Origin of the sequence: Pseudomonas sp. PDM10, assembly GCF_014852295.1 — a bacterium.
GTDB lineage: Bacteria > Pseudomonadota > Gammaproteobacteria > Pseudomonadales > Pseudomonadaceae > Aquipseudomonas.
In genome coordinates, this window is the sequence record NZ_JACVBJ010000002.1 from 112,608 (window position 1) to 227,950 (window position 115,343).

At 58.1% G+C, this 115,343-nt stretch carries 107 protein-coding genes and 3 pseudogenes (2 of these 110 cut by a window edge); 65 read left to right on the top strand and 45 right to left on the bottom strand.

Annotated elements, in window-relative coordinates; all coding sequences use genetic code 11:
- Positions 1–2,097: the 5' portion of a monovalent cation/H+ antiporter subunit A gene (locus IB252_RS07070; protein ID WP_192407773.1), read on the bottom strand. The gene continues 822 nt to the left of window position 1, outside the view; 2,097 of the gene's 2,919 nt are visible here — the first part of the coding sequence; it begins with the start codon at positions 2,095–2,097; its stop codon lies beyond the left edge, outside the window.
- A gap of 245 nt (positions 2,098–2,342) precedes the next feature.
- A pseudogene (locus IB252_RS07075) lies at positions 2,343–3,369 on the bottom strand (DMT family transporter).
- Here IB252_RS07075 and IB252_RS07080 point away from each other — a divergent pair.
- The 13 genes from IB252_RS07080 (at position 3,364) to IB252_RS07140 (ending at position 15,842) form a co-directional block, all read left to right on the top strand.
- A complete protein-coding gene (locus IB252_RS07080) occupies positions 3,364–3,927 on the top strand; it encodes a helix-turn-helix domain-containing protein (protein WP_192407777.1) in 564 nt (187 codons plus the stop codon). The pseudogene IB252_RS07075 and the gene IB252_RS07080 overlap by 6 nt on opposite strands.
- Positions 3,928–4,057: 130 nt before the next feature.
- Positions 4,058–4,393 (top strand): hypothetical protein, encoded by a 336-nt coding sequence (locus tag IB252_RS07085; RefSeq protein WP_192407779.1) that lies wholly within the window; start codon positions 4,058–4,060, stop codon positions 4,391–4,393.
- Positions 4,394–4,749: 356 nt separating this feature from the next.
- Positions 4,750–5,073, top strand: coding sequence for a hypothetical protein (locus IB252_RS07090; protein ID WP_192407781.1), 324 nt, complete (start codon positions 4,750–4,752; stop codon positions 5,071–5,073).
- A 220-nt stretch (positions 5,074–5,293) separates the two neighbouring features.
- Positions 5,294–6,496 (top strand): SfnB family sulfur acquisition oxidoreductase, encoded by a 1,203-nt coding sequence (locus IB252_RS07095; RefSeq protein ID WP_192407783.1) that lies wholly within the window; start codon positions 5,294–5,296, stop codon positions 6,494–6,496.
- 10 nt (positions 6,497–6,506) lie between these two features.
- Positions 6,507–6,944 carry an acyl-CoA dehydrogenase gene (locus IB252_RS07100; protein WP_192407785.1) on the top strand — a complete coding sequence of 146 codons (438 nt, stop codon included), beginning with the start codon at positions 6,507–6,509 and terminating at the stop codon, positions 6,942–6,944.
- Positions 6,944–8,347, top strand: a complete 1,404-nt coding sequence (locus IB252_RS07105; RefSeq protein WP_192407788.1) for an LLM class flavin-dependent oxidoreductase — start codon at positions 6,944–6,946, stop codon at positions 8,345–8,347. The genes IB252_RS07100 and IB252_RS07105 overlap by 1 nt, the downstream gene beginning before the upstream one ends.
- Before the next feature lie 200 nt (positions 8,348–8,547).
- Positions 8,548–9,453: an AMP-binding protein gene (locus IB252_RS07110; RefSeq protein WP_192407790.1), complete on the top strand. Its 906-nt coding sequence runs from the start codon at positions 8,548–8,550 to the stop codon at positions 9,451–9,453.
- Positions 9,450–10,226 carry an ABC transporter ATP-binding protein gene (locus tag IB252_RS07115; protein WP_192407792.1) on the top strand — a complete coding sequence of 259 codons (777 nt, stop codon included), beginning with the start codon at positions 9,450–9,452 and terminating at the stop codon, positions 10,224–10,226. The genes IB252_RS07110 and IB252_RS07115 overlap by 4 nt, the downstream gene beginning before the upstream one ends.
- A complete protein-coding gene (locus IB252_RS07120; RefSeq protein WP_192407794.1) occupies positions 10,226–11,107 on the top strand; it encodes a branched-chain amino acid ABC transporter permease in 882 nt (293 codons plus the stop codon). Before IB252_RS07115 ends, IB252_RS07120 begins: the two co-directional genes overlap by 1 nt.
- A 4-nt stretch (positions 11,108–11,111) precedes the next feature.
- Positions 11,112–12,161, top strand: coding sequence for a branched-chain amino acid ABC transporter permease (locus IB252_RS07125; protein ID WP_076030611.1), 1,050 nt, complete (start codon positions 11,112–11,114; stop codon positions 12,159–12,161).
- Positions 12,162–12,186: 25 nt separating this feature from the next.
- Positions 12,187–13,527, top strand: coding sequence for an ABC transporter substrate-binding protein (locus IB252_RS07130; protein WP_192407796.1), 1,341 nt, complete (start codon positions 12,187–12,189; stop codon positions 13,525–13,527).
- Positions 13,528–13,530: 3 nt separating this feature from the next.
- Positions 13,531–14,298 carry an ABC transporter ATP-binding protein gene (locus tag IB252_RS07135; RefSeq protein ID WP_192407798.1) on the top strand — a complete coding sequence of 256 codons (768 nt, stop codon included), beginning with the start codon at positions 13,531–13,533 and terminating at the stop codon, positions 14,296–14,298.
- 14 nt (positions 14,299–14,312) lie between these two features.
- A complete protein-coding gene (locus IB252_RS07140; protein ID WP_225607342.1) occupies positions 14,313–15,842 on the top strand; it encodes an FAD/NAD(P)-binding protein in 1,530 nt (509 codons plus the stop codon).
- Here IB252_RS07140 and IB252_RS07145 read toward each other — a convergent pair.
- Complete coding sequence (locus IB252_RS07145) at positions 15,809–16,549, bottom strand: response regulator (protein WP_008151724.1); 741 nt, start codon at positions 16,547–16,549, stop codon at positions 15,809–15,811. The genes IB252_RS07140 and IB252_RS07145 overlap by 34 nt on opposite strands.
- A gap of 184 nt (positions 16,550–16,733) precedes the next feature.
- Between IB252_RS07145 and IB252_RS07150 the strand changes: the two genes are divergently transcribed.
- Together IB252_RS07150 and IB252_RS07155 are read left to right on the top strand one after the other, a co-directional pair.
- Positions 16,734–16,997 (top strand): DUF2790 domain-containing protein, encoded by a 264-nt coding sequence (locus IB252_RS07150; RefSeq protein WP_111452144.1) that lies wholly within the window; start codon positions 16,734–16,736, stop codon positions 16,995–16,997.
- A 117-nt stretch (positions 16,998–17,114) separates the two neighbouring features.
- A complete protein-coding gene (locus IB252_RS07155) occupies positions 17,115–18,176 on the top strand; it encodes an alpha/beta fold hydrolase (protein ID WP_111452146.1) in 1,062 nt (353 codons plus the stop codon).
- A gap of 140 nt (positions 18,177–18,316) precedes the next feature.
- Here the strand turns inward: IB252_RS07155 and ppnN are convergent, their stop codons facing one another.
- The gene (ppnN, locus tag IB252_RS07160) at positions 18,317–19,690 is read right to left on the bottom strand and encodes a nucleotide 5'-monophosphate nucleosidase PpnN (RefSeq protein ID WP_111452147.1); all 1,374 of its coding nucleotides are present in this window, start codon (positions 19,688–19,690) and stop codon (positions 18,317–18,319) included.
- Positions 19,691–19,901: 211 nt separating this feature from the next.
- Between ppnN and IB252_RS07165 the strand changes: the two genes are divergently transcribed.
- Positions 19,902–20,429 (top strand): DUF3087 domain-containing protein, encoded by a 528-nt coding sequence (locus IB252_RS07165; RefSeq protein ID WP_192407800.1) that lies wholly within the window; start codon positions 19,902–19,904, stop codon positions 20,427–20,429.
- A 240-nt stretch (positions 20,430–20,669) separates the two neighbouring features.
- Here IB252_RS07165 and IB252_RS30090 read toward each other — a convergent pair.
- A pseudogene (locus IB252_RS30090) lies at positions 20,670–20,798 on the bottom strand (LysR family transcriptional regulator); the annotation flags it as partial.
- 60 nt (positions 20,799–20,858) lie between these two features.
- Here IB252_RS30090 and IB252_RS07170 point away from each other — a divergent pair.
- Together IB252_RS07170 and IB252_RS07175 are read left to right on the top strand one after the other, a co-directional pair.
- Positions 20,859–21,050 carry a hypothetical protein gene (locus IB252_RS07170; protein WP_412548163.1) on the top strand — a complete coding sequence of 64 codons (192 nt, stop codon included), beginning with the start codon at positions 20,859–20,861 and terminating at the stop codon, positions 21,048–21,050.
- A 176-nt stretch (positions 21,051–21,226) separates the two neighbouring features.
- A complete protein-coding gene (locus IB252_RS07175; RefSeq protein WP_192407802.1) occupies positions 21,227–22,804 on the top strand; it encodes a sensor domain-containing diguanylate cyclase in 1,578 nt (525 codons plus the stop codon).
- An 87-nt stretch (positions 22,805–22,891) separates the two neighbouring features.
- Here IB252_RS07175 and IB252_RS07180 read toward each other — a convergent pair whose 3' ends face one another.
- Positions 22,892–23,266 carry a DUF2784 domain-containing protein gene (locus IB252_RS07180; RefSeq protein WP_192407804.1) on the bottom strand — a complete coding sequence of 125 codons (375 nt, stop codon included), beginning with the start codon at positions 23,264–23,266 and terminating at the stop codon, positions 22,892–22,894.
- Positions 23,267–23,366: 100 nt separating this feature from the next.
- Positions 23,367–24,302, bottom strand: coding sequence for a sensor domain-containing diguanylate cyclase (locus IB252_RS07185; RefSeq protein WP_192407811.1), 936 nt, complete (start codon positions 24,300–24,302; stop codon positions 23,367–23,369).
- 190 nt (positions 24,303–24,492) lie between these two features.
- On the opposite strand from IB252_RS07185, the gene IB252_RS07190 reads away from it, so the two are divergent.
- From IB252_RS07190 to IB252_RS07215, 6 genes are all read left to right on the top strand, one after another.
- Positions 24,493–25,191, top strand: a complete 699-nt coding sequence (locus IB252_RS07190) for an AzlC family ABC transporter permease (RefSeq protein ID WP_192407813.1) — start codon at positions 24,493–24,495, stop codon at positions 25,189–25,191.
- Positions 25,191–25,502, top strand: coding sequence for an AzlD domain-containing protein (locus IB252_RS07195; protein WP_165934021.1), 312 nt, complete (start codon positions 25,191–25,193; stop codon positions 25,500–25,502). Before IB252_RS07190 ends, IB252_RS07195 begins: the two co-directional genes overlap by 1 nt.
- A 60-nt stretch (positions 25,503–25,562) precedes the next feature.
- Positions 25,563–25,724, top strand: coding sequence for a hypothetical protein (locus IB252_RS07200; protein WP_008157331.1), 162 nt, complete (start codon positions 25,563–25,565; stop codon positions 25,722–25,724).
- A gap of 481 nt (positions 25,725–26,205) precedes the next feature.
- Positions 26,206–27,153 (top strand): ABC transporter substrate-binding protein, encoded by a 948-nt coding sequence (locus IB252_RS07205; RefSeq protein WP_192407814.1) that lies wholly within the window; start codon positions 26,206–26,208, stop codon positions 27,151–27,153.
- 100 nt (positions 27,154–27,253) lie between these two features.
- The gene (locus IB252_RS07210; RefSeq protein WP_192407816.1) at positions 27,254–28,153 is read left to right on the top strand and encodes a polysaccharide deacetylase family protein; all 900 of its coding nucleotides are present in this window, start codon (positions 27,254–27,256) and stop codon (positions 28,151–28,153) included.
- Positions 28,154–28,272: 119 nt separating this feature from the next.
- Positions 28,273–28,515, top strand: a complete 243-nt coding sequence (locus IB252_RS07215; protein ID WP_111452160.1) for a DUF1652 domain-containing protein — start codon at positions 28,273–28,275, stop codon at positions 28,513–28,515.
- Between the two features lie 18 nt (positions 28,516–28,533).
- Here the strand turns inward: IB252_RS07215 and IB252_RS07220 are convergent, their stop codons facing one another.
- Positions 28,534–29,418: a LysR family transcriptional regulator gene (locus tag IB252_RS07220; RefSeq protein WP_008154539.1), complete on the bottom strand. Its 885-nt coding sequence runs from the start codon at positions 29,416–29,418 to the stop codon at positions 28,534–28,536.
- A gap of 127 nt (positions 29,419–29,545) precedes the next feature.
- Between IB252_RS07220 and IB252_RS07225 the strand changes: the two genes are divergently transcribed.
- From IB252_RS07225 to IB252_RS07240, 4 genes are all read left to right on the top strand, one after another.
- Positions 29,546–30,694, top strand: coding sequence for a muconate cycloisomerase family protein (locus tag IB252_RS07225; protein ID WP_192407818.1), 1,149 nt, complete (start codon positions 29,546–29,548; stop codon positions 30,692–30,694).
- Positions 30,695–30,704: 10 nt separating this feature from the next.
- Positions 30,705–30,995, top strand: coding sequence for a muconolactone Delta-isomerase (catC, locus tag IB252_RS07230; protein WP_046047438.1), 291 nt, complete (start codon positions 30,705–30,707; stop codon positions 30,993–30,995).
- A gap of 55 nt (positions 30,996–31,050) precedes the next feature.
- Positions 31,051–31,980 (top strand): catechol 1,2-dioxygenase, encoded by a 930-nt coding sequence (catA, locus tag IB252_RS07235; RefSeq protein ID WP_111452163.1) that lies wholly within the window; start codon positions 31,051–31,053, stop codon positions 31,978–31,980.
- 267 nt (positions 31,981–32,247) lie between these two features.
- The gene (locus IB252_RS07240) at positions 32,248–33,207 is read left to right on the top strand and encodes an AraC family transcriptional regulator (RefSeq protein ID WP_305729600.1); all 960 of its coding nucleotides are present in this window, start codon (positions 32,248–32,250) and stop codon (positions 33,205–33,207) included.
- An 88-nt stretch (positions 33,208–33,295) separates the two neighbouring features.
- Here IB252_RS07240 and IB252_RS07245 read toward each other — a convergent pair whose 3' ends face one another.
- The 5 genes from IB252_RS07245 to IB252_RS07265 form a co-directional block, all read right to left on the bottom strand.
- Positions 33,296–33,682, bottom strand: coding sequence for a hypothetical protein (locus tag IB252_RS07245; RefSeq protein WP_192407819.1), 387 nt, complete (start codon positions 33,680–33,682; stop codon positions 33,296–33,298).
- A 20-nt stretch (positions 33,683–33,702) separates the two neighbouring features.
- Positions 33,703–34,110: a hypothetical protein gene (locus IB252_RS07250; RefSeq protein WP_192407821.1), complete on the bottom strand. Its 408-nt coding sequence runs from the start codon at positions 34,108–34,110 to the stop codon at positions 33,703–33,705.
- A 156-nt stretch (positions 34,111–34,266) separates the two neighbouring features.
- Complete coding sequence (locus IB252_RS07255) at positions 34,267–34,653, bottom strand: hypothetical protein (RefSeq protein ID WP_192407823.1); 387 nt, start codon at positions 34,651–34,653, stop codon at positions 34,267–34,269.
- A complete protein-coding gene (locus IB252_RS07260) occupies positions 34,650–36,122 on the bottom strand; it encodes a hypothetical protein (RefSeq protein ID WP_192407825.1) in 1,473 nt (490 codons plus the stop codon). The genes IB252_RS07255 and IB252_RS07260 overlap by 4 nt, the downstream gene beginning before the upstream one ends.
- Complete coding sequence (locus tag IB252_RS07265; RefSeq protein WP_192407826.1) at positions 36,119–36,604, bottom strand: Hcp family type VI secretion system effector; 486 nt, start codon at positions 36,602–36,604, stop codon at positions 36,119–36,121. Before IB252_RS07265 ends, IB252_RS07260 begins: the two co-directional genes overlap by 4 nt.
- Positions 36,605–36,786: 182 nt before the next feature.
- On the opposite strand from IB252_RS07265, the gene benA reads away from it, so the two are divergent.
- Genes benA through IB252_RS07290 form a run of 5 tightly spaced genes read left to right on the top strand, consistent with a single transcriptional unit; the run spans position 36,787 to position 41,199 of the window.
- Complete coding sequence (benA, locus tag IB252_RS07270) at positions 36,787–38,151, top strand: benzoate 1,2-dioxygenase large subunit (RefSeq protein WP_192407828.1); 1,365 nt, start codon at positions 36,787–36,789, stop codon at positions 38,149–38,151.
- Positions 38,148–38,636, top strand: a complete 489-nt coding sequence (gene benB / locus IB252_RS07275) for a benzoate 1,2-dioxygenase small subunit (protein ID WP_111452172.1) — start codon at positions 38,148–38,150, stop codon at positions 38,634–38,636. The genes benA and benB overlap by 4 nt, the downstream gene beginning before the upstream one ends.
- Positions 38,637–38,646: 10 nt before the next feature.
- Complete coding sequence (gene benC / locus IB252_RS07280) at positions 38,647–39,660, top strand: benzoate 1,2-dioxygenase electron transfer component BenC (RefSeq protein ID WP_033057713.1); 1,014 nt, start codon at positions 38,647–38,649, stop codon at positions 39,658–39,660.
- A 24-nt stretch (positions 39,661–39,684) separates the two neighbouring features.
- Entirely contained in the window at positions 39,685–40,458 is a 774-nt protein-coding gene (locus tag IB252_RS07285) for a 1,6-dihydroxycyclohexa-2,4-diene-1-carboxylate dehydrogenase (protein ID WP_192407830.1), read from the top strand.
- 42 nt (positions 40,459–40,500) lie between these two features.
- Positions 40,501–41,199 carry an alpha/beta hydrolase gene (locus IB252_RS07290; protein WP_192407831.1) on the top strand — a complete coding sequence of 233 codons (699 nt, stop codon included), beginning with the start codon at positions 40,501–40,503 and terminating at the stop codon, positions 41,197–41,199.
- A gap of 6 nt (positions 41,200–41,205) precedes the next feature.
- On the opposite strand, the gene IB252_RS07295 is transcribed toward IB252_RS07290, so the two are convergent.
- A complete protein-coding gene (locus IB252_RS07295) occupies positions 41,206–41,568 on the bottom strand; it encodes an NUDIX hydrolase (protein WP_111452174.1) in 363 nt (120 codons plus the stop codon).
- A gap of 211 nt (positions 41,569–41,779) precedes the next feature.
- Here IB252_RS07295 and IB252_RS07300 point away from each other — a divergent pair, with 211 nt between their 5' ends.
- Positions 41,780–41,983 carry a DUF2188 domain-containing protein gene (locus IB252_RS07300; protein ID WP_111452175.1) on the top strand — a complete coding sequence of 68 codons (204 nt, stop codon included), beginning with the start codon at positions 41,780–41,782 and terminating at the stop codon, positions 41,981–41,983.
- 57 nt (positions 41,984–42,040) lie between these two features.
- Here IB252_RS07300 and osmE read toward each other — a convergent pair whose 3' ends face one another.
- Positions 42,041–42,394, bottom strand: coding sequence for an osmotically-inducible lipoprotein OsmE (gene osmE / locus IB252_RS07305; RefSeq protein WP_192407832.1), 354 nt, complete (start codon positions 42,392–42,394; stop codon positions 42,041–42,043).
- A gap of 13 nt (positions 42,395–42,407) precedes the next feature.
- Positions 42,408–42,647, bottom strand: coding sequence for a hypothetical protein (locus IB252_RS07310; protein WP_033057722.1), 240 nt, complete (start codon positions 42,645–42,647; stop codon positions 42,408–42,410).
- Positions 42,648–42,816: 169 nt separating this feature from the next.
- On the opposite strand from IB252_RS07310, the gene IB252_RS07315 reads away from it, so the two are divergent.
- From IB252_RS07315 to IB252_RS07335, 5 genes are all read left to right on the top strand, one after another.
- Entirely contained in the window at positions 42,817–43,035 is a 219-nt protein-coding gene (locus IB252_RS07315; RefSeq protein WP_008154569.1) for a hypothetical protein, read from the top strand.
- A gap of 71 nt (positions 43,036–43,106) precedes the next feature.
- A complete protein-coding gene (locus IB252_RS07320) occupies positions 43,107–43,442 on the top strand; it encodes a hypothetical protein (protein WP_192407833.1) in 336 nt (111 codons plus the stop codon).
- Between the two features lie 189 nt (positions 43,443–43,631).
- On the top strand, positions 43,632–44,921 hold the full coding sequence (locus IB252_RS07325) for an NAD(P)/FAD-dependent oxidoreductase (protein ID WP_192407834.1): 1,290 nt from the start codon (positions 43,632–43,634) through the stop codon (positions 44,919–44,921).
- A gap of 25 nt (positions 44,922–44,946) precedes the next feature.
- Positions 44,947–45,501, top strand: a complete 555-nt coding sequence (locus IB252_RS07330; protein WP_008154577.1) for a helix-turn-helix domain-containing protein — start codon at positions 44,947–44,949, stop codon at positions 45,499–45,501.
- A 24-nt stretch (positions 45,502–45,525) separates the two neighbouring features.
- Positions 45,526–46,872 (top strand): glutamine synthetase family protein, encoded by a 1,347-nt coding sequence (locus IB252_RS07335; protein WP_192407835.1) that lies wholly within the window; start codon positions 45,526–45,528, stop codon positions 46,870–46,872.
- 220 nt (positions 46,873–47,092) lie between these two features.
- Here IB252_RS07335 and IB252_RS07340 read toward each other — a convergent pair whose 3' ends face one another.
- Both IB252_RS07340 and IB252_RS07345 read right to left on the bottom strand, forming a co-directional pair.
- Positions 47,093–47,725 carry a response regulator gene (locus IB252_RS07340; protein ID WP_046049788.1) on the bottom strand — a complete coding sequence of 211 codons (633 nt, stop codon included), beginning with the start codon at positions 47,723–47,725 and terminating at the stop codon, positions 47,093–47,095.
- A gap of 33 nt (positions 47,726–47,758) precedes the next feature.
- Positions 47,759–49,126 carry a cache domain-containing protein gene (locus IB252_RS07345; protein ID WP_111452180.1) on the bottom strand — a complete coding sequence of 456 codons (1,368 nt, stop codon included), beginning with the start codon at positions 49,124–49,126 and terminating at the stop codon, positions 47,759–47,761.
- 855 nt (positions 49,127–49,981) lie between these two features.
- Between IB252_RS07345 and IB252_RS07350 the strand changes: the two genes are divergently transcribed.
- Positions 49,982–52,039, top strand: coding sequence for a carbon starvation CstA family protein (locus IB252_RS07350; protein ID WP_024164521.1), 2,058 nt, complete (start codon positions 49,982–49,984; stop codon positions 52,037–52,039).
- A 14-nt stretch (positions 52,040–52,053) separates the two neighbouring features.
- Complete coding sequence (locus IB252_RS07355) at positions 52,054–52,251, top strand: YbdD/YjiX family protein (protein ID WP_007900300.1); 198 nt, start codon at positions 52,054–52,056, stop codon at positions 52,249–52,251.
- Between the two features lie 89 nt (positions 52,252–52,340).
- On the opposite strand, the gene IB252_RS07360 is transcribed toward IB252_RS07355, so the two are convergent.
- On the bottom strand, positions 52,341–53,054 hold the full coding sequence (locus tag IB252_RS07360) for a metallophosphoesterase (protein ID WP_192407837.1): 714 nt from the start codon (positions 53,052–53,054) through the stop codon (positions 52,341–52,343).
- Between the two features lie 115 nt (positions 53,055–53,169).
- Positions 53,170–53,367, bottom strand: coding sequence for a hypothetical protein (locus IB252_RS07365; RefSeq protein WP_192407839.1), 198 nt, complete (start codon positions 53,365–53,367; stop codon positions 53,170–53,172).
- A 564-nt stretch (positions 53,368–53,931) separates the two neighbouring features.
- Here IB252_RS07365 and IB252_RS07370 point away from each other — a divergent pair.
- The 8 genes from IB252_RS07370 to IB252_RS07405 all read left to right on the top strand — a co-directional run bounded on the left by IB252_RS07370 (position 53,932) and on the right by IB252_RS07405 (position 61,697).
- Positions 53,932–54,333, top strand: coding sequence for a DUF5329 domain-containing protein (locus IB252_RS07370; RefSeq protein WP_192407841.1), 402 nt, complete (start codon positions 53,932–53,934; stop codon positions 54,331–54,333).
- 970 nt (positions 54,334–55,303) lie between these two features.
- Complete coding sequence (locus IB252_RS07375; protein ID WP_192407843.1) at positions 55,304–56,284, top strand: quinone oxidoreductase family protein; 981 nt, start codon at positions 55,304–55,306, stop codon at positions 56,282–56,284.
- Positions 56,285–56,298: 14 nt separating this feature from the next.
- Positions 56,299–57,147, top strand: a complete 849-nt coding sequence (locus IB252_RS07380; protein ID WP_192407845.1) for a TauD/TfdA dioxygenase family protein — start codon at positions 56,299–56,301, stop codon at positions 57,145–57,147.
- Between the two features lie 87 nt (positions 57,148–57,234).
- Positions 57,235–58,287, top strand: a complete 1,053-nt coding sequence (locus IB252_RS07385) for a 3-keto-5-aminohexanoate cleavage protein (RefSeq protein WP_008155072.1) — start codon at positions 57,235–57,237, stop codon at positions 58,285–58,287.
- A 92-nt stretch (positions 58,288–58,379) separates the two neighbouring features.
- A complete protein-coding gene (locus IB252_RS07390) occupies positions 58,380–59,708 on the top strand; it encodes an MFS transporter (RefSeq protein ID WP_192407847.1) in 1,329 nt (442 codons plus the stop codon).
- Positions 59,705–60,367, top strand: coding sequence for a DsbA family protein (locus tag IB252_RS07395; protein ID WP_192407848.1), 663 nt, complete (start codon positions 59,705–59,707; stop codon positions 60,365–60,367). Before IB252_RS07390 ends, IB252_RS07395 begins: the two co-directional genes overlap by 4 nt.
- Positions 60,364–60,690: a Rieske (2Fe-2S) protein gene (locus IB252_RS07400; RefSeq protein ID WP_111449893.1), complete on the top strand. Its 327-nt coding sequence runs from the start codon at positions 60,364–60,366 to the stop codon at positions 60,688–60,690. Before IB252_RS07395 ends, IB252_RS07400 begins: the two co-directional genes overlap by 4 nt.
- Positions 60,687–61,697, top strand: coding sequence for a YeiH family protein (locus tag IB252_RS07405; RefSeq protein WP_192407849.1), 1,011 nt, complete (start codon positions 60,687–60,689; stop codon positions 61,695–61,697). Before IB252_RS07400 ends, IB252_RS07405 begins: the two co-directional genes overlap by 4 nt.
- Before the next feature lie 148 nt (positions 61,698–61,845).
- On the opposite strand, the gene IB252_RS07410 is transcribed toward IB252_RS07405, so the two are convergent.
- A complete protein-coding gene (locus IB252_RS07410) occupies positions 61,846–62,904 on the bottom strand; it encodes an AraC family transcriptional regulator (RefSeq protein ID WP_192407850.1) in 1,059 nt (352 codons plus the stop codon).
- 355 nt (positions 62,905–63,259) lie between these two features.
- On the opposite strand from IB252_RS07410, the gene IB252_RS07415 reads away from it, so the two are divergent.
- From IB252_RS07415 to IB252_RS07445, 7 genes are all read left to right on the top strand, one after another.
- A complete protein-coding gene (locus IB252_RS07415; protein ID WP_192407851.1) occupies positions 63,260–63,826 on the top strand; it encodes an RBBP9/YdeN family alpha/beta hydrolase in 567 nt (188 codons plus the stop codon).
- 127 nt (positions 63,827–63,953) lie between these two features.
- On the top strand, positions 63,954–65,966 hold the full coding sequence (locus IB252_RS07420) for a DUF1302 domain-containing protein (protein ID WP_192407852.1): 2,013 nt from the start codon (positions 63,954–63,956) through the stop codon (positions 65,964–65,966).
- Positions 65,967–66,007: 41 nt separating this feature from the next.
- Positions 66,008–67,366 carry a DUF1329 domain-containing protein gene (locus IB252_RS07425; protein ID WP_192407853.1) on the top strand — a complete coding sequence of 453 codons (1,359 nt, stop codon included), beginning with the start codon at positions 66,008–66,010 and terminating at the stop codon, positions 67,364–67,366.
- A 149-nt stretch (positions 67,367–67,515) separates the two neighbouring features.
- Positions 67,516–68,589: a WD40/YVTN/BNR-like repeat-containing protein gene (locus IB252_RS07430; protein ID WP_192407855.1), complete on the top strand. Its 1,074-nt coding sequence runs from the start codon at positions 67,516–67,518 to the stop codon at positions 68,587–68,589.
- A 31-nt stretch (positions 68,590–68,620) separates the two neighbouring features.
- Positions 68,621–71,137, top strand: a complete 2,517-nt coding sequence (locus tag IB252_RS07435) for an efflux RND transporter permease subunit (protein ID WP_192407856.1) — start codon at positions 68,621–68,623, stop codon at positions 71,135–71,137.
- 7 nt (positions 71,138–71,144) lie between these two features.
- Positions 71,145–72,923 (top strand): acyl-CoA dehydrogenase C-terminal domain-containing protein, encoded by a 1,779-nt coding sequence (locus IB252_RS07440; protein ID WP_192407857.1) that lies wholly within the window; start codon positions 71,145–71,147, stop codon positions 72,921–72,923.
- Between the two features lie 31 nt (positions 72,924–72,954).
- Positions 72,955–74,598 (top strand): fatty acid--CoA ligase, encoded by a 1,644-nt coding sequence (locus IB252_RS07445; protein ID WP_192407858.1) that lies wholly within the window; start codon positions 72,955–72,957, stop codon positions 74,596–74,598.
- Positions 74,599–75,249: 651 nt separating this feature from the next.
- Here the strand turns inward: IB252_RS07445 and IB252_RS07450 are convergent.
- The 9 genes from IB252_RS07450 to arcD all read right to left on the bottom strand — a co-directional run bounded on the left by IB252_RS07450 (position 75,250) and on the right by arcD (position 86,894).
- On the bottom strand, positions 75,250–76,683 hold the full coding sequence (locus tag IB252_RS07450; RefSeq protein ID WP_192407859.1) for an efflux transporter outer membrane subunit: 1,434 nt from the start codon (positions 76,681–76,683) through the stop codon (positions 75,250–75,252).
- Position 76,684: 1 nt separating this feature from the next.
- A complete protein-coding gene (locus IB252_RS07455; protein WP_192407860.1) occupies positions 76,685–79,894 on the bottom strand; it encodes an efflux RND transporter permease subunit in 3,210 nt (1,069 codons plus the stop codon).
- Complete coding sequence (locus IB252_RS07460) at positions 79,891–80,979, bottom strand: efflux RND transporter periplasmic adaptor subunit (RefSeq protein WP_318652721.1); 1,089 nt, start codon at positions 80,977–80,979, stop codon at positions 79,891–79,893. The genes IB252_RS07455 and IB252_RS07460 overlap by 4 nt, the downstream gene beginning before the upstream one ends.
- Positions 80,980–81,379: 400 nt before the next feature.
- Positions 81,380–81,574 (bottom strand): hypothetical protein, encoded by a 195-nt coding sequence (locus IB252_RS07465; RefSeq protein WP_412548164.1) that lies wholly within the window; start codon positions 81,572–81,574, stop codon positions 81,380–81,382.
- An 83-nt stretch (positions 81,575–81,657) separates the two neighbouring features.
- A complete protein-coding gene (locus tag IB252_RS07470; protein WP_111449878.1) occupies positions 81,658–82,020 on the bottom strand; it encodes a DUF5064 family protein in 363 nt (120 codons plus the stop codon).
- A gap of 63 nt (positions 82,021–82,083) precedes the next feature.
- Complete coding sequence (gene arcC / locus IB252_RS07475; RefSeq protein ID WP_111449877.1) at positions 82,084–83,013, bottom strand: carbamate kinase; 930 nt, start codon at positions 83,011–83,013, stop codon at positions 82,084–82,086.
- A 68-nt stretch (positions 83,014–83,081) separates the two neighbouring features.
- On the bottom strand, positions 83,082–84,092 hold the full coding sequence (locus tag IB252_RS07480; protein ID WP_192407863.1) for an ornithine carbamoyltransferase: 1,011 nt from the start codon (positions 84,090–84,092) through the stop codon (positions 83,082–83,084).
- A gap of 82 nt (positions 84,093–84,174) precedes the next feature.
- Complete coding sequence (gene arcA / locus IB252_RS07485; protein ID WP_192407865.1) at positions 84,175–85,431, bottom strand: arginine deiminase; 1,257 nt, start codon at positions 85,429–85,431, stop codon at positions 84,175–84,177.
- A 35-nt stretch (positions 85,432–85,466) separates the two neighbouring features.
- Positions 85,467–86,894 (bottom strand): arginine-ornithine antiporter, encoded by a 1,428-nt coding sequence (gene arcD, locus IB252_RS07490; RefSeq protein ID WP_192407866.1) that lies wholly within the window; start codon positions 86,892–86,894, stop codon positions 85,467–85,469.
- A 314-nt stretch (positions 86,895–87,208) separates the two neighbouring features.
- Between arcD and IB252_RS07495 the strand changes: the two are divergent.
- A pseudogene (locus IB252_RS07495) lies at positions 87,209–87,337 on the top strand (hypothetical protein); the annotation flags it as partial.
- A gap of 106 nt (positions 87,338–87,443) precedes the next feature.
- Here the strand turns inward: IB252_RS07495 and IB252_RS07500 are convergent.
- The 9 genes from IB252_RS07500 to IB252_RS07540 form a co-directional block, all read right to left on the bottom strand.
- A complete protein-coding gene (locus tag IB252_RS07500) occupies positions 87,444–89,252 on the bottom strand; it encodes a DAHL domain-containing protein (RefSeq protein WP_192407868.1) in 1,809 nt (602 codons plus the stop codon).
- A 173-nt stretch (positions 89,253–89,425) separates the two neighbouring features.
- Entirely contained in the window at positions 89,426–91,249 is a 1,824-nt protein-coding gene (gene ftsH, locus IB252_RS07505) for an ATP-dependent zinc metalloprotease FtsH (RefSeq protein WP_192407870.1), read from the bottom strand.
- Between the two features lie 160 nt (positions 91,250–91,409).
- Complete coding sequence (locus IB252_RS07510) at positions 91,410–91,958, bottom strand: Hsp20/alpha crystallin family protein (protein WP_192407872.1); 549 nt, start codon at positions 91,956–91,958, stop codon at positions 91,410–91,412.
- 1,161 nt (positions 91,959–93,119) lie between these two features.
- On the bottom strand, positions 93,120–94,271 hold the full coding sequence (locus IB252_RS07515) for an MFS transporter (RefSeq protein WP_192407874.1): 1,152 nt from the start codon (positions 94,269–94,271) through the stop codon (positions 93,120–93,122).
- Between the two features lie 66 nt (positions 94,272–94,337).
- On the bottom strand, positions 94,338–95,372 hold the full coding sequence (locus tag IB252_RS07520; RefSeq protein WP_192407876.1) for a GlxA family transcriptional regulator: 1,035 nt from the start codon (positions 95,370–95,372) through the stop codon (positions 94,338–94,340).
- Between the two features lie 47 nt (positions 95,373–95,419).
- The gene (locus tag IB252_RS07525) at positions 95,420–96,769 is read right to left on the bottom strand and encodes an MmgE/PrpD family protein (RefSeq protein WP_192407878.1); all 1,350 of its coding nucleotides are present in this window, start codon (positions 96,767–96,769) and stop codon (positions 95,420–95,422) included.
- Positions 96,770–96,855: 86 nt separating this feature from the next.
- Positions 96,856–97,899, bottom strand: a complete 1,044-nt coding sequence (gene proX, locus IB252_RS07530; RefSeq protein WP_165933957.1) for a glycine betaine/L-proline ABC transporter substrate-binding protein ProX — start codon at positions 97,897–97,899, stop codon at positions 96,856–96,858.
- 69 nt (positions 97,900–97,968) lie between these two features.
- A complete protein-coding gene (gene proW, locus IB252_RS07535; protein ID WP_223527127.1) occupies positions 97,969–98,973 on the bottom strand; it encodes a glycine betaine/L-proline ABC transporter permease ProW in 1,005 nt (334 codons plus the stop codon).
- Between the two features lie 8 nt (positions 98,974–98,981).
- Positions 98,982–100,019, bottom strand: coding sequence for a quaternary amine ABC transporter ATP-binding protein (locus IB252_RS07540; protein WP_192407880.1), 1,038 nt, complete (start codon positions 100,017–100,019; stop codon positions 98,982–98,984).
- A gap of 448 nt (positions 100,020–100,467) precedes the next feature.
- On the opposite strand from IB252_RS07540, the gene IB252_RS07545 reads away from it, so the two are divergent.
- A complete protein-coding gene (locus tag IB252_RS07545; protein WP_192407882.1) occupies positions 100,468–101,430 on the top strand; it encodes a LysR family transcriptional regulator in 963 nt (320 codons plus the stop codon).
- A 137-nt stretch (positions 101,431–101,567) separates the two neighbouring features.
- Here the strand turns inward: IB252_RS07545 and IB252_RS07550 are convergent, their stop codons facing one another.
- Positions 101,568–102,803 carry an aromatic ring-hydroxylating oxygenase subunit alpha gene (locus IB252_RS07550; RefSeq protein ID WP_192407884.1) on the bottom strand — a complete coding sequence of 412 codons (1,236 nt, stop codon included), beginning with the start codon at positions 102,801–102,803 and terminating at the stop codon, positions 101,568–101,570.
- Between the two features lie 790 nt (positions 102,804–103,593).
- On the opposite strand from IB252_RS07550, the gene IB252_RS07555 reads away from it, so the two are divergent.
- The 4 genes from IB252_RS07555 to IB252_RS07570 all read left to right on the top strand — a co-directional run bounded on the left by IB252_RS07555 (position 103,594) and on the right by IB252_RS07570 (position 108,476).
- Entirely contained in the window at positions 103,594–104,505 is a 912-nt protein-coding gene (locus IB252_RS07555; protein ID WP_192407886.1) for a dihydrodipicolinate synthase family protein, read from the top strand.
- Entirely contained in the window at positions 104,498–106,015 is a 1,518-nt protein-coding gene (locus IB252_RS07560) for an aldehyde dehydrogenase (RefSeq protein ID WP_192407888.1), read from the top strand. The genes IB252_RS07555 and IB252_RS07560 overlap by 8 nt, the downstream gene beginning before the upstream one ends.
- Positions 106,012–107,358, top strand: a complete 1,347-nt coding sequence (locus tag IB252_RS07565; RefSeq protein WP_192407890.1) for an NAD(P)/FAD-dependent oxidoreductase — start codon at positions 106,012–106,014, stop codon at positions 107,356–107,358. Before IB252_RS07560 ends, IB252_RS07565 begins: the two co-directional genes overlap by 4 nt.
- A gap of 200 nt (positions 107,359–107,558) precedes the next feature.
- Positions 107,559–108,476 carry a DMT family transporter gene (locus IB252_RS07570; RefSeq protein WP_192407892.1) on the top strand — a complete coding sequence of 306 codons (918 nt, stop codon included), beginning with the start codon at positions 107,559–107,561 and terminating at the stop codon, positions 108,474–108,476.
- Between the two features lie 103 nt (positions 108,477–108,579).
- On the opposite strand, the gene fdhA is transcribed toward IB252_RS07570, so the two are convergent.
- Positions 108,580–109,779 carry a formaldehyde dehydrogenase, glutathione-independent gene (gene fdhA, locus IB252_RS07575; protein ID WP_102614267.1) on the bottom strand — a complete coding sequence of 400 codons (1,200 nt, stop codon included), beginning with the start codon at positions 109,777–109,779 and terminating at the stop codon, positions 108,580–108,582.
- Between the two features lie 446 nt (positions 109,780–110,225).
- On the opposite strand from fdhA, the gene IB252_RS07580 reads away from it, so the two are divergent.
- A complete protein-coding gene (locus tag IB252_RS07580) occupies positions 110,226–111,005 on the top strand; it encodes an SDR family NAD(P)-dependent oxidoreductase (protein WP_192407894.1) in 780 nt (259 codons plus the stop codon).
- A gap of 78 nt (positions 111,006–111,083) precedes the next feature.
- On the opposite strand, the gene IB252_RS07585 is transcribed toward IB252_RS07580, so the two are convergent.
- Together IB252_RS07585 and IB252_RS07590 are read right to left on the bottom strand one after the other, a co-directional pair.
- On the bottom strand, positions 111,084–111,839 hold the full coding sequence (locus IB252_RS07585) for an SDR family NAD(P)-dependent oxidoreductase (protein WP_192407896.1): 756 nt from the start codon (positions 111,837–111,839) through the stop codon (positions 111,084–111,086).
- A 12-nt stretch (positions 111,840–111,851) separates the two neighbouring features.
- Positions 111,852–112,619, bottom strand: a complete 768-nt coding sequence (locus IB252_RS07590) for an SDR family NAD(P)-dependent oxidoreductase (RefSeq protein ID WP_192407898.1) — start codon at positions 112,617–112,619, stop codon at positions 111,852–111,854.
- A gap of 239 nt (positions 112,620–112,858) precedes the next feature.
- Here IB252_RS07590 and IB252_RS07595 point away from each other — a divergent pair, with 239 nt between their 5' ends.
- The gene (locus IB252_RS07595; protein ID WP_033061698.1) at positions 112,859–113,566 is read left to right on the top strand and encodes a TetR/AcrR family transcriptional regulator; all 708 of its coding nucleotides are present in this window, start codon (positions 112,859–112,861) and stop codon (positions 113,564–113,566) included.
- Positions 113,556–114,332, top strand: coding sequence for a pyrroline-5-carboxylate reductase family protein (locus IB252_RS07600; protein ID WP_192407900.1), 777 nt, complete (start codon positions 113,556–113,558; stop codon positions 114,330–114,332). Before IB252_RS07595 ends, IB252_RS07600 begins: the two co-directional genes overlap by 11 nt.
- 70 nt (positions 114,333–114,402) lie before the next feature.
- Here the strand turns inward: IB252_RS07600 and IB252_RS07605 are convergent, their stop codons facing one another.
- Together IB252_RS07605 and IB252_RS07610 are read right to left on the bottom strand one after the other, a co-directional pair.
- The gene (locus IB252_RS07605; RefSeq protein WP_046046576.1) at positions 114,403–114,786 is read right to left on the bottom strand and encodes a VOC family protein; all 384 of its coding nucleotides are present in this window, start codon (positions 114,784–114,786) and stop codon (positions 114,403–114,405) included.
- Between the two features lie 63 nt (positions 114,787–114,849).
- On the bottom strand, positions 114,850–115,343 hold the 3' portion of the coding sequence (locus IB252_RS07610; RefSeq protein WP_192408563.1) for an S-(hydroxymethyl)glutathione dehydrogenase/class III alcohol dehydrogenase. 631 nt of this gene lie beyond the right edge of the window; 494 of the gene's 1,125 nt are visible here — the last part of the coding sequence; its start codon lies beyond the right edge, outside the window; the stop codon is at positions 114,850–114,852.

A 115,343-nucleotide genomic window follows, 5' to 3' on the forward strand; every position in this document is an offset into this window, starting at 1 on the left:
ACGGCGGATGCGCGCCTTGCGCAGGGTGCTCGGCAACGGCGACACCTCTTCGATCCGTCGCGGTAGCCAGCGCAGCCCGAGGAGGATCAACACCGTGGTCACCACTTCCACGGCCAATTGCGTCAGCGCCAGGTCTGGCGCCGAGAACCAGACGAAGGTGATGCAGGTCATCAGGCCGCAGACGCTGACCATGGTCAGGGCCGCGAGCCGGTGATACTTGGCCTGCCATGCCGCGCCGAGGGCGCAGGCAATCGCCAGCAGCCAGAGGGTCACGAACACGATCGAACCCGGAATCTTCGGCCGGTCGCCCCAGCTCAGGCTGCTGTGGAGCATCGGGATCAACCCGGCCAACACGGCCGCGAGCACCACCAGGAACAATTGGGTTTGCAGGCGCTTGGTGCTGATCCGCCGCTCGAAACGACGGGCCAGGCGCATCATGATCACCAGGCCGCGTTCGAACAGGCGCTTGCCGTTGAACCGGCCAATGATCGGCGGGTACTTGAAGCGCCCGTGTTTGAGCTGATTGCGCAACAGCAGATAAAGCACGATGCCGCAGGACATGGCGATCAGGCTCATGATCATCGGCGCGTTCCAGCCGTGCCAGATCGCCAGGCTGTATTCAGGCAAGGTGCCGCCCACCACCGGCAGGGCAGCCGCGGCCAGCAACGGGCCGACCACCTGCGCCGGGAAAATCCCCACGACCAGGCAGGCGAACACCAACAACTCCACCGGCGCGCGCATCCAGCGGGGCGGCTCGTGCGGGGTGTGCGGCAAGTCGGTGGCGGTCGGGCCGAAGAACACGTCGACGGTAAAGCGCAGCGAGTAGGCGACGCTGAAGGTCCCGGCGATGGTCGCGACGATCGGCAGCGTCATCTCGATCCAGGCTGTGGCATTGATGAACACGGTTTCGGCGAAGAACATCTCTTTGGAGAGGAAACCGTTGAGCAGCGGGACACCGGCCATGGAAGCGCTGGCGACCATGGCCAGGGTGGCGGTGAACGGGATCAGCTTGACCAGGCCGCTGAGCTTGCGAATGTCCCGGGTGCCGCTTTCATGGTCGATGATCCCGGCGGCCATGAACAGCGAGGCCTTGAAGGTCGCATGGTTGAGAATGTGGAACACCGCGGCCACAGCGGCCAGCGGACTGTTCAGGCCCAGCAGCAAGGTGATCAGACCGAGGTGGCTGATGGTCGAGTAGGCCAGCAAACCTTTGAGGTCGTTCTGGAACATCGCGCAGTACGCGCCGAGCAACAGGGTGCAGGCACCGGCACCGCTGACGATGTAGAACCATTGTTCACTGCCGGACAGCGACGGCCACAGTCGTGCGAGGAGAAACACCCCGGCCTTGACCATGGTCGCCGAGTGCAGATAGGCCGAAACCGGTGTCGGCGCCGCCATGGCGTGGGGCAGCCAGAAGTGGAAGGGGAATTGCGCGCTTTTGCTCAGGGCGCCGATCAGGATCAGGGGCAGCAGAATAGGGTAGAGGGCGTGTGCGCGAATCAGGTCGCCGGCGGCCAGGACCTTGTCCAGGTCATAGCTGCCGACCACATGGCCGAGCAGCATGACCCCCGCCAGCAGACACAAACCGCCTGCGCCGGTGACCATCAGCGCCATATAAGCACCGCGTCGCGCATCGGCGCGGTGGTGCCAGTAGCCGATCAACAGGAATGAAAAGAGGCTGGTCAGCTCCCAGAAAAACACGATCTGGATCAGGTTGCCGGAGATCACCAGCCCGAGCATGGCGCCCATGAACGCCAGAAAAAACGCGAAGAACCGCGGCACCGGATCGTCCGGCGACATATAGTAGCGGGCGTACAACGAAACCAGCGTGCCGATGCCCAGCACCAGCATCGAGAACAGCCAGGCGAACCCGTCCATGCGCAGGACGAAGTTCAGGCCCAGGCTGGGCAACCAGAAAAACTCTTCGCGGATCACGCCGCCATCGGCGATTTGCGGGTACAGCAGAGCGACCTGGACGGTGCCTATCAAGGCAACCAGGCCCGCCAACAAAGATTCGGTGTTACGCGCGTTGTGCGGCAGCAAGGCTGCCAGACAGCTGCCGATAAAAGGCAGAAGCAGTAGAACTATCAGGGACATAGGCTTCTAATCTGCGGAAGTTTGTGAAGCATCATACGTGCCAGCTCCCGGATCACCAAACGCCAAGCTGTCTCAGAATCCTACAAGGTAGACGGAAAAAACCTGATTCACATTGTTTCAAAGTTCTGTATGCCGCAGGTCTGGCCCCTTCGCGAGCAGGCTCGCTCCCACAGGGGAATGCATTCCAAATGTGGGAGCGAGCCTGCTCGCGAAGGCGATCTACCAGACGCTACAGATCTTGAAGCTTAACCCTGTGTTTCCTGCTCCAACTCTTCCTCTGTCGCCGCAGCCTTACCCTTGGTCTTCAACTCACTGACAATCACCGCCGCCACAATCAATCCCGCACCCACCAACGCAATCGCCGGCAACCGCTCCCCGGCAATCCTTCCGACAATCCCGGCCCACACCGGCTCACCGGCATAGATCAGCGTCGCCCGGGTCGGCGAAACGCTCTTCTGCGCCCAGTTCATCGCCACTTGAATCGCCGCACTGGCCGCGCCCAAGCCCAACGCGCTACATAACAGCAGCCAGGAGAAGTCCGGAATCCTTTCCTGAGTCGGCACCACCATCAAAAACGCCAGCACCGAGGTGACCGCCAATTGCACCACCGTCACCCGTCGCACATCGACCTGGCCAGCATAGGTGCTGATCAGAATGATCTCTGCCGCAATCGCCACGGCGCTGATCAACGTGGCGATTTCGCCAGGGCTGAAATTGAACGAGGCACCCGCCGGTCCTGACAGCAACATCAACCCGGTAAACGCCAACATGATCCCGATGCTCGGCATCAACCCAGGACGCCGTCCCAGCACCAGCCATTGCAGCAACGGCACAAAGGGCACGTACAACGCGGTAATAAACGCTGACTGACTGCTGGGAATGCTCTGCAACCCGACGGTCTGCAAACCATAACCGAGCATGATCGCCACGCCGATAAAGGCCCCGGCCTTCAATTCGAACAGGGTCAGATCACGCAGGTGTCGCCAGGAAAACAGCGCAACAATGATCGCCGCCGCGGCAAAGCGCAGGCCAACGAAGAACATCGGCCCGCTGACGGTCATCGCATGTTGCACCAGCAAGAAGGTGCCGCCCCAGACCATGGTGATCAGCACAAGCACGCACTCGGCCTTGCTGAACCGCGAGAAACGGGAGGAAGTGTGAGGGGTATTCACCGACGTCATGAGCTTGCGCGCTACCTGAAGGGGGACGCACAATGCGCCGAATGTTGCGCAGTATACTGCCCAACCCCACCGAGTGAGCAATATAGTGCACAAAGATTCCACGCAGCGGGCTTCGGTCCTCCAGCACGTCAGCCAGAACGTTCGACGCTTGCGCCACGCCGCCGACATGAGCCAGGCGACGCTGGCGGAAAAATCCGGCGTCAGCCGCCGGATGTTGGTGGCCATCGAGGCCGGCGAGAAGAATGTCAGCCTGACCACCCTCGACCGCGTGGCCGAAGCGCTCGACGTCGCATTCAGCGACCTGATCCAGGCCCCGGATGCCCGCGACCCGAGCCGCATCAACGAAGTGGCCTGGGCCGGGAAGATTCCTGGCAGCAAAGCCGTTTTACTGTCCAAAGCCACGGCTACCCGCGAGGTGGAACAGTGGGAATGGTGTCTGCAACCAGGGGAGATTTATCCGTCGCAACCGGACGCCGAGGGCTGGAGTGAGCAGATCTACGTGTTCGAAGGCTGCCTGACGCTGATGCTGGGTGAAACACCCCATGAGATCGCTGCCGGCGAGTTCTACATGTTCGCCAGCAATCAGCCCCATGCCTATCGCAACGATGGGCCGGTGACGGCGCGGTTTGTGCGAAATGTGGTGATTTGATCGGCGCTGATTTCGCCACGTCAAACACATATATACCTGTTACTTCTTACAGTAGACGATTGGCCTCGGATCCAGATATTGATGAGTGCACCGGTGGATGACGGTCCACTCCTCAACATTGGGTTCGTAAATGTCTATTCATCACAGAAAGCCGTCAGCGCTTTTACCTGCACCCGTACTGCCGGTGGCCTGCGGCGACATTGTCTTTCTCGAAGATGTCGTAGCCGGCGCCCAGGTCGATATTGTATTGAGCCGGGGTGTTTATCCGGGCATCCCGGTAACCCTCGAATACAACAATGGCGGCACTTCCAAAACATTAACGACCCCACTTACTGGAGGTGGGGCATCATTTGTGATTCCTGCTTGCGCGTTCATCAACAGTTCGGGAATGCGGATTCGGTATTGGGTCGACGATCCATTCCAACAAAGCGAAGTGCTCGATTTAGGTGTGTCGATGCGCTTGTGAGGCAGGCCTGACTGTTGGCAGGGGAACCGTGATTGAATATATTGCATTTTTTAGTGAGTGTGTTTTCGTTGAACAAGCCATAAGTAGCTGATTAATAACCCTATTAATAACAGGCACGACTTCTGTAACTGATCTGGGTATTCACCCGCAATGATGGGGCCGTGGCCGCACGGTTTGTTCGTAATATTGTGATTTGACCTCTTACCGCTGATCGGAAAGGGTGGGGTACCTGTTATTTCTGACAGTAGACGGGCGCAGTAATTGTCTTTCAAATGGACTTCAGCGCGCTGCTATTTTGTCCAGGCCCACCAGACGGCCAGGTCTTCGTCGAACGTCAACTGAAAGGAATTGGAAAAATGAACTTATTGCCGCTTGTTGTTCCAGAAGCTGTAGATGGAGTGATCAACCTGAAAGATGTTCCAGATGGTGCTACCGCTCGCATTCCTGAGCCTCTTAATCACACACCAGACGACCTTATCAGCGTGTTTATTGCAGATAAGGAGGTGGTTTCGAATGCACCTGTCGGAGAGTGGGTCGATGGTTTTTTTTCAGTAAACATATCTAGAGTGCACTTGCTTGAACATACTGGGTCGCAAAAAAGTTCAGTTACATTATTTATTATGGTGGAACTAACGCAAGCTTCTCTGATCCAATCTATTACCATGTCGCGCACTAACTAATAGTTGTATTGGTTAACGAAATGCTCGACTTTCGCGAAGAGGTCGAGCATTTTTTTCTGTCATTAGTGTTTGCCGAGGAACAGTAAATCCACAGATTGTCTCGCTTCGGTTTGTGACGTAATTAAAAAAAGTCCGTAATTTATTGATTAATAAAGAATAATTATGTTGGCACGACTTCTGTATTGGCTCTTGGGTGTTCACCCGACGCAGGAGTCGCATTATGACAATCTCAGCTCAATCCCCTCGCACCGCCCACGTCATTCACTCTGATGCCGAAGCCATCGCCGTCGCCCACAAGCTCGCTGCATGCTTTGCCATTGAAGCCAGCGTGCGGGATCGCGAGCGACGCCTGCCAATCGCCGAGCTCGACGAGTTTTCCGCCAGCGGCCTCTGGGGCATCACCGTTCCCAAGGAGTACGGCGGCGCTGGCGTTTCCTATGTGACCGTCGCTGAGGTGATCAAGATCATTTCCTCTGCCGATTCGTCCCTGGGTCAGATCCCGCAAAACCACCTCGGCGTGCTCGACATCCTGCTGCAAACCGCCACCGAAGAGCAGAAGCGTTACTACTTTGGCAAAGTCCTGAAGGGCTACCGTTTCGGCAATGCTTTCTCCGAATCCAAAAGCAAAAACGCCGGGGCCTTCGAAACCCGAATCCGTTTCGATAAAGACACCGCGCGAATCGACGGCGAAAAGTTCTACTGCACCGGCGCTCTGTTCGCGCACATCGTGCCAGCGGTGGCGGTCAATGAAGAGAACAAGGCCTTCATCGCCTTCATCGAACGCGACACTCCCGGCTTGACCGTTATCGACAGCTGGGACGGTTTCGGCCAGCGCACCACGGCCAGCGGTGGTGTCACCCTGAACGAGGTGAAGGTCCCGCTCAGTGCTGTGATCCCAGCCCACAAGGCTTTTGATGAACCCACCGCCGACGGCCCGATTTCACAAATCATTCAGGCGGCCGTGGACACCGGCATTGCCGTCGGCGCTCTGGAAGAAACCAAACGCTACGCCCGTGAAGCCCGGCCATGGATCGACAGCGGACAGGATCATGGCTGGCAGGACCCATTCAGCATCGCTGCGATCGGCGACCTCGAATGGCGGGTCCACGGCACCGAAGCGATCCTCAAAAAGGCCGGCCGCGCAATCGACCACGCCTTGCTCGACCCCAACGAAGACACGGTGGCCCGCGCTTCGGTGGTGGTCGCCCAGGCCAAAGTGCTGTCCGCCGAGATCGCCTTGCTTGCCAGCAGCAAACTCTTCGAACTGGCCGGTACTCGCTCGGTGCTCGGCAAATTCAACCTCGACCGCCACTGGCGCAACGCCCGGACGCACACCCTGCATGATCCGGCCCGCTGGAAATATCACCTGATTGGCAACTACCTGCTCAACGGCGTGAAGCCTGCGCGCCACGCCTGGAACTGAGGAGCCCACCATGAATGCTTTGACCCAACCGATTGTTGCCGGGCAGCCCCTGGCCAAAAGTCAGCACGACCTGCACAACGCTCGCAGCGTGCTCGATGCGACGTTGCGTTTCGTCCGCCAGCAGGCTCAAGTCACGGATGATCCTTTCGTCATCAGCCGTTTCGGCGATTTGCACATCCGCATCGAAGTCGCCGCCGCGCTGCTCGAACGTGCCGAAGATTTTCTGAACAGCGTTGATGACGACAGGGAAATCAGCGTCGCCATCGCCGAATCGCACCTGGCCAGCGCCGACGCGTTAAATGCCGTCAGCAATGCCGAGTTCGAACTCACCGGCCAACGCACCGCGTTGCCCGGATCACTGGATGATCCGCTGCGCTGGAAACTCCACCTCATCGGCAACTTTCGCCTCAACGGCATCCATCCCCCCAGCGTTCGGAGTGTCGTTTGATGGCCCGTGAAATTCGTCTCAACGCCTTTGACATGAACTGCGTCGGTCACCAGTCGCCGGGTCTGTGGGCGCATCCGCGGGATCGCTCCTGGCAGTACAAGGATCTGGAGTACTGGACCGATCTGGCGAAAATCCTCGAGCGCGGCAAGTTCGACGGCTTGTTCATTGCCGATGTGCTGGGCATCTACGACGTCTACAACGGCAATGGTGATGCGGCGATCCGTCAGGCGGCGCAGGTGCCGGTCAACGATCCGCTGCAATTGATTCCGCCGATGGCGCTGGTCACCGAGCATCTGGGGTTCGGCCTGACCGCCTCGCTGTCGTTCGAACACCCGTATCCATTCGCCCGACGCCTGTCGACGCTCGATCACCTGACCAAAGGCCGTGCCGGCTGGAACATCGTCACCTCTTATCTGGAAAGCGGTGCGAAGAACCTCGGCCAAAAAAACCAGACCGAACACGACGCCCGTTACGACTTCGCCGAAGAGTACCTGGAGGTTTGCTACAAACTCTGGGAAGGCAGTTGGGAAGAGGGGGCGATTCTGCGGGATCGCGAGCGGCGGATCTTCAGCGACCCGAGCAAAATCCACGAGATCCGGCACGTCGGCAAGCACTTCCAGGTGCCGGGCATTCACCTCTGCGAACCCTCGCCGCAACGCACGCCGGTTCTCTATCAGGCTGGCGCATCCAGTCGCGGCAAGCAGTTTGCCGCTGAGCATGCCGAGTGTGTGTTCGTTGCTGCACCGTCGAAAGTGCTGCTGAAGAAAACCGTTGCCGACATCCGCCGTCGGGCTGCCGAAGCCGGGCGAGATCCGTCGAAGATCCTGATCTTCAACCTGCAAACCGTGATCCTTGGCGAGACCGACGCCAAGGCCAAGGCCAAGTTCGAAGAATACAAAACCTGGGTCAGTTACGAGGGGGCAATGGCGCTGATTTCGGGCTGGACCGGGATTGATTTCAGTCAGTTCAAACCCAACGAGCCGCTCAAGCATGTGCACACCAATGCCATTCAATCGGCGGTGGAAGCGTTCTCCACGGCGGACCCGAACAAGGTCTGGACCCCCAACGAATTGGCTGACTGGGTGGGTATCGGCGGTTTTGGTCCGTTGTTTGTCGGCAGCCCCGAGACCGTCGCCGACTTGTTGCAGGAGTGGGTCGAGGAGACCGATGTGGACGGCTTTAACCTGGCCTATGCATTGACTCACGAAACCTTCATCGACGCTGTGGAATTGCTGGTGCCGGAGTTGCAGAAGCGTGGGGTCTACAAAACCGAATACGCGCCGGGGACCTTGCGCGAGAAGCTGTTTGGGGAAGGGCCGAGATTGCCGGAGATTCATCCGGGTGCGGGTTATCGAGACCTGGCGGCGTTGCGGCAGCAAGAGAAGAAAGTGGCGTCCGCATAGAAGACTTGAACACCACACAAATCCCCTGTGGGAGCGGGCTTGCTCGCGAAGAGGCCAGAACATCCAACATCAATGTCACCTGTAAGACCGCTTTCGTCGGAGCGCCGCCCGGAGCAAGCCCGCTCCCACAGAGGGCGGTGCCAACCCTTCAGCCCGGCGGACCACCGCACGCTTTTTGCCCATGGATAGGAGGTATGCCAATGAGCGTGCACGAACTCAAACGTCCGCCAATCGCGGACACCACAGAGTGGCGGGTCGATCTGCCCAAGGCTTTGGAGCAATTGCGCCACTGGGCTCAGGTCAGCCCCTTGCAACCGGCCTTGCGGCACAAGCGCCATGGCCAGTGGTTCGTCTGGCGCTGGATCGATGCCTTGCGCGATGTCGAGCGTTTGGCCGACGGTTTGCGACAGCAAGGATTCACCGAAGCATCGCGTCTGGCGTTGAGCGGCGCCTTCGAGCCGAATCTATTGCTGCTGGCACTGGCTGCGCAGCACATCGGCGGTGAACTGCTGACGCTACCGGACAACCTCGATGCAGAAGCTCTGCACAAAACCCTATGGCGCAGTCGCCCCACTCACGCGTTTGTCCAGGCACGACAGACGCAACAGCTCTGGCTCAGCCAGGGCCAATCGCTGCTGGATTTCCCCGAACTGCTCGGGCCGGTCGAACCTGCGCAACGCCCCAGCCGTTGGTGGCAACGCCCGCAACTGTGGAGCGAAGAGGGCACCCAATGGCAGGCCGGTCTCAGCGTTTTGCTCGAACAATGGCTGACCAGCGGCCACGCCCTGGCGTTCCCGGAAAGCCCTGGCAGCGCCAGCCGCGACCGTCGTGAAGTGGCACCCTCGGGATTGCTGTTATCCGGTGAGCGCCTGCATCTACTGGCCGCAGAAATTGAAAGTCGTCTCGCGCCGCTTGGCACCTGGCGCCGACGCCTCTGCGACTGGGCCATCGCCCACCCGGAAAAAGGCCTGCAACGCCTGATCAAAAACCGCGTTCGTCGACTGCTGGGCTTTCACAACCTGCATTTCATATGGCAAGCCACGCGCGCCCCCGACGCTCAACCAACGCCTGCCTGGTTATCCGAATTCAAACGGGACATCGCATGAGCTCGACCGATTCCATCCTGCAAGTCAGCGGTATTTCCCTGTCCTTCAAAGGCGTAAAGGCGATCAACGAACTCTCGTTCGACGTACGTCGTGGCGAGATCTGCGCACTGATCGGCCCCAACGGCGCGGGCAAGAGTTCGCTGCTCAATGTGCTGAACGGCGTGTACCGTTTCGATGCCGGCTCGATTGTCTTTGAGCAGCAACCGTTTAAACGTATCGATCCGCTGACCGCCGCACGACGCGGCATCGGCCGCACCTTCCAGAACAATGCGCTGTTCAAGAAGATGAGTGTGATCGACAACATCCTCACGGGCCTGTCCCGGCACCTGCGCAGCAGTTTCATCGAACAGGCGCTGGGCTTGCCGAGAGCCCGCCGTGAGGCTGATGACTTTCGCCAACAGGCTCAGGGCATCCTCGAATTCCTCGAACTTCAGGCTTACCGCGATGTGCCGGTGGGCAATCTGTCTTACGGCTTGCAAAAGCGCGTAGAGCTCGGTCGTGCCTTGATCGCGGGTCCGCGCCTGTTGCTGCTGGACGAGCCGATGGCCGGGATGAACGCCGAAGAGAAGCAGGAAATGGCGCGCTTCATTGCCGACGTCAACCGCGACCTCGGCACCACGGTGGTGTTGATCGAGCACGACATGAGCGTTGTGATGGGCCTGTCCGACCACGTGGTCGTGCTCGATTACGGACGCAAAGTCGGCGACGGCACACCGGCCGAAGTGCAGGCCAATCCCGACGTGATCGCGGCGTATCTGGGAGTGGTTCACTGATGACGTTCTTCTTGGAAACTCTGCTCGGCGGCCTGCTCGCCGGGACCATGTATTCGCTGGTCGCGATTGGCTTCGTGCTGATCTACAAGGCCAGCGGTGTGTTCAATTTCGCCCAGGGCGCGATGTTGCTGTTCGCCGCGCTGACCTTCGTCAGCCTGCACGATCAGGGCGTGCCGTTTGCTCTGGCGTTGTTGCTGACGGTGGCGGTGATGATCATCGGCGCGTTGTTGATCGAACGGCTGGTGCTGCGGCCCTTGGTCAATCGCTCGCAGATCACCTTGTTCATGGCCACCCTCGGGCTGTCGTTCATCATCGAAGGCCTGGCTCAGGGTTTGATGGGCTCGCAGGTGCGGGCGCTGGACCTGGGCATCGACGACGTGCCGCTGTTTATCGGGGGGCTGATGGTCAGCCAGTTCGACCTGATTGCCGCCGCCACGGCCATCGTGTTAGTGACGGTATTGGCGCTGCTGTTCAACAAAACCCGCATCGGGGTGTCCCTGCGCGCCGTGGCCGATGACACCACGGCTGCGTTGTCGATCGGTATCAACCTCAACCGCATCTGGCAGATCGTCTGGGCGGTGGCCGGTGTAGTCGGGTTGGTGGCGGGATTGCTCTGGGGCGCGCGGCAAGGTGTGCAGTTTTCCTTGTCGCTGGTGGTGCTCAAGGCCTTGCCGGTGTTGATCATTGGCGGTTTCACCTCGATTGGCGGGGCGATTGTCGGCGGCCTGATTGTCGGCGCGGCGGAGAACCTCGCCGAGGTTTACATCGGCCCGCTGATCGGCGGCGGCATCACCCCGTGGTTTGCTTACTTCCTGGCTTTGGCCTTCTTGTACATCCGTCCCGCCGGCCTGTTCGGCGAACGCGCCATCGAGCGAGTCTGAAACCATGTCAATTTCCCTTACCCGCGAAACCGCACCGTCGGTGTTGATCCAGCGCCGTGTGCCACTTGGACTGCTCGGCCTGTTGTTGATCGCTTTCGTCGTCGTGCCGCTGACCGGTAACGACTACTGGCTGAACGCGATTCTGATTCCGTTTCTGGTGCTGTCCCTGGCCGGGCTCGGCCTGAATTTGCTCACGGGTTACACCGGCCAGACCTCGGTCGGTGCGGCCGGGTTCATGGCGGTCGGGGCGTTTGCCACCTATGGATTTTTGCTCCGGTTGCCTGAACTTGGCCTGCCGGTCGCCTTGCTCGGTGGCGGGCTGATCAGCGCCGTGGTGGGCTTTGTCTTCGGCCTGCCGAGTTCGCGGATCAAAGGCTTCTACTTGATGGTCACCACGCTGGCCGCACAGTTCTTTCTGGAGTGGTTGTTCGTCAAATTCCCCTGGTTTTACAACTACGGATCGTCCGGGACCATTTCCGCACCCAAACTGGCGCTGTTCGGCCATGACCTGAACACGCCGTTGGGGCGTTATCTGCTGACCCTGACCACTGTTCTGCTATTGACCTGGGTCGCGGTGAACCTGGTGAAAAGCCAGATTGGTCGCAACTGGATGGCGATCCGCGACATGGACACCGCCGCCGCTGTGATCGGCATTCCGGTGGTGCGCTACAAGCACCTGGCGTTCGCCGTCAGCTCGTTTTACCTCGGCATCGCCGGGGCACTGTGGGCCTTCGCCTATCTGGGCACCGCCAGCGCCAGCAGCTTCGATATCAATCGATCGTTCCAGATCCTCTTCATCATCATTATTGGTGGCATGGGCAGCATCGCCGGCAACTTCGTGGGCGCTGCGTTTATCAGCCTGCTGCCGATCCTGCTCAGCCACGCCGGGCAAGCGTTGTTCGGCGGTTCGGTGGACGCCGGCCAATTGCAGAACCTGCAAAAAATCATTTTCGGCGTGCTGATCATCCTGTTCCTGATCAAGGAACCGGAAGGCCTGATCCGCCTGTTGAGCAACCTTCGTGAGCGGCTGAGCCACTGGCCGCTGCGCTTCTGAATTCCCCAACGATTAGAGAGACAACATGCGTGCATCCTTGAAACGTTCGCTGGCCGGCGCCGCCCTGACGCTGTCGGTTTTCGGCAGTGCGGTGCCGATGGTTCAGGCTTCGCCGGACCAGCAATTCTTCCCGTTGGCCACTTACCGTGTCGGCGCTTACGCCTCCAGCGGTGTGCAAGTGTGGGCCGGCATGCTCGATTACCTGAACTACATCAACGATGTGGAAGGCGGGATCAACGGCGTGAAACTGGTCTGGCAGGAATGCGAAACCGAGTGGACGGCGGAGAAGGGCATCGAATGCTACGAGCGCTTCAAAAAAGGTTTGGATAGCGCCCCGGTGGCGATCTATTCACCCAACGGCGCGCCGGCAGCCTATGCGCTGAGCGAGCGGGCGGAAGTCGACAAAATCCCGCTGATTACCCTCGGTTACGGTCGCACCGAAGCTACTGACGGCACGGTGTTCCCGTACAACTTCCCGGTGATGCTGACCTTCTATAGCGAGGCCTCCAGCCTGATCAACTACATCGCCCAGCGCGAGGGCGGCTTCGACAAACTCAAGGGCAAGAAGATCGCCACGGTCTATCACGACTCGGCGTATGGGCGTGAAACCCTCGGCCCGCTGAAGCTGCTGGCCGAGAAGTACGGCTTCGAAAACATCCAGATTCCGGTGGCCGATCCGGGCAACGAACAATCGGCGCAATGGCGACAGATTCGCCAGGTCAACCCGGACTGGGTGTTCCTGCGCACCTGGGGCGTGTCGACGCCGGTGGCGGTCAAGACGGCCGCGCGTTTCGGCTTCCCGGTGGACCATATCGTCGGCGACATCTGGGCCAGTTCCAGCGAAGACGTATTGCCCGCAGGCGCCGCTGCCAAAGGTTATCTGGCGCTGACGCCGTACCCGGCCGGCACTGATTTCGAGATCCACAAACGCCTCAAGCAGTCCATCCTCGACAAGGGCAAAAGCGACCTCAAGGACCTGAAGAATTTTGGCAGCGTCTACTACAACTCCGGGCTGGTGAACGCGGCAGTGATGGTGGAAGCGATTCGCACGGCCCAAGGCAAATTCGGCAAGCGTCCTTTGAATGGCGAAGAGGGACGCTGGGGTCTGGAACATCTGAATATCGACGACGCGCGCCTCAAGGACATGGGCTACCTCGGCCTGATGCAGAACCTCAAGCTGTCCTGCCGTGACCACGAAGGTGGCGGTTCAGCGCGGGTGCAGCAATGGGACGGCGCCAACTGGACGTTGATCAGCGACTGGATTGCGGCGGATCGCGCATTGCTGCGTCCCTTGATCGATGAAAAATCCGCGGCCTTCGCCAAGGAAAAAGGCCTGAAGCCACGCACCTGCAACGGAGACGAATAACCCATGAGCCAAGCCGCCAGTGACATTGCTGCCAATGACCTGTTGCAAGTCAGCGACATTGAAGTGATCTACGACGGCGCGATCCTGGCCGTCGCTGGAGTGTCGCTGTCGGTGCCCAAGGGCGGCATCGTCGCGTTGCTCGGCGCCAACGGCGCGGGCAAAAGCACCACGCTCAAGGCGATTTCCGGGTTGGTTCGGGCCGAGCGGGCGGAGGTCAGTCGCGGGACGATCAAGTTTCTCGGGCATGACACGGCTGGCGTCGATCCGAGCCTGCGAGTGCGCCAAGGGATGGTGCATGTGCTGGAAGGTCGGCATGTGTTCCCGCAACTGACGATCGAGGACAACCTGCGTAGCGGCGGGTTTGTCCGGCGCTTGAGTCGTCAGGACATGGCCCGTGATCTGGAGCGAATCTATGCCTGGTTCCCACGCCTGAAAAGCAAGCGTAAAACCCAGGCCGGGCTGACGTCCGGGGGCGAGCAGCAGATGGTCGCCATAGGCCGGGCCTTAATGACGCGTCCTACTTTGGTACTGCTTGATGAGCCTTCCATGGGTTTGGCGCCTATTATCGTCCAGGAGATTTTCGAGATCGTCGCCCAGCTCAATCGCGAGGAGCAGGTGAGCTTCCTGATTGCCGAGCAAAACATTAATGTGGCGCTCAAGTACGCAACGACGGCCTACGTTCTCGACACCGGCCGAGTGGTGCTGTCCGGGGAGAGCGAGGCGCTGTTGGCGCGGGGCGATCTGCATGACTTCTATTTAGGTAAACACTGAGCAGTGAGAACGCCATGACTGAAACCCAAAGCGGACAGGCAACCGACGCCTTCCGCCACGCGGACATCCTGATCGTCGGCGGCGGCCTCAGCGGCGCAATGCTGGCGGCGCAGTTGCTGCGCCTGCCGGGCAAACGCCAGGTGCTGGTGATCGAACCCCGCGCCGAACTGGGACGGGGCGAGGCGTACAGCGCGGTCGAACTGGGCCATACGCTCAACGGCAATGCGGCGCGGATGAGCGTCGACCCGGACAACGCCGATGACCTGACCCAATGGCTGACCGAGTACATCGCGGCCGGCGGCTGGCCGGAGTCTGACGAGCAACATGTGCCGGTCAGCGAATTGTTCCCGCCCCGGGGGATTTTCGGCCTGTACGTGCAGCAGCGCCTGGCCGAAGCGCAAGCGGTGGGGGCGTTGAACGGGTCAACGGTCGAGCATGTGCGGGCCGAGGTGGTAGACCTGCAGACCCGGGACGATTCTGTGTTGCTGACGTTGAGCGACGGGCAACACTTGCAGGGCGCTTATGCGGTGTTGGCCACGGGGATGTTTCCCGCGGCGCGCACGCCACAGACCGAGTCCAGCGGCTTGAACGCGGCGGCGCTAGATCCGTGGGACGTCGCGGCCATGCAGCAACTCGATCCGCAGTCGACCGTGCTGATCATCGGTTCGGGCCTGACCATGGTCGATGCCGTGGTGTCGCTGGAACAGGCCGGGCATCGCGGGCCGATCGAAGTGTTTTCCCGGCATGGCTTGCTGCCTCATGTGCGTCGTCAGCCACCGGCCTGGGCAGATTTTCTCGCCGAGGATCAGAGCATTCGTACACCGCGACAGTTGGTGCGCGAACTGCGTCGGCATTGCCGGGACGCCATCGCTCAGGGCATCGACTGGCAGGCGCCGCTCGACACCGTACGGGCGCACATTGGCCGCTTGTGGAATCAGGCAACGGATGTGCAGCGTCGACAGTTTGTGCGGCATGTGCGGCCGTGGTGGGAAAGTCATCACCATCGCTCGCCGCCGTTGAGTGCCGAGCTGATAGAGCGATTGCACAAGGAAGGGCGGTTGCGGATTCAGGCCGCGTCGTTCAAAGGGCTGGAGCCTTCAGCGGACAGCGCAGTGAGTATCCGCATTCGGCGTCGGGGTGAAGCAGAAACCAGCATTGTCAGCGGCGCGGCATTGATCAATTCCAGCGGCATCGAATACGACTGGCGGCGAGTGGCTCGACCGCTGCCACAGCAACTGCTGGCCCGCGGACTTGTCCGGCCGGGGCCGTTGGCACTGGGGATTGCGGCGGCAGTCGATGGCGCGGTGTTAGGCGCCGATGAGCAAGCCGCCAGCCGTCTGTTCGCCATGGGCCCACCGTTGCGCGGCATGTGGTGGGAAAGCACCGCAGTGACCGACGTCGCGAGCCAGGCCAAGGCACTCGCCGCTCGCCTGACAACAACGCCACATCTTATACAGACGGATACAAAACCCTATGAAAAAGTCTCCTCAGGTTCTGCAGGGGCAGAGCTTCATGATTCTGCGCCGAGCAATTCCACCGGGTAGGAGAACACGTAGCCTTCGCTGCGCACGGTTTTGATGTAGGTCGAGTCCCGTGAGTCATCCATCAATCGCTGGCGCAGACGGCTCACCAGCAAATCAATCGAGCGGTCGAACAGGTCGGCGTCGCGACCCTGGGTCAGGTTGAGCAGTTGGTCACGGCTGAGCACCCGTTGCGGGTGATCGAGGAACACCCGCAGCAGACGGTATTCGGCGCCACTGAGGGCCACCATCGTGCCGTCTTCGTCGAGCAAGTGCCGGGCGGTGGTGTCCAGGCGCCAGCGGCCGAAGCCCAGCAATCGGCCCGTTTCGGTGATCAACAGGTTGGGCGGCAGCATCCGCGTACGGCGCAACACGGCGTTGATCCGCGCCAGCAGTTCGCGGGCGGCGAAGGGTTTGGTCAGGTAGTCGTCGGCACCCATTTCCAGGCCGAGGATGCGATCGGTTTCGTCGTTTCGTGCGGTGAGCATCAGGATCGGTGTGGCTTTGTGTTTGCCCGAGCGCAATTCGCGGCACAGCAGCAGGCCGTCATCGCCGGGCATCATGATGTCCAGCACGATCAGGTCCACCTGATTGGCTTCGAGAAAGCTGCGCATTTGCCGGCCATCGGCGACGACGGTGGTGCGCAGCCCGTTCTTTTTCAGGTAATTGCCGACCAGCTCGCGAATCTCCCGGTCGTCGTCGACGATCAGGATGTGGTTCACATGTTCCATCGCTCAAGCCTCTTGTTGTTCGCTTTGTATCGCACTGTATCTGCTGCCCCCGGAGACACCTTACGCCTTATTAATTCCGGTTCTACGACACATGGCAGATACCTCGGGCCGATTAAATGGGTTCCACCGAGACAAGACGACTTGCCTCACAACCACTGCCCATTGCAACCCTGAGGAAATCACCATGAACTGGAACACACTGATTGCCGCCAGCTTCTTCGCGGTCCTGAACGTTGCAGCGTTTTCGGCCCATGCCGATGTTCAAGCGCCGTCGCAGACAACTTCTCACGGCACCCACCTGGATATCAAGAAAGTGGTTTCCGTCGTCGACAACGGCGACGGCCATTGCGGCATTGTCGATGCCCGCCTGACCTATCTCGATTCCAGCGGCACGCAGAAAGTCCTCGATTACAGCAAATTCGCAGAGTGCGGCAATCAGGGCAGCTGATCTTTCCACTACGCTGATCGCTGTCAAAACCGATGAACGCGCAGTCTGCTCATCAACCCGCGATGGCTGACTCACGACGTCCAGAACACCAGGTCAATGACTTCCAGGGAAATCACCATGAAGATGAATGTGTTGAGCAAAAAAAACGACTCACGTCGTCGTTTCTTTGGCCCATCGGTCCTCGCTTTCGCGCTGATGCAGTTAGGTGCCCTTGGTGCTGCCAATGCGCAAACCACGACGCCAGAGCCAGTGGTGGCCAGCGCCGGCACTCTCAAGGCGGACGCCTTCGGCCCTCTTAAGCATGTTAACGCCGGGTTGCTGAACGTGGCCTACGCCGAAGTCGGCCCCGCCGATGGTCCGGTGGTGATTCTTCTGCACGGTTGGCCCTACGACATTCACAGCTATAGCGAAGTGGCGCCCTTGTTGGCGGCCAAGGGTTACCGGGTGCTGATCCCGTATGCACGGGGCTACGGCGACACACATTTCCTGTCTGACAAGACGGTTCGCAACGGCCAGCCCGCCGCGTTGGCCAGTGACGTCATCGACTTTATGGATGCGCTCAAGATCAAGAAGGCGGTGCTCGGGGGCTACGACTGGGGTGCGCGCTCGGCGGACATCGTTTCGGCGCTCTGGCCGGAGCGGGTGGAGGCGCTGGTTTCGGTGAGCGGCTACCTCATCGGCAATCAGGCCGCCGGCAAGAATCCGTTGCCGCCCAAGGCTGAGCTGCAATGGTGGTACCAGTTCTACTTCGCTACCGAACGTGGCCAGGCCGGATACGAAAAAAATCGCCACGACTTCGCCAGGTTGATCTGGGAGCTGGCCTCCCCGAAATGGACGTTCGACGACGCGACTTTCGACCGCAGCGCGGTGGCCCTGGACAACCCCGATCATGTGGCTATTACGATCTTCAACTATCGCTGGCGGTTGGGCATGATTCAGGGCGAACCTCAATATGAAGCGCTGGAGCAGCGGCTGGCCAAGGCCCCGGTGATTACGGTGCCGACCATCACCATGGAAGGTGATGCCAACGGGGCGCCACATCCGGCTGCCGAGGATTATGCCAAGCGTTTCACTGGCAAATATGAGTACCGACTCATCAACGGCGGCATCGGCCACAACTTGCCGCAGGAAGATCCGCAGGCCTTTGCCAAGGCAGTGATCGACGCCGATCACCTCTGAGCATCAGTGCCACAAGTTGATCGTTCCCACGCTCTGCGTGGGAATGCAGCCCGGGACGCTCCGCGTCCCATCCAAAGCCGAACGCAGAGCGTCCGTTGAGGCATTCCCACGCGGGAGCGTGGGAACGATCTTTAGCCGAATTACGCGACCACTTGATAACACGGTACATACGCCGCGCCACCTGGCAGTTTCATCCGGTGTTGGGCAACGAAGGCCTTCAGCAGTTGATCCAGCGGTTGCATCACCGCCGCGTCGCCACGGATCTGGTACGGCCCGTGCTCTTCGATCAGGCGGATGCCCTTGTCCTTGACGTTGCCGGCGACGATTCCGGAGAACGCGCGGCGCAGGTTGGCAGCCAGTTCGTGGGCCGGCAGGTTGCGGCTCAGTTTCAGGTTGGCCATGTTTTCGTGGGTTGGATCGAACGGGCGCTGGAAGCCTTCGTCGATCTTCAGCAGCCAGTTGAAATGGAACGCGTCATTGCGCTCGCGGCGGAACTGTTTGACCGCTTTCAGACCTTCAGTCATTTGACGCGCGACTTCAGCCGGGTCGTCGATGATGATCTCGTAGTGTTGCTTCGCAGCTTCACCCAAAGTGGCGCCGACAAACGCATCCAGTTGCTCCAGATACGGCGCGGCATGTTTCGGTCCGGTGAGGACCACCGGGAAGGGCAGGCCTGCGTTGTCCGGGTGCATCAGGATGCCGAGCAGGTACAGGAACTCTTCGGCCGTGCCGGCGCCGCCCGGGAAAATGATGATGCCGTGGCCGACGCGGACGAAGGCTTCCAGACGTTTTTCGATGTCCGGCAGGATCACCAGTTCGTTGACGATCGGGTTGGGCGCTTCGGCGGCGATGATGCCTGGCTCGGTCAGGCCGAGGTAGCGGCCGCCATGGATACGCTGTTTGGCGTGGGCGATGGTCGCGCCTTTCATCGGGCCTTTCATCACGCCAGGACCGCAACCGGTGCAGATGTCGAGGCTGCGCAGGCCCAGTTCGTGGCCGACTTTCTTGGTGTATTTGTATTCTTCGGTGTTGATCGAGTGGCCGCCCCAGCACACCACGATCTTCGGCTCTACGCCGGGGCGCAGGGTGCGGGCGTTGCGCAGCAGGTGGAACACGTAGTCGCTGATGCCCTGGGAGGTGCTCAGGTCGATGCGTTGGGCGTCGAGTTCGTTTTCGGTGTAGACGATGTCGCGCAGGGCGCTGAAGAGCATTTCCCGGGTGCTGGCGATCATTTCGCCATCGACGAAGGCGTCGGCCGGGGCGTTCAGCAGTTCCAGGCGTACGCCGCGGTCCTGCTGGTGAATGCGGATTTCGAAGTCCTTGTAGGCTTCGAGGATGGTTTTGGCGTTATCGACATGGGCGCCGGTATTGAGGATGGCCAGGGCGCACTGGCGGAACAAGGTGTAGGTGCTGCCGGATCCGGCTTCGCTCAGTTGCTGTACTTCACGTTGAGAAAGGGTTTCCAGGCTGCCTTTTGGGCTGACCGAGGCATTGATTACTTGTCGTTGGGTCATTCAATGATCCTTAAAACGATGCCATTCATACAGGCAAATGGCATCCGAATAGTATGTATCCATGAAAGAAGATGGCACGAACTGCGCTGTATCGCCATTTCCCCGTTTGACGATGAAAAGATGAAAAGGAGCCCCAGCATAGCTAAATCCCCTGCAGAGGCGATAATGCCCCGCAGTCTTTTTACCCATGCCCTGAAGGAACCCCGTCGCGATGTTCGAAATCCAGCCGCAGAACCCCGAACGCTATCGAAGCCAGACGCGACGCAGCACGATAATCATAGCCTTGATTTTCCTGGCCCTGGCGATGGTGTTGTCCACCACGGCGGTGGCGCTGTTCGGCGAACCCGGTGGCGACAATCTGCGATTTAACGTCGGCGGGGTGTTTGTGTCGGTGCTGCTGATGGCAGCGCTGATGCGCGGCATGTTCTGGACCCAGCCATGGATGGCCCCGGCGGTTTACGGCTGGCAGCTCAAGCGCAGCCTGATGAGCATCACCAACGTCATGCATCAGGTGACGGCGGCGGTGGAGAAGGAGGATCCGACGGCCATGAAGCTGCTGCGTTTCTACCATCTGGGCTTGAGCCAGATGCACGAGCTGGACGGCAACTCCAGTGATCACAGCCAATTGACCCGGGAGATGGATCAGCACAAGGCGCGGATGGAAGCGCTGGGCATCGGGACTGATCAGATGCAATTGAATCCGGCCTGGATCGAGGCCGTGAAGCAGACGCCACGCTAAAGCATTGGATCTAATGCCGATCAGCTAAGCCATTTCAGCCGCAACGCAAACCTTGTAGCAGCTGGCGAAGCTGTGGCGAGGGGATTTAGCGAAACGTCGCACCGCCCCGTTCGGCGGCGAAGCCGTCGTAATTTATTGGACGCGGTGTGGCTGGAAAAACAGGGGCCGCTTCGCAGCCCAACGGGGATAAATCCCCTCGCCACAGCTTCGGCAGCTGCTACAGGGATCGTGTTATGGCGCTTAAACCCGCAGACGCAGGGTTTCAAACAGTTCCCGGTCTTCTTTTTTGGCCGAGCGGGCATGGCGTCGAATGACCTGCAACAGGCAGTCGGTAAAGCACAGCGCGGCATTGCTCAGGGAGCCATTGCGCTGTTCGACGAACCGACCTCCGCCCTGGACCCCGAGCTGGTGGGCGAGGTGCTCAAGGTCATGCAACAGCTGGCCGAAGAGGGGCGGACGATGGTGGTGGTCACCCATGAAATGGCGTTTGCCCGGCAGGTGTCGAACCATGTGATGTTTTTGCATCAGGGCCGGGTTGAAGAACAAGGGGCCCCGGCTATTGTTCTGGATAAGCCTGAAAGCGAGCGGTTGCAGCAGTTTCTGTCGGGAAGCCTCAAGTAACGACAAACGCTGAACCGCAGCCTGGGCGAGCCGGAGGTGAGATTAGTCTCGCGCAAATCACCTATCGGGTGTTTGATGAGGCATAGTCGTCTGGCACCAGGCGGCTCATACCCGTCAGGGGTCATAAAAAGGGCGAACGGGAAGATTCGCCCTGTGATCAATATTCAGGGAGCGTCATGGGTCACCCGTCCGTTAACAATCGAATTGAACAATCCCGCCATGGTGAGCCTTGGGTCGCCGAGCAAACCGGGGCCACACTCAAGGTTCGCTCAGCGGTGACTCTGCTGGTCGCGGTGTGCCTGTCCATGACGGCTATCGTGATTTGGGAAGCCTGGAACTCGCGCCAGTACCATCTGCATGACACGGAAGTGGTGATGTCCAACCTGGCGCAGACGTTGGCCTCGCAGGCACAGGCGTCGATCAAGCAGGCCGACACGCTGCTGTTTACCGTGGTGGATCGCCTCGAAAACGACGGCATCGACCAGGCCCGGCTGCCTGAGCTGGAGCGATTGCTCAGGGTCCAGCGCAGCGAATTGAGCCAGCTCCATGGCTTGTTCGTTTATGACGAAAAAGGTGACTGGGTCGCCAATTCCAATGGCGCCGTCGTGCCCAATGCAAACAATGCCGACCGCGAATATTTCATCTTCCATCGCGATCATCCCGATCGTGGACCTCACATTGGCCCGTCGATCAAGAGCCGTTCGAGCGGCGAATGGATCATGACGGTTTCCCGCCGTATCAATCATCCGGATGGCAGCTTTGCCGGCGTGGCGCTGGCCACGATCTATCTCAACCACTTCCTGGTGCTCTACAACAGCATCGATATGGGCAGTAACGGCGTGATCAACCTGATCGCCGACGACGCCACTATCGTCGTTCGCCGGCCATTCAAAGAAGCGGACATCGGCACCAGCGTCGCCAAGGGACCGCTGTTTACGCAACTGTTGCCCAAGGGTGATTCAGGCACGGCAACGGTCCCGTCCTATGTGGATGGGGTCGAGCGTGTGGTCGGGTTTCGAAGGGTCGCCGGTTATCCTCTGATCATCTTTGCAGCGTTGGATAAAGAAGAAGTCCTGGCAGGCTGGCGTGAGGAGGCACTGCGCAGTGCCGGGATCGTCGCGTTGTTCCTGGGGGTCCTGGGCGTCCTCGGTTATCGCCTCATTCGCCTCATGAAGCAGCAAAATCACGTGCAGGGCGTATTGCTGGATGCGCAGGAAAAACTCATCGAGGTCAACCGCAGTCTTGAGTTGCTGGCGCTGGAGGACGCACTGACCGGGCTGTCCAACCGGCGTCAGTTCGATCTGTTTATCCTCGCCGAAATGGGCCGCGCCAGGCGCAACCAGACCCACCTCGCGCTACTGATGATCGATGTCGATCACTTCAAAAGCTTCAATGATCTTTACGGCCATGTGGCCGGCGATGAGTGTTTACGCAACATCAGCACGATCATCAGGGACAACATCAAGCGCCCCGGCGACCTGGCTGCCCGCTATGGCGGCGAAGAGTTTGCGGTGGTACTGCCGGGGACCGACTATGTGGGAGCGTTTCTGGTGGCGGAAAAAATCCGTCGCGCGGTTCAGCAAGCCGGCATCCAACACAGTGAAGGGGCTGAAGGTACGGTGACGGTCAGCCTGGGGGTCGCCGCTTACAATCCGGCGTCACAAGCCCAGCCCAACGACCTGGTGGGCGCCGCTGACAAGGCGCTCTACGTGGCCAAGGCCAGTGGCCGGAACATGAGCGTCATTGCCAATTGAATTCAAACAAGGCTGCCAACTGCCCGGATGGCTTTCAGCCAGGTGAGACCTTCAATCGATAACATGGGCGCAATCCTTGAATCGGGTTCAGGTGGCCCGACGTAACCTCCACAGCCTGATCAATCTAAAGTAGACCAGCACGTTGATCGCCAGCACCACGCTGCCCAGTCCCAGCTGAATTGCCGGTGTCAGGCCTGCCGGGTAAATGACCGGCCACACGTAATGTTCGATGAAACCGCCGCTGTAACCGGTTTGCCCGGCCGCGTCGCGCATGAGGTTTTCCCACTGTGTCAGCGGGCAGTTCAGGTGGAAGACTTCCACCGACACGCCCCACACAGCCGCAGGCAGGTGCCACCAGATCAGGGGGCGCCATTTGAGCACCAGCAGCCCGCCGAACAGCACGAACAGAATGAACAACAGGTGGAACAGGACCAGCCCGTCGGCGGCGATTCGGTAAAGCATGTCGACTCCCTGACGCGTTATGCGAATGGCTCCATGGTACTCGGGCGGGCCGCTGGTGCTCTATCGATTGCTGCTGTTCGGCGCTGCGACACGCCTTTCGTCAATCGCGAAAATCAGCGAGCTCCGCACGCATCCTGCCGTTGTGCTTGGCCTTGTAGAGCAACTTGTCCACCTGTTCGACGAATTCCAGCGCCGTCGCGTGCAGCGATGCCATGGTGGTGCCGACACCCAGGCTCAGGCTCAGCCGCTTCGATACCGCAGAAAACTCGTGGGGGATGTGCTGCTGGCGAACCAGGTGCAGGCATTTATTTGCCACCAGCCTTGCGGATTCGGCGTCGGTTTCCGGCAGCAGCCAGACGAACTCTTCACCGCCGATCCGCGCGATGAAATCCCGTGGCCGGTTGGCCGCCAGGGACAAGGTCTGAGCGACACGCCGCAAGCATTCATCACCCTTGATGTGCCCGTAGTGGTCGTTGAACTGTTTGAAGTAATCAATATCCAGAATCAGCAGCGACAACGGTGATCCCGTGCGTTGAGCGTTGCTCCATTCCCGTTCCAGTACGGTGTCGAACATGCGCCGGTTGGCGATGCCGGTCAGTCCGTCCTGGAACGAATATTCTTCGAGTTGCTTTTGCAGGCGACTCAAGTGTTCTTCGGTTTTCTTGCGCTCGCTGATGTCGAACATGAAACCCACCAGCGCTTCCACTTCACCGTCCTTGCGCACCACGTGCACCACATCGCGGATCCACACATAGTCACCGTCGCGGGTCAGCGCTCGATAGTCCGCCTCGTGATCCACACCCGCCCGCGATTGCGAAACGCAGAACTCCACCACGTAGTCGCGATCATCCGGGTGCATGCGCTCGACCCAGTCATTGACCCCCACCCAACTGTCCTGCTTCCAGCCCAGCAAGCGCTCGATCTGCGGACCGATGTAGCTGAAAGTCATGGTCTTCCAGTCGATCCGCCATGGGATTGCTTTGGTCGACTCAAGCAGGGTTTTGTAGACGTCGCTGTCGCTTTCGATTGAGCTCATGAGGGGGGGCGGATCTCAAAGATGAAAAAACTGCGCCATCATGTTGCTACTACTGTAGTGAATCAAGCGTGCAGCCGATGAGTGGAACAAGTTCGCGGAACAAATTCGCGGAACAAGTGCGCAAGATTGTTCAAGCCAGCGACCATGACTGCTGGCACAGTCTGAGGTCTTTCCCTGGTTGTAGAGCGTTATGTCCAATTCACTCATGCCGCGCAATGCCTTTCTTCGCGGCGCTGCGGCGATCATGCCGTTGTCCCTGGCGACCGCGCCCTGGGGACTTCTGGCCGGTTCCATGGCCATCGAGGCCAATCTCACGCCCCTGCAAGGCCAGGGGTTGTCCAGCATCGTGTTCGCCGGAGCCGCGCAACTGGTGGCGATCGGCATGCTCAAGGGCGGTGCCGGGATCTTTTCGATTCTGCTGACCACACTGCTGCTGACCTCCCAGCATTTGCTCTACGGGATGAGCATGCGTTCGGTGATTTCGCCATTGCCGGGGCGCTGGCGGGTGGGGCTCGGTTTTTTGCTCACCGACGAGCTGTTCGCCCTGACCAGTGCGCATGACAAACAACAGTTCAACCGCTGGTACGCGTTGGGTGTCGGCCTGACGTTCTACATCGCCTGGAACCTCTTCACCCTGGCCGGCATCGTGCTGGGCAGCAGCATTCCGGGGCTGGAACATCTGGGACTGGACTTCTCCATCGCAGCGACCTTTATCGCCCTGATCACCCCGGTGGTGCGGAACGTGCCGACCGTGGTGTGCGTGGCGGTGTCGTTGTTCTGCTCGGTGCTGTTCAGCTACTGGCAATGGGGCTCGGCGCTGGTGCTGTCGGGGTTGGCGGGCATGACCGCAGGCTTTATCTGCAACAAATTCTACGGTGGACGCACATGATGGTCTGGGCGGTGATTGTCGGCATGGGGCTATTGGTGTTCCTCAACCGTTATGTGTTTCTGGAGCCGCGGCTGCCCGTGCGCTTGAGCAGCAATGCGCGGCAGTTCCTGGGGTTTGCGGTGCCGGGCATGTTGACGGCGATCTGTGGGCCGATCGTGTTCATGCCGGACAAGCAGCTGAATCTGCAGTGGGATAACCCGTACCTGATCAGTTCGCTGGTGGCGGTGGGGCTGGTGCTTTACACCCGTAATACGTTGCTCAGCATGTTGTTGAGCATGGGGTTCTTCTTTTTGCTGCGTTGGTGGCTCTAAGTCGTTTCCGTCGAAATTGTTCTACGCTTAAAGAGGACCCCTACAGGAAGAGAGGTGAGCATGGCTAATGATCCAAAGCGTCCGTATCCGGATGAAGATGTGGATGACGAACCCACGGAAGAAGAGATTGAACGGCAACGGCGTTCGACGCCGGACTGGAAGCACCCCGACGACGGTAAAGAGCTGTCAGATCGCGACCAGGAACGTCCGCTGAAACCTTGACCGCGCTGCACATACAAAAAAGCCCCGCGCTATCAAAGCGTAATACTGTTCACTTAAGACATTATTCAGTCGAGCTAGAACCTGTGGCGAGGGGATTTATCCCCATTCGGCTGCGAAGCAGTCGTAATCCAGACAACTTAGTCTGTCTGAAAAGACGCTGGGGCCGCTTCGCAGCCCAACGGGGATAAATCCCCTCGCCACAAATGTTGGGCCCGCGCCTATGTGAACAGCATTACGCTATCAATGCGGGGCTTTTTCATTGGGCGATTATTAAATCAGATCGCATTCCAACGAATGTGTGTAATACCCAATTGCTGCGCTTTGATGCGCGCAGCTCTGTTCAGGAGGAAACAGTCTGTTCAGTCCCTGTTACCAGGCAAACACTGTTCGCTGCGGGTCATGAGCTTATGCATTAATCGAATTTAAAAAGCTTCTTGTAAGAGCGTTATGGTCTATCGCAATAACCCTCAAGGAGCCTCCGATGAACCTGTCCCGATTCGTGTGTAGTCTGCTGACCAGCGCACTGTTCGCCGCCCCATTGGCGTACGCCGCCGAGCCCGTTGTTTTGCATGTCGGTGATCAGAACTACTACAACGTTCGCGCTTCGGTGGAGGCATCGGGCGTGCTGAAAGACGCGCCGTATACCGTCGACTGGAAGCACTTCCAGGCCGCCGCGCCGCTGGCTGAAGCGCTGAATACCGGTGCGCTGGATCTGGGTTTTCTCGGCGATTCGGGGTTTCTGTTCCTCGCCGCCAAACAGGCGCCGGTGAAACTGATCGGTGTGTCGCGACAGAACCCCGACACCATCGCCTTGCTGGTGCCCAAGGATTCGCCGGTCAAAACCATCGCCGATCTGAAGGGTAAGAAAGTCGCTTACTGGCCCGGTGCCTGGAGCCAGCAACTGACCCTGCGCGCCCTGGAAACAGCCGACCTGCCGGAAGACTATGTCGACTTCATCAAACTGATGCCGATCGATGCTGCCGCCGCGTTGCCTCAGGGCAGCATCGACGCATTCCCGGTCTGGGAACCCTACATCTCCCAGCAAATTCTGTTCTCCGGCGCCCGGCCGATCCTCACCGCCAAGAACCTGATGCCCGGCCTGAGCGCCATCGCGGCCTCGACGCCGTCGATCGACAGCAAACGCGAAGCCATTGCCGACTTTCTGGTGCGACTGAAAAAGGCCCGGGCCTGGGTCGACAACCACACCGACGAGTACGCCGATCTCTGGGCGAAGAAAGCCAACCTTGACCAGAACGTTTCGCGCCATTGGTTGCGCCAGGCTCACATGACCGTTGGCCCGGTGGATGCGCTGGCAGCAAAGGATCTGCAAAGCACCGCGGACTTCCTGTTCAAGGTAAAAGCGCTGCCGGCTGCGTTGGCGACTGCGCCGATTATCGACAGCTCGTTTCAGCAGGCGTTTGCCCAGTAACCCACGATGCCGGGCAGCACTGGAACCAAACCCTGTGTACCCTGATCCAACCTCGGCCCGCAGCGACCTGCGGGGCCGACGAAGGATAAATGGGCAAAACATGAAATGGCTGTTCAAGGTTCTCTCTGCACTCATCATCGCCACAGGGCTGGTGGGGTGCATCGCTTCACCCATCGAAATGACGCCGCAGACCGAACAGCGTCTGAGCGCGCAACCACCGATCCGTTTTCTGCTGACCTTCGACGACGGTCCCAGCGCCTCGAGTTTCTGGAATCCGACGATGACGGTGCTCGACAGTCTGGCGACGAACCCGGTGCAGCCGAACCTCAAAGCGGTGTTCTTCGTGCAGACCCGTGCCTCACGAGCGGGCGGCAGTGAAATAGGGCGCCAGGTCATGCACCGCGAACAGGCCGAAGGTCAGATCCTGGGCTTCCACACGGCCACGCCCGGGCACACCAATCATCGATCCCTGGATCCGCAAGAACTGGAACAGTCCCTCGCCAACGGCAGCGCCGACATCGCTGCGATCACTGGCGAGCCACCGACCTTGGTGCGCCCGCCATTCTGGAACTACGACAAGCGCACCTTCGCGGCCTATCAGCAACACGGCCTGCATGTGCTGCTGACCGACCTGAGCGCCAATGACGGCAAGATCTGGGGCTTCAACGCCAGCCCCCGGCGGCGGGCCCACTTCTTGCGCACAATGTCCGAAGTGCGTGAGCGCATCGCCCGTGGCGAGTTACCGGTGGTGGACGGGGTGATTCCGGTGGTGGTGACGTTCCACGATCTCAATCGCTATACCGCCCGGCATATGCGGGAGTACCTGCAAATCCTCCTCGACAGCGCACAGGCGACCGGTGTGAAAACCGCAGAAAAGCCGTTTTACGACGACACGGCAGCGCTGCAACGGGCCGCCATGGCGCGTACTGTTCGCGACAGTTCGCAGCCGGTTGAGTTACCGGGGCTCTGGAATTGGATCTGGGGTGCGGATTCTCACTGAAAGGTCGCCAAAGTGAGAAACAGCTAACACTTATTTTGAGCATTGGCAGGCGCAGGATGGGAAAAGCCCATCTATGCTGAGCAAGTTGGATCCGATTACCAGCCACGGAGGCGCCAGTCATGGTTTCAGTTCCTGAGCTTTGCCGCATTGTCGAGTCCGGTTTTCAACCGCTTTCCTGCGCCTGCACAGTGAATCCCGACGGAACGTTACGGATCAAAGTCTACGAACCCGCCACCGGGCGCATTGTTCTGTTGATTACCGGTGTATCACCCGAACGGCTGACCAGCATTCGCGCTATCGCCAATCTGATAGGCGAGTTGCGCATCGAGATGCGCGCTGGTCGCCGGGCCTTTGCCGGCTGAAGCAGGTCGCATTGCGGATCAGGCCCGCGGTTGCAGTTCATCAATCATCTGCAAACAATGATTCAACCCCGGCGATACGTCGCCCACGCGTCTGCTGAGAATGATCGGCGAGGTCGCGTTGTCTTCCAGCAACGGCGTGAAACCAATGTCGTCGCGGTGCAGCAACTGCACCGAGGCCGGCACCAGGGTGACGCCGATTCCCGCTCCCACCAGACCGATGGCTGTTTGCAGCTCGTTGGTCCATTGCGCCACATGGATGCTCACGCCATAGGATTCGAACAACGCGATCACATGGTCGGCGTAGCTCGGGCGCGGGTTGCCGGGGTACAGCACGAAGGGTTCTTTCGCCAATTCGCGAAGGCTGATCGGCCCGGCCAGTAATGGGTGACCGGCGGGGAGGGCGGCGACCAGTCGGTCTTCGGTCAATACAGTCTGGATGATCGCCGGGTCGTCGATGCGAATTCGGCCGAAACCGATATCGATACGCCCGGCCTTGAGCGCCTGCACTTGTTGCAGCGTGGTCATTTCCGAGAGCCCCAGTTCAAGCTCCAGGGGCTCGCCGCTGCGCAAACGGCGAATCAGCTCCGGCAGCACGCCGTAGAGCGTCGACGGGGCAAAACCGATGCCCAGCCAGGTCTTTTCGCCCAGACCGATCCGTCGCGTGTTGTCGCACACCTTGCTCAATTGCTCGAGCAGGGCGGTGGAGTGCTCATGGAAAAACCGTCCGGCATCGGTCAGCTTCAGCGGCCGCCCGCGCTCCAGCAACAACACCCCGAGTTCATCCTCCAATTGCTGCATCTGCCGGCTCAGTGGCGGCTGGGCGATGTGCAGCAGTTCAGCGGCACGGGTGAAATTGAGGGTTTGAGCCAACACCTGAAAATACCGCAGGTGACGCAGTTCCATGGGGCCTCCAGTCGCAAGTCGATTGCATACCTTAAAGGTATCAAGTCAGACCAATTCTATATTGGCTTCCCGAAAAAAGCCGTACCAGAATCGGTTCCAGAACTTTAAGAACCTGACGGGTATTGACATGCTTGCAACAGCCATTGAATCGATCGAGACGATCATCGTCGATCTGCCGACCATCCGCCCGCACAAGCTGGCGATGCACACCATGCAGAACCAGACCCTGGTGATCATTCGCGTGCGCTGCGCCGACGGCATCGAAGGCATTGGCGAATCCACCACCATCGGTGGCCTGGCCTATGGCAACGAAAGCCCTGACAGCATCAAGACCAACATCGACAAACACTTCGCGCCGCTGCTGCTGGGCCAGGACAGCACCAACGTGAACGCCGCGATGTTGCGCCTGGAGCGCAGCATCCGGGGCAACACGTTCGCTAAATCAGGTATCGAAACCGCTTTGCTCGACGCTCAGGGCAAACGCCTTGGGCTGCCGGTCAGCGAGTTGTTGGGCGGCCGCGTTCGCGATGCCCTGCCAGTGGCGTGGACCCTGGCCAGTGGCGATACCGACAAGGACATCGCCGAAGCGGAAAAAATGCTCGACCTGCGCCGCCATCGGATCTTCAAACTGAAAATCGGTGCCGGCGAAGTCAACCGCGACCTGGCTCACGTCATTGCAATCAAGAAAGCCTTGGGCGACCGCGCCAGTGTGCGGGTCGATGTCAATCAGGCCTGGGATGAAGCGGTCGCGCTGCGCGCCTGTCGGATCCTGGGAACCAACGGCATCGACCTGATCGAACAGCCGATCTCGCGCAACAACCGCTCCGGCATGGCGCGCCTGAATGCCATGAGCCCGGCGCCAATCATGGCCGACGAATCCATCGAGTGCGTGGAAGACGCCTTCAACCTGGCTCGTGAAGGTGCAGCCTCGGTGTTCGCCCTGAAAATCGCCAAGAACGGCGGCCCGCGCGCCGTGTTGCGAACCGCTGCGATTGCCGAAGCGGCCGGTATCGGCCTGTATGGCGGCACCATGCTCGAAGGTGGCATCGGCACCCTGGCCTCGGCCCATGCGTTTGTCACGCTGAATAAGCTGGCGTGGGATACCGAGTTGTTCGGTCCATTGCTGCTGACTGAAGACATTCTCAGCGAGCCGCTGGTCTATCGCGATTTTGAGCTGCACGTGTCGAAAACACCGGGGCTGGGCCTGAACCTCGATGAAGAACGTCTGGCGTTCTTCCGTCGTGACAAAACGTCCACTGCCATTCATCAAGCCTGAGGAGAGCATCATGCTGTTCCACGTAAAAATGACCGTGAACCTGCCGGTCGATATGAATCCCGAAGCAGCCGCGAAGCTGAAGGCTGACGAAAAAGCCCTGGCCCAGCGCCTGCAAGAGCAAGGCAAGTGGCGTCACCTGTGGCGCATCGCCGGGCACTATGCCAATTACAGCGTTTTCGACGTCGACAGCGTGCAGGAACTGCACGACTTACTCATGCAATTACCGCTGTTTCCATACATGGCGATCGAGGTCGATGCGATGTGCCGGCATCCTTCTTCCATTCGCGAAGATGACCGCTGAACCCAGCCTGTTCAGTTCGCTACGCTAATAATTACAAGATGAGGAACCCACCAAAATGAACGTCAAGATTTCCCACACTGCCAGCGTCCAGAAGTTTCTCGAAGAGGCCAGCGGCCTGCACAACGACGCCGGCGACCCGCGGGTCAAGGCCCTGGTTTACCGCATCCTGCGCGATTCGGTGAACATCATCGAAGACCTGGCCGTGACCCCGGAAGAGTTCTGGAAAGCCGTCAACTACCTCAACGTGCTGGGTGCGCGTCAAGAGGCCGGGTTGGTGGTGGCCGGGCTCGGTCTCGAACATTATCTCGACTTGTTGATGGACGCTGAAGATGAACAGGCCGGCAAGGCTGGCGGCACACCGCGGACCATCGAAGGCCCGCTGTACGTGGCGGGTGCGCCGCTGTCGGAAGGCGAAGCGCGACTGGATGACGGCATCGATCCGGGTGTGGTGCTGTTCATGCAGGGCCAGGTCAAGAACACCGCCGGCGAACCGTTGGCCGGCGCGGTGGTGGATGTCTGGCACGCCAACACCGGCGGCACTTACTCCTACTTCGATACCGCTCAATCGGAGTTCAACCTGCGTCGCCGTATCGTCACCGATGCCGAGGGTCGTTATCGCTTTCGCAGCATCGTGCCGTCGGGCTATGGCTGCCCGCCGGACGGTCCGACCCAGCAATTGCTCGATCAACTGGGCCGTCATGGTCAACGGCCGGCGCACATTCACTTCTTCATTTCCGCGCCGGATCATCGTCACCTGACCACCCAGATCAACCTCGATGGCGATCAATACCTGCACGACGATTTCGCCTATGCCACCCGTGACGAGCTGATTGCCAAAATCACCTTCAGCGACGATCCACAGCGCGCAGCGGCGCACGGTGTCAGCGGTCGTTTTGCCGAAATCGACTTCGATTTCACCTTGCAGACCTCCGCGCAACCCGACGAGCAGCAACGCCACGAGCGGGTCCGCGCGCTCGAGGACTGACAGAGTGATGTGATCGAACCCGACCTTGTGGGAGCGGCTGTGGCGAGGGGATTTATCCCCGCTGGACTGCGAAGCAGGCCCAAGATTTTGGGGCGGCTGCGCCACCCAACGGGGCGGTGCGACGTTTCGCTAAATCCCCTCGCCACAGCCCGCTCCCACACGGGTTTCGGTTAATCGGCTGGCAGCACGTCGGCCTACTGACACACCGTTGCACGCACTGTTCTAGAATGCCCCGACGCAACCTATAACAACAATGAGAGTGACCCGATGATGCAAGCGCAACTGTTGAGTCAGCGCAGCACCGTATTCGACCACGCCGACCCTTACGCGGTGTCGGGGTACGTCAATCAGCATGTCGGTAACCATTGCATTCTGATGCCCCGGGCCGGGCGACCGCTGGCCAGCCTCAATCACCGCAAGTTTGCCAGCCTCGACCTGTGCCGCATCAGTTACGGCGGCAGCGTGCGCGTCACGTCGGGCGCGCTGGAAAGCATCTATCACTTGCAAGTGTTGTTGCGCGGCAATTGCCTGTGGCGCGGGCACGGCCAGGAACACTACTTCGCGCCCGGCGAGTTGTTGCTGATCAATCCCGATGATCCGGTGGACCTGACGTATTCCGACGATTGCGAAAAATTCATCCTCAAAGTCCCCACCCAGTTGCTGGAATCCGTGTGCGATGAGCAGCGCTGGCGCTATCCGGGGCAGGGCGTGCGGTTTCTGGAGAACCGTTATCAGCTCAATGAACTGGAAGGCTTTGTCGCTCTGCTGGCGATGATTTGCCAGGAAGCCGAGGCCACCGAGCAGATTCCCAAGGTGCAGGAGCACTACGCGCAGATCATCGTCAGCAAGATGCTCAGCCTGATGAAGACCAATGTCAGCCGGATCAGTCTCGGCTCACAGACGGCCACGTTCGAGGTGATTGCTGACTACATCGCGGGCCACCTCAAACAGGACATCGACAGCGAAGAACTGGCGCGCCAGGCGCGGATGAGTCTGCGGTCGCTGTATGGATTGTTCGAACGCAACGCCGGCACCACACCGAAAAACTACATCCGGCAAAAACGCCTTGAGCGCATCAACGCCTGCCTGAGTGACCCGACGTGCAACGTGCGTAATGTCACGGAAGTGGCGATGGATTATGGATTTCTGCATTTGGGACGGTTTTCCGATAACTACCGTAAGCAGTTTGGGGAGTTGCCGTCGGATACGCTGAAGCGGCGGGATTGAGATGCAGGGAGGCTTCACGGGCCTCTCGAAGTTAGCCCATCCACCGGTTATCCAAACTGATTTGCCTGCAAAAGGGATAAAGATTTTTTCAGACTAGTTCAAGCTCAGCGGCTGCGACAAGGCCAAACATTACGAGTAAAAATCCCCAGCCGGTCCACTGTAAAACAATCAGCTTTCGCCTTAAGACAGCAGGGAAGTTCTTCAAGTCCTCCGCGCTGGCACCTCCATCGCGTAGGTAAAGGCGAGGTGTAGTCATTACTCCCATTATGGCGCCCAGTAAAAACATATTCCCCCAAGGTCCGCCGTTCCTGAGCGGTGCTCGAATCATAACTGCGGGGCAATTTTGCAGGTGATTTAGCATCACATCCATTTTTGTATAGGCAAGGTGGAGTGATATGCCGATTATTATGAATATGCCCACAAAGTCAATTAAACCGACACAAAGAAGTATTTTGTCAGCGGTGCTTATGCTCATTTAATGATCTCGTGGATTTTTTATCTACAAAATAGACTCGCCGAACAATAGAGCAGTCCGGAGTTTCCAATCAGTACAAGTAAAACTAGTGTAGCGAGAAGCCCCAGTGCGCTCCAGTGCATAATTATTAACTTACGTTTTAGTACGCGAGGGAAGGCTTGCAAGTCTTCTGGGCTTAGTTCGCCCCTTTTGAGATAGAATCCGGGGAACGTGATAATTCCTGAAATTCCTCCTACAAGCATCAAGTTCCCCCACGGACCACCGTGCCTGAGCGGAGTACGAACCGTGATGGCTGAGCAGTTTTTCAAATGATCCAGGATAAAATCCATTTTTGTGTATGCCACATGTAGCATTACGACGATCCAAATAAACATCGCGATAATCACCACCCCGGATGAATAACCGATAACTATTTCAATGCTGTCCATTTGTATTCTCATATATTAATTCGCCTAATGCTTCTCCCCTATTCCACCTAAAAACCCACCTGCAAAAGAACCTGTCCCGACTACTATCAGGCCGCATGCGAGAGTTGCCGTTCCTCCAGTCGGGATTGCTAAGCCCGCGCAGACCCAATCGTATGTTCAAGCAAGGTCGAATATAGCTATGATCGCGAATCCCGACATTACCAATAAAAGGCCCCATACGCTCCACTGCAAAATGGCCAGTTTACGTCTCAATCTAGTCGGAGTGTTTTTCAAATCTTCTAAACTTAACTCTCCTCTTTTTAGATAAAAGTTTGGGAAGGTTACAATTCCAGAAATACCTCCTATGAGCATTAGATTTCCCCATGGGCCACCGTGTCTGAGAGGTGCTCGGACCATGATCGCCTTACAGTTTTTATAAAGATCTAGCATCATATCCATCTTTGTGTAGGCCATATGTAATGCGACGCCTATCCAAACTAATGCAGCTGCAAAATAGATTAGTCCGATGCAGGCAATTAATAAATCAACGGTCTCGGCACTCATTTAGTGATCTCATAAATTTTCTCTCCAATTAACTCTCCCCCTTTGCCTCCACCGACGCCTCCGACAATAGAGCCGACACCGACTACCACTAGACCGCATACAAGAGCAGCTGTCCCGCCAGTCGGTACGGAAAGTGCTGCGCAGACCCAACCTATAGTCGAGCCGGTAATTGCTGCTGAAGCCATGGCTCCGCCTGCCACTCCGCCGGAAAAACCACCAGCTTCGGTAAATTTCACCTTCTCACAGGCCTCCACATTCCCTTCCGCACAAACTCCCTGAACCTTGATAACTGACGCTCCACCCCCCACCGCAGTACCAATCCAACCGCCATATTTGACATACTTCGCCGCTTTCGAAACGCCTTCAATATGCGTGGCATAACCAGGGATCTGTCCAACAGCCCCAGCTTTTCTCCAGCGATGAACAAGACTTTTAGTCGATATACCCAATACGGCTTTCAGATTGGGATGATCCGGAAAGCCAATGCTCTTTTTTGTCAGTTTGGTGAGCTGGGTATTCAACTGAGCCAGCAGGCGTTTGCGTTCCGCATAAAACTCGGCGGAGTTGAGGTGGCCATTGGCTTGAAAAGTTCGTGTATGCAAACTCTCGATGTCACGCAGAATGACCTTCACGTCGTTCAGGTTCTTCGCGAACATGGACAGTCCGAAGCTGGCACCGACTGAACCCTTGGAAAGAAAGAAGGCTATTTCGTCATGGTGACGCGCCATGAAATCGGCTTCTTCTGAACTGAGAGGCTCCAAGGCTTTATTTACATTACCCGCCGCTTGCATCAACTGCGCTTCTTCGAAGGTACATAGATGATTGTTCGGATCGCTGAGAACAATCATTGTTCCGGCTTTCACCTGATCCAGATTCGGATTCAGGGCCTTGAATTTGGCGATGACGGCGGGGGAGGCTGAAGTGAAAAGCTGAGCCTCCAGTTTGTCAGCGGTAGTGCTCCTGGGGACGACGTAGAACCCTGGTTCTTCTTGTGGGACGGCCGCAGGCCATTGCTCTTGAGGAAAAAACTTCAAGTCCGAGACTGGATGCGGCGAAGAGGTTGCCCTCAATGCGTCGGGCGAATTCGCGGTCGTCGACTCGAGGCTTTGAGCATGGACAAAGCGCAATAAACGTTCCGGGTCGGGTTTTAATGAAGGCTGTATGAGCGTTGAGTTCGGGATTCTTTTAACCCGTTCATTGATCGCGCCCTGAGCTTTTCGCCTAACGGCTTGCGATTGGCTAAGCAGGTCTCGTTGTTCTTGCACAAGCGCCTGCAAGCCTTGCTCCGGCGTTTTGTTGCCCTGCGCGACATCGTCCGCAACGCGCTTTGCATAGAAGGCGACTTCCCGATTGAACCGCTCACGCAACAAACCTTGCGCAAGATGACGAGTAGCAAGAGTGCGAGCTTGCCCCACCAGTTTGCCCGCGGCACTGTTGACGTCCCAATACTCATGACGATTCGGACTCATCCTTCATCGCCCCACGAACTGTAACCCGCGGTTTTTGCCAAGTGGTGGGTCCAGGTGATGTCGCGGTAACGAATAGCCACCTGTTCCTGGGGCTCGGCGTCGTTTTGAAAAATGGCATGAGGCATTTCAAGCGTCAGGTCGGCAATAACTCCGCCATTGATCGACACGGTATAAAACTTTTCCTGCATGCCAAAAGCCGACACGCGATAGAAACTGATCGTGCAGTTGATTTCTTCTCTGTTTGAAAGCGCTTGAGCAAGCAGCGGTGATGATTTATCGACGGCCTTTGTGATGATGATCGGGCTATGCGTCGACTTTTTGATGTTCCCGATATTAGTGATGTTGTGGCTGTAGGACAGCACCATGATTTCATCGGTGTGCGCTACCTGATACTTGTTGCCGATAGAGTCCTGGGTTGAGCAACCCGCTGAAATCAAGCCTTGAGCTTTTCCGTTTAGGGTCATGTAACCGTGATTAGCCATAGAAACCACTCCTTGTAGTCAGGCGGGCAGTCTATGGCAGAAGTTGTAAGCAGTTATGTAGTCCGATTCCGAAAATGCGTTCTGCACTAAACGGATAAAGGTCTGCACCCAGCGGATAGTCCACCCCATTGCCCCGTCCTAGCATGAGCCTTGCCTGAACAATAACAATGGAGGCGGCGGCCATGACCCTGCGACCCGAATATCTTCAATCCCTGCTTGAGGACGATCCAGAACAAGGCATCTACCGCTGCAAGCGCGAGATGTTCACCGACCCGCGGCTGTTCGATCTCGAGATGCAGCACATCTTCGAAGGCAACTGGCTGTACCTGGCCCACGAAAGCCAGATCCCCAACAAAAACGACTTCTACACCACCACCATGGGGCGCCAGTCGATCTTCATCGCGCGCAACAAGGACGGTGAGCTCAATGCGTTCCTCAACGCCTGCAGCCATCGCGGCGCGATGCTGTGCCGGCACAAGTCCGGCAACAAGAGCTCGTACACTTGCCCATTCCACGGCTGGACCTTCAACAATTCCGGCAAGCTGCTGAAGGTCAAGGATCCGGCCGAAGCGGGCTACCCGGCGAGCTTCAACTGCGAAGGCTCCCACGACCTGACTAAAGTCGCGCGTTTCGAGTCATATCGCGGTTTCCTGTTTGGCAGCCTCAAGGCCGACGTAGTCCCACTGGTTGAACACCTGGGCGAGTCGGCGAAGATCATCGACATGATCGTCGACCAGTCCGCCGATGGCCTGGAAGTGCTGCGCGGTTCCTCCAGCTACATCTACGAAGGCAACTGGAAGCTCACCGCCGAAAACGGCGCCGACGGTTATCACGTCAGCTCCGTGCACTGGAACTACGCCGCCACCCAGAACCAGCGCAAGCAGCGCGAGGCCGGCGATTGCAACCCGACCATGAGTGCCGGCAGTTGGGCTAAGCAGGGCGGTGGTTTCTACTCCTTCGACAAGGGCCATATGCTGCTCTGGACCCGTTGGGCCAACCCTGAAGATCGCCCGCTGTACGAGCGTCGTGATGAATTGGCCCAGGACTTCGGCAAGGCCCGCGCCGACTGGATGATCGAGAACTCGCGCAACCTGTGCCTGTACCCGAACGTGTACTTGATGGACCAGTTCAGTTCGCAGATCCGTATCGCCAGGCCGATCTCGGTCAACCGCACGGAAATCACCATTTACTGCATCGCCCCCAAAGGCGAAAGCGACCACGCCCGTTCGAGCCGGATTCGTCAGTACGAAGACTTCTTCAACGTCAGCGGCATGGCTACCCCGGATGATTTGGAAGAGTTTCGTTCCTGCCAGGCCAGTTATCAGGGCAGCGTCACGACGTGGAACGACATGTCCCGTGGCGCTGAACACTGGATCGAAGGCGCTGATGAGGCGGCCAAGGACATAGACCTGCATCCGCTGCTCAGCGGAGTGCGCACCGAAGACGAAGGCCTGTTCGTGCTGCAACACAAGTATTGGCAGCAGACCATGCTCAAGGCCTTGGCCGCCGAGCAGTCCGAACTGATTCCTGTGGAGGCCGTGCAATGACCATCACCTATGACGCCGTGCGTGATTTTCTCTACCGCGAAGCGCGCTACCTCGACGACCGGCAGTGGGACGAGTGGCTGGAGTTGTACGCCCCGGACGCGACGTACTGGATGCCATCCTGGGACGACAACGACGAGTTGACCGAAGACCCGCAACGGGAAATCTCGCTGATCTGGTACGGCAACCGCACCGGCCTGGAAGACCGCGTCTTCCGCATCAAGACCGAGCGTTCCAGCGCCACCATGCCGGACACCCGCACCTCGCACAACATCAGCAACATCGAGCTGCTTGAACAGGCCGATGGCTTGTGCAACGTGCGCTTCAACTGGCACACCCTGAGCTTTCGCTACAAGACCGTCGACAGCTATTTCGGCAGCAGTTTCTACACCCTCGATGTGCGCGGTGAAAACCCGCTGATCAAGGCCAAGAAAGTGATCCTGAAGAACGATTACGTTCGCCAGGTCATCGATGTCTACCACCTGTGAGGCAGCGGTCATGACTCATTCCATCGCATTCAATTTCGAAGACGGCGTCACCCGATTCATCGACGCCAATGTCGGCGAAACCGTGGCCGATGCCGCGTATCGCCAAGGCATCAATATTCCACTGGATTGCCGCGACGGCGCTTGCGGTACCTGCAAATGCTTCGCCGAGGCCGGCCGTTATGATTTGGGCGAGGAGTACATCGAAGATGCGCTCAGCGCGGAAGAGGCCGAGCAAGGTTTTGTCTTGACCTGCCAGATGCGCGCCCAGAGCGATTGCGTGGTGCGCGTGCCGACCTCATCCGAGGTGTGCCGTACCCGTCAGGCCAGTTACGACGCGACCATCAGTGCCGTGCGCCAGTTGTCCGACAGCACCATCGCGCTGTCGATCAAGGGCGAAGCCCTGAGCAAACTGGCGTTCCTGCCGGGGCAATACGTGAACCTGGGGATTCCCGGCAGCGAGCAGACCCGCGCCTATTCGTTCAGCTCGTTGCAGCGCGATGGCGAAGTCAGTTTCCTGATCCGCAACGTGCCCGGCGGCTTGATGAGCAGCTTCCTCACCGGCATGGCCAAAGCCGGTGACAGCATGAGCCTGGCCGGGCCGTTGGGCAGTTTCTACCTGCGCGACATTCGCCGTCCGTTGTTGCTGCTGGCCGGCGGTACGGGGCTGGCACCGTTCACGGCAATGCTGGAAAAAATCGCCGAGCAGGGCAGTGAACATCCGCTGCATTTGATCTACGGCGTGACCAACGATTTCGATCTGGTGGAAATGGATCGACTCGAAGCCTTTGCCGCGCGAATCCCGAACTTCAGCTTCAGTGCCTGCGTCGCCAACCCGGACAGTCAGCACCCGCTCAAGGGCTACGTGACCCAGCACATCGAGCCGCAGCATTTGAACGAAGGTGACGTCGATGTCTACCTGTGCGGCCCGCCGCCGATGGTCGAAGCGGTCAGCCAGTTCATCCGCGAAAAAGGCATCGCGCCGACAAACTTTTACTACGAGAAATTTGCCGCGAGCGCGGCCTGAGCCGCGCTGTTGTGGGAGAGAGACATGAACAGGTTCCACGAAAAAGTCGCGCTGATCACCGGCGCAGCCCAAGGCATCGGTCGGCGCGTTGCCGAGCGCATGGCGGCGGAAGGGGCGCGGTTGATTCTGGTCGATCGCTCCGAGCTGGTGTTCGAAGTTCAGCAGCAATTGGGGCAGGGCAGCCAGGTGCTCGCGCTGACCGCCGATCTTGAGCAATACAGCGAGTGCAGCCGCGTCATGCAAACTGCCGTCGAGCGTTTCGGGCGTCTGGATGTACTGGTCAATAATGTCGGCGGGACGATCTGGACCAAGCCTTTTGAGCATTACGAAACGTCGCAGATCGAGGCCGAAGTGCGCCGTTCGCTGTTCCCGACGCTGTGGTGCTGTCATGCCGTGCTGCCGTTCATGCTTGAGCAGGGCAGCGGCGCCATCGTCAACGTTTCGTCCATCGCCACGCGCAGTGTCAATCGTGTGCCGTACGGTGCGGCGAAGGGTGGGGTCAACGCGCTGACCGCGTGCCTGGCCTTCGAAACCGCCGGTCGCGGGATTCGGGTCAATGCCACCGCGCCCGGTGGTACCGAAGCGCCGCCGCGGGTCATTCCACGCAACAGCGCCGATCAGAGCGAGCAAGAGAAGGTCTGGTATCAGCAGATTGTCGACCAGACGCTCGACAGCAGTTTGATGAAACGCTATGGCACGCTGGATGAGCAGGCAAGCGCTATCCTGTTTCTGGCCAGCGACGAAGCGTCTTATATCACCGGCATGATCATGCCGGTGGGTGGCGGCGACCAGGGCTGACGCGACTTGCCAACAACCCCATCCTCAATCGGAGTCATCGTAATGAGTGACAAACCCACGATCGTGCTGGTCCATGGTTTTTGGGGCGGCGCTGCCCATTGGAGCAAGGTCATCGCCGAGTTAATTCACAAGGGCATTACGGACATCCGCGCGGTGGAGATGCCGCTGACTTCATTGGCAGACGATGCAGAGCGCACGCGCAAGATGGTCGCCCAAGTGTCAGGACCCGTGTTGTTAGTGGGGCATTCCTATGGCGGCGCGGTGATCACCGAGGCCGGCGATCAGCCGAACGTGGTGGGGCTGGTGTACATCGCCGCCTTTGCGCCAGACGCCGGTGAAAGTCCCGGCGGCATCACGCAACGGCATCCACCCGCTGCGGCGGCCAACCTGGCTCCCGACAGCGACGGTTATTTGTGGGTCAAGCCTGAGCTCTATCACGAAAGCTTCTGCCAGGACCTGCCCGCGACCGAAGGGTTGGTGATGGGCATCACCCAGAAAGCGCCGCTGGCTACCACCTTCGGCGACACCATTACCACGGTGGCGTGGAAGAAGAAGCCGTCGTGGTATCAGGTTTCTGCGGATGACAGGATGATCGCACCGCAAAATCAGCAATGGATGGCGGGGCGGCTGAACGCCAGGGAGATCCTGACCCTGAACGCCAGCCATGCGTCCCTGGCTTCGATGCCGGTCGAAATTGCTGCGTTCATCGATAAGGCCGCGACGGTGTTGGCCGCAGGATAGAGAACCTTACAGGCGACGCTGAAACGCTTTGATGATTCTGAGCGTCGCGTCGCTTGTGTTCAGGTTCTGGACCGCATCCAGCGGATACCAGATGCAATCGAAAATTTCGTTTTGCGGGCGGGCCTCATCTGCGTTCGCCACCGAGGCCTCGTACACATGGTGTCGGGTGCTGCCCGATTGCAACTCCATCAGGTACAGCAACCCGTCGACCCCAAGCCCAGTCTCTTCCTCAAGCTCTCGCGTGGCGGCGTCGGCAATGGCTTCACCTCGCTCAACCTTTCCGCCGGGCAGCATCCAGCGACTCCTTGGCTTGCGCACCAGGAGAATGTGCCGGTCCTGCTCGCAAATGACGGTCGCGCGTACTTTCATGTGTTACCTGATTGCTGTTTGTCATAAAACAGTCATAAAAATGCAATATTCGCGCCGAGATGTCTGTCTCAATGGTTGGAGTGATAGACGAGGCTGAAAGTGCAACCGGGTGCCGAAATCCTGGCGCGACGTCTGGTTGGCACTTCATGGAAGGTCGGGTGTAAGGTATTCAAGTGAATTCAGGATCATCACTGCCGAAATGGAGGTGACTATGAGCGTTCCGATGCTGACCAAAATGCACATGAATGGTTATGACGTACTCAGCGTGAACAACGGCCCGTGGCGGGTGTGCACCAAAGGTGACCGGCTTGGAGCCTTTGGCAGTAGAGAGGAAGCACTGGCCTTTGCGGCTGCGCTTCCCGGCTACAAGGCCAGGGCAAGTCGGCCTGCACGCAGCCAGAAATCAGATAAATAACGCGCTTGCAGCCCCGGTTCGCCGGGGCTTTTCTTTGTTGGGCGCCAAGGTCCCTGGCTAATAACCGCCACCACCGGTACTGCGGGAAGGCTCTCGGGCTTTTTGCTGCGTGTTGCTCCATTCCGCGCAGGTCATGAAGCTTTTATGATCGACCTTGCCCCTGCCATCGAAACTGACGTTGTACGTTTGCTGATGGCCGGCCTGCTTCAGCTTGTAATCAAAGCAAGTGCCAGGCTCAACGGTGCGATCCGTTATGGATAAGGGCTGGCCGCCAATCTGCTGGACTTGATCCTTGGTCATGCCGGTCTCGACCTTTGCGACCAGCGGCTGATCCCTATAGACACGCGATTCGGTGCTGCAGCCACCCGACGCGGCCAGTACAACGACCAGCGCGCATAGAGGCTTGTGCATGGCAGTGCTCCTGCTATTGAGCTTTCGTTCGAGTGATGATCTTGGCTTTCACTTCCTCGGCATACCCCTTCAGTCGTTCTTCATCTCCCTGAAACAACTCGCACAGCTTCAGGGTCGCTTGCGCATCCACGTCATTGCCAGCCAGGCGCAGTTGCTCTGCGATGCGTAAAAGTTCTACGGCTGACCATCTCAAATCCGACGCAAGACCTTGCAGGTCACGCCGAAGTTCATTTTCAGATTCGTTAAGCCACATGATGACCTCCTGCCAATCTCCGCTACGAAATTTTAGTCCCATTTCCCGGGCCAGGGCGTTTTGTTCGTCTGACCGTTGACGCAACCTTTTGTCGGGAAAATGAACGCGAACCCGCAGATTTGATGTCGTAGTGAGGTAGTGAATTTTTGCTAGGGCGAGGCAACTTCAAATGACGGCGACTGATGACTTTAGATTTCATGCCCATGAGCTGATCGTTGATCTGGACGCGGCCACCACGGAAATGATGAAACTGATTTCTGCACATCAGTTGAGCGGCCCGGAATGGGAGCGGGTCACTCAATGGCAGCATGAAGCGTACGAACGATGGATGACTTATCTGAACGAGAGGTCGTATCCCAATCCCGGCGATCAAAACGCCCCTTGCTGAGTTCAGTGCGACGGATGGATGTCGGGGCAGCGACACGCTACATTCCCCTTTTTTCGGGATAAGGACGCGTTATGCGCAAATTGATTGGGGGCGTAGGGTTGGCGTTGCTGGCGGGCTGTTCGTTGCCCGCGTCCCTGGTGCCAGGTGAACCCAATGTCAGCAAGCACAGCGACAAGGCGCCGAAAGACTATGCCGCGTGCGTGCTGCCGGCGTGGCAGCGGGAGATACCCAACACGACCCAATCGGCGATTTCCAATGGCTACAGAGTCACCGCGCCGAGCATCATCACGGCCGACGAGATTGTAGATATCGTGAAATCGAAGGATGGCAGTCACGTATCGCTTTATCAGGGGCCGCCCTGGGCGAAATCCGGGGCGTTGCGTCAGGCAGTGCGTGATTGTCTGTAAGGTTCAGTCGGTGAGATCGGTCATCTGGATGATCGGGACCGGCCGAACGCGATCATCTCGGTCGTCTGCACATCGATCCCGCCCGGGTTTTCCTGGGCGGGATTTTTTTTGTGCCTTGAGCGGTTGTCGTCGTGAAATTTAACGTGTACTTTTTCATGAAATTATAAATATAAAATTTCATGAGGCCGTATGTTCCAGCAATCTACCCAGCACGTTGCCAGCTATTACGCCCACACCTGCGCGGATCGCTTGGTGGATCGAGCTGTCCTTGAAGGCGAGCAGGACACCGAGGTGTTGATCATCGGGGCCGGCTTCAGTGGGTTGCATACGGCGTTGCATCTGGCCCTGGCCGGTAAGCGTGTGACGTTGCTGGAAGCCAGTCGGGTGGCCTGGGCTGCCTCGGGGCGCAATGGCGGTCAGGCCATTCTCGGCTGGTCGTGTGACATGCCGCCGTTGGAGGCGGCGCTGGGTTATGAGCGTGCGCGCCGGTTATGGGACAGCATGCGTTGGGCTGCCCGGGAGTTGCGAGACTTGCCTGGCCGCCATGGTTTCGATTGTGACTATCGGCCCGGCCACCTCTGGACGTCGGTGATGCCGCGTCGGGTGAGTCTGCTGACAGAATGGCAACACGAGGCCAGCCACAAGTGGGGCCACGATGGTTTGCAGTTCATTTCGCGCGAGGCGTTGCCTGATTGGGTCGCCAGTGAGCGTTACCAGGCAGGCCTGTTCGATCCTGAAGGCGGGCATTTGAATCCGCTGAAACTGGCGCTCGGCCTGGCCGCCGCGATTGAACAGGCCGGTGGACGTATTCATGAACAGAGCAAGGCATTGAGTTATCGCGAAGACGGCGATCGTTACGTGGTCACCACTGAACGCGGTCGGATTCGCGCCGATGTGCTGGTGCTGGCGTGCAACGCCTACCTTGATCGGCTTGATCCGAAGCTGTCGAGTTGTGTGTTACCGGTTGGTACTTATCAGGTGGCCACCGCGCCACTTTCGGTGCAACAGGCGACCGCGCTGCTACCGAGCAATGTGTGCGTCACCGACAACCAGTTTGTCCTCGATTATTTCCGCCGTACGCCGGACAACCGCCTGCTGTTCGGCGGTGGTTGCACTTACCTGGGCGGCATGCCGAAGGACATCGCCGCTGCGACACGGCCCTATCTGGAGCGCGTGTTTCCCCAGCTCAGGGGCGTCGAACTGGACTTTGCCTGGGGAGGACACATCGATCTGACCCTCAAGCGCACACCTGACATCGGTCGACGTGGCGAACTCTACTGGTTACAGGGTTACTCAGGGCATGGCGTGCTGCCGACATTGGCCGGGGCGCGCGCCGTGTCCGACGCGATCCTTGGCCAGCCGGATGAGCTGGCGTTGTACCAGGGTTTGACCAACGGCAGTTTTCCCGGTGGAAAGTATTTGGCCGCCCCACTGGAAGCCATCGGCAAGGCCTGGTATCGGCTGCGCGACAGCCTTTGAAACATCAATTTCTGGAAGCCTTCAGATGGACATGCAAGAAGAAATCTCGGCGCTGGCGATCCTGATCCAGGACCTGCGCAAACACAAAAAATACACGCTCAAAGAGCTGGCGGACAAAATCGGTCGTTCGGTCGGGTTTCTCTCGCAAGTCGAGCGGGGGTTGTCACGTCCCACGGTGGCGGACTTGACCGCCATCAGCGAAACACTCGGCGTGCCGACCACCTACTTCTACAGCTTGCCCAAGCCCATGGCATTGCCTTGGGTGACCCGTCCAGATGAGCGACGCACGCTGTATTACGCCGACGGGATCACCGACATCCTCGTCTCTCCGAAGATGAGGGCGTCCTTCTCAATGCTTGAAAGCCAACTGGAACCCGGCGCCAGCAGTGGTGACCGGCACATGAACGACAGCTCGGAGCAGGGTGGCTATGTCCTCGAGGGTGAGCTGACGCTGTGGCTGGATGACGATAAACCGGTGACATTGCGCACCGGCGACAGTTTTCAACTGGCCAGTCATACGCATTGTCGCTACGGCAACCTCTCGGATCAGCTCGCCCGGGTACTTTGGGTTTACACCTGATAAAAACAACAAGGAACACTAACGATGGATGCTGTCTGCTCTGATCTGGTTGCCGAGGTTCGCGCGTTTCGCCAGCGCTTCCCGCAGGTGCGTTACGTTGACCTGATTTCCCTGGATATTCCCGGGCATTTTTACGGCAAACGCTACCCGATAGAAATGCTCGAGAAGGTCGCCGCCGGCAGCGCGCTCAAGCTGCCGCAAAACTGTGTGTTGCTGGGTACGCAGGGCGGTCTGTTCAAAATCGGCGACTACTGTTTCAACGACGGCGACCCGGATGCTCCACGCCGCCTGGTGCCCGGCACGCTCAAGCCCGTGAGTTGGGAAAAACAACCGCTGGGGCAGATGCTGATTACCTCAAGCGGTACTGAAAAGCCTATTGTTTTCGAGCCGCGTGAAGTGTTGGCGCAGGTGCTCGAGCGCCTCGGCCGAAAAGGGATTTTCCCCGTGGTCGCGTTCGAGCTGGAGTTCTATTTGTTCGATCGCCAACTGCGTGACGGCTTGCCACAGTTCCCTCGCGATCAGCTGACGGACGATGCCGATGATCAGCCGAATATGCACATCGAACGGCTGTCGAGATTTTCACCGGTACTCGATGACATGGTCGAGACAGCGCGGGCGCAAGGCATCGATGCCACGGTGATCACTGCGGAGCTGGGTCCGGGCCAGTTTGAGATCAATTTCGGTCACCTTGACGACGGCCTGCGGGCGGCCGACTGGGCAGCCCTGTTCTGCCGCAGCACACGAGGGGTGGCCCTCAAGCACAACCACCGCGCCAGCTTCATGGCAAAACCCTACTTGCAGCATCCCGGTAGCGGCATGCATGTGCATGTGAGCCTTTACGACGAGGCGGGCACCAACCTGTTGGCGGCTAACAATCAGCAGGCGCTGCGCCATGCGGTGGCCGGTTGCCTTGAAGTGTTGCCGCATTGCATGCCGATCTTTGCACCGAATCACAACGCAATGCGGCGCTTGAGCGGTACGGTGAATGTCGCGACGCGCGCCAGTTGGGGCTTTGAAGATCGTGACGCCTGCCTGCGGGTGCCGGAGTCGGACGCGAAGAATCTGCGCATCGAACATCGCCTAGCGGGCGCGGATGCCAATCCATATCTGGTATTGGCGGCGATTCTGGTCGGGCTTGAGCAAGGGCTGGAAGTGGGGCGTGAACCGATTGCATCCCTCAACGAAGATCGTGGCAGCGGAATCGACTTCCCGCTGGAGATGCTGGAGGCCGTGCGTTCGATGCAAAACAACGTGCAGCTGCGCGAGGGTTTGGGGGCAGAGTTTGTCGATGTCTACTGCGAAAACAAGCGCCAGGACCATTTGGCATTCCTGCAGGACATCAGTGCGCGGGAGTATCGCTGGTACCTCTAAATCAGTCCTTGTCGCTACTCTCCCATAAAAAATGTGTGGATATTGAATGAGTTAGAAGCTTTAGTAACTGGATGGTGAATCAAAATATCTTGTTACAGGCAGAAATGTTCAGTAATATTCGCCCCGCGTTCACCACCACGGTTTATGCATTTTGAGTCCCAGGCGTCCATCAGCTGCCTGGGATTTTTTTTGCCTGAAATTCGCGACAAATGTATATCCGCTACCGCGAAATGATCCCGTGATCGATCGCGTATTTGACCAGGGCCGCCGGTTTGTCGATGTTGAGTTTGCGACGGATGCTCAGTCGATGGGTTTCTACCGTGCGAACGCTGATGTCCAGTTCGCGGGCCATCTCCTTGTTGTTCAGCCCTTGAGCCATCTTGTACAACACCTGGTTCTCGCGCGGTGTCAGCTCGTTGTCGGTGTTTTTATCGGCGATGAGCCGCTGGGCGATCTCGGCGCTGTAGAACGTGCCGCCACTGGCGATGGCTTCGATCGCCGCGATGATTTCCCGCGACGGTGAGTTCTTCAGTACATAGCCGCTGGCCCCCGCGCGCACGGACTCACTCACGTATTCATTATTGTCGTACATGCTGAGCACCAGCACCTTGAGCGACGGGTACTGGCTGCGCAACACCCGGGTCAGCTCGAGCCCGTTCATGTCCCGCAGGCTGATGTCGACCAGCAACAGGTCCGGCTGGCAGCGTCCGACCATTTCAATGGCATCCGCGCCACTCTCGGCTTCGCCCACCACTTCCAGGGGGGCCATGACCGCCAGCAGCGCTTTGATCCCGTCGCGGACCAGGGCGTGATCGTCGACCAGGGCGACGCGGATCGGGTAGGGCAGATTCATCGCGGCTATTCACTCTTATTGTCTGGGGGCGAGTCAGCGTGTTGTACCGGGCATTTTCATTGGCAGCCAAACGTCCAGCTCGCTTCTTCCCGGCATCGAGATCAGGTCGAATCGTCCACCAAAATGCTCGACACGCTCGCGGATGTTACGCAGGCCAATGCCCGCATGACGACGTTCGACCTGGGCGACGTTGAAACCGATACCGTCATCGACCACCGTCAACCGTATGGAATCTTCGGACCCGTGCAGGGTAATGGAGACGTTTTTAGCCTGGGCGTGTCGTTCAATATTAGTCAGGCCTTCTTGCACGATGCGAAACAGCGAGACCGCTGCCCCATCGACCAGGTGACAGTCGAATTCGTTGTCGTTAAAAGTCACCACCAGGCCGCTGCGTTGCTCGAATTCTGCGGCGAGTTGACCGATTGCGGCCGGCAGGCCCAGGGTGTCGAGCAGCGAGGAACGCAGGTCGTGGGAGAGGCTGCGAACTTCGCCAATCGCTTCCCCCAGACGTTCCGTAGCGTCCCTCAGCGTACTCAAACCCTTGTCGTGTGCTTGCCCATTTTCGAGCAGGTGGCTGGCCAGCTCGAACTGAAACTTGATCGAGACCAGTAGCTGGCTGATGCCGTCGTGCAGTTCGCGGGAAACCCGTGAGCGCTCTTCCTCTTGCAAGCTGACGATACGCTGGGTCAGGCGCTGCAGTTTTTTGTCGGCCAGACGATGCTCGCTGACGTTGAGCGTCATGCCGCTGGCGAAGACAAACAGCACCGCCACGAGGGCCACTGCGGCAATCGCCAGCATGGTTTTACGAATGCCCTGGGCCACTTCGTCACGCGCTTGCTGGGTCGCGCGTTCAACGTCTTCAAGGTAGATGCCGGTGCCGAGCATCCAGCCCCAACGATCCAGCATCACCACATAGGCGAGCTTGTCGGTCACTTGACCGGAGGAGGGTTTGTTCCAGGCGTAGCGCTGAAAGCCTTCGCCTGATTGCGCACTTTTGAGCAACGCCTGGATCACGGGCAAACCGTGAGGGTCTTTCATGTCCCACAGGTATTTGCCCACCAGCTCCGACTGGCGCGCGTGCATCAGGCTGCGTCCTTCGTGGTCGTAGACGAAGAAGTAGCCATTGATGCCAAAGCTGAGTTTGCGCAGTTCTTCCAGCACTTGTTGCTGTGCGTGTTCGTCACCGTGGCCGTCGTCGTACAGTGGCTCGATCAGGCTTTGTGCCATTTCGACGTAGTTTTTAAGTTCTGCGCGTTTGCTGGCCAGGATGCTGTCTTCGATCAGTTGCGCCTGTTGTTCACCCAGTTGGCGGTTCATGGATATCACCAGCGCGCAGATGACGGCGATGGCCAATACCAACGGCAGAATCCCGAGCGCGACGATTTTGTGTTTGAGCTGCATCTCTGCTCCTGTCCGGACCGAGGGAAGGCGAAGGCCCGGCATCATATGCCAAAGATACGCGCGTCCAGTAGCGATGCTGGACGGAATGACTTGTGGGAGCTGAGCTTGCTCGCGATGGCGGCCTGACAGCCGACCAATCTCTTTCAGGTGTACATATCCATTCCTGCGGTAACGGCGGCTAATGGTTTCGCCCTTACGGCGAGTCCCTTTTGGCAAACGCCCCAAAAGGAACCAAAAGGTCTCGCCCCAGCGTCCGGCCCCTCGCTTAGGCTCGGCGTTCCTTCGTTCCGGCGTTCCTTCGTTCCGGTATTCATCTGGGGGCATCGCCTCCGGTCGGCTTCGCTTCGACCTCCTCTCGATGTGTTCGACTGCGTCGAACGGCGCTGCGCGCCTACCCCCCAGATGAACACCTCCACTCAGCCTCCCGAAGGGGCGGGTGGATCAAGATCAAGAGCTGCAGGCGAGCTAACGCTCGGCCTGTTGAGTGGTGAGAAGCGAAAGGCGTACGCCGATCCCCTGTGGGAGCGGGCTTGCTCGCGAAGGCGGCCTGACAGCCGACCAATTACTCGCAGGCGTACACCATTCCCCTGTGGGAGCGAGCTTGCTCGCGATAGCGGTATATCAGACGACATCTATGTTGAATGACAGATTGCATTCGCGAGTAAGTTGGATCGCTGCACCGCCGCTCCTGCAAGAATTTCACCGTCATCTACGTAGAACTACGTAGAAGCCACGTACGTAGTAACGCGGATTTATTTGTAGACGGCATGCGGGGATATTGGGCCAGCTCCGCACAGCGGACACAATTATAAAAATTACCGCCGCAGTCCACTGGCTGTCGGCAGGAGACACGCTATGCCCCGTCTGGCTAAACACCTCGCCTGGTTTGCCGTGGCTGTTCTGGGAGCGTTTGCGCTAAGTGTCGTGGCCCTGCGCCGCGGCGAAGCGATCAATGCCCTCTGGATCGTAGTCGCAGCAGTCGCTATTTATCTCGTCGCATACCGCTACTACAGCCTGTTCATCGCTACCAAAGTGATGCAACTCGACCCCAATCGTGCCACGCCCGCTGTCGTTAACAATGACGGTCTGGACTACGTGCCGACCAATAAACACGTCCTCTTCGGTCACCACTTCGCGGCCATCGCTGGCGCGGGACCGCTGGTCGGTCCGGTCCTGGCGGCGCAGATGGGCTATCTGCCCGGTACGCTGTGGCTGATTGCCGGCGTGGTGCTGGCCGGTGCCGTTCAGGACTTCATGGTCCTGTTCATGTCCACCCGCCGCAACGGCCGTTCCCTCGGCGACATGGTTCGTGAGGAAATGGGCCGCATCCCCGGGACCATCGCGCTGTTTGGCTGCTTCCTGATCATGATCATCATCCTCGCGGTGCTGGCGCTGATCGTTGTGAAAGCCCTGGCCGAAAGCCCATGGGGGATTTTCACGGTGATGGCGACCATCCCGATCGCGATGTTCATGGGCATTTACATGCGCTACATCCGTCCGGGCCGCATCGGTGAAATCTCCGTGGTCGGCGTGCTGTTGCTGCTCGGTTCGATCTGGCTGGGCGGGCAGATTGCTGCTGATCCGGTCTGGGCCAAGGCCTTTACTTTTACCGGGATTCAGATCACCTGGATGCTGATCGGCTACGGTTTCGTCGCTGCGGTATTGCCGGTGTGGCTGATTCTGGCGCCACGTGACTACCTGTCGACCTTCCTCAAAATCGGCACCATCGTGGCCTTGGCGATCGGCATCCTGATCACCATGCCCGACCTGAAAATGCCGGCGTTGACCCAGTTCATCGATGGCACCGGGCCGGTGTGGAAGGGCGGTCTGTTTCCGTTCCTGTTCATCACCATTGCCTGTGGTGCGGTCTCCGGTTTCCATGCGCTGATTGCTTCGGGCACTACGCCGAAGTTGTTGGCCAGCGAAGGCCATGCCCGTTACATCGGTTATGGCGGCATGCTGATGGAATCCTTCGTCGCCATCATGGCCATGGTTGCTGCGTCGGTGATCGAACCGGGCGTGTACTTCGCCATGAACAGCCCGGCGGCGCTTGTCGGCTCTGACGCTGTTACGGTTGCTCAGACCGTCAGCAGCTGGGGCTTTGCGATTACTCCGGAAGCGCTGCAAGCGGTGGCCAAGGACATCGGTGAAACCACCATCCTGGCCCGTGCCGGCGGTGCACCGACCCTGGCGGTCGGTATCGCGCAGATCCTGCACCACCTTCTGCCGGGTGAGAACACCATGGCATTCTGGTACCACTTCGCGATCCTGTTTGAGGCGCTGTTCATTCTGACGGCAGTCGACGCCGGTACCCGTGCCGGCCGTTTCATGCTGCAGGACTTGCTGGGTTCCTTCGTGCCGGCGCTGAAACGCACCGAATCCTGGACCGCCAACCTGATCGCAACCGCCGGGTGTGTGGCGATGTGGGGTTACTTGTTGTACCAGGGCGTGATCGATCCGCTGGGTGGCATCAACACCTTGTGGCCGCTGTTCGGTATCTCCAACCAGATGCTGGCCGGTATCGCGCTGATGTTGGCGACCGTTGTGCTGATCAAAATGAAACGCCAGCGCTACGTCTGGGTCACCATGTTGCCCGCCGTGTGGCTGCTGATCTGCACCACCACTGCCGGCTTCATCAAGCTGTTCGATGCCAACCCGGCGATCGGTTTCCTGGCCCTGGCCAAGAAGTACAGCGATGCGCTGGCCAACGGTCAGATCCTCGCCCCGGCGAAGAGCATCGATCAGATGCAGCACGTGATCTACAACGCCTACACCAACGCAACGCTGACGGCGCTGTTCTTGCTGGTGGTCTTCAGCATCCTGTTCTTTGCGCTCAAGGTCGGTATCGCCGCCTGGGGCACTAAAGAACGTACGGATAAAGAAGCGCCATTCCAGGCTCTGCCGGACGCTTGATCGAGGATTGCAGCATGTTCAATGACCTGAGTCGCCTCGGTAAATACCTCGGTCAGGCGGCGCGCCTGATGGTCGGGATGCCCGACTACGATACCTACGTCGAGCACATGCAGACCAAGCACCCGGACAAGCCGGTGATGAGTTATGAGGTGTTCTTCCGGGAACGCCAGGAAGCTCGTTACGGAAGCAAGGCTGGGCCGAAGTGCTGTTGATGATCGGTGGCAGTGATGCCACCTGAATAGCTAATAAAGAACCCGGCTGATGAGGCCGGGTTTTTTTTGAGTGGCCGAACTGTGTTGAGTCAGCTTGCGGGGATGGTTTCGAGTGTTTCGAGATCCAGCAGGGTGAAATAACCACGGTCCGGCCTCCAGCCACCCGTATCGATGTGAATCACATTGCCAAGGCTGAGGGGCATATAAAGCGGCGTATGCCCTACGACCAGTGCGCGCAGGCCTTCAACGCCATGCGCCTCCTGCTGATCGATCCGTCTTCGTGACCACATGCAGTAGCGCTGCACCTCCTGCAGACGCCTGTTGCTTTCCGGCGACTCCAGTTCGTTTCGCAGTTGCTGCCATGATGGAAATGGACAATCGGCGTGCACGATGCCGATCAGGCCGTAGGTCGTTTCGACTTCGATCGCGATAGGGAGCTTGGCGAACTGCGCCGCGAATGCTTGCTTCTCGAGCGGCGACAGGCCCAAGAACCATGAGCCGCCATTGTCGATCCAGCTGTCGACGTCGCAGGTATCGAAGTACACCACGTAGTCGTCATGGTTGCCTCGCACCGGGTGGAACCATGCTTTGTCCAGCCAATCGAGCGCATCGTGACACTCGGGCCCACGGTCAATCAGATCGCCAACACTGAACAGGCGATCTACCAAGCGGTTGAATCCGGCTGCATCCAGAGCGTCCTGCAGTCGAGTGAAATGGCCATGAATGTCACCGACCGCGAAATCTCGACCGGCAACGTTTGCGGCGAAGTGCTTGACACGTGACATCTCTAAATTTTCGAGCATGGGAATGCCACTCCGGCAGCTCCCCAACGGGCTAGTCAGTTGAGTTTAGGCCAAGAAGTGGTATTTAACCGTCACCGCCTGCCCGGCAGGCGGCCCGGATCAAGCGCGGTTAGAGTCAGTAACTTGTTGCCTGACCAAAGTGTTTGTCCTGCACGCCGGCGATAAGGTGCAGAGGCACGTGTTGCGCATCGGTGGATGGCACTTCGAAACTTTCCACAATCTGGGTGTGGCGCTCACTCAGCCCGGTCGACTCTTCGACAAGAGCCTTAGCCATTCTCGCGTGGTTCGCTGCGATTTCATTGAGAGTTGACACGTTACATCTCCCGGTGACTGACCAAGCGCATCGCTGGCGTCCTAAGCGTTAATTAAAGTGCTGCCGCGTCAGAATTACGTCGTTCTGGGGCTGCTACGAGCGTCTTGTGCAAACCTTGAGCCAGGCGCTGTCAAAAAAATCGCGCAGCGTTTCCGATGCGACGAATGGTGGTTACTGGCTGCTAAGGGGATATTTCCTGAGCCTATAAAGAGCCTGTACGGCTGGGGAAAAGGTGATTAGACGTGCAGAAGTTGTTTTGTTAAAAAAATAGTGCATGGTCGCTGTTGACGCACCAATGCATCTCCATTCGGTTAGATGGATATCGCCCAACATTGAGCTGGGCAATGATCAATGAGTCTGATGCCGATACAGGGATAAGTAACTGCGACTTTGGCCAACTGCTCGCGCACAGAGGCATTGGGCTCATTGATCCCCTTTCTCTTCCTCAGGTTGATCCTTTCGAACAAAAGAACATCGCGCAGGGGAGTGCGTGCAGGCTGGCCGAGCGCTGGCTGCTCGGGCGATGCCGCGCTACAGTCTTCGTTTTCAGGACAGGGAAGTATCATGTGGATTTTGAAAGTAGTGGTGATTCGACCCATTATCCGCCGATGGCTGATCGCTGTTTCTATCGGTCTTTTTGCAGTGGCGGGCGGTGTACAGGCTCAAACTTCGCCACAGGCGAACCAGGAGATAAAGGGCTTGCTGGATTTTGTGGAGCGCAGTGAGTGTAAGTTCGTGCGCAACGGCAGTGAGTACCCTGGGGCCCAGGCTCGGGCACATCTCGAAAAGAAGCTGAATTATCTTGAAGGCAAGAACCTGGTAAGCAGCGCAGAAGATTTCATCGATCTTGCTGCCACTAAAAGCAGCATGAGTGGCAAAGCCTATGAAGTGCGTTGCCCGACAGGCGTCCAGCCTACGAGCACCTGGCTGAAGATGGAGCTACAGAGACAACGTCAGCTCCATTGAGCCTATCCCCTGAAACGAGAAAGGCCGGCCGACTTGCCATAATGCTGTTCACTTAGGGGTGGGGTACATATCCGTTTCTGCGGTGATGGCTGATTACGGTTTCGCTCTTACAGCGAGTCCCTTTTTCAAACGCCAAAAAGGAACCAAAAGGCTTTGCCCCTCCATTCGGTGCCTCGCCTAGGCTCGGCATGCCCTCACTCCGGCATTGCTCCGGGGGCCCGCCGCCATCGGCCATCCATGGCCGGGGGCGGCTACCGCGGCATCCTTGCCGCGGTGCCCCCTGCGCAACGCCTGCGTTCGGCCTCTGGGAAAGGGGCAAGCAGATCAAGATCAAAATCAAGATCAAAAGCCAGAGCCTGGCGCGGTACCTGTGGGAGCAAGCCTGCTCGCGAAAAACGTCCGGACGCCGCGTTCATTCAGGCAGCACGCGTAATCGTTCACGTTTTTCGCGAGCAGGCTCGCTCCCACAGGGGGAATGCGTACGCTTGAAGAGACAGGCCGGCCGGTAGGCCGCCTCGCTTTTGCTTTTGCCGTGCACGCCCCATCGAGAGGCCGAGTGGAGGTTCTGCGCAGTGGGCAACCCGGCATGGATGCCGGGTTAGCCGCCCCCGGCCATGGATGGCCGATGGCGGCGGGCCCACGGAGCAGGACCGGAGCGAGGGTATGCCGAGCCTAGGCGAGGAACCGAACGTCAGGGGCAAGAGCCCTTGGTTACTTGGGGCTTTTCCAAGTGACTCGCTGTAAAAGCGAAACCAATAGCCGCCGTGACCGCAGAAACGGATATGTACCCCGGCATCAGCCCCCACTTGCTGTGCTTTTACGTTTCCGGAATTCGTACACGCACGCAGTTGTCATGAAATGAAAAGCCATTGTCGTCTGATGAGAAGCGACTCCACAGACGGCGTCCTACAGTCCAATCAGCGCAATTCGACGCAGCACGCCCATCTTGCAGATTGGAGAATAAGAACAAATGGCCAAAGCCGTACGCTTCTACGAAACCGGTGGTCCCGAAGTCCTTCGTTATGAGGAGGTCGAAGTTGGCGACCCCGGTCCAGGCCAGGTTCGTCTTCGTCATGTGGCGGTCGGCCTGAACTATGCCGATACCTACTTTCGCAATGGCACCTACCCGATCCCGATGCCCAATGGCATGGGGGTTGAAGCCTCCGGTGTGGTCCAGGCCATCGGCGAGGGAGTGACCAATGTCCGCGTGGGTGATCGTGTCACCTATACCGGTTTTCTCAATACCTTGGGGGCCTACAGCACCGAGCGTCTGATCCCGGCCGCACCGTTGATCAAACTGCCGGAAACCATCAGTTTCGAGACCGCCGCCGCCATGACCATGCGCGGCCTGACGTCGTCGTACCTGATGCGGCGCATTTACGATTTCAAGGCCGGCGACAGCATCCTGCTGCACGCCGCTGCCGGTGGCGTGGGCCTGATCGTTTCGCAGTGGGCCAAGCTGCTCGGCCTGACCGTCATTGGCACCGTGTCCACCGAGGTCAAGGGCGAAATCGCCCGTGCCCATGGCTGCGACCATGTCATCAATTACAGCCATGAAGATGTCGCCCAGCGCGTGCGCGAGTTGACGGACGGCGTCGGTGTCAACGTGGTGTTCGACAGCGTCGGCAAGAACACCTTCATGGGTTCGCTGGATTCGCTCAAGCGTCGTGGCCTGATGGTGTGCGTCGGCACGGCATCCGGTCCGATCCCGGCCCTGGATCCGGTACTGCTGGCAATGAAAGGCTCGCTGTTCATGACCCGTCCGGCCCTGGCCGATTACATCGCCGACCCGGCGGAAAAAGCCGCCCTGGCCGGCGAGTTGTTCGACCATGTTGGCAGTGGACGGATCAAGATCGAGATCAACCAGCACTATGCTTTGCAGGATGCCGTGCAGGCCCATCGCGACCTGGAATCACGCAAAACCACGGGCTCTTCGATTTTCGTCATTTAAGGGAGTCGTCTGCCATGAAAGTCGAACAATTGACCTGCAGCATTGGCGCCGAACTGATCGGCGTCAACCTCGCCGACGCGGTCCATGACGACGGTCTTTTTGCCGAGATTCGTGCTCAGTTGCTCAAGCATCGGGTGGTGTTCCTGCGTGATCAGGACATCACTCGCGCCGAGCACGTGGCCTTCGCCCGCCGCTTCGGTGAGTTGGAAGATCATCCGGTGGCCGGCAGCGATCCGGATCATCCCGGGCTGGTGCGCATCTACAAGAACCCGGACCAGCCAATGGACCGCTACGAAAACGCCTGGCACACCGACGCGACCTGGCGCGAGGCGCCGCCGATGGGCTGCGTACTGCGCTGCGTAGAGTGCCCACCGGTGGGCGGCGACACCATGTGGGCCAACATGGTCGAGGCTTATGCGCGTTTGCCGGAGGACGTAAAGGTCAAGATTGCCGACCTGCGCGCCCGCCACAGCATCGAAGCAAGCTTTGGCGCCGCCATGCCGATCGAAAAACGTCTGGCGCTCAAGGCGATGTACCCGGATGCCGAGCACCCGGTGGTGCGCACTCATCCGGAAACCGGAGAGAAGGTGCTGTTCGTCAACGCCTTCACGACGCACTTGAGCAACTACCACACCCCCGATCGCGTGCGCTTTGGCCAGGACGCCAACCCTGGCGCGAGCGAGTTGCTGCGCTACCTGATCAGCCAGGCCTACATCCCCGAGTATCAGGTGCGCTGGCGCTGGAAACCCAACAGCATCGCCATCTGGGACAACCGCAGCACCCAGCACTACGCCGTCATGGATTACCCGCCGTGCCATCGCAAGATGGAGCGTGCCGGGATCATCGGCGACAAGACCTACTGATCGCCCCCTACTGCATTCGCACTCGTAAACACGTCTGCCCGGCACGATCCCGGGTGGGCGCGACAATCATAAAAACAGGAGTAACTCATGCAATTCTTCGACGATTCCCTGCACCCGGAAAACATGGAAAAGGTGGTCATCACCGTGGCCCCTTACGGCCCGGAATGGATGCCGGAAGACTTCCCCGAAGACATCCCGCTGACCATGGACGAACAGGTGCAAAAAGCGGTCGAATGTTATGAAGCCGGTGCCACCGTCTTGCACTTGCACGTGCGCGAGCTGGACGGCAAGGGTTCCAAGCGCCTGTCCAAATTCAACGAATTGATCGCTGGCGTGCGTGAAGCTGTGCCGGACATGATCATCCAGGTCGGTGGTTCGATTTCCTTCGCACCGGAAAGCGATGGCGAAGCCGCCAAGTGGCTGTCGGACGATACGCGACACATGCTGGCCGAGCTGACGCCTAAACCGGATCAGGTCACGGTGGCGATCAACACCACCCAGATGAACATCATGGAACTGCTGTATCCGGAATATCTGGAAGGCACGTCCCTGGCCAATCCCCTGTATCAGGCCGCCTACAGCGAAATGACTGTTCCGGCAGGTCCGGCCTGGGTCGCCGAGCACCTCAAGCGTCTGATGGACAACGGCATCCAGCCGCACTTCCAGCTGACCGGCATGCACGCCATGGAAACCCTTGAGCGTCTGGTGCGCAGGGGCGTCTACAAGGGCCCGTTGAACCTGACCTGGATTGGCATTGGCGGCGGTTTCGATGGCCCTAATCCGTTCAACTTCTTCAACTTCATCCACCGCGCGCCGGACGGTTGCACCCTGACCTCCGAGTCGCTGCTCAAGAACGTCATGCCGTTCAACACCATGTCGATGGCCATGGGTATGCACCCGCGTGTGGGCAATGAAGACACTATCATTGATCACAAGGGCGATCGTTTCGGCTCAGTTGCGCAGATCAAGCAGACCGTGCGTATCGCCCATGAGCTGGGTCGCGAAATCGCCACCGGTAAAGAAGCCCGTGAGATCTACCGCATCGGCGTGCAGTACCAGAGCATCGAAGAAACGCTACTGGCTAACGGCATGGCTCCCAACCGCAAGGCTGGGCAGAAAGGTGTGCCGCAGCGCGGCTGATCGGCAGACGAAGCGGGTGGTCAATGGCCTCCCGCTCGCTGCACTGCAACACGCTTGATAACAACAATAAAACAAAGCTTTGAGGAGGCTGCATGGCCTTTCACCCAATCGCCGCAGACGATGACGACTGTGCTGTCGGTGTTGCGCGACCGTATGCCTGGATCGTCTTCGCACTGACGTTCGGGCTGTTGATTTCCGATTACATGTCACGCCAGGTGCTGAACGCGGTGTTCCCGATGCTCAAGGGCGAATGGGCCCTGAGCGACGGCCAGCTCGGTTTGCTCAGTGGCATTGTCGCGCTGATGGTGGGGCTGCTGACGTTTCCCCTGTCATTGCTGGCGGATCGCTTTGGCCGGGTCAAGAGCCTGGCGTTGATGGCTTTGCTGTGGAGTCTGGCGACACTGGGCTGCGCAGTGGCGCAGGACTATCAGCAGATGTTCATTGCACGATTCATGGTCGGCGTCGGCGAAGCGGCGTACGGCAGCGTCGGCATCGCGGTGGTGATTTCGGTATTTCCCAAACACCTGCGCGCAACGCTGGCCAGTGCCTTCATGGCGGGTGGCATGTTCGGTTCGGTATTAGGGATGGCGCTGGGCGGTGCAATCGCCGCCAAGCTTGGCTGGCGCTGGTCGTTTGCCGGCATGGCGCTGTTCGGCCTGCTGCTGGCGGTGCTTTACCCGATCATCGTCAAGGAAGCGCGCATTGCGCCGCAACGTGCCTCCCTGGTGGCGAACAAGGCGGCGGCAGCGGTCAAGCGTCCGTTGCGTACGCTGTTTTCCAGCCGTTCGGTGATCGCTGCCTACATCGGCAGTGGCTTGCAACTGTTCGTCGGCGGCACCGTGATTGTGTGGATGCCCAGTTACCTCAATCGTTATTACGACATGGCCACGGACAAGGCGGGTGGTGTCGCGGCGATCATCGTGCTGTGCAGCGGTGCGGGGATGATCCTGTGCGGCATGCTCAGTGATCGACTGTGTCGCCATTCGCCGGAGCGCAAGGTCACTTTGGCCATCGCCTTTTGCCTGGGCAGTTGCTTGTTGTTGTCGGCGGCGTTCGCCCTGCCGGCAGGGCCTGTGCAATTGGCGCTGATCTGCCTGGGTATGTTGATTGCCGCCGGCACGACCGGCCCTTGCGGAGCGATGGTTGCCAACCTGACCCATTACTCGGTCCACGGCACGGCCTTCGCCACGCTGACCCTGGCCAACAACATGCTGGGGCTGGCGCCTGGGCCGTTCATCACCGGCAGGGTGTCCGACCTTATTGGCTTGCAAGCTGCTTTTCAATTAGTGCCGCTGGTCAGCATCGCGGCTGGGGCCGTGTTCTTTTATGCCAAGTGTCATTACCACAAGGACATTGCCCGGCTTAAGGGCGAGCGGGTCAACGATCCGGTGGGCGAATCCGTGTTAGAGGTGAAGTTGTGAGTAGTCGTTTACGTATTGATGTGTTCTTCGATTTCATCTGCCCCTGGTGCCTGATCGGCAAGCGTCAACTGGAGCATGCACAGGTACAGTTTCGCAGTCGCCACCCGGATGTGCAGATCACCACGGTGTGGCATGGCGTGCAGTTGCTGCCTCAGTTGCCGGTACAGGGTGAGCCCTTCGCCGATTTCTACCGCAAACGTCTGGGTAATGCCGACGCCATGACCATGCGCCAGGCCCAGGTTCAGCAGGCTGCCGCGGCGGTTGGACTGACCATCGATCTCAGCCAGATCGAGACGATGCCCAACACCGCAGACGCCCACCGTTTGTTCGAACGCGTCAGCGTACTGGGCAATGCTGCTCAGCGTGAAATGTTGCTCGAACGGCTGTTCAGCGCTTATTTCCGCAAACGCGAAAACCTGGGGTGCCGCGAGACTTTGCTCGCCATTGCCCGCTCCTGCGGCGTCGATACGGACGTGGTGCTCGATTGCCTGAAGGGCGACGCCACGCCGTTCGAAGGCTTCCCCGGCGCGACCAGTGGGGTGCCGAGCTTTCAGTTCGACCGTCGCATGACGGTGATCGGTGCACAACCTACTCAGGCATTGCTCGGGGCCATGAGCCAGGCACTAAAAGAAAGTGATCACGAGCGGCAACCTGCATGAACCGGCGTATCCCCGTGCCTGCCGGAAAACTCCCGCAGGCGGGCGGTCGTGCACTGTTCGAATTCGATGACAAAAGCCTGGCGTTATTCAACGTCGAAGGTGACGTGTTCGCCATCGACGACAGTTGCCCGCACCAGGGCGCCTCGCTGTGTGGCGGGCGCCTTGAGGGGCGGGTGATTCAGTGCTGCGCCCATGGCCTGCGCTTCGATTTGCGCAGCGGTTACTTGCTCAATTCCACCGCAGTCAAAGTCGCCAACTACCCGGTCGAGATCATCGACGGCCAGGCATTCATCGTCATCGTTCCCCAGGAGGCCGCGCCATGAGCGCCATCGCTCTCACCCGTATCCACAGCCGAACGCGCGAACTGGCGCCGGGCTTTATCGTCAGTCTGATCGTTGCAGCGGCTGCGTCCTTTTTGTCCGAACACTACGGCGCGCCGGTGATGCTGTTCGCTTTGTTGCTGGGCATGGCGGTGAACTTCCTGGCCGGTGACGGTGCCTGCAAGGCTGGCATCGAGTTCACGGCGCGTACGGTGTTGCGCATTGGTGTGGCGCTGCTGGGCATGCGCATCACCCTCGAACAGATGGCTGCGCTGGGCTGGAAGCCTGTGGCGCTGGTGGTGATTCTGGTGGTGGTGACCATCGGCGTTTCAGTGATCGCAGCCAAGGCGCTGGGCTTTCAGCGTTTGTTCGGCATGCTCACCGGTGGCGCCACGGCGATTTGTGGTGCATCGGCCGCGTTGGCGCTGGCGGCGGCATTGCCGAACCATCCGCAGAAAGAACGCGCGACGTTATTCACGGTGATCGGGGTGTCGGCGCTGTCGACCCTGGCGATGATCGTGTACCCGATGATTGCCAACTGGCTGTCGTTGTCGCCACAAGTGGCGGGCGTGTTCCTGGGGGCGACCATTCACGATGTCGCCCAGGTCGTCGGTGCCGGTTACAGCATGTCGACCGAGACCGGCGATACGGCCACGGTGGTCAAGCTGATGCGGGTTGCCATGCTGCTGCCGGTAATCGTCTGTGCCGCCATGATCACCCGCATGCAGGGCGCCGACCCGACCGGCAAACGACCGCCGCTGCTGCCTTGGTTCGCCGTCGGGTTTCTGATTCTGGCCTGTATCAACAGCACCGGCTGGGTGGCTCCGGTAGTGCAGGGTTCGGTCAATGAACTGTCGCGCTGGTGCCTGGTGGTTTCCATCAGCGCCCTGGGCATGAAAACCCAACTCAAGGAGCTGGCAGCGGTAGGCATCAAGCCGATCCTGTTGATGGTGGGGGAGACGGTGTTCCTCGTTGTGCTGGTGCTGTTGTTGCTGCGTTGGGGGCTTTAGATTCTGACGCGATACGTTTTATGGCAGGGCTGCACTGCGGTCGACTCCTAGTCGCAGTGGGGCTCCCGACCGGTGTCACAAACGCCGGTTTTTTGCGGCGACTGTATAAACAGTCGCCGTTTTTTTTGTGTAAGGCCCTGGGGCCTTTTCAGTCGTCCCAGGGTTGCGTGGGGCCGGGAAGGGCGCTCGGCTCGCTGGGTGCCTTGGGTTGTTTTTGCGCGCTGCGCCAAGCCGCCGGCGGCATGCCGAACTGGGTGATGAACCAGCGTGTGAAGGAACTCGCCATGGAGTAGCCGAGCATGTCGGCGATCCGGCCCAACGAGTAATTCGGGTTTTCCAGGTAGCGCAACACCAGGTCACGGCGCACGTCGTTGATCAGGTCGTTGAAGGCGCAGCCGTCGTCTTTGAGGCGACGTTGCAGGGTGCGTACGTTCATGCCCTGGGTCTGGGCAATCTGCTCGATGGTGGCGCGTCCCATCGGCAGCAGCAGGTAGATGGCTTTGCGCACCTCGAACAACATCGAAGGGCCTTCGTGGTTCAGCAGTGAGTCGAGGTAACTCTGGGCATAGCGCGCCATGGCCGGGTCGGCATGGGGGTTGGTCATGTCGAGGCTGGCATTGGGACAGACGATGCCATTGAACTCGCTGCCGAACTCCAGTTTGCAGCCGAACAGACGGCGATGCAGTTGCAGGTTGTCGGGTGGCTGGTGCGTGAAGTTGACGCTGTAGGGTTGCCAGTGTGCGCCGAGCAGGGCGGCGCACAGGCGGAACATCACGCCGATGGCCAGTTCATTGGCTTGTCGGCAGGGCATCGGCGATTCGGTGACCACCTCTTCGCGAATGATCACCATCTTGCCCGCCTCCTCGATGAAGAGGGCCAGCGAATCGTTCATCAGATGACGGTAGTGCACCAACACTTGCAAGGTGTCACGCAACGTACGCTGGTGACTGAGCAGCAGACTGACCACGCCGAAGTCCGAGAGCTGACGCGACTCGGCCATGCTCAGGCCGAAACTCTGGCAGCCACTGGCGACGGCCGAATCCTCCAACAGACGCACGGCGGCATCGATGGGAATGCGATGTTCAGGGGCTTGCAGCTTGGCTTTGCTCAAGCCGACGCCGGCCAGTACATCGCGTGGGTTGAACCCCAGGTACTGAGTAACCTCCAGGTAGTTGGTCAAGACGGCGGCGCGAACAAGCTTGGGCATGCGAAGGTCTTTCCTGGGCCAGTTGCGATTCAAATTTGCGTGGCGACTATATCCAGCACATCAACAATTGAACAGTTGTGACGTTGGCGAGGGCGCTCGCCCAATGCTGTCCAAAATCACACCGTCGTTGTGCAGCAATCGACGCTCACCCATTGATTACAGTGAGCTGTAGAGAACCTGCGGGGATATTCGACCAATGGTCGCCATGTGCCAACAGCTGGAAATTTGTCATGAAAAGAAAAGTGCCTGACGTCTAATGAAAAGCGCCTCGGGCGGGCGCTCTTTAATGTCAGTCCTACAAAAAGCCCCTGGCGAATAGAGCCAGTCGAGTCATCGAGAAAGCGAAGGTGTTGAAGTGAACAAACTGCAAACTGCAGCAACCGTTCTGATCGTACCGGGTCTGCGCGAGCACGTTGCCGAGCATTGGCAAACGCTGCTTGAAACCAGGCTGTGCAAGGTACGCAGTGTGCCGCCGCTGGACACCGACAAGCTTGATTGCAGCAAGCGGGTCGAAGCGATCCAGCACACACTGGCACAGATTGACGGGCCGGTGATTCTGGTCGCTCACAGCGCCGGCGTGTTGATGGTTGCGCACTGGGCTGCGCGGCACAGTCGGCCGATCAAGGGCGCGCTGCTGGCCGCTCCGCCGGACCTTGATGCCCAATGGCCGCAGGGCTACCCCTCCGCTGAAACCCTGCGTACCCAGGGTTGGGACCCTTTACCCAAAGGCCGGTTGCCGTTCCGCAGTCTGCTGGCCGCCAGTACCAACGACCACCTCGCCAGCGTGGACGCCGCCACGCGCATGGCCGAAGGCTGGGGCAGCGAGCTGCTCAATCTCGGCGAAGTCGGTCATCTCAATCCTGCTGCCGGGTATGGGCACTGGCCACACGCCGAAGCCCTCATCCTCGAGCTGGATCGCTAGTTCAGGCGCCGGTTGGCCCGCGCCATCCGGCATTTGCCCTCATTCCTGAAACCGTAAACCCCTGGAACAAGGGGTTGCGCGAGGGCGGCTGCGCTTAAAACAAATACAAAAAGGCGGAGACAACGCAATGCACAACAATAAGAGTCACGGGTTCGCACCCTCGCGTTACACCTTGTTGGCCTCGGCCATTCTGGCCGCCGCCGTGCCGGTCGCGCAGGCGGTCGAGCTCGACACAGGTAACCCGGACTGGACCGTACGTCTTGATAACACCGTGAAGTACAACTACGGCGTACGCACCGAAAGTGCTGACAAACGCATGCTGGCAACGCCGAACAACAACGACGGCGACTACAACTTCCGCAGGGCCGGGACCAACATCACCAACCGTGTCGACCTGTTGACCGAGATGGATGTGGTCTACCAGAACCACATGGGTTTTCGTGTCAGCGCCGCCGGTTGGTATGACAAGGCCTACGAGAACACCGGTTCCAATTCCAACCCGTTCGTCAACGGTAACGACGCAAGGTCGGGGCTGGTCGCCAACGACCCACGTCTGGCCGGGGTCACCGGTGACAACGTCGGCAACGGCAGCCCGCACCTGAGCAACTATGCCCAGCGTTACTACACCGGTCCGTCCGGCGAAATCCTCGATGCCTTCGTGTTCTACAGCACCGAAGTGGGCGAGGAGTCGCTGCTGAGCGTCAAGGCCGGTCAGCACAACGTGTTCTGGGGCGAGACCATTCTCAACCCGGTGCACTCGATCAGTTACGGCCAATCGGGCCTGGACCTGGCCAAACTGGCTGCCTCGCCCGGTACCGAAGCCAAGGAACTGTTCGTTCCGCGTAACCAGTTGTCGATGTCGTTCACCGTCAATCCCGAGTTGACCGTGGGTGCCCAGTATTTCCTCGATTGGGACGCCGCGCGCCTGCCGGAAGCCGGCACTTATTACGGCGGTTCCGATCTGGTCGGTTTCGGTGCGCAATCTTTCCTGCTGGGCAACACCAATGGCGTGGTGCCGGGCAGTCCGCTGGGGTGTGGTCTGGCGCCCTGCAACGGTCTGACCAATGTGCGTCGCGGTCACGACCTGACGCCGGACAAGCGCGGTGACTGGGGCGTTATGGCCAAGTGGTCGCCGGCCTGGCTGGATGGCACCCTCGGCGTTTACTACCGCGAAACCTCGGAAATCCTGCCGCAAGCGTGGCTGGATGCCAGAGGCCTGAGTTCGGCCAACCCCAACGGCACCCGGCCGGCTGGGCAAGTGCCTGCGGTGGTCAATACGCTCAACTCGCTGAGCACCGCCACCTATCAAATGGCCTACGCCGACAACATCAAGATCGTTGGCCTGAGCCTGTCCAAGGATGTGGGCGGGGTGAGTGTGGGTTCGGACCTGAACATTCGTCACAACATGCCGCTGGCCAGTATTCCGGCGATTGTCAGCACCAACAGTCCGCTGGGCCTGGGCGCGGGTCTTGGCCTGTTGCCGGCGCGTACGGCTGCCACCGGTGTGGTGTATGACACCCCGGAGAGGGGCGACAGCATGGCCGCCACCGGCGACACCTTGCACTGGACGCTCAACGGTCTGATGACCATTGCCAAAACGCCGGTGTTCGATTCGGCAACCCTGCTGGGCGAGCTGTATTACAGCAACCTGCTCAAGCTCGATAGCAAGAACGAGGCGCTCTACAAGGGCAAGGACACCTATCGCGGCATCGACCAGCCGACCCGGGACAACTGGGGCGTCGCGGTCAACTTCACGCCGACCTGGTACCAGGTGTTTCCCGGCGTCGACCTCAACGCACCGATGTCCGTCAACGTGGGCCTTGCCGGCGTGTCGCCAGTGTCCGGTGGCGGCGCCAAAGACACCGGTAACTATGCCGTGGGCGTGGGTGCCGTTGTGTACAACAAATACTTCGTCGACCTGAAGTACGTGGACTCCTTCGGCAAGACCGACAAGTGCGACACCAGCGGTCTGAGTACCGGCGCGGCCAATGCCGGCACCGGCGACGGCTCCACACCCAATGCCTTTAGCGGCAATGAAAACTACGCCTGTTACGGCGGTGGCTACTCAGCCTTCTCCGGTGGGGGGGCCACGACTGAGGACCGTGGCGCCGTTTACCTGACGATGAAAACCACTTTTTGATGCACCACTGATTTGCTCAATGCAAGCAGGAGAATAACAAGATGAAATTCGCAAAAACCGTGTTGGCCGCGTCGCTGGCCATGGTCCTTGCCGCCCAGGCACAGGCCGCTGTTTCAACTCAGGACGCTGCCAAATTGGGCAGCAGCCTGACCCTGGTGGGCGCCGAAAAGGCTGGGAACGCTGATGGTTCCATCCCCGCCTATGAAGGTGGCCTGACCACGCCGCCGGCCAGTTTCAAATCCGGTGACAGCATGCGCCCGGATCCCTTCGTCAACGAAAAACCGTTGCTGGTGATCGACGGTAAAAACGTCGATCAGTACAAGGGCTTGCTCAGTGCAACCACGGCGGAACTGGCCAAACGTTTCCCGAGCTTCCACGTCAATGTCTACCCGACCCACCGCACCGTTTCGCTGCCCAAAGCCATCCTCGACAACGGCGTGAAGAATGCCAGCGGTGCCAAGTCCCTCGAAGGCGGTTTGGCCATCGATAACGTGCTGCCGGGCGTGCCGTTCCCGATCCCGCAGTCGGGCAACGAAGCGATGTGGAACTTCCTGCTGCGCTATCAAGGCGTGAGCATCAATTCCAAGTACGACTCCTGGAACGTTGACTCCGCCGGCGTGCCGAGCCTGGCGACCACCGGCCAGGCGTTCATTTCCTATCCGATCTACGAAAACCTCGCGCAGCCGATCAGCAGCGCCGACGTGTACTACCAGATGAAGCTGTCCTATACCGGCCCAGCGCGCCGGGCCGGTGAAGCGGTGATGCTCAAGGACGCCGCCAACCCGCTGCAGCAACCGCGCCGCGCCTGGCAGTACTTGCCTGGCCAGCGTCGGGTCAAACTGGCACCGAACTTGGCCTACGACACGCCTAACCCCGGCACCGCCGGCGCGGGCACCTACGACGATGTTTTCGTGTTCAACGGTGCACTGGATCGCTACGACTGGAAGCTGGTGGGCAAGCAGGAAATGATCGTGCCCTACAACACCTACAAGCTGACCTACGCCCAGGATCCCAAGTCGCTGACCACCGCCAATCACCTGGCTCCCGATTACGTGCGTTGGGAAAAACACCGCGTCTGGGTGGTGGAGGGCAACCTCAAGGCCGGCGCTCGACACATCTATCAGAAGCGCCGCTTCTACCTCGATGAAGACAGCTGGACCGCTCTGGCCTCTGACCAATACGACGCCCGTGGTCAGCTGTACCGTGGCTCTTTCGCGTTCCTCAGCCAGAGCTACGACAAGCAGATCCCGGATTCCACGCCCTTCATGATCTACGACCTGGTGGGGGGCTCCTACAACATCAACGGCGTGGTCGGGCCTTACGGCGGCATCAAGTACATCGATCCGCTCTCCAAGGCGCAATGGTCGTCGGAATCCCTGGCCGGCAGCGGCATTCGCTAAGCCAAACGCAAGTAAGCGCCCGCAAGGTCCACGGCTGACAAGGCGTGGACCGTGCGGCGGTCGGTGCACGCCGATCGTCGCGGGCGCCAGGTGTGAACGTCAGACACACGGATGTGTGTCCCGGCGCGGTTTTCCGAAGAGGACGCGGTATGTGTTCGTATAAGAATTATTTGCAGGTGGCGTTTGGGGTTGTGCTCGGCCTGTTGCAGGGCATCACCCACGCGGCCGATTACGTCGATGTGCTGGACCTGCCCGCCAGGGTCAGTGCCTTGGCCATCAACAGTCCGTTGTCCGGCATGGCCCGCGCCGGTGAGCGCGTGATCGCCGTCGGCCAGCGTGGCCATATTCTGTTTTCCGATGATGCCGGTCAGCACTGGCAGCAGGCCGCGGTGCCGGTCAGTGCCGACCTCAATGCCGTCAGCTTTCCATCCGCCACCCAGGGCTGGGCGGTGGGCGGCGACGGTGTGGTGTTGCACAGCAACGATGCAGGTGCGACCTGGCGCAAGCAACTGGACGGCCGCGAGATCGGGGCCTTGTTGGTCAAGCATTACGGTGCGTTGGCCAGTGCCGAACCTGACAACGAACAATGGCCACTGCTGGTCGCCGAAGGTGAGCGCCTGGTGGTGCAGGGCGCCGACAAAACCTTGCTCGATGTCTGGTTCGCCAACGACCGCCTCGGCTATGTGGTCGGGGTGTTCAACCTGATCCTGCGCACCGAAGACGGCGGCCAGAGCTGGACCCCGTTCCAGGACCGCACCGACAACCCGCAGGGCTTTCACCTCAACGCCATCGCCTCCACCGGCGATGCGCTGTACATCGCCGGCGAACAGGGCTTGTTGCTGAAATGGAATGACGCCCAACAGCGCTTCGCCGCTGTGCAGACACCTTATCAAGGCAGTTTTTTCGGTGTGCTCGGCAAACCCGGGGAAGCGCTCGTCTACGGCTTGCGCGGCAATGTGCTGCGCAGCACCGATGGCGGTCTCAGCTGGACCCCGCAGGACACTGGCCTGCACGTCAGCATCACCGCCGGCATCGTCGATGCGCAAGGTGATTACCGCTTGTTCACTCAGGGCGGGCAGATGCTGGTGAGCCAGGGCGCCGGTGCGCAACTGCACTGGTTGCAGCAAGCCGAACCGGTTCCGGTGACGGGCGTCACGCGCGCCGCCAACGGTGCGCTGGTGGTGGTTGGCAGCCGTGGTGCACGGACGCTGTCCGTTGAATAAGCCCTCGAACCCTTAGAGCGAGAACCCAGACATGGGCCATATCAAACAAGAAACCATGCCGGTGATCCGCGATCTGCGGGACTTCGACCGCCAATCCGGCAATCGGCTGGAGCGGCTGGTGTTCAACTACCGTCCGCTGTTCATGCTGCTGATGGCGCTGGCCACCGTGGTGTTGGGCTACATGGCCGCGACTCGCCTGGAGCTGCGTCCAAGCTTCGAGAAAATGATTCCGCAGAGTCAGCCGTACATCCAGAACTTCCTGGAAAACCGCCAGTCGCTGCGCGGTTTGGGCAACTCGGTGCGGGTGGTGGTGGAGAACACTCAGGGCGATATTTTCGACCCTGGCTATCTGGATGTGCTCAAGCAGGTCAATGACAAATTGTTCCTCACCGAAGGCGTCGATCGCGCCTGGATGAAGTCGTTGTGGAGCCCGGCGGTGCGCTGGACTGAAGTCACCGAGGAAGGGTTCCAGGGTGGCCCGGTGATGCCCGATACCTATGAGGGCAAGCCTGAGCAAATAGAACAGCTGCGCCAGAACATTTCCCGCGCCGGTATCGTCGGCAGCCTGGTGGCCAGCGACTACAAATCGAGCATGCTGATCGTGCCGCTGCTGGACAAGGCCACGGCCAGCGGTCAGCGCATCGACTACCACGTCTTTTCGCAGATGCTCGAGGAGCAGTTGCGCGACAAGATCGAATTCGCCGGCGACAGCGCTGCACGCAAGGCCGGGGAGGAGGGCAAGGGCCAGTACAAAGTCCGGGTGATCGGTTTCGCCAAACTGATGGGCGACCTGATCGACGGGCTGATTCAGGTGATGATGTTCTTCGGCCTGGCCGTGGTCACTTCGCTGATCATCATTTACGCCTACACCCGATGCGTTCGCAGCACCTTGCTGGTGGTCGGCTGCTCGTTGATCGCGGTGGTCTGGCAACTCGGCATTGTCGCCTGGCTCGGCTATGCCATCGACCCGTACTCGGTGCTGGTGCCTTTTCTGATCTTCGCCATCGGCGTGTCCCATGCGGCGCAGAAGATGAACGGGATCATGCAAGACATCGCCCGTGGCACCCACAAACTCATCGCCGCACGCTACACCTTCCGCCGTCTGTTCATCGCTGGCGTCACCGCGCTGCTGGCCGACGCCGTCGGATTCGCGGTGCTGATGCTGATCGATATTCCGGTGATCCGCGACCTGGCAATCACCGCCAGCATCGGTGTGGCGGTGCTGATTTTTACCTCGCTATTGCTGATGCCGGTGGCGCTGTCTTATGTCGGCGTCGGCACCAAGGCGGCCGAGCGTGCGCTGAAAATCGACACGCGCGCAGAAGGGCACAAAGGCTTCGGCAAACTGTGGGACTTGCTCGACCGCTTCACCACGCGCAAGTGGGCCACGGGGGCGGTATTGGTCGCGGTGCTGATGGGCATCGGCGGCTTCATGGTCAGCCTGCAACTGAAGATCGGTGATCTGGAAAGTGGCGCACCGGAGTTGCGTGCCGACTCGCGCTATAACCGTGACAACGCCTACATCACCAGCCACTACGCGCTGTCCAGTGACCTGTTCGCGGTGATGATCAAGACTGCGCCGGAAGGCTGCTTGAACTACAAGACGCTGGTCCTCGCCGACCGTCTGGCCTGGGAACTACAGCAGTACCCGGGCGTACAGGCCACGGCTTCGTTGGTCAACGCGGTGCGCCAAATCACCGCCGGCACCTATGAAGGCAACCCCAAGCTCAACAGCATCCAGCGCAATCAGGACGTGCTGAACTACGCCGCGCAACAAGCCTCGGTCAACTCCCCGGAGTTGTTCAACACCGATTGTTCGCTGATGCCGGTGATCACCTTCCTCAAGGACCACAAGGCCGAGACCCTGGATGCCGTAGTGGGCATCGCCGAGAAATTTGCCCGGGAGAACAACAGCGAAGATCGCCAGTTCCTGCTGGCGGCCGGGTCGGCCGGGATTGAGGCAGCGACCAACATCGTGGTGCGCGAGGCCAATCGCACCATGCTGCTTTACGTCTATGCGGCGGTGACGCTGTTCTGCCTGATCACCTTCCGCAGTTGGCGCGCGACCCTGGTCGCCCTGTTGCCACTGGTGCTGACTTCGATCCTCTGCGAGGCGTTGATGGTGGCCATGGGCATTGGCGTGAAAGTCGCGACCCTGCCGGTGATCGCATTGGGCGTAGGCATCGGCGTGGATTACGCGTTGTACCTGCTCAGCGTGCAATTGCATTACCAGCGCCAGGGCTTGCCGCTGTCTCAGGCTTACCGCAACGCCGTGTCGTTTACCGGCCGGGTCGTGGGCCTGGTGGGCATCACCCTGGCAGCGGGCGTTGTGTGCTGGGTCTGGTCGCCGATCAAGTTCCAGGCCGACATGGGCATCCTGCTGACCTTCATGTTCCTGTGGAACATGCTCGGCGCGCTGGTGCTGATTCCTGCCCTGTCGTACTTCCTGCTGCGTCACCCCGTTGCGCAAGCCCAAGTGGCGCAAGCCGCTGAAACCGATACATCTCAACGCCAGGGTATGCCGCATGCCCTGACCACTTCCGAGTAAGCCAACCATGTCTGATTACAAAGCTCCTTTGCGCGATATGCGCTTCGTACTCAACGAAGTCTTCCAAGTGTCCCGGCTATGGGCCCAACTGCCTGGCCTGGCCGAGGTGATCGATGAAGAAACAGCCGCGGCGATCCTTGAAGAGGCCGGCAAAATCAGCGGTGAAGTTATCGCACCGCTGAACCGCAGCAGCGACGAGCAGGGCTGCACCTGGAGTAACGGCGCGGTCCAGGCGCCGGACGGTTTTGTCGCGGCCTACCAGGCATTCGCCGACGGCGGTTGGGTGGGTGTTGGCGGCGATCCGCAGTTCGGTGGCATGGGCATGCCCAAGGCCATTTCGGCTCAGGTCGAGGAGATGGTCAACTCGGCAAGCCTGTCGTTCGGCCTGTACCCAATGCTGACCGCCGGCGCGTGCCTGTCGATCAATGCCCACGCCAGTCAGGAACTCAAGGAACGCTATCTGCCGAGCATGTACGCCGGCACCTGGACCGGTTCCATGTGCCTGACCGAGGCGCATGCCGGCACGGACCTGGGGCTGATACGCACCCGTGCCGAACCTCAGGCCGATGGCAGTTTCAAGATCAGCGGCAGCAAGATCTTCATCACCGGCGGCGAGCACGACCTGACCGAAAACATCATTCATTTGGTGCTGGCCCGGTTGCCGGATGCACCGGCTGGTCCCAAGGGGATTTCGCTGTTTCTGGTGCCCAAGGTGCTGGTCAATGCTGATGGCTCGCTGGGTGAACGCAACGCGCTGTCCTGCGGTTCCATCGAGCACAAGATGGGCATCAAGGCCTCCGCTACGTGCGTGATGAACTTTGACGGGGCGACCGGCTGGATCATCGATGCGCCGAACAAGGGCCTGGCGGCGATGTTCACCATGATGAACTACGAACGTTTGGGCGTGGGTATCCAGGGCCTGGCGTTGGGTGAGCGTTCGTACCAGAACGCCGTCGAATACGCCCGTGACCGCCTGCAAAGCCGTTCGCCGACGGGCGCGCAGAACAAGGACAAAGCGGCCGATCCGATCATCGTGCACCCGGATGTGCGGCGGATGCTGTTGACCATGAAGGCCTTGAACGAAGGCGGGCGGGCGTTCTCCAGCTACGTGGCCCTGCAATTGGACACCGCCAAGTACAGCGATGACGCGGCAACCCGCAGCCGTGCCCAGGAACTGGTGTCGCTGCTGACCCCGGTGGCCAAGGCGTTCCTCACCGACATGGGGCTGGAAACCACGGTGCATGGCCAGCAGATCTTCGGCGGCCACGGTTACATCCGCGAATGGGGCCAGGAGCAACTGGTACGCGATGTGCGCATCACCCAGATCTACGAAGGCACCAACGGCATCCAGTCACTGGACCTGGCCGGGCGCAAAATCGTCGGCAGTGGCGGGGCGCTGTACCGGCTGTTCGCTTCCGAAATCCGCAACTTTACCGCCAATGCCTGCGCTGACCTCAGCGAGTTCACCAAACCATTGAACGCCGCCGTCGACACCCTCGACGAACTGACCGCATGGCTGCTGGACCGAGCCCAGAACAACCCGAATGAAATCGGCGCGGCTTCGGTCGAGTACCTGCACGTGTTCGGCTACACCGCGTACGCCTACATGTGGGCGCGAATGGCCAAGGCTGCCATGAGTACGCATTCCAAAGACGATTTCTACGCCAGCAAACTGGCCACCGCGCGCTTCTACTTCGCCCGTCTGTTGCCACGCATCCACTCGTTGAGTGCATCGGCCAAGGCTGGCAGCGAATGCCTCTATCAATTGGATGCAGAGCAGTTCTGAGCCCACGTAAAAAGGACCGGGAACCACAACCATGATGGCGACAAAAATAATTCCGCCCGCCGACGGCGCCTATGCCTATCCCTTGCTGATCAAGCAATTGCTGCTGTCCGGCGTGCGCTACGAGCCGGGCAGGGAAATCGTCTACGCCGACAAACTGCGCTACAGCTACCAGACCCTCAACCAGCGGATCCGTCGGCTGGCCAACGCCTTGACCGCTGCCGGCGTCAAGGCGGGTGATACCGTGGCCCTGCTCGACTGGGACAGCCATCGCTACCTGGAATGCTTCTTTGCCGTGCCGATGATCGGCGCGGTGCTGCATACCGTGAACATCCGTCTTTCGCCGGATCAGGTGCTCTTCACCATGAACCATGCCGAGGATGACCTGGTGCTGGTACATGATGATTTCCTGCCGCTGGTAGAACAGATTCACGGACGGCTTGAAACCGTCAAAGGTTACCTGCAGCTCACGGACGACACAGCAACCGACACGTCGTTACCGGTGCTAGGGGAGTATGAAAACCTGTTGGCCGGCTCGGCCGACCAATACGACTTTCCCGATTTCGATGAAAACTCCGTCGCGACCCTGTTCTACACCACGGGCACCACTGGCGACCCTAAAGGCGTGTATTTCACCCACCGCCAGCTGGTCTTGCACACCTTGAATGCCGTGGGCACTTTGGGCGTCTATCAGGGGTTGCCGTTGCTGCGTTCCGATGATGTCTACATGCCGATCACACCGATGTTTCACGTGCATGCCTGGGGTGTGCCCTATGTCGCCACCCTCATGGGGATCAAGCAGGTCTACCCCGGACGCTACGAGCCCAACAGCCTGGTCAGACTGTATCGAGAGGAGAAGGTCACGTTCTCCCACTGTGTGCCGACCATTTTGCAAATGATCCTGAACTGCGAGGAAGCGGCACAGACCCGTTTTGATGGCTGGAAAATGCTCCTGGGCGGCAGCGCGCTGACATTAGGTATTGCCAGCGAAGCGAGCGCCAAAGGTATTCAGGTGCACAGCGGCTACGGCATGTCGGAAACCTGTCCGTTGCTGTGCCTGACTTACCTGCGCGACGAAGACCTTGCCCAATCCACGCAAGCCCAACTGGCCACCCGCATCAAGACCGGCACACCGGTGCCGATGGTCGACCTGAAAATTATCGATGCCAGTGGCAATGAGGTTGCCCATGACGGCGAGTCTCTGGGCGAGATCGTGGTGCGCGCCCCCTGGCTGACCCAAGGCTATTTGAAGGAGCCCGAAAAGGGCGCCGAGTTGTGGCACAACGGCTGGCTGCACACCGGCGACATGGCCTCTATCGACCCGTTGGGCGGAGTGGAAATCAAGGATCGCATCAAGGACGTGATCAAGACGGGCGGGGAGTGGATCAGCTCGCTGGAACTGGAGAGCTTGATCAGCGAGCACTCGGCCGTCATGTCGGTCGCAGTCGTGGGCATCGCCGATGAACAATGGGGCGAACGGCCGATGGCGCTGGTGGTGTGCGAGCCCGGGCAGTATCTCGATCGCAAGATCCTGGAGACGCACCTGCAAGGGTTTGTCGAGCGTGGCCGCATCAACAAATGGGCGATCCCCAAGCAGTTCAAGTTCGTCGCCGAAATCCCTAAAACCAGCGTCGGGAAGATTAACAAGAAGCTCATCCGGGAAAGTGAAGTGGGCTGAAAAAGGTGCGGTTGGGGGGGCTGCGTCAACCCTGATCACACGTCACCAGGTGTTCTCTTTCGGATCAGCTGCTTTAAGGAACTGATGACTTGGCGGTGAGCTGCGCGGCTGACCACGGTGCGGGTCAAGCACGGCTCACCGAGGCCTCAATTGGTATCAAGCGTGAGAACGAGTCTTTACCGAGTCAGACACAGTGTGCTGATCGAGCGGCTGACTATTCGGAAACGTTTCTGGCGACAGAGAATTATTCGCAATCGCTCCCAGAGAATGAGGTGCATTAATTCTCGAACTCAATCGCTCAACAAATGACTCAGCTCCAGCAAGGCTGCGGAAACTTGCACCCCACAGATCCATGTGAACCCACCAGAGATTCTGTACAGGATCTTTTTCAATATAAATGTTCATTTACGGCGCTCGGCGATACAGGGTTTCAATCATCCTGACCTGTGCAGAGTCATCCTTTGTTCTCTAAGCACGATGACGGTAGCCATTCATGCTGTTGATCTTCCTGGTTGTTAGCCTGTACTCGAATAACCGGCAGGCAGTTGATAAAAATCAAGCCTTCTGGCCTATTTCCCAATAGCCTGATGCCGCGTGTCGGATTCCTGCACTTGTGCCGCGTCAATTGAATATTGGCGGGCGGCTATCTGATCAGGGGCTTTTTTCGCTGACGGTTGCCGTCAGCTTGTCCGCTTCGCTCACCCAACCGCCGCCTGTTGCCTTGTAAACATCGATCATGGCGGTGAACACCGAACCCCGGGTTTGGGTGTAATTCAACTCGGCATCGAACAAGCTGCGTTCGGCATCCAGGACTTCTATGTAGCTGGTGTAACCATTGTCGTAGCGCAATCGCGCAAACCTGGTGTAAGTGCGTAGCGCCTCGACCTGACTGGCTTGGGAAGCCATCTGCTCGCGGGATTTGCTCGCCGCCACCAACGCGTTTTCAACATCCCTGAAGGCTGATTGAATCGACTGCTGATAGACCAGCAAGGTTTGTTGTTGAAAGGCCTCGGTCTGTTGGACCTGACCGGCGATCCCGCCAGCGGTGAAAATGGGCATGCTCGCGCCGACACCATAGGACCAGGTGGCGGCCGGCCCGGTGAATAAATTCGAGAGTTGGTTACTGACTGAGCCCAACAGCCCGGTCAGGGATATCGTCGGGAAGTACAGCGCCTTGGCGGCACCGATACGGGCATTGGCGGAGATCAGGTCCAGTTCGGCCTGACGTAGATCGGGGCGTCGCTCCAGCAAGTCCGAAGGCAACCCGGCGGGGACCGATGGCAGGGTCAGTTGCGTCAGATCACGGCCTCTGATGATGGGTCCCGGATTGCGTCCAAGCAGCACCGCCAAATTGTTTTCCTGTTGCGCCACCTGGTATTCGAGTAGCGATACAGACGCTTGGGTGCGCTGGAATTCGGAGAGGTTTTGCGCCAGTTCCATTTCGGAAATGGTGCCGGCGCCAAAGCGCAGTTTAAAAATTCCGTAGGAGTCGCCGCGGGCCTTGGCGGTGGTGCGGGCGATTTCCAGCTGCCGGTCAAGATCGCGTAGCGCTATGTAGCTGGATGCCACCGACGATACCAGGCTCAGAATGACCGAACGCCGACCTTCCTCCGAGGCCAGCAAGTCAGCCCGCGCCGACTCATTGAGTCGCCGTAAACGACCCCAGACGTCCAACTCCCAGCTCACATTGAGGGTCGTCTGGTAGTTTTTGTAAATCGGGTCGACGCTGGAATCCAATGGCACCGGGCCGTTGTCGCGCGGTGCCCTGGCGCGACTGCCTTGCGCGGCGGCGCCGATTTGCGGAAACATCTGCGAGCGCACCACACCGTAACGACCCTGGAATTCCTCGACCCGGGCGGCGGCAATCTTGATGTCTTTATTCTCGACCAGCGCACTGCGGATCAAGTCATTCAGGACCGGATCCTTGAACTGTTCCCACCACAGGGTGTTGGACAGATTGTTGGCCTCCTGCTCTGCATAGCGATAGGCAGCAGGGGTGTCTGTGGCAGGGCGCTGATAATCCGGGCCGAGCATACAGCCTGTCAGGCCCAGGCAAATCAACAACGGGAGATGGCGTGTGCGCATCTCAATCCCCCTCATGTCTGTGCAGGGGGGCGCCGCCGGGAATCTCCCCGGGCGACGTTAACAAAGGTGGCGGGGTTGTCTGTTTGACCGCGCCTTTTTTCTCAGTCAAACGTTCAACGAGGTAGTAGAAGAGAGGGATAAAGAAGATGGCGATGACGGTCGCCGCCAGCATCCCGCCGATCACACCTGTACCGATGGAGTGTCGACTGTTTTCGGATGCCCCGACGGCAATGGCCAGCGGAACGCAACCCAAAATGAACGCCAGGGACGTCATCACGATAGGCCGCAAGCGCTCCCTGGCGGCAGTCATTGCAGCATCATAGGCAGACATGCCGTTTTCCCGGTTCAGTACCGCGAACTCGAAAATAAGGATGGCGTTCTTGGCGGCCAGGGCCACCAGCATGGTCAAGCCGATCTGGAAGTAGACGTCATTGCTTAACCCCCGGATCAGGACGGCAAGCAGTGCACCGAACAATGCGAAGGGCACCGCCAGCAATACGCCGACGGGCAGGGACCATTTCTCGTACTGAGCCGCCAGGATCAGGAACACCATGATCAGGCCGAAGATGAACACCTGAGAGGAGGCTCCCCCGCTTTTTTTCTCCTCGAAGGCTTCGCCACTCAAGGCCAGGGCGTAGTCGTTGGTCATGATTTCAGCGCTGATTTCTTCCAGGGCCTTGAGCGCTTGGCCGGAACTGTAGCCGGGTGCCGCGTTGGCAGTGAGTTTGACCGCTGGGAAGTTGTTGAAGCGGGTCAGCAGGTCGGGACCGGTGACGTAGCGGGTGGTCAGCAGGGCCTTGAGCGGCACCATCCCAAGGTTTTTGCTGCGCACGAAAATCTGCTGCAAGTCTTCGGCCTTGAGCCGATAGCTCGGTTCAGCCTGCAGAATCACCTGCCACAGGCGGCTGAATTTATTGAATTGAGAAACATAGAGAGAGCCGAACATGGTTTGCATGGTGCTGTAGACGTCTTCCACCGGCACCCCCAGCGTCTCTGCCTTTTCTCGGTCTACATCGACCAGCAATTGCCGGGAAAACACGTTGAAGGTGGAGGTGATAGCGCCGAGTTCCGGGCGCTGTTTGGCTTTTGCGACAAGGGTGCCGACCATCTCAGCCAATTGGTCGACGGTGGCGTCCCCCTTGCTTTGAACCCATACCTCCATGCCGCCTGTAGTGCCCAGGCCGGGAATGGATGGCGGATTGACCGGAAGAATGATCCCGCCCTGTACCGTGGAAAAAGCGCGGGCAGCTTTCTGAATCACCGCAGGGGCACTTTGTGCCTTGATTGTTTCCGAGTCCTTGTAGCGCTCCTCGAAATCCTTGAACCCGACAAAAAAGGCGCCGGCATTGTTCTTGTTCTGGCCGTCGAGCAGGCTGTAGCCGTTAACGATGGCGACGCCCTCGACGGCCTCATCGTTCATGAAGAAGTCACTGGCTACTTTGCCCACCTCGCCGGTGCGATCCAGACTCGCGGCATCGGGCATGATCACGGCCCCCAGCAGATAACCCTGGTCTTCCGGTGGCAGGAAGGCACTGGGAATGCGCTGCGCCATCACCAGAATCAGAGCGATCATGCCGGCAAAGAGTAACAACGCCAGGACAAAGCGCTTGATCATAAACGCCACCGAGCGCGAGTAGCCCTCGGTCATGCGTTCGAAGCTGCGCTCGAACCAGCGGAAAAAAGCATTTTTTTCGCCGTGTTGGGGCTTGAGCAGCAGGGCCGCCAAGGCCGGCGAAAGTGTCAAGGCCACGAGGCCGGAGATCACCACGGAGATGGCGATGGTAATCGCAAACTGTTTGTAGAGTTGGCCAGTGATTCCCCCCATGAATGCCACCGGGATGAACACCGCGCACAGCACCAGCACGATGGCCACCACGGGGCCGGCCACTTCATCCATGGCGCGTTTGGCCGCCTCCTTGGGGTTCATCTTGTGCACGTGCATATTGCGTTCGACGTTTTCAATCACCACGATGGCGTCGTCCACCACGATGCCGATGGCCAGCACCATGCCAAACAGCGTCAGCATGTTCACCGAAAACCCAAGGGCCGACATGCCGATAAAGGTGCCAACAATCGACACCGGCACGGCGAGCACCGGGATCAGTGTGGCGCGCAGGCTCTGCAGGAAGATGAAAACCACCACGACCACCAACACCAACGCTTCGAAAAAAGTGTGTATCACCTCGGAAATCGACGCGCGGGTAAACGCGGTGGTGTCCATCACGATTTTGTATTCGATCCCTTCGGGAAAGGTCGTCTTCATTTGCGCCAGGGTTGACGTCACGGCTGCCGAGACGTCCAGCGCGTTTGCCCCCGGTTGTTGGTACACCGCGATCAATGTGGCGGGACGTCCCTGATAGGTGCTGCGCAGGGAGTAGTCTTTTTGCCCGAGCTCGGCTCGACCAATGTCCTTCAGACGAACAATGGCAGCCCCGTCATTGCTCGCGCGCAAGATGATGTTCTCGAACTCCGCAGGTTCAGTCAGGCGTCCCTTGGTGGTCACGGCAAAAGACTGTTCCACGGCCTGGCCCGTCGGGGATTGACCCACACGGCCTACGGCGAATTGCTGGTTCTGGTTAGTGACCGCTTTCTGCACGTCAGCGGCAGTAATCCCCAACTGGGCCATTCGATCGGGTTTGAGCCAGATCCGCATGGCGTAGTCCGGTGTGCCAAAAATACTGGCTTGGTTGGCGCCTGGAATACGCTTGATCGCATCCAGAATGTAGAGGTTGGCGTAGTTGGCGACATAGGTGCTGTCATAGCGGTCGCCGGCAGAATACACGGCAAGAACCATCATGAACGCCGAGGATTTTTTCTGTACCTGAATACCCTGGCTCTGAACCGCGGAGGGCAATTGCGGCAGGGCCAGATTGACCCGGTTTTGCACGTCGACCTGGGCAAGAGAAGGGTCGGTGCCAATCTCGAAGAAGACGTTGAGGGTCATGTTGCCCGTCGCGGAGCTCGACGAGTTCATGTAGATCATGTTGTCGGCGCCGTTGACCTGCTGCTCGATTGGCGCTGCCACGTTATTGGCCACGACCTGTGCATCGGCCCCCGGGTAGGTTGCTGAAACCGTAATTTGCGGTGGCGTAATATCCGGGTACTGGGCGACCGGCAATTTAGCCATCGCCACTGCGCCAGCCAAGGTGATGATGATCGAGATCACCGACGCGAAGATGGGTCGATCAATGCAATAGTGTGAAATGCTCATGGGCTGCGCCCAGTGTCTTGCGCCGATTTGGCAGGTGTCGGTTTCGCCGTTGTCTCGCCTGCCTGCGCGGGGGGAGCGGGGGCGATGATATTCAGCGGCCCTCCGGGCGTCACTCTGATCGCTCCGTCGACCACTATGCGTTCGCCCGCTTGCAAGCCTTGGGTAATGAACCAGTCATCGCCATGCCAGTCACCCACTTCGACAACGCGTTGTTCGGGCTTGCCCTCTGCATTGATCACCCAGACGAAGTGGCTCTTGGAACCCTCCAGAACTGCCTTTTGCGGCACCACAATGGCGTTCGGCCTGGAAGCTCCGATTGCCCGCGCCCTTACGAATTGGCCGGGACGCAGTTGGCCGTTGGGGTTGGCCACCACGGCGCGGACCAGAAAGGTGCCAGTGTCCTGGCTATAAGAGGGCGCGGCAAAATTCAGGCGACCACGGTCAGGTACCACTGACCCGTCGGCCAGCACCACTTCTACGACAAACTCACTGCGCAAAGGGAATATGAGGTGCCCGGAGGCAATCTCGTCGCGGTACTTGAGCGTCTCGTTTTCCGAAAGACTGAAGTTGACGTAGATCGGGTCCATCTGTGAGACGGTGGTCAGCAGCCCGGACTCACCTGGTGTGACATAACTGCCTTCCTGCTTTTTGGCAAAGCTTGAAAGGCCGGTGAGGGGAGAGGCGATGGTGGTGTAACTGAGGTTCAACTGCTCGGTTCGAACCGTGCCCTCGGCGGCAAGCACGGCGGCCCGGGTCTGACGCTCATCGCCGACCGCATTGTCCAGATCCATCTTGCTGACCGCATTCTGCGCCGCCAAGGGACGGACACGGGCCAGTGTGGCCTTGGCCACTTCCCAGCGTGCCTGTTGTTGAGCCAATTGGCCCTGCGCCGACAGCAACGAGGCTTCAAAAGGTTTACGGTCCATCTGGAACAGCGTTTGCCCGCTTTTCACCAAATCGCCTTCGGTGTACAGCCGCTTTTCCAGGAAGCCGGCAACCCGGGCGCGGATCTCCACCTCTCGGGAACTCTGTGTTTGGGCAACGAATTCGAACGTCACCGGGGTGTTGCGCGCGGTGACCGTCATGACCGTTACATCGGGGGCTTGACGGGCAAGCGTAGTGGGCTCTTTGCCGCAACCTGCAACCAGGCTTAAGACCCCTACCATAATGGCGATGGGCAAACCGACGAGCTGTCTGACAACGTTCATGTTTGCGCCCATGCCCATACTCCATAAAGGTCACTCGAACAAAAGCGTAGCCACTATGTCTTCACAATGCGAACTAATAAACCGAGGAAAATTTCACTGAAATCAATGATCACGACGAGCCAGCCGAGCAACCCATGGATTGGCACTCAAACCATGTAGTAGCACGCTGAGTAAAACGGTACAGACATACCGATGACTGCACCGATGCCCAACTCCGCTCTCCACGTTTAACCCTTCACGCACGGACGCCGAAACCTTGGGATTGCTCACAACGGCCTTACCCAGTGCAGCATCGGTGGGACGCCAGAAGGGTCGCCAGTATTGCCAATTCCAACCCCAGAAACGCCGGGCCGAGAATCAGGCTGGCAAGCATGAACATGAGCGGACCATTGAGCAGACGTGACTCGAAACGCCCCGCAAATAGGCTGTAGGTCAGGAGGAAAGCGGCAAGCAGGGCTAAGTTCTGATACATCGATGACCTGCTTGCCCAGGTTGATGCTACGGCATGGCATCATTGCCATTCTGACTCGGCGCTTAAAACGCAGAAAAGTCAGGTTATTCCAGATGCTCGGGTTTGACCGCGTCCCCCGACTTCATATCCAGTTGCACCCTGACATCTTCGAACATCAAGTCGTAGTTTTTGTGCATTGAACCGATGGCGCTGTACATCTTGGGTATGCCGTACTTCTCTGCAATTTGCGTGACGTTGCGACCAAAGTTGTAGGCCTGGTCCTTGGGCAGGAAGAATTTTTCTTCCATCTCCCGGCCCTGGATATTGCCGTGCATCGTGAACAGCATGCCTTTACCTTCCTTGGGATCCTGGTGGACTTCATAGTCGATGCATATGTTGTAACTGACATCGTCCTTGTTCAGCGCGTGGCGCTCGATGTGCAGATGACCGGGCTCAAAGGTAGCCATTGTTGTCTCTCCTTCAAAAAGGCATTGAATCAGGGCGGGTTTCAGGCCGTTCCCGGAGTTCTTTTATTGGTAGCTAATGCCAGGTTTCGCTGTGCTGATGCGGGTGCCGGCCGTGCCCTGAACGATGGCCTCGATGTCCGAGAGTGAGCCGATCACCGCGACTTTTCCGGTATGGCGGGCGAACTCGCAGGCGGCCTGAACCTTCGGTCCCATGGAGCCTGCTGCAAAGCCGAGTTTTTCCATTTCGTCGGGGTGTGCCTGAGCGATGGCCTTTTGGGTCGGTTTGCCGAAGTCGATGTAGGCGGCGTTGACGTCGGTGGCGATCACCAACAGATCGCTTTCCAGCTGTTCGGCCAGCAGGGCCGAGCACAGGTCCTTGTCGATCACCGCTTCCACGCCTTGCAGTTTGCCGCTGGCGCCGTACATCGTCGGGATGCCGCCACCGCCAGCGCAAATCACGATGCTGCCTTTTTCCAGCAGCCATTTGATCGGACGTATTTCGAAGATGCGTTTCGGTCTCGGGCTGGCGACTACGCGGCGGAACTTGTCACCATCCGGGGCAATCGCCCAGCCTTTCTCTGCCGCGAGTTTTTCTGCCTCTGCTTTAGCGTAGACCGGGCCGATGGGTTTAGTGGGGTTCTGGAAGGCCGGGTCATTGGCATCGACTTCGACTTGAGTGAGCAGGGTGGCGAAGGGCACTTCGAAGTCCAGCAGATTGCCCAGTTCCTGTTCAATGATGTAGCCGATCATGCCTTCGGTTTCGGCGCCGAGTACGTCCAGCGGGTACGGCGAAACCGAGGTGTAGGCGGCGGCTTGCAGAGACAACAGGCCCACTTGCGGGCCATTACCGTGGGCGATGACCAGTTCATTGCCGGCATAAATCTTGGCGATCTGTTCGGTGGCGACGCGGATGTTGGCGCGCTGGTTATCCGCGGTCATGGGCTCACCACGGCGGAGCAGGGCGTTACCGCCCAGAGCAACGACGATACGCATAATGCAGTCCTTCTAAACAAAGAGGTTGCGAGCGACTCGCTCCCACAGAGAGCAAACCGTGACAGTCGTTAGATATCCGCCAACGCCGACACCAGGATCGCCTTAATAGTGTGCATGCGATTTTCCGCTTGCTCGAAGGCGATGTTGGCCGGCGATTCGAAGACTTCTTCGGTCACCTCGACGCCATTGGCCAGGTGCGGATAGCGCGCGGCGATGTCCTTGCCGACCTTGGTTTCGCTGTTGTGGAACGCCGGTAAACAATGCATGAATTTCACGCGCGGGTTGCCGGCGGCCTTCATCATCTCGGTGTTGACCTGGTACGGCAACAGTTGCTCGATGCGTTCGTCCCATGCCTCCACCGGCTCACCCATCGACACCCAAATGTCGGTGTGGATGAAGTCCACGCCCTTGACCGCTTCTTTCGGGTCTTCGGTGATGGTAATGCGCGCGCCGCTTTCTTTGGCGAAGGCTTTGCACTGGGCAATGAAGTCAGCGTGTGGCCACAGGGCTTTCGGCGCGCCGATTCGCACGTCCATGCCGAGTTTGGCGCCGATCATCAGCAGCGAGTTGCCCATGTTGTAGCGGGCGTCACCGAGGTATGCGTAGCTGATGTCGTGCAGCGGTTTGTCGCTGTGTTCGCGCATGGTCAGAGTGTCGGCGATCATTTGGGTCGGGTGGAATTCAGCGGTCAGGCCGTTGAACACCGGCACGCCGGCAAACTTGGCCAACTCCTCGACGATTTCCTGTTCAAAGCCACGGTACTCGATGGCATCGAACATACGCCCCAGCACGCGGGCGGTGTCTTTCATGCTTTCCTTGTGGCCGATCTGCGACGACACGGGGTCGATGTAGGTGACATGGGCACCCTGATCATGGGCCGCGACTTCGAAGGCACAACGGGTGCGCGTCGAGGTTTTCTCGAAGATCAGTGCAATGTTCTTGCCTTGCAGGTGCGGACGCTCGGTGCCGGTGTACTTGGCGCGTTTGAGGTCGCGGGAAAGGTCCAGCAAATAGTGCAGCTCGCGAGTCGTATGGTGCATCAGCGAGAGCAGGCTGCGGTTGCGCATGTTGAAAGCCATTTTGGATCTCCTTAGGTATCGGTTATCCCCTTGGCCGCGCATGCCTTGGTGTAGAAGGCTGCGCGAGTCGAGGTGGGCAATTTTAATAGTCGATAGGGTCACGAATGATCGGGCACGTCATGCAGTGGCCGCCGCCACGGCCGCGACCCAATTCGCCGGCGCTGATGGTGATGACCTCCACACCGGCCTTGCGCAGCAGGGTGTTGGTGTAGGTGTTGCGGTCATAACCGATGACCACGCCTGGTTCCACGGCCACCACGTTGTTGCCGTCGTCCCACTGCTCGCGTTCGGCGGCGAAGCTGTTGCCGCCGGTTTCGACGACACGCAGCGCTTTGAGGTTGAGGGCCTTGGCCACGGTGTCGAGGAAGTTGGTCTCTTCGCGACGGATGTCGATGTTCCCCGGTTTGCTTTCGTCAGGGCGAAGGGTGAAGGCCACAATCTGGTTCACCACTTCCGGGAAGATGGTCACCACATCGCGGTCGCAGAAACTGAACACCGTATCCAGGTGCATCGCCGCCCGGGATTTCGGCAGGCCGGCGACAATCACTTTCTCGACGGCTTTGTTCTTGAACAAATTGACTGCCAGTTGGCCGATAGCCTGACGAGACGAGCGTTCGCCCATACCGATCAAAACCACCCCGTTACCAATCGGCATGACATCACCCCCTTCCAGGGTGGAACTGCCGTGCTCCTTGTCCGGATCGCCATACCAGATCTGGAAGTCGGCGTTGGTGAACTGCGGATGGAACTTGTAGATGGCAGTCGCCAGCAGGGTTTCCTGACGGCGGGCCGGCCAGTACATCGGGTTCAGCGTCACGCCACCGTAAATCCAGCACGTGGTATCGCGGGTGAACTGGGTGTTGGGCAGCGGCGGGAGGATGAAGCTGGAGTGCCCGAGAAAATCGCGGAACATCTGGATGGTCTTGCCGCCGAAGCTGTCCGGCAGGTCGTCAGCAGACACCCCGCCAATCAGGAACTCGGCAATCTTGCGCGGTTCGAGGCTGCGCAGCCAGGAACCGGTTTCGTTGATCAATCCCAACCCAACCGAGTCGGCGGTGATCTTGCGTTCCAGAATCCAGTCCAACGCTTCCGGGATGGCGACGATATCGGTCAGCAGGTTGTGCATTTCCAGCACGTCGACGTTGCGCTCGCGCATTTTGGTGACGAAGTCGAAATGGTCGCGCTTGGCTTGGGCGACCCACAACACATCGTCAAACAGCAGTTCGTCACAGTTGTTCGGGGTCAGCCGCTGGTGAGCCAGGCCTGGAGAGCAAACCATGACTTTACGCAGTTTGCCGGCTTCGGAATGGACGCCGTACTTAACTTTTTCGGTGGTCATTACAGTGATCCTCCAGATGACAAAACACTCAGGTGTTACAGAGTCAGGAAGCCGTCATACAGTCCGTAGGCTGCGACCAGGGCACCCACGACGACTGCTGCGAAAATCAACTTCTCGACGTTGGTGAAAACCGGTTTATTGACTTCAAGTTTAGCCTTGGCAAAAAGAATCGCGCCGGGGGCATAGAGCAGGGCGGAGAGCAGCAAATATTTGACACCGCCGGCATAGATCAGCCAAACCGCGTAAATCAATGCAACGGCGCCGATGAACAGGTCTTTCTTGCGTTCTGCCACGGCTTTTTCATAGGTTTCGCCGCGCACTGCCAGCAGAAAGGCATAAGCCGCGGACCACAGATACGGCACCAGAATCATCGAGGTGGCGAGGTAGATCAGCGACAGGTAAGTGCTGGCCGAGAACAGGGTGATGATCAGGAACAGCTGCACCATCGCGTTGGTCAGCCACAAGGCATTGACTGGCACCTGGTTGGCATTTTCCTTGCGCAAAAACGCCGGCATGGTGTGGTCCCTGGCGGCAGCGAACATGATTTCCGCACACAGCAGCACCCAGGACAGCAGGGCCCCCAGCAAGGAGATGATCAGACCGACGCTGATCAGCACTGCCCCCCACGGCCCGACCACATGTTCCAGCACCGCGGCCATCGACGGGTTCTGCAGTTTGGCCAGTTCCGGCTGGGTCATGATGCCCAGCGACAGCACGTTCACCAGCACCAGAAACAGCAGCACAGTGATGAAACCGATCACGGTGGCTTTACCGACGTCGCTGCGTGTTTCCGCCCGGGCCGAGAAGATGCTCGCGCCTTCAATGCCGATGAATACCCAGACGGTGACCAGCATCATCTTGCGCACTTGGTTCATCACGCTGCCCAGGTCCGGGTTTTTGAGGCCCCAGATATCGGCGGTGAAGATATCCAGCTTGAAGGCGAAAATCGCGATCAGGACAAACAGCAGCAGCGGTACGATTTTGGCGACCGTGGTCACCAGGTTGATGAATGCGGCTTCCTTGATTCCACGCAGCACGAGAAAGTGCACGGCCCAGAGCAGCACCGATGCGCCAATGATCGCGGCCACGGTGTTGCCTTCACCGAAGATCGGAAAGAAGTAACCGAGGGTGCTGAACAACAGAACGAAGTAACCAACGTTACCCAGCCAGGCACTGATCCAGTATCCCCAGGCAGACGAGAAACCCATGTAGTCGCCGAAACCCGCCTTGGCGTAGGCGTAAACACCGCCGTCCAGATCTGGCTTGCGGTTGGCCAGCGTCTGGAAAACGAAGGCCAGGGTCAGCATGCCGACGGCCGTAATCGCCCAACCGATCAGCACAGCGCCGACGTCAGCACTGGCGGCCATGTTCTGCGGCAGGGAAAAGATCCCGCCCCCGATCATTGAACCGACGACCAATGCAACCAGAGCGCCGAGTTTCAGTTTTCCGGGGGATTGAGACATTGCATGACTCCATTGCAGGGGGGGGAACACCATTTGGTTTCGTAATTTTCTTTCGTTTAATGCAAATCTATATTTCGTTGCTATTTAAAGACTTACGAAAATAAGGCTGTTCGTAACAATCTTGTTGCTGTGAATATTTTTTTGCAGATAGACAGAAAATAATTGCTGACTTCACGCTAGTTGGTTTCCGGGGTTTGGCAAATTTAATTGGTGCAAATAGAATCTGGATTAAGTGTTGGTAATTAAACTGCCGTTTTTATTTCGATAGGGTATAAAAAGGATTACCGCCTGGCGTTAATCGGTAACCCCTATCGATGATTGGTGGCGGCATCTTTTCCCTGCCGCAGAATATGGCCGAGAAAGCCGATGCTGGCGCGATATTGATCGGCTGGGCCATTACGGCCGTTGGCATGCTGACCCTGGCTTTCGTCTTTCAGACGCTTAATCCCTGTGGGAGCGGGCTTGCTCGCGAAGGCGGTGTATCAGGCAACATTGATGTCGGCTGACACACCCTCTTCGCGAGCAAGCCCGCTCCCACAAGTACTGCGCTTAACTGACTGGCATTCCGGCGGTTGGCAATGCATGCGCCGTCTCCAGCGGAATCTCCAGCGTGAAAACTGCTCCGTGGCCTGGTCCGTCGCTATGCACGCAAAGATGCCCGTTCATCTCTACCGCTGCGAGTGCACAACTGTGCAGGCCAAAACCGTGGCCTTCCTTGCGCGTGGTGAAACCGTGATTAAAGATGCGGGTGATGTTCTCGGCAGCGATCCCTTCGCCCTGATCTTCTACGCTGAGGCGCAGTGTTGCGTTATCGACAATCTTGACGCCCAGCGTCATATGGCGCTGATGATCGCTGACCTTGGACATTGCATATTTGGCATTGCTGATCAGGTTGATCAGGATCAACAGCAGTCGGTGTTTGTCGCCGATGATCGTCGGCGTGTCCTGATAGTCCTTGGTGACGACGACATGGTGGCGACTCAACGCACCGGAATTCATGCGTAACGCATCCTCGAACAGATCGACGACGTTCAACGGCTCGACCAGTCTGGCGGCACCGGCATAAGCCTGCTGAGTGGAAACGATGTCCTTGATGTGATCGATGCTTTTGCTGAGTTGTGACAGTTCCTCAACGATGCTCGATTGCTCGGCCGCGATGGAATCGACCAGTTGATTGAGGTAACCGCGCAGCAGTTTGCCTTTTTCATCGAAGGTCATGAACTGCCCCAGGTCTTCGGCATGCTCGTTCATCATGTTTACCGCTTTACCCAGGCCCAGGGTTTTGCTGACCGCTAATTTGCGCGTAATCAAATCTGCCGAGACATTAACGCTGTTCAGCACATTGCCGACGTTATGCAACACATTGGTTGCGATCTCTGCCATGCCGGCCATTCGCGCGGCATCGACCAGTTCGCGCTCGGCTTCGATCAACTCGCGGGTGCGTTCCTCGACGCGTTGCTCCAACCGCTCGTTTGCCGTCTGTAACTCGTTGTTCATCTTGTTGATCACGGCATAACTGCGAACCAGCCGGGCCGCCAGGTACAACAACAGCAACGCCATGATGCCGGCGCATATTCCGAGATAAAGGTGATATTGGTGGTCTGTTGCGCCAGTGCGCCGTTGTGTCTCGTTCAATAATTCGTTGAGGCTGTCCAGTTGCTGTGCGACCGGAATCACACTGATGCGATCAAGCAGGTCATTGACAATGGGCTGCTCTCGAACGATGGCGTTTACATGCTCGACAAATGCAGTAAAAGGCTGGCGCCGATCCAATGGCATTTGATCGATGTGTTCGTTGAGCTCGTTCAGTTGATGGGCGATCTCGTCGGCTTTGTCATGGGATACATAGAGGGCGTACTCGACGGTTGCCAGCATGAGATTGAATACGTTTGAGGCGGCGGTTAAATCCTGATTGTTGTTATTGTCCAGTAATGCCTGAATGTCATTTTCTTGTTCAGGCAGGGCATCCAGTGAAGTTCGCAATGCCGTGTTGTGCTGTTTGAATTGCTCGACCAATCGGGTTTTGTTTTCCACCGCATCCAGATAACCCTGGCGCCGGGATTGCCAAAGTGTCGAAAGCGGGCCGGCAGCGTTAAGGTCATCGAGATGCTGCCATCGTTGCTCTGCTTCAGGATGTGGCACCAGAAGCAGATTGTTGTTTATACCGATTTTTGCTCTAAGAATTTTCACGTTCCAATTGGCATCGAACTGCTTGAGTTGGCGAACGAAGTCGCGCGACTCGAAGTAGGTCGATGTGTCATAGGAATAGGATTTGATCAGCAAAAATATAAGTACGCTGAAAAGGGTCAGCGCAATGGCGCCCAAGGCCGTCCATTTGTAATGATTGGAAAGCGTCATTGCGGCATTCCTCCCTGGGCCATCTTGAGAGAGAGGATTTGCCGACGGTTAATAATTTCCATTTTTGCGCTCCCTGCAAAATGGCGATCATCACCACATTGTTTGTAAGCCTAGCGTTGTTGGCGGACACCGTTGAAAAAAACACCGAATGCGCTATCAGCGCCGCTATCGCCTCAATCAGGCCCGTCGCGCTTTGCTGCAGCGGGTAGCAGAGGCGGGAATTCCTCCGGTGTGAGGGTTTCCTTTTCCAGCAACAGGCGAGCCCCCTCATCCAGGTCGGCCCGACGACTCTCCAGCAATGCCTTGGCCCGTTGGTAGGCTTCATCGAGCAGGGCGCGGATACCCAGGTCGATTTCGCGGGCGGTCTGCTCCGAATAATCCTTCTCGCCCACCGTGGCCATGCGGTCTCCCAGGTATGTTGCGTTTTGCCGCTCCAGCACCGATTGTCCGAGTTCGGCACTCATGCCGAACCGGGTGATCAGTTGCCGGGCGATATCGGTCGCACGGACAAGATCATCGGCGGCACCGGTGGAGATCTGGCCATAGACCAGGTCTTCGGCGGCACGCCCGGCCATTAGCACGACAATCCGGTCCTTGAGCGTCTGGCAACTGATCAGGAAGTGATCCTCGGTCGGTCGTTGCAGGGTATAGCCGAGCGAGCCGATGGCGCGGGGCACGATCGATACTTTATGCACCGGGTCCATCGCCGGCAGCGTGCTGGCGGCCAGGGCGTGCCCCATCTCGTGATAGGCCACCACCCGACGCTCGTCAGGATCGAGCAGGCTGCTCTTGCGCTCGAGCCCCGCGATAAGGCGCTCTACCGCTGCGGTGAAATCATTCAGACCGACCGCCTCGGCGCCGCGTCGGGTGGCGACGATGGCCGCTTCGTTAACCAGATTGGCCAGGTCGGCGCCGGTGAAACCGGTGGTGATCTCGGCGATACGTGCGCCATCAAGCCCTGGCTCCACGGTGACTTTCTTGAGATGAACGCTGAGGATTGCTTCCCGACCTTTGCGGTCGGGGCGGTCGATCAGAATCTGCCGATCGAAGCGTCCGGCCCGCAACAACGCCGGGTCAAGGACCTCCGGGCGGTTGGTCGCGGCCAGCAACACCACGCCCTCGCGGGGATCGAAGCCATCCAGCTCGGCCAGTAACTGGTTGAGGGTCTGTTCTTTTTCGTCATTGCCGCCCAACGTTCCGACGCCGCGCATCTTGCCCAGCGCATCGAGTTCATCGATGAAGATGATGCAGGGTGCTGCCTGCCGTGCCTGTTCGAAGAGGTCGCGGACCCGGGCTGCACCGACCCCGACGAACATCTCGACGAACTCGGAGCCGGAGATCGAGAAAAACGGCACACCGGCTTCACCGGCGATGGCTTTGGCCACCAGCGTCTTGCCGGTGCCGGGCGGGCCGACCAGCAAGGTGCCCTTGGGAATGTGCGCACCCAAGCGTGCGTATCGTTCCTTGTCTTTGAGAAACGAGACGATTTCCACCAGCTCGGCCTTGGCTTCGTCGATGCCGGCGACATCGGCGAAGGTCACTCCGGTGTCGCGTTCGACAAACACCCTGGCCCGGGATTTGCCGACATTCATCAAACCGCCAAGGCCTTGTTTGTCCGCCATCCTGCGAAACAGGAAATTCCAGAAGACCATAATCAGGACAAACGGCAATAGCCAGCCCAACAGGCTGTTCATAAAAGTGTTTTCGGTAACTCCGGTAAAACTGGCGCCCGATTGAGAGAGTTCTGTCGCCAGCGCCGGATCGACCCGCACGGTGGAGAATCGATCGTGTCCGTTGATGGGCTCTTGCAACTTGCCGCTGATCTGGTCCTTATCGACCTGCAAATCACTGACTTTCTGCTCGTTCAACAATTGCAGAAACTGGCTGTACGGGAGGGGCTGCACCGTCTGGCGCTCGCCAAAGAATATCTGCATGAGACTCAGCACGATAAAAACGATCGCGAAGTAGGACAGATTCCACTGGTCATTCTTTTTCATGGCCTTGGCTCAGCATCAGCATGAGAACGCAGGTCGTTCAAAACGAGCCGCGCCGCCTGGCATTAACCGCGCCCGCCCGGTTACTTTTAGACTACGCCAAAAAAGCCCCGTGCCGGCTTCCCGACAAAGGGCTTTTCTGACGTGAAGGGCTGTCTTGGATTCAGCTGGATTTGATTTGCACCTTTTTGTCCGCTTTCATGGCTTCGGGTTTTTTCGGCAGTGAAATACTCAGCACGCCTTTGCTGAAATTTGCTTCGATCTTGTCGGTATCGACACCTTTTGGCAGGCTGAACGCCCGCTCGAAGGCGCCATAATGACGCTCTGAGACGTGATAGCCTTTTCTTTTTTCTTCCTTGTCCTCTTTCTTTTCACCCTTGATGATCAAATTGCCGTTGGACAATTGGATGTCGATATTCTCCTGATCCATGCCTGGCAATTCGGCGGTGATTTCGAAGCTTTCATCTTTCTCGGTAATGTCCACCGCAGGCAGGCTGCGCCCGATAAATTCCCTGCTCCAGAACGGTTCGACATCGAACAGTCCTCGCCGGAAAGGCGTTAGTCCCGAGCCACGATTGAAGTCTTCGAACAGGTGATCGACCTGCTGGCGCAGTTTTTCCAGAGGACGCCAAGGGTCTGATGTAGCCGTCGGTTGCTGATTGGTTTTTTCATCGTCGGTCTGCACCGGCATTTTCTTCTCGAAATTGGCCATTTTTCATACCTCCTCTCGAGTACTGCGGTGGGCCGGGAACAACTCGGAGACCGGTCCACCACGACAAATTCAGGCCTTACCTTAAAAGGTTAGTATTCCTGCGACCGCCAGACCGACCAACAGTCGGTTGCTGACGGCGAGCCGTCTTTTTTCGAGAACTTGCGCGCACCGAAGTGCGAAGGCGGGGAAAGTTTCGCACCTTCTGCGTAACCCAATCTGCAGGAGTCCAGCCTGCCTGATCACCAGTTAAAACTGTTCCAGTGAGAATGGGGAGAGCCTTGGCCGATGTTCGGCTACAGTAGGTAAGTCATCGAAATGGAGATCGGACATGCAATGCTTGATTTGCCAGGCTGCGGCAAAAATTGTTCACGCGACAGGATGCTGGTCCGAGGTCAAATGCTCGGCCGGATGTGGACACTTCAGGGTCTCAGCGAACCTTGTCGCGAAGATGAAGTTCAAGAACGAATTCTTTGACGTTGAGCGAACAAGGCAATGGCTTGAGATGGCTCGGAACGAGGGGCCAATGCCGTTGATATCGACCTACGATTACAATGTTTCCTTATTGCACCGCGCCACCAAAGAGCGATCTGGAAGCTTGTCGAGTCGTTCGAGGAAATCGATCACTTCGGAATAGATCTTCGTACTTCGATCCGCCCCGGGCCTGGCGTAATTGCAGGGTCAGTTCCTGCATTTCATTCTCCAGCTTGCTCAGGTAATGGCGGCAGGCTTCAGGTTCAGTCGGGCATCCAAGCCAGTCACTGGTGTCTTCGATGTCGAGAGGGGCCACGGTCATGTCTTGTTGGGACTGTTTATATAGGCAGCAATCGAGGCGAGACGGTCGGGCGAGGGTGCGACGACGAGCTGTGGGATTTTGGAGGGTTTTCGATCGGCAGGACGCCGCAGGAGGTCGAAAACGGGCCGAGTTATGGAACGCTTCCGGAAAAGCTATGGAATACATACAGATCGGCGGATATTTCGCCAAACCCCAGAAACGACAAAGCCCAGAATAATCAGGGCTTTGTCGGTACAAATATGGCGGAGACGATGTCCGCTAATTTGACGTATTTCGAGTTCTATTGATGTCTGGCAGCGTGTCCGAGAATCTTGAAGTCCCGTTCTGTTCGGGGTGACAGCATGACCATTACCTTTGAAAAGATCCGGTTAATTGCGAAGTAATCGAGCTGTCGCACTGACAAAAACCAGCAAAACACTCACGCAGCCCAGAGCAAATGACAAGGTACTCAGATGGGCGACCGCCCCGATAAATACGGGACCTATCAGAATCCCCGCGTAGCCCATCGAGATGACAGCGGGGATGGCTACCGCCTGTGGCATACGTTGCTGACGGCCTACGGCAGTAAAGAGCACCGGGACAATGTTTGAGCAGCCGGCACCGACCAGCGCGTAGCCAATCAAGGATGCGGCCCAGCCGTCGATTCCAAGCGACACGATCATGCCAGCGGCTGCGCAGAGTCCGCCAAGCGCAACGACGCGCACGCCGCCTAGTTTGCTGACGATGGCATCGCCTGTCAGGCGGCCCACCGTCATCGCTGCGGCGAAGGATGCGTAGCCCAAGCCGGCGATGCTTGGCTCTAACCCTCGGTTCGAGACAAGGAAAACCGCGCTCCAGTCGAGGATTGCACCTTCAGTGAGGAAGACGATGAAACAGAGCGCCCCTAAAAACAGCACGATACCCCTGGGCACCGCGAACATGGGTCCACCCCGTTCAGTGCCGTAAGCCAGCAAAGCCGGCGCTGCCTTGTAAAGCGATCCCAGAACGGCGGCAACGATACAAAGCGCCGCAACCAATGGATCCAGCCCGAAGGTCAATAAAGCAGTCATCGCCCCGGCGCCCACTATGCCACCGACGCTGTACAGGCCATGGAAGCCGGACTGAAGTGCCTGGCCGCTGTTTTTTTCGACAATGACGGACTGAATGTTCATGGCGCAATCCAGCATGCCCATGCTGGCGCCGAAGAGAATGACCGCGATCACCAGGCCCGGCAACCACGCCACGGTGCTCAATAGCGGAAGAAGGGCACACAAGACAATGGTCGCCCAGATTACGACCGGTCGGCATCCATAGTGTGCAGTGAGATAACCAGCGAAGGGCATGGCCACGATAGATCCACCGCCCAGGCCAAGCAGCAACAACCCCAGGCCGCCATCGTCCAGGCCAGCGCGGGCTTTAACCAATGGGACCAGAGGCGCCCATGCGGACATGAGTAAACCCGCGATAAGGAAGGCGATGCGTGTAGACATCCGCTCGCTGTGGTTAGCCGTGGGTACCAACACCGGCGATGGAGCATTCATAGTTCTCGGTAATCCTTATCGATGATGCTAGCCATCGATTACTGGGCTTGGAAAGTGCGGGAAGACCTAGCGCCTGCGCTCATACGTTGCTCTATAACTGCTTGGCGCGACGCCAAAGAAGTCACGAAAACGCATATGGAAATTGGCGAAACTACAGAAACCGGTCGCTATCGCGATATCGGTGATGGGCCGATTGCTCTGCAGAATAAGCTGCCGCGCTCGTGTCAAGCGCAGCTCAAGGTAGTAACGCGTGGGCGTGGCGCCCACGAAACGGCAGAAGCGACGCTCTAATTGTCGTCGGGAAATGTTCACACACTCAGCGACTTCGTCGATGGATAACGGCTCTTCAATGTTCTTTTGCATCAGTTCTAAAGCAAGCTTCAGGGTTTGAGGCAAGGTGGGGTCAGAGTCAACGATGACCGTCGATATCCCAGACACTTCAGCGGTCTGATCACAACTGAGTATTTCCTCGACAGCATGGGTCAGCGAGACGCTTTGTTTAGTAGTGATGAGCTCGAGCATCATGCGTAACGAGCTGCTGGCGCCAGCGCACGTGATACGGTTTTTGTCTATTACGTGAGTTCGACAAGAGACCAGGACTTTGGGGAAAACATCCTCCATCATCGCTCGTCCATCGGGATGGAAGGCGCACTCGACACCGTCCATTAGCTGAGCTTCCGCCAGGAAAAATGCACCGTTCCACAAACCTCCCATCGTCGCGCCAAGAGAGGCGACGTTACGCAGCTTGCGTCGTAATAGTGGATCGCTGACCAGCTTCACTCGTAAACCACCGGCGACAATGAGAACGTCGATACGATCCGGTAGTTGTGACAGCTCCAGGTCTGCTGAAATCGCAATGCCCAAATCGCTCATTACCAGACGGTTTTTGATGCCGACAGTCAACACGTCGAACGCCGGTGTCTCGCTAATCAGGTTGGCGGTCACCAGCGCATCGATAGCGCCAGTGAACGACATCATCGAGAAATTGTTCAAAAGCACGAAAGCCACACGAGTCACTGCCTGCGGCCTTACTGGTTTCTGCGCCGTATAGGAGTACCCCATGTTCTTGTCTTTGAGCACGCTCTCGAATACGAATGGCATAAATCCTCATGGACACCTGAACGAATAGCCAAGAAACCGTTGCGGATCTACGCAGCGGTTTTTGGAGCAGACAGCAACAAATCAAAGAATGATTGGCAGTCATCACTACCGGGCAATGCTTCAACACTGTTCTTGATGGCATTGCTGAGGGTGGTTCCCAAACTGTCATTTGCCAGTAAATGGTATTTAGCAGCGAATTCGTCACTCGACATAGGGTTGCCGGGGTCGCCCTTGGCCGTCGCGGTAGGGCTCGTAAGACGCGTGCCGTCTTTCAGGGTAACCGTGACGCGGGACAGTATTTCCTCCGGGAACCTGGCCGACAGGTCAGGCGCCTCATGAAGGGTGATTTTCTCGCTGATGCTCAAGATGTCTGGTGCATGAATGGAATCACCGGTGACCTCTTTTGGCCCCAGCTTCCCGCGAACGATCAAGGCCGCCAGCGGGAACGCCAGCGCATACTGGGCCTCGTCCGCGTTCTTCGGAAAATGCCCCTGCAAGCACACAGACTCATGGAATGTTTCGACATCTATGGTCTCGATCAACTCTGCCGTGATGACCGGATGTGCTCGCATCAAATCGGTCATGGCGGTGAGTGCCGGTTGCGCCCAGCGACATACCGGCCAAGGCTTGAAATATTGCTCGTCGATCTCCCAACGGGTTCCGATGTCCTGCCAGAAAGTGGAAATCTCCAACGGTTCAACGGTGGCGGCTGGGGCGCCAGTGACACCGAGCTGCGCCATCAGTAGTGCGTTCAGTCCGGCATACGCCCCGGCGCCGTGGGCATCACGCAACATTGTCGGAAAGCTCACCAGGCGCATCATCGGGCATCTCGGGCCGAAGTATTCTGCGATACCCAACGCATGACGGAATGTCGCTTCATCAAGCTTCAGCAGACGGGCACCGGCGCAAACGACCCCGATTCCGGAAAAGGCGCCTGAGGCATGATATTCAGGAGCGGTGGCCATCAATGCCTGGCCCGCACGCAGGGCGGTCTCATAACCGATGCACAGTGCGCTGAGGAATTCCTCGCCGCTGATGTCTTTGCCCTGGCTGCGATACGCGTCAACCAATGCAACAAGGGCCGGGACAACGGTTGCACCCGCATGTCCCTTGGAGGTGAAGTGACCTTCATGTGCATCCAGGCTATCAACGCAGAAACCGCCTGCATACGCAGCGCCCAATGGATGCACGGCTCTGCCGTCGAACCAAAGGCGGCTGGACAGCTTGTTGGCAGAGTAGTGGGTGTCAGCGTAGGTTTTGAGCATCACGCTGGTTTGATTGTCGCGAGCACCGGCGGCCACACCAATGATGTCGAGCAGGCAAGTTTTAACCAACTCGCGTGTATGCAGGGGCGCGTCCTTGTAACTGAAATTCTGGACGAATGAATACAACTGCATTTCATGATTCCTGAATGATGAACGCCGAAACGGATAAAAAGTTGCCCGGGGAAGGGCAACCTTTTATGCAGATTTAAATGAAGGGATTAATTTTTTGCGGTGGCGGTATTAGCCGCGGCTCGTGCGTCTACCAGCCAGCTGTCGTATTTCGCGTGATGGGCCGCGATCCATTCTTTGGCGTGACGAGTAATGTCAGCTGCACTTTTTTCACCATTGTGCATTTTGAGATTTTGCGCGCTTTCATCGTCAGTAGAGATCTGCATTTCAGACAGGAACTTCACGGCAGCCGGATTTTTCTCGGCGAACTCTTTGTTGATGACCGCTCTGACACTGTCGACCGCGAAACCAAGGTTTTTACCATTGAAGGTAGTGTTGACATCGTTTTTACCACCTGGAAGATCCGTACGTGGCACGGTTAACCAAACAACATCTTTACCTTCGATCAGAACACCGGAGATCCACTGAGGTACCCAGGTGTAATAGAGAATCGGCTTGCCTTCTTTGTAACGAGCAATGGTGTCGGCCATCAGGGCAAAATAGGAGCCCTGGTTATTTGTGACAGTCTTATCCAGGCCATAGGCTTTCATATGGTGGGCAATGATCAGCTCACAGCCCCAGCCGGGGTTGCAACCAGTCAGGTCCGCTTTACCGTCACCGTTACTATCGAACAGCTTGGCAATCTCTGGCTTTTTCAAATCATCGAGAGAGGTGATGTGATACTGGTCAGCCGTTTTCTTATCGATCATGTAGCCCTGTAGTACGCCCGGCATAATATTGCCGGTTTTCACCATCGCTTCATCACCGCCGGCCTTCGCGTAGAACGATTTGTGCAGTTCCTCCCACAGATGAACCGAGAAATCAGCGTCACCATTGGCAATCGCAATCATCATGGTGGAGTATTCGGTTTCCTTAGGCGTCTGAACGTCGTAGCCCAACTCCTTGAGACCCGCCATTGCAATCTCTCCGCGAAATCGCTCTTCGGCAATTGATGGGAAAATCGGGGTGATTGATACACCTTTTCCGGGCTCCTGCGCCGTGGCGGCTGATGCGAAAACGGGGGAGACCGCTAGTACTAAAAGCGCCACAGAGTGAATGAATTTCTGTTTTATTCCGAAGGTTGTGAAGTTCATTATCGTTTGCCTTGGCTGGATTAAAGAAGTTGGCATTTCTTTTGGTTCACGACGCGCCGCTTAGCGGAGTTAGCTTTCTTTAGGACTGACTTCTATTTTCATGACAGTGTTTTTTCTTTTCAGGCGATAAATGACGCCCGCCGGTCCTGTCTGGTACCAGTGTTCACCTTTGGTTGCCCTGTTACTGCGTTCGCCCATTGCCTGGGTCAGTCGGTCGAGGAAAATCGCCAGCAATACCAGACCCAATCCACCGACGGTTGCCAAGCCCATATCGAGGCGGCCAATCCCTCGAAGTACCATCATCCCCAGTCCACCAACCGATATCATTGAAGCGATCACCACCATGGACAGTGACAACATCAATGCCTGATTCAGACCCGCCATGATCGTCGGTGCAGCTAAGGGAAGTTGAACCCGCCTCAGCATCTGGCGTGGGGTGCATCCGAAAGCCCGTGCAGCTTCAACCTTGTCTTCCGGTACCTGGCGAATGCCCAGATTGGTGAGCCTGACCAGTGGTGCGACTGAAAAGATGATCGTGACCAGTACTCCCGGTACGTTACCGATGCCAAACAGCATCACCACGGGCACCAGATAAACAAATGCAGGCAGTGTTTGCATTGCATCGAGTACCGGGCGCAGAAGCATCTCCAGTCGGTCACTTCGGGCACACAGGACGCCCAGCGGAATGCCAATAACTGCACAGAAAAACAGTGAAGTGAGCACCAGGGCGAGGGTGATCATGGCGTCATTCCATACGCCGATCACTCCTAAGAGGGTGAGGGTGACGAAACAAAGTATGCCTATCTTTTTCCCTCCTATCTGCCAGCCGAAGAGCGTTGCAATAATAATGAATATTGACGGAGGAATAGCCAGTAATCCGAACTGAATACCATTAAGTACTTGGTCGATTGGCCATCTTATCGATCGGAAAACCTCGCGGAAATTATGAACCAGAAAGTTCAGGGCAACTTCTACCCATTGGCCCAAAGGGACGTTGATGGATTGAAAGGGGTCTAGGAAATTGAATTCGTTCATGTCATCACCTGAATGTCCGAGCCTGGCAAGCCAGCAAATAGAGCCTGTTAGTGTCGGCTCATTGTTTGAAGCAGTAGGCTCTTGGAGATCGTGCCTTTGAACACACCCTGGCGATCGAGCACGGCAACTGGATTAACGGCATCAGCAACGATGTGAAAGACGTCCTGCAGAAGTACATCGTCGCGAAGCGTAGGAGTGGAGTGATCCATGGCGTACGGATGCTCTGCGCAAATTTTGGCGACATCACCCGCCTTGAGGATCTTCGAGGCATCAAAGCCTTTGAAGAAAGCTCTGACGTAATCGTTCGCGGGGTTGCAAAGCAACTCTTGTGGGGTACCGATCTGTACCACCTGGCCACCTTCCATGATCGCAATGCGATGGCCGATGCGAATCGCCTCGTCAATGTCATGGGAGATGAAGATGATGGTGCGATGCTGTTCTGCCTGCAGGCGGATCAGCTCGCCTTGCATTTCGTGGCGAATCAACGGGTCGAGTGCCGAGAAGGCTTCGTCCATCAGCAGGATGGCGGGGTCATTGGCCAGCGCTCGGGCCAGGCCTACCCGCTGTTGCATACCGCCGGACAGCTGGTGCGGATAGCTGTAGGCGTGGCCATCGAGCCCCACCTGTTTGAGTGCCTCGATTGCACGTTTATGCCGTTCACTTTCCTCGACACCCGAGATTTCCAGGCCGAAAGCAACGTTGTCGATCACACTCATGTGGGGCATCAGGGCGAATGACTGAAACACCATGCTCATGTCTTTGCGACGAACGCTGAGGAGATCAGCATCTGACAGACCGGTGATTTCCTGGCCGTTGAGATGGATGGTGCCCGAGGTCGGTTCGATCAGTCGGTTGAACAGCCGAACCATCGTTGACTTTCCAGAGCCGGAAAGTCCCATGATGACGAAAATCTCACCGCGTTTTACGGAGAAACTGGCATCAAAAACGCCAACGACTTGACCGGTTTTGCTGAAAATTTCATTCTTGTCAGCACCGCGAGCCAGCATCTCCATCGCGAGCTTTGGCTGAGCACCAAAGACTTTGTAAATGTTTTTTACCGAGAGTATCTCGTCACCAAGACTCATAACCCCTCCTGCTGCAATTACGACATAAGATCAAGAATTTAGGTGTACGTGTCTTGATCAGTTAAGACGGTGCTTGTAGGGGCAGTCAAAATGGGGGACAGATTGGGAATTAGTCATTGTGACCATCCTCTTTATTATGTGATGTTTATTATTTTTGTTTTATCGGCGCTGAATTAAGCAGTTCCTTGAGAACCAAGTTATTACCTAATAGGGTCAGCGTCTAACAACATTTCTTCCCGCCAATCAATAACGTGATGTTATCAATCATTTAAATAGGCCAATTTGCGACTGCGGCAGTGCTAGTTGCGAAGACGACTGCCGCTGGGCCTGTCTTAGACCCACTGTTTCAGCTACGCTCCAGTGTAGGCTCTAGGTGGAACCCTTCGGCCGATCTCATCCCTAACGGCCCTCCGAAAGGCCCCAAACCGGATATTCAATACTCTAGGTTATGGTTAAGCACATCGATCCAGACATGACGCTGCTGAAAATGCCGTCTCTGAAAGCAGTGAAGTCATTCGTAGCCGCCGCCAAATATCAGAGCTTTACGCGTGCGGCTGAAGCGCTGTGCGTTACCCAAGCGGCAATCAGCCGTCAGATTCGGGAGCTTGAGGCGTACCTTGGGGTGGATCTTTTCAAGAGGGTGGGTCGAGCGGTCGAGTTGACGGAAGCCGGGTCCATCTTTTTTGATGCGGCACAGCTATCTTTCGTCAATATTTCCCAAGCGGCGGAGCGCATTCGCACCAACAATGCAGGCAAACGCACGCTGACGCTTTGCTGTTCTCCCGCGTTTTCAGCCCTCTGGCTCGCAGCGAAGCTGCCGGGGTTTTTTACCAAGAACGCAGACATCGACCTTAATCTGGTAACCACTCAAAACTTTTTGTCGATGGAGCCGGGTGTAACTCCGGACATCTTCATCACCAAGATGGCCAGGATTCAGGATGGGTATCGTAGCTATCCGTTGTTCCATGACGTCATCTACCCGGTGTGCACGCCTCGTTACAAAGCGGAGCACCCTGAGCTATCCAGCCTGGAAGGATTACGCGACGGGGTTTTGCTAAACCTCAGCCCCTATGGCAGATCCCAGGTAGCGGAGCACGTCGACTGGGGTGTTTGGCTGGCTTATCACGATGTTGATATCGAGAAGCGCCCCCACGACAGTCCTCACGTTTTCAACGCGAATGACTACAACCTGGTGATTAGCATGGTGTTGACACACCAAGGTGTAGCGCTGGGCTGGAATCACCTGGTTGCAAACCTGATCGAAAACGGCACGCTGATTCGTCCGATCGAAGAAGAAGTGGTTCTCCATGAAAGTCAGCACTATCTGACATTCCGTGAAGACCGGATCAATGATGACGCGTGTTGCCGGCTACGCGACTGGATTCTGGCCCAGTTTTCCAGAGCCGTTTAGAGGAAAGGAAGGCGGCCGTGATTGAGCAATCACTCGAGGTGCGGGGAGCTCCACCACCAACAGGTATTGCTCAAGGCAGAACTGAAGGGGATGCCGGTGGTGATCATTCATGATTCTCACCACCGGCAGTGTTGCACTTAGCCGACAGATCTTAACGGGATGGTGTCATTGAGCTGATCAAGCATCGTTTTGCAGTACCAATCATCAAATTGACACACACCAATTTCGCTGGCCACCGACAACGGGCCTGGCTCGTAAGCAGGGGAGCTGACCCCGACCTGTGCGCCTTCCACCAAGGTGCGATCCTGATCATTGGTTGCAAGCCAGACTTTGGTCAGGCGATCGATGTCGTAGTCGACACCTTCTTGCGCGTCCTTCTTGACGATCCATTTTGTGGTGACCAACGTCTCGCCCGGACCAATGGGCAGTACGCGGAAGCTCAGCGCGTGATCGCCCAGAAAGTGGTTCCAGGTTGATGGGTAGTTGAAATACAGCAGCGCACCGATGTTGGCTTCTCCGGTGGTGTCCAACCGGCCAGCGACTGCAGGCTTGCCATCCATTGTGTAGCTGACGGCCCCGGAAAACAGGGGGATGCGCGTCATTCGGAAACGACCTTTATCATCCATGACCAATCGGCTAGGCAGACCTGCCGCCTCGCAGCGATCCCAGTGCTCTTTGAGTTCGGGATCTTCATCGCCGCCGGCGCCACCCACCGATGGGTTGTCCACGAATGAGTGCATCAATTCCGGGTGAGTACAATCGCAGTGGTAGCACTCACGATTGTTCTCGAAAACCAGTTTCCAGTTGCCTTTCTCAATGATGTTCGACTCAAACGCGACTTTGCAGTCATCAAGGTTATGAGGCGCAACGAAAGGAGTAACGGCTTTTCTGAACGACGAAAAGTCTGGGGCGACCTCTGCAACGCACACATAGATGTACGTTTCGACGACCTCACAATGCACCGACTTCAACCCATGCTGAGACTTGTCGAAATCGTCCCCCATGTTCCCGGCGAAAAGCAGTTTGCCGTCCAGCTCGAATGTCCATTTGTGGTAAGGGCACACCAGTTTGGCAACTTTGCCGCTGGCTTCCGGGCACACCTTGGAACCGCGATGGCGGCAGGCGTTGTGGAATGCACGAATCTGCTTGTCTGCGCCGCGCACGATAGCGACAGGGTAGTCGCCGATTTGCAGCGACAGGTACTGACCTGACTTCTCCAGCTCAAATGTGTGCCCTGCGAAGATCCAGCTTTTGTGCCAGATCTGTTGCAGATCCTGCCTGTAAACGTCTGAATCGCTATAAAGGGCACCTGGCAGCGCGTGGTCAGGCTTGCGCTGCGCGATAAGATTTGAAACTGCCGATTTAGTGCTCACGGTCAACACACTCCAAAATACCAAGGGGGCGAAACGTTCAGCCTGCTCAGCGAGGTGAGGCCAAACGGTCTTGAGTTCGCAGTACCGTCTGAGGATGCAAGCCCATCAAACTGTGCTGCTTCTATCCGCGAACCGGTACGTTTTGCGACGTCCAGAAAGCGCCTTACGAAAAATGTGCCTTCTTGGATGGGGGTGCCATCCGTGCACTCATTTCGTTCAAGTCCTTACTCATGCAGACATTTCTGGAATGCCAATGTTTGCATCAATAGCTATATTTCTACATCACCTTAATTCGAGCCTGGGAAACCAGATCTTAATTAATGAGACGACTGTACGAGAAAATCTTTTATCCAATGTATCGGTAGAATATCGCTGTTGTAAGGCTACGACGGTAATCGTGCGTCAACAAGAAACATTTACTCTTATCAATGCATAAACAAATGTTATCGATTGATGCCGCCGCTTCGGTGATGATTTTTTATATTGTTGATTATTAAGGAAAATTAATTTTATTGGCTGAAGGATTTACCCTTTCAGAAAGGTATGCGGCAGCAATACACTCTATTGACCACCTTCTTGGCGCATGCGAGTCTGGATTCAGCAGTCCACCGCACTAGTTGGTAACACAGCCTCTGCAGGTCATTTGTGAAAGCAGAAAACTGCTCTTTACAGAGACTTTAAACGTCAGGGTCTGTGTCCCGTGAAACATGGGTTTTTTTATTGCGCCTCAAGGCATCAACGCTGACGCGCTCGTTTATCTTCCACCTGACTCGCATTCGGAGCATTTATCTTGAAATTTGAAGGTATTTATACGCCAGCAGTAACTCCTTATAACTCGGACGGGGAGATTGACTGGAATGTGTACTCGCAAGTTTTGGAGTCGCTGATTGAGGCGAAGGTGCACGGCATTATTATCGGCGGGTCGACCGGCGAGTATTATGCGCAGACCTCCGAAGAACGGACCGAGTTGGCGGCCTACGCCAAAGATGTGATCGGCACTCGGGTGCAACTGATCGTCAGTACCGGGGCGATTCGTACCGAAGATGCGGTTCAGTACGCCAAGGATGCCAAATCGATCAAAGCAGACGCCATTCTCGTCACGTCCCCGCCTTACGCGCTGCCTACCTCACAGGAAAACGCGATTCACGCGCTCACTATCGATCGTGCTGCGAACTTGCCGATCATGCTTTACAACTATCCGGGGCGGATGTGCGTTTCGATGGACGAAGAATATTTCACCCGTGTCAGCCAATCGAAAAACGTCGTCGCCATCAAGGAAAGTTCCGGCGACATGGGCCAGGTGCATAGGCTGGCCCTGCAGTTCCCCAACATCGCCTTGTCCTGCGGATGGGACGACCAGGCCCTTGAGTTTTTTGCCTGGGGCGCCCGCAGTTGGGTGTGCGCAGGTTCCAACTTCCTGCCCAAGGAACACGTTGCGCTTTATGAAGCCTGCGTGATCGAAAAGAACTTCGACAAAGGCCGTCAAATCATGTCGGCGATGATGCCGCTGATGAATGCGTTGGACGGTGGCAAGTTCGTGCAGTCGATCAAGTACGGCTGCGAAGTTGCGGGATTGAAAGTCGGTAACGTGCGCCTGCCATTGCAGCCACTTGAAGCGGACGAAAAGCAGAGTTTCGCGTCGGTCATTACTGAACTCAAACGTAACGTAGCCAACATTTCTTCGGGAGCCAGCCATGGGTGATCTTCTGAGCAAGGCCGAGTATGCCGCTCTGGCCAAAGACATTTCGTTGCCATCCAAGGCGTTCATCAATGGCGCGTTTAAACCCGCGATCTCTGGCAGAACCTTCGCCACGAACAATCCGGCGACCGGTGACTTTTTGACCGACGTTGCAGCTTGTTCGTCCGATGATGTCGACTTCGCGGTGAGCAATGCCAAGGAGGCATTTGAGGATGGACGCTGGAGATCAATTTCTCCTCGGGAGCGCAAAGCGGTTCTGTTGAAGTTTGCAAACCTGCTTGAAGGCCATCAATACGAACTGGCCGTCCTCGAAAGTCTCGATAGCGGCAAACCGGTCAGTGAATGTCAGTTGGTCGACATCCCGGACACCATCCACACGATCCGCTGGCACGCAGAACTGATTGACAAGATTTATGACAACACCGCTCCGGTGGGCAGTGACGCGCTGACCATGGTGGTCCGGGAGCCGATCGGCGTGGTGGGCTGCGTATTGCCCTGGAACTTCCCACTGCTGATGCTGGCCTGGAAAATCGGTCCGGCGCTCGCTGCGGGCTGTTCGGTCATCGTCAAACCTGCTGAACAAACCTCGCTGACTACGCTGCGTGTCGCTCAGCTGGCGTTTGAAGCCGGTGTACCCGCTGGTGTACTCAACATTGTCACCGGCACGGGTAAAGACGTTGGTGAGCCCATCGGTTTGCATAACGATGTCGACATGGTCAGCTTTACCGGCTCCACCGCGACCGGCCGCCGTTTCCTGCATTACGCCGCCGATTCGAACCTGAAACGCATCGTCCTTGAGTGCGGCGGAAAAAATCCGGCCGTGGTGATGGACGATGCCCAAGACCTGGATCTCGTCGCTCAGCATGTCGTCAACGGCGCGTTCTGGAACATGGGCGAAAACTGCTCCGCGACTTCACGTCTGATCGTCCATGCGTCGGTTAAAGACGAGCTGCTGGAGCGCATGGGTGCCTACATCCGCGAATGGAAGATGGGTGATCCACTCGATCCGCAGAATCGCGTAGGGTCGCTGGTCAGCCCAGAGCATTTCGCAAAAGTGAAGTCGTACCTTGAGCACGCCGCTGCCGGAAAGCTTCAAGTTGTTTACGGTGGCGCGACCAAAGACGGAGCCTTTGTAGAGCCAACGGTGATTGACGGTGTTGGTCGAGACAACCGGCTGTTCCAGGAAGAGATCTTCGGCCCGATCCTTTCGGTCACCACGTTCAACACGATCAGCGAAGCCATTGCGTTGGCCAATGACACGGTCTACGGCCTGGCCGCCTCGGTATATACCGGCAGTCTGCGGCAGGCAATCAAGTTGTCGCGGGAAATTCGCGCGGGCATCGTTACCGTGAACTGCTTTGGTGAGGGCGACGCATCGACACCATTCGGTGGCTACAAGGAGTCGGGCTTCGGCGGTCGGGACAAATCCATTTTCGCCCATGACCAGTACACCGAAATCAAAACCATCTGGATCGATGTGTCTGATCGGTCGGACGAAGAGACCGAAAAATGAGCAGCCATACCATCAAGCGCCTGCCGGTAGACACCGGGGTTTCAGGTTGGGAGGCGATTTCCGCACGCACTGCGCCTGTCCGCATGCTTGATGGAAACGTGACGGCGGATTGGCTGATTATCGGTGCCGGTTTTGCTGGCCTGTCCGCTGCTCGCAGGCTTTCACAGTTACACCCGGGTGACAGCATTGTTGTGGTCGATGCTCATGAAGTCGCCAAAGGGCCGGCGGGCAGAAACTCTGGTTTCATGATCGATGTGCCGCACAGTCTGTCGTCCGGGGAATACTCCGTGGCGAGCGAGTCTGCAACGGCCCTGGAAATCACGCAAAATCGTTTTGCGATTGCATTTGCCGCTGAAGCTGCGCGGGAGTACGGCATGTCCGCCGACACCTTCGACCCTTCAGGGAAGATCAACGCGGCCGCCACTGAGCGGGGATTGAAGCTGAACGTCAATTACGCCAAATCCCTTGAGCGCATTGGCGAGAAGTTCGAGATGTTTGATGCCGCGCAAATGCGTGAAATCACCGGGTCCACCTATTACCACGGTGGGATCTACACTCCCGGCGCGGTGATGATTCAACCCGCGCAATACATTAGAGACCTGGCAGCAGGGCTCGACGGGAAAATCACGCTGTTCGAGCGCTCTCCGATTATTGAGTTGACCAAACAGGGAAGCGGTTGGAGCGCTCGATCTCATAACGGTACGGTGCACGCACCCAAGGTCATCCTGGGGGTTAACGGGCACATTGAAAACTTCGGCCATTATCAAGGACGCCTGCTGCACGTCTTCACTTACGCGTCCATGACGGCGGCGTACAGTGATGATGAATTCAGGAAAGAGGTACCGGGCAAAGCCAAGTGGGCGTTGCTGCCGGCTGATCCTATGGGAGCGACCGTTCGCAAGATCTGTTCAGACGGTCTCTCGCGAATTGTCATTCGGACAAAGTTCACCTATGAACCAAGCATCCAAGTCACTCCAGAGCAGGTAGCTGCGGTGGCTAAGGAGCAGCGTCACTCCCTGGATGCGCGCTTTCCCGAGCTGAAATCCACGGCGTTGGAATTCAGTTGGGCCGGCCGCCTGTGCCTAAGTCGTAACAGTGCTGCGGCATTTGGCGAGATTGAAGAAAACCTGTACTCGGCTTGCTGCGAAAATGGACTGGGTACTGTGAAAAGCACCCTGGCAGGTGTGATGGCTGCGGAGTTGGCATCGGGTGTGCGTTCGGAGTTTCTCGATAGCTTCAGTCATGCACCAGGTCCCAGCAAGCTACCACCCAAACTAATAACGAAACTGGGCGTCAGTTCGGTCATTCGCTGGCATGAGTTTTGGGCCGGGCGAGAAGGTTAACAAATTTAAGATGTCGGACTTTCCAATAAAGGCCGTTTAACAAGTCACTAATAAGAACGGAATAATCCATGAGAAATATCTGGAAGGCATTCTGCGCGCTCGCGCTTGTGGGCGTGATGAGTTTTGGTTACCGGCCTTCGAGAGAAATGCGAATGGCGAAGTAAAAAACACGCCGTTGCTGAAATTTTAAGGAGGAGGGCATGGCCGAGTTGCGATTGAAGAGCGACCGAACAAAAAATACTGCGCGCACTGTCGCCGCTAATCCTGGGGTCGCGAGGCCACAACTCGGGATCTTTCTATGCCTGCTTTCAATGCTTATCTTTGCGAGCCAGGACGGAATAACCAAGGTGCTTGTCAAAGACTTCCCGGTCGCCCAACTGGTCATGATGCGCTATTGGGTGTTTGTCGTTTTTGCACTCGGATATGCCGCCTGCCACGGTAGGGCAAAAGCGTCGTTTCGCAGTAAGCACCCCTGGCTGCAAATCATTCGAGCGTTGCTGGCTGTGGGTGAAACCGTACTGTTTGCAGTGGGGCTACGATATTTGGGCCTGGCCGAAATGCATGCACTCTATGCCGTATTTCCGCTGATGACACTGGCATTGGCGGGATCGGTGCTTGGGGAGTTCATAGGGCTGCGGCGCTGGGTTGCTGCGGCGATAGGGTTCACCGGCACACTGATCATTCTCCGACCAGGCGCGGGCGTCTTTGAACTCGCGGCGCTGATCCCCCTGCTGGCTGCTTTGGCGTTCGCGGTGTTCAACGTACTGACGCGCCGGATTAGCCAGCACGACTCCTTCGCAACGAACATGCTCTACATGGCAAGTGTGGGTGCCCTGACGGTCACATTTGCGGGGCTGCCTGCATGGGTGACTCCGACTCCAGTCCAGGGCCTCTTGATGGGGATCCTGGCATTGACCGGAGTAGTCGCACAGATTCTCTTCATTCAAGCACTGAAATACGCGACCGCTTCTTCCCTGCAGCCGTTCAACTATGCGCTTCTGGTGTTCGCCACGTTGATTGGTGTGATCGTGTTTGCCGAGCGCCCGGACACCTGGGTGGTTGTCGGTGCAGCGTTGGTGATTATTGGGGGGCTGTATGCGATTAAGGCAAAGGCGTGAACGTACCTGAGTGTATGAAGTAATCAATGCGTGGTTGGTTTTCAGGACGGGACACGGCGATAAAAAAGGGCAGCTCAACGCTGCCCTTTTCCCAACCTACCCCTTAGGCCGCGCTAAACAGCTTGTGCGGGTCCATGACGAATTTCTTCGGCACCCCGGCGTCGAACTCGTGGTAACCGCGCGGCGCGTCGTCCAGGCTGATCACTTGCACGCCGACGACCTCGGCAATGTGAATGCGGTCCCACATGATCGCCTGCATCAGCTGGCGGTTGTACTTCATCGTCGGGGTCTGGCCGGTGTGGAAGCTGTGGGACTTGGCCCAGCCGAGGCCGAAACGGATGTTCAGGCTGCCATGCTTGGCGGCTTTGTTGACCGCACCCGGGTCTTCGGTGACATACAGACCGGGGATACCGATATTGCCGGCGACCCGCACCACGCCCATCAGGGCGTTGAGCACTTCGGCCGGGGCCTCGTGCTGTGCGCCGTCATGGCCGTGGCCTCGGGCTTCGAAGCCGACCGCATCGACCGCACAATCGACTTCCGGCTCACCGAGCAGGTCGGCGATTTGCTCGTGCAGTGGAGTGTCCTTGGTCAGGTCGGCGATCTCGAAGCCCTGGGCCTTGGCATGCGCCAGACGCAGCGGATTGACGTCGCCGACGATCACTACCGCCGCACCCAGTAGACGGGCGGAGGCGGCGGCAGCCAGTCCGACCGGACCGGCGCCGGCGATATACACCGTGCTGCCAGGGCCGACACCGGCGGTCACCGCGCCGTGGTAGCCGGTCGGCAGGATATCGGAGAGGCAGGTCAGATCGCGGATTTTCTCCATTGCCTTGTCGCGGTCGGGCAGCTTCAGCAGGTTGAAGTCGGCATACGGCACCAACACGTATTCGGCCTGGCCGCCAACCCAGTCGCCCATGTCCACATAGCCATAGGCACCGCCAGGGCGCGCCGGGTTGACCGTCAGGCAGACGCCGGTGTGCTGCTCCTTGCAACTGCGACAACGGCCGCAGGCGACATTGAACGGCACCGAGACCAAGTCGCCGATCTGCACGTTTTCAACGTCGCGGCCCTTCTCGATCACCTCACCAGTAATTTCATGGCCAAGCACCAGCCCGACCTGGGCTGTGGTCCGGCCACGCACCATATGCTGGTCGGAGCCGCAGATATTGGTCGAGACCACGCGCAGAATCACGCCATGGTCAATGCGCTTGCCGCGCGGGTCTTGCATTTTCGGATAGGGGATGGTCTGCACCTCGACCTTGCCAGCGCCGAGATACACGACACCACGATTACCAGACATGATTTCACCTCGCTTTTGTTGTTGTGAGAACACGGCCCTTGTACTAGGAAGGGTCGCGCGGCCTTACAGTGCGGCGGTATATGTCTTGCGTTTGCGCGTGAGTGCAGATTGATTGGAAGTCACCTTCCAACGACGCGTGATTAGCCGTCAGCGTATCGATCCTACGCCTGGTATCAGCACCCGGCGAGAGCATTTAGCACCCGATCACCACCAGTTTCAGGACTCTCAACCGCCAGTCTTACTGGAGGTATGCATCGCTCCGTACCGAGTGCGTCTATGATTCAGCCTGGATCGTTTATGAAGACGCAGTACTTACCATCAGGATCAGCGCCTGTACCCCCAGATATCCACCTGCAGTGCTCGGTGTGAGTTGTGTGTTGAGTCTCTCTTTCCCCTCAATTTCCATGGATTCAGGGGCTAACCCTGGACGACAGGAGCAAAATGCAATGGTTGCGGACTGGAGTGATCAGGTAGCGCTTGTCAGTGGCGCCGGCAGTGAACGTGGAATTGGCTTTGCGATTGCGAAGCGTCTGGGCAGCCTCGGCGTGAGGTTGATCATCACAGGCAGCAGCGCTCGCATCCATGATCGAGTGGAGGAGTTACGCGTCGCAGGGTTTGAAGTGCACGGGCGTGCGGCTGACTTGAGCGAAGAGGATCAAGTCCTTGAGTTGACCACCTGGGCTGAATCGATATGGGGAAGAATCGATATTCTTGTGAACAATGCCGGCATGGCCGCCCAGGGTCATCCGGAGCCTTTTGCCGATCTGGCGGATATGAGTGTCGATAACTGGAATCTTTCAATTGCTCGAAATCTGACAACCGCCTTTCTGTTGACCCGTGGAATTTTGCCGGGGATGCGTAACAGACGTTACGGCCGTATCGTCAATGTCAGCTCCACGACTGGCACTCGAGCCGGTAATCGGGGAGAGGCGGCTTATGCCGCGGCAAAAGCCGGAATGGTGGGTATGAACATGAGCCTGGCCCTTGAGGTCGCGGGCTATGGAATCACTGTGAACTCGGTCGCACCTGGATGGATCGCCACAGGGTCAAGCACTCCAGAGGAAGAGAATGCAGCGAAGTATGTCCCGGTTGGCAGGGCAGGTCGCCCAGAAGAAGTGGCTGCTGCCGTTACATTCCTGGCCTCACCTGAGTCCAGTTACATCACTGGGGAGTTGCTGGTGATCGATGGTGGCAATTGCCTGATAGAGAACAAAGCCCCCAAGTAATGAATGCGTTGCCCGCCGCAAGAAAATGCAACGGAGGAGAGTAAGTGACTCCCTCCGTTGCAATTCAGGCTGATTCGATCAAAACGGCAGTGGCAGTTTTGCCGTGCGACCTCCGTCCACCACCAGGACCTGCCCGGTGATAAAGGCCGATGACTCCGAGGCCAGAAAAACGACTGTCCCGCCAACATCCGCCGGCAATCCGGTACGCCCGACCGGATGAAGGCGCAGGAGTGCCTGGCGCGCCGCACGCGGATCAGTTTGAGCGGCGAGGTACGCATCACTCAACTCGGAATTGATCCACCCTGGAGCAATGGCATTGCAGCGGATCCCGTCCCGGCCGAGATCGATTGCCAAGGCTCGGGTCAGCCCATGGATGCCGGCCTTGGAGGCACAGTACGCGGCATGTTCAGGGTTGGCGCCTATCCCTTCGATCGACCCGATATTGATAATGCTGCCGCCGCCTCGCAGACGCATCTGTGGCACCAACGCCTTGCACAAGAATGCTGGCGCCCGCAGATTGACTGCCATCATGCGATCCCAGTCCTGCTCGGTCATATCATCAATGGATTTCTCGAACATGAACCCGGCGTTGTTAACCAGGACATCGATTCCGCCAAGCTGCTCCTGGGCGAACTGGGCAATCAAATTGGGTGACTCCATCGAGGCGAGATCAGCCTCGACGAAATAGACTTGAGGGTGATTTTGCAAGTCGGCGTCCAGTGCCTGACGCTGAGCGATCAACACAGAAGCTCCCGCCTCAAGCAATTGTTCGGTGATGCCTCGGCCAATCCCTCTGCCGCCCCCGGTCACCACTACATTTTTACCGTTGAGCATCGCTACCTCTCCTTAGCCGGATACCGGCTTGGCGCCTGTGACTTCTACCGTTTCACCGGCGATGTACCTGGCCTCGTCGGACGCCAGAAATGCGATGACATCCGCAATGTCTTCAGGCTCGGCGATACGGCCTAATGGCACACTCTTGTTCAGTTCTTGCACGGCCTTATCCGGATCCAGGCCACGACGCTCAAAGCCGCTGCGTATCATTGGGGTATTGATTTCGTGCGGGCACACGGCGTTGACGCGGATGCCCAAAGGGGCGCAATCGCGGCCCAGGTTCTTGGTTAAAGCCGCGACGGCCCCTTTGCTTGTGCAATACGCCACGTGGGCGGGGCCGGGATAAATGCCCCAGACAGATGATGTGTTGACGATTGCGGCGCCCGGGCGATTTTTCAGGTGCGGTATCGCGGCACGGCAAATGAAGAACACCGCATTCAGGTTTACGCCCATGGCGTCGAACCACATGTCGTCAGTGGTTTCCTCAATCGTGCCGCGGGGAATGATGCCCGCATTGTTCAATACGATGTCGATCCCCGAAAAAACATCGATAGCCGTTTGGACAATCGCTTCGCAATATTCTTTTCGGCGTAAATCGCCTGCCACGTAGTGCACTTCGGCGCCCAGATCACGGACTTTTGCGGAAATTGATTTGCAACCGGCTTCATCAAGATCAGACAAAACAAGCTTTGCGCCTTCTCGGGCGAACAATAATGCTAACGCCTGTCCGACACCGCCGGCAGCGCCGGTAATGACCACCACTTTATTATTGAATTTCATAGGGCAACCTGCCTGAAGTTTTTGGCGCAGCCATTATTTGGTTTCAATGGATCGCAGCGTCCAACAACTTTTTTACTGGGCCAAAGGATGACGTGGCGTTATCCAAAAAATCGCGCGCGCAACATCCTCTTGGCATGGCGAACATATGTCTAAAAAATGTACGCCGATGTACATACCGTGTACGCCACAGATTCTGGGGTGTACAGTGACGAGGAATTTTCAAAGAAAGGTCAACCCGAATGTCACAGACAGGAAGGGCGAAAACCAAAGCGCAGGACGCAGGTTGGCGAGGCTCCGTCGATGGTTGGCTGGATGCCGCCTACGATGCTCTTAAAGAGTCGGGTGTGGATGCTGTGCGGGTGATGCCGCTGGCCAAGCGTTTGAATTTGTCTCGTACCAGCTTCTACTGGTTCTATGAAGATCGGGAACAGCTGCTAGCGGCGCTCCTGGCTCGATGGCGGGACAAGAACACCGGCGGTATGGTCAGCCAATGTGAGAGTTATGCAGAAAGTATTTCCGAAGCGATTCTCAACGTCTTCGAGTGCTGGCTGAACCCTGAGCTGTTCGACTCGCAGTTTGAATTTGCCGTGCGCAGTTGGGCGCTGCAATCGGACGAGGTCAAAGCTGAAATCGCTTTAGCCGATGAAGCGCGGATGAATGCCCTGGCCGCGATGTTCCGACGGTTTGGTTACGACGTCGAGGGGGCTGACGTTCGGGCCAGGACGATCTACCTCACACAGATCGGCTACATCTCCATGAAAACCGATGAAGATATTGTCGTGCGATTTCGACGGATTCCTCAGTACGTGAGCGTGTTTACCGGCAAAGTACCGAAGAGGCGCGAGCTGGACCGCTTTTATGGAAAGTTCGGATACGCAGAAAAAGAGCCCGGTGTTTTCGTTCCCTTGGTCGATACATTCGAGGAGTCTCCTGCCGATGGAGAATAGAACCCTGGGCATCATTGGGGGCACCGGCTGGCTCGGGCGCGCAATCGCGCAGGCGCTCCTTGAAAGCGGCTTCATCAAGCCTGACCATTTGTTGATCTCGAACCGCTCCGGCGTCAGTACTTTCGAGCCAGGCGTGAGGCTGCTGGCCGACAACCAGCAGTTGGTGGACCTCAGCGATATTGTCGTGCTGTCCATCCGGCCGGAGCAGTTTCGCGAACTGCTGATCAATGCCCGCGGCAAGCTAGTGATTTCTCTGATGGCCGGAGTTCCGGCGGCAGCCATCAGCGCCGCAACCGGTGCGGATGTAATAGTGCGGGCCATGCCGAATGCGGCCGTGGAAATCAGGCAGTCGTTCACGCCCTGGTACTGTGTCGGAAACCTTGTTGAGAGCGACCGCCAGTGGGTGCAGCGACTGTTCGAGTGCGTAGGTTCGGCGGACGAAGTGCCTGATGAAGACTGTATTGATTATCTCAGTGCATTGTCCGGGACTGGGCCGGCCTTCCCGGCGATGTTGCAAATGGCGCTGACTAATCAGGCGGTGGCTGCAGGAATTCCCCTAGCCATCGCGCAGCGCGCTGCACAAGGCGTGGTGGTGGGGGGCGGCCAGATGCTAGCCAGCCGCGATCCGCGGCAAATGATTGAGTCGTTGATGGCTTACCGTGGCGTGACGGCGGCAGCACTGCAGTCGATGGCCGATCAGAACATCGAGTCCATTGTGGGGGCGGCGGTAAAGGCCGGCGCTGAAGTTGCGCGTCGGGGAATGTAGCCAGGGCAGGGGATAGACAGTGAAGGCCCGCTGAAGGGCCTTCACTGTAGAAAGCGTCAACCGATTGCGATTATTCGGCCTTGAAGCAATAGACAGCCAGTTTGTTGCCATCAAGGTCCCGAGCGTAAGCGGCATAGGCATTTTCAGCCCAGTTACGCGAACCCGGTTGGCCTTCACAGATGCCACCGGCAGCGAGTGCGGTTTCGTGGAATGCATGTACTGCAGCGCGATTCGGCGCTTCGAAGCTCACAGTCACGCCATTGCCAACGTTGGCAGGATTGCCATTGGCGGGTTTTAGCACGAAGAACGACGGTTTATCCACGCCCCAAATGGAGCCGGATTCATCAAGGTCGGCAACACGGTTAAGACCAATTTCTTTGAGAACACCATCATAGAAGGTCCGTGCTTTGGCAAGGTCATTGGTACCGACAGTGACATGGGTAAAAACAGACATTTTGATTTCCTTTGGGTTGTGATGCGGGTGTGAGCGCTGGCCGGTATCACGGCAGTGCCTTGGTCAAAAATGAATGACGGTGCGGATGCTTTGCCCTGCATGCATCAATTCGAAAGCCTTGTTGATGTCTGAAAGGCCAAGGTTGTGAGTGATGAAGGTTTCCAGCGGAATTTCGCCGGTGCGCGCTTTCTCGACGTAGCTGGGAAGCTCCGTGCGGCCCTTGACTCCACCAAACGCGCTGCCACGCCAGACGCGCCCGGTTACCAGTTGGAAAGGGCGGGTACTGATTTCCTGGCCCGCACCGGCAACACCGATAATGATCGATTCACCCCAGCCCTTGTGGCAGCACTCCAGAGCAGCTCGCATCAATTTGACGTTGCCGACACATTCAAACGAATAGTCCACGCCACCGTCGGTGAGCTCGACAATCACGTCCTGGATGGGTTTGTCATAGTCCATGGGGTTTATGAAATCGGTGGCGCCGAGCGATAGGGCGACGTCCCGCTTGGCCGGGTTGATATCAATGGCGATGATTCGCCCGGCGTTGGCCATTTTCG

Bases quoted from the DNA above. Each gene is read 5' to 3' on its own strand.
- IB252_RS07085 (WP_192407779.1), top strand. From the start codon at position 4,058: ATGTCTATTCATCACAGAAAGCCGTCAGCGCTTTTACCTGCACCCGTA.
- IB252_RS07090 (WP_192407781.1), top strand. From the start codon at position 4,750: ATGAACTTATTGCCGCTTGTTGTTCCAGAAGCTGTAGATGGAGTGATC.
- IB252_RS07095 (WP_192407783.1), top strand. From the start codon at position 5,294: ATGACAATCTCAGCTCAATCCCCTCGCACCGCCCACGTCATTCACTCT.
- IB252_RS07100 (WP_192407785.1), top strand. From the start codon at position 6,507: ATGAATGCTTTGACCCAACCGATTGTTGCCGGGCAGCCCCTGGCCAAA.
- IB252_RS07105 (WP_192407788.1), top strand. From the start codon at position 6,944: ATGGCCCGTGAAATTCGTCTCAACGCCTTTGACATGAACTGCGTCGGT.
- IB252_RS07110 (WP_192407790.1), top strand. From the start codon at position 8,548: ATGAGCGTGCACGAACTCAAACGTCCGCCAATCGCGGACACCACAGAG.
- IB252_RS07115 (WP_192407792.1), top strand. From the start codon at position 9,450: ATGAGCTCGACCGATTCCATCCTGCAAGTCAGCGGTATTTCCCTGTCC.
- IB252_RS07120 (WP_192407794.1), top strand. From the start codon at position 10,226: ATGACGTTCTTCTTGGAAACTCTGCTCGGCGGCCTGCTCGCCGGGACC.
- IB252_RS07125 (WP_076030611.1), top strand. From the start codon at position 11,112: ATGTCAATTTCCCTTACCCGCGAAACCGCACCGTCGGTGTTGATCCAG.
- IB252_RS07130 (WP_192407796.1), top strand. From the start codon at position 12,187: ATGCGTGCATCCTTGAAACGTTCGCTGGCCGGCGCCGCCCTGACGCTG.
- IB252_RS07135 (WP_192407798.1), top strand. From the start codon at position 13,531: ATGAGCCAAGCCGCCAGTGACATTGCTGCCAATGACCTGTTGCAAGTC.
- IB252_RS07140 (WP_225607342.1), top strand. From the start codon at position 14,313: ATGACTGAAACCCAAAGCGGACAGGCAACCGACGCCTTCCGCCACGCG.
- IB252_RS07145 (WP_008151724.1), bottom strand. From the start codon at position 16,549: ATGGAACATGTGAACCACATCCTGATCGTCGACGACGACCGGGAGATT.
- IB252_RS07150 (WP_111452144.1), top strand. From the start codon at position 16,734: ATGAACTGGAACACACTGATTGCCGCCAGCTTCTTCGCGGTCCTGAAC.
- IB252_RS07155 (WP_111452146.1), top strand. From the start codon at position 17,115: ATGAAGATGAATGTGTTGAGCAAAAAAAACGACTCACGTCGTCGTTTC.
- ppnN (WP_111452147.1), bottom strand. From the start codon at position 19,690: ATGACCCAACGACAAGTAATCAATGCCTCGGTCAGCCCAAAAGGCAGC.
- IB252_RS07165 (WP_192407800.1), top strand. From the start codon at position 19,902: ATGTTCGAAATCCAGCCGCAGAACCCCGAACGCTATCGAAGCCAGACG.
- IB252_RS07170 (WP_412548163.1), top strand. From the start codon at position 20,859: ATGCAACAGCTGGCCGAAGAGGGGCGGACGATGGTGGTGGTCACCCAT.
- IB252_RS07175 (WP_192407802.1), top strand. From the start codon at position 21,227: ATGGGTCACCCGTCCGTTAACAATCGAATTGAACAATCCCGCCATGGT.
- IB252_RS07180 (WP_192407804.1), bottom strand. From the start codon at position 23,266: ATGCTTTACCGAATCGCCGCCGACGGGCTGGTCCTGTTCCACCTGTTG.
- IB252_RS07185 (WP_192407811.1), bottom strand. From the start codon at position 24,302: ATGAGCTCAATCGAAAGCGACAGCGACGTCTACAAAACCCTGCTTGAG.
- IB252_RS07190 (WP_192407813.1), top strand. From the start codon at position 24,493: ATGTCCAATTCACTCATGCCGCGCAATGCCTTTCTTCGCGGCGCTGCG.
- IB252_RS07195 (WP_165934021.1), top strand. From the start codon at position 25,191: ATGGTCTGGGCGGTGATTGTCGGCATGGGGCTATTGGTGTTCCTCAAC.
- IB252_RS07200 (WP_008157331.1), top strand. From the start codon at position 25,563: ATGGCTAATGATCCAAAGCGTCCGTATCCGGATGAAGATGTGGATGAC.
- IB252_RS07205 (WP_192407814.1), top strand. From the start codon at position 26,206: ATGAACCTGTCCCGATTCGTGTGTAGTCTGCTGACCAGCGCACTGTTC.
- IB252_RS07210 (WP_192407816.1), top strand. From the start codon at position 27,254: ATGAAATGGCTGTTCAAGGTTCTCTCTGCACTCATCATCGCCACAGGG.
- IB252_RS07215 (WP_111452160.1), top strand. From the start codon at position 28,273: ATGGTTTCAGTTCCTGAGCTTTGCCGCATTGTCGAGTCCGGTTTTCAA.
- IB252_RS07220 (WP_008154539.1), bottom strand. From the start codon at position 29,418: ATGGAACTGCGTCACCTGCGGTATTTTCAGGTGTTGGCTCAAACCCTC.
- IB252_RS07225 (WP_192407818.1), top strand. From the start codon at position 29,546: ATGCTTGCAACAGCCATTGAATCGATCGAGACGATCATCGTCGATCTG.
- catC (WP_046047438.1), top strand. From the start codon at position 30,705: ATGCTGTTCCACGTAAAAATGACCGTGAACCTGCCGGTCGATATGAAT.
- catA (WP_111452163.1), top strand. From the start codon at position 31,051: ATGAACGTCAAGATTTCCCACACTGCCAGCGTCCAGAAGTTTCTCGAA.
- IB252_RS07240 (WP_305729600.1), top strand. From the start codon at position 32,248: ATGATGCAAGCGCAACTGTTGAGTCAGCGCAGCACCGTATTCGACCAC.
- IB252_RS07245 (WP_192407819.1), bottom strand. From the start codon at position 33,682: ATGAGCATAAGCACCGCTGACAAAATACTTCTTTGTGTCGGTTTAATT.
- IB252_RS07250 (WP_192407821.1), bottom strand. From the start codon at position 34,110: ATGGACAGCATTGAAATAGTTATCGGTTATTCATCCGGGGTGGTGATT.
- IB252_RS07255 (WP_192407823.1), bottom strand. From the start codon at position 34,653: ATGAGTGCCGAGACCGTTGATTTATTAATTGCCTGCATCGGACTAATC.
- IB252_RS07260 (WP_192407825.1), bottom strand. From the start codon at position 36,122: ATGAGTCCGAATCGTCATGAGTATTGGGACGTCAACAGTGCCGCGGGC.
- IB252_RS07265 (WP_192407826.1), bottom strand. From the start codon at position 36,604: ATGGCTAATCACGGTTACATGACCCTAAACGGAAAAGCTCAAGGCTTG.
- benA (WP_192407828.1), top strand. From the start codon at position 36,787: ATGACCCTGCGACCCGAATATCTTCAATCCCTGCTTGAGGACGATCCA.
- benB (WP_111452172.1), top strand. From the start codon at position 38,148: ATGACCATCACCTATGACGCCGTGCGTGATTTTCTCTACCGCGAAGCG.
- benC (WP_033057713.1), top strand. From the start codon at position 38,647: ATGACTCATTCCATCGCATTCAATTTCGAAGACGGCGTCACCCGATTC.
- IB252_RS07285 (WP_192407830.1), top strand. From the start codon at position 39,685: ATGAACAGGTTCCACGAAAAAGTCGCGCTGATCACCGGCGCAGCCCAA.
- IB252_RS07290 (WP_192407831.1), top strand. From the start codon at position 40,501: ATGAGTGACAAACCCACGATCGTGCTGGTCCATGGTTTTTGGGGCGGC.
- IB252_RS07295 (WP_111452174.1), bottom strand. From the start codon at position 41,568: ATGAAAGTACGCGCGACCGTCATTTGCGAGCAGGACCGGCACATTCTC.
- IB252_RS07300 (WP_111452175.1), top strand. From the start codon at position 41,780: ATGAGCGTTCCGATGCTGACCAAAATGCACATGAATGGTTATGACGTA.
- osmE (WP_192407832.1), bottom strand. From the start codon at position 42,394: ATGCACAAGCCTCTATGCGCGCTGGTCGTTGTACTGGCCGCGTCGGGT.
- IB252_RS07310 (WP_033057722.1), bottom strand. From the start codon at position 42,647: ATGTGGCTTAACGAATCTGAAAATGAACTTCGGCGTGACCTGCAAGGT.
- IB252_RS07315 (WP_008154569.1), top strand. From the start codon at position 42,817: ATGACGGCGACTGATGACTTTAGATTTCATGCCCATGAGCTGATCGTT.
- IB252_RS07320 (WP_192407833.1), top strand. From the start codon at position 43,107: ATGCGCAAATTGATTGGGGGCGTAGGGTTGGCGTTGCTGGCGGGCTGT.
- IB252_RS07325 (WP_192407834.1), top strand. From the start codon at position 43,632: ATGTTCCAGCAATCTACCCAGCACGTTGCCAGCTATTACGCCCACACC.
- IB252_RS07330 (WP_008154577.1), top strand. From the start codon at position 44,947: ATGGACATGCAAGAAGAAATCTCGGCGCTGGCGATCCTGATCCAGGAC.
- IB252_RS07335 (WP_192407835.1), top strand. From the start codon at position 45,526: ATGGATGCTGTCTGCTCTGATCTGGTTGCCGAGGTTCGCGCGTTTCGC.
- IB252_RS07340 (WP_046049788.1), bottom strand. From the start codon at position 47,725: ATGAATCTGCCCTACCCGATCCGCGTCGCCCTGGTCGACGATCACGCC.
- IB252_RS07345 (WP_111452180.1), bottom strand. From the start codon at position 49,126: ATGCAGCTCAAACACAAAATCGTCGCGCTCGGGATTCTGCCGTTGGTA.
- IB252_RS07350 (WP_024164521.1), top strand. From the start codon at position 49,982: ATGCCCCGTCTGGCTAAACACCTCGCCTGGTTTGCCGTGGCTGTTCTG.
- IB252_RS07355 (WP_007900300.1), top strand. From the start codon at position 52,054: ATGTTCAATGACCTGAGTCGCCTCGGTAAATACCTCGGTCAGGCGGCG.
- IB252_RS07360 (WP_192407837.1), bottom strand. From the start codon at position 53,054: ATGCTCGAAAATTTAGAGATGTCACGTGTCAAGCACTTCGCCGCAAAC.
- IB252_RS07370 (WP_192407841.1), top strand. From the start codon at position 53,932: ATGTGGATTTTGAAAGTAGTGGTGATTCGACCCATTATCCGCCGATGG.
- IB252_RS07375 (WP_192407843.1), top strand. From the start codon at position 55,304: ATGGCCAAAGCCGTACGCTTCTACGAAACCGGTGGTCCCGAAGTCCTT.
- IB252_RS07380 (WP_192407845.1), top strand. From the start codon at position 56,299: ATGAAAGTCGAACAATTGACCTGCAGCATTGGCGCCGAACTGATCGGC.
- IB252_RS07385 (WP_008155072.1), top strand. From the start codon at position 57,235: ATGCAATTCTTCGACGATTCCCTGCACCCGGAAAACATGGAAAAGGTG.
- IB252_RS07390 (WP_192407847.1), top strand. From the start codon at position 58,380: ATGGCCTTTCACCCAATCGCCGCAGACGATGACGACTGTGCTGTCGGT.
- IB252_RS07400 (WP_111449893.1), top strand. From the start codon at position 60,364: ATGAACCGGCGTATCCCCGTGCCTGCCGGAAAACTCCCGCAGGCGGGC.
- IB252_RS07405 (WP_192407849.1), top strand. From the start codon at position 60,687: ATGAGCGCCATCGCTCTCACCCGTATCCACAGCCGAACGCGCGAACTG.
- IB252_RS07410 (WP_192407850.1), bottom strand. From the start codon at position 62,904: ATGCCCAAGCTTGTTCGCGCCGCCGTCTTGACCAACTACCTGGAGGTT.
- IB252_RS07420 (WP_192407852.1), top strand. From the start codon at position 63,954: ATGCACAACAATAAGAGTCACGGGTTCGCACCCTCGCGTTACACCTTG.
- IB252_RS07425 (WP_192407853.1), top strand. From the start codon at position 66,008: ATGAAATTCGCAAAAACCGTGTTGGCCGCGTCGCTGGCCATGGTCCTT.
- IB252_RS07430 (WP_192407855.1), top strand. From the start codon at position 67,516: ATGTGTTCGTATAAGAATTATTTGCAGGTGGCGTTTGGGGTTGTGCTC.
- IB252_RS07435 (WP_192407856.1), top strand. From the start codon at position 68,621: ATGGGCCATATCAAACAAGAAACCATGCCGGTGATCCGCGATCTGCGG.
- IB252_RS07440 (WP_192407857.1), top strand. From the start codon at position 71,145: ATGTCTGATTACAAAGCTCCTTTGCGCGATATGCGCTTCGTACTCAAC.
- IB252_RS07445 (WP_192407858.1), top strand. From the start codon at position 72,955: ATGATGGCGACAAAAATAATTCCGCCCGCCGACGGCGCCTATGCCTAT.
- IB252_RS07450 (WP_192407859.1), bottom strand. From the start codon at position 76,683: ATGCGCACACGCCATCTCCCGTTGTTGATTTGCCTGGGCCTGACAGGC.
- IB252_RS07455 (WP_192407860.1), bottom strand. From the start codon at position 79,894: ATGAGCATTTCACACTATTGCATTGATCGACCCATCTTCGCGTCGGTG.
- IB252_RS07460 (WP_318652721.1), bottom strand. From the start codon at position 80,979: ATGACGGTCACCGCGCGCAACACCCCGGTGACGTTCGAATTCGTTGCC.
- IB252_RS07465 (WP_412548164.1), bottom strand. From the start codon at position 81,574: ATGTATCAGAACTTAGCCCTGCTTGCCGCTTTCCTCCTGACCTACAGC.
- IB252_RS07470 (WP_111449878.1), bottom strand. From the start codon at position 82,020: ATGGCTACCTTTGAGCCCGGTCATCTGCACATCGAGCGCCACGCGCTG.
- arcC (WP_111449877.1), bottom strand. From the start codon at position 83,013: ATGCGTATCGTCGTTGCTCTGGGCGGTAACGCCCTGCTCCGCCGTGGT.
- IB252_RS07480 (WP_192407863.1), bottom strand. From the start codon at position 84,092: ATGGCTTTCAACATGCGCAACCGCAGCCTGCTCTCGCTGATGCACCAT.
- arcA (WP_192407865.1), bottom strand. From the start codon at position 85,431: ATGACCACCGAAAAAGTTAAGTACGGCGTCCATTCCGAAGCCGGCAAA.
- arcD (WP_192407866.1), bottom strand. From the start codon at position 86,894: ATGTCTCAATCCCCCGGAAAACTGAAACTCGGCGCTCTGGTTGCATTG.
- IB252_RS07500 (WP_192407868.1), bottom strand. From the start codon at position 89,252: ATGACGCTTTCCAATCATTACAAATGGACGGCCTTGGGCGCCATTGCG.
- ftsH (WP_192407870.1), bottom strand. From the start codon at position 91,249: ATGAAAAAGAATGACCAGTGGAATCTGTCCTACTTCGCGATCGTTTTT.
- IB252_RS07510 (WP_192407872.1), bottom strand. From the start codon at position 91,958: ATGGCCAATTTCGAGAAGAAAATGCCGGTGCAGACCGACGATGAAAAA.
- IB252_RS07515 (WP_192407874.1), bottom strand. From the start codon at position 94,271: ATGAATGCTCCATCGCCGGTGTTGGTACCCACGGCTAACCACAGCGAG.
- IB252_RS07520 (WP_192407876.1), bottom strand. From the start codon at position 95,372: ATGCCATTCGTATTCGAGAGCGTGCTCAAAGACAAGAACATGGGGTAC.
- IB252_RS07525 (WP_192407878.1), bottom strand. From the start codon at position 96,769: ATGCAGTTGTATTCATTCGTCCAGAATTTCAGTTACAAGGACGCGCCC.
- proX (WP_165933957.1), bottom strand. From the start codon at position 97,899: ATGAACTTCACAACCTTCGGAATAAAACAGAAATTCATTCACTCTGTG.
- IB252_RS07540 (WP_192407880.1), bottom strand. From the start codon at position 100,019: ATGAGTCTTGGTGACGAGATACTCTCGGTAAAAAACATTTACAAAGTC.
- IB252_RS07545 (WP_192407882.1), top strand. From the start codon at position 100,468: ATGGTTAAGCACATCGATCCAGACATGACGCTGCTGAAAATGCCGTCT.
- IB252_RS07560 (WP_192407888.1), top strand. From the start codon at position 104,498: ATGGGTGATCTTCTGAGCAAGGCCGAGTATGCCGCTCTGGCCAAAGAC.
- IB252_RS07565 (WP_192407890.1), top strand. From the start codon at position 106,012: ATGAGCAGCCATACCATCAAGCGCCTGCCGGTAGACACCGGGGTTTCA.
- IB252_RS07570 (WP_192407892.1), top strand. From the start codon at position 107,559: ATGGCCGAGTTGCGATTGAAGAGCGACCGAACAAAAAATACTGCGCGC.
- fdhA (WP_102614267.1), bottom strand. From the start codon at position 109,779: ATGTCTGGTAATCGTGGTGTCGTGTATCTCGGCGCTGGCAAGGTCGAG.
- IB252_RS07580 (WP_192407894.1), top strand. From the start codon at position 110,226: ATGGTTGCGGACTGGAGTGATCAGGTAGCGCTTGTCAGTGGCGCCGGC.
- IB252_RS07585 (WP_192407896.1), bottom strand. From the start codon at position 111,839: ATGCTCAACGGTAAAAATGTAGTGGTGACCGGGGGCGGCAGAGGGATT.
- IB252_RS07590 (WP_192407898.1), bottom strand. From the start codon at position 112,619: ATGAAATTCAATAATAAAGTGGTGGTCATTACCGGCGCTGCCGGCGGT.
- IB252_RS07595 (WP_033061698.1), top strand. From the start codon at position 112,859: ATGTCACAGACAGGAAGGGCGAAAACCAAAGCGCAGGACGCAGGTTGG.
- IB252_RS07600 (WP_192407900.1), top strand. From the start codon at position 113,556: ATGGAGAATAGAACCCTGGGCATCATTGGGGGCACCGGCTGGCTCGGG.
- IB252_RS07605 (WP_046046576.1), bottom strand. From the start codon at position 114,786: ATGTCTGTTTTTACCCATGTCACTGTCGGTACCAATGACCTTGCCAAA.